Genomic DNA, 115343 nt, shown 5'->3' with positions numbered 1-115343 from the left:
AGAGTGGTGGAGTTCGCCTTTCCTCCACCACGCCGAAGCCAGCCGTACGGTGCCGTGTTCGGCTGCCCGGTCCGCTTCGGCGCCCCGGCCAACCGCATGGTCATCGACCCGGCCTGGGCCCGTGCCCGGATGCCCGGCCGGGATCCGGTGACCTACGCGTCGACTCTGGAGCTGCTCGACGCGCAGCTGGCCTCACGCCGCGACCAGCAGGATCTGCTGGAGGTTCTGGAGATCTCCGTCGCCCAGAGCCTCCCGGCGATCCCCTCGTTCGCCGAGCAGGCACGGCGACACGCGACGAGCGAGCGGACGCTCCGCCGCCGGCTGGCCGACTGCGACACGACGTACGAGGCTCTCGTCGAGGGAGTACGCCGGGAACGCGTCGAACAGCTGCTGCTCCGCCCGGAACTGACGCTGCGCGACATCGCCCGCCGGGCGGGATTCTCCGACGAACGCGCGCTGCGCCGCGCGGTACGCCGCTGGCACGGCACCTCCCCCGTCCACCTGCGCGAGCGGATGCGTGCAGACCGCTTCTGAGGCCGAGGTCAGCGGGTGCGAATCCATACCGCCTTCTCCCGGGTCCACTGTTCGAAGGCGTTGGTGGACTTCTCCACGCCACCGAATCCGGACTGCTTCCAGCCGCCGAAGGGGGTGGTGATGTCGCCCTCGCTGTAGGCGTTCACGGAGATCACACCGGCCTCGATGCCGCGTGCCAGCCGGCATGCGCTGTCGAGGTCGCGGGTCCATACGGACGCGGCGAGCCCGTACTCGGTGGCGTTGGCCATACGTACCGCCTGGTCCTCCGTGGTGAAGGTCTGGACGGTGACGACCGGGCCGAACAACTCCTTGGTGAGGACGTCGCTGCCGGCGGGGACGCGGGTGATCACCGTGGGCGGGTAGTAGGCGCCGCGCGGAGGCAGACCGTGGGGCAGTCCCCCGGTGTGGATCTGGGCGCCGCCGGCCCGGGCGGCCTCCACGGCTGCCACGACCCGGTCGAAGGCAGCACGGTTGACGAGCGGCCCCAGCTGCGTGCGCGGGTCGGCCGGATCGCCGATCACGAGTCGCCGCGCCGCCGCCGTGAACCGGTCCAGGACCTCATCGGCGATGCTCTGGTGGACCAGCACGCGAGAGCCGGCGGTGCAGTTCTGCCCCATCGTCAGGAACGCGGCCTCGATCATGTCACCGATGAGCTCGTCCCCGTAGGCGAGCGCGTCGGCCATCAGCACCTGGGGACTCTTGCCGCCCATCTCCAGTGAGACGCGCTTGAAGTTGCTGTCGGCCGCGTCCTTGAGGATGCGGCGGCCGGTCGCGGTGGACCCGGTGAAGGAGAGCGCCCCCACGAGGGGGTCACGGGCGAGAGCCGCCCCGGCTTCGAAACCGTACCCGGGCAGCACGGTGAGTACCCCGTCCGGCAGACCGGCCTCGGCAGCGAGCCTGGCCAGGTGCAGGGCCGAGCGCGGAGTCGCCTCGGCGGGCTTGACCAACAGGCAGTTGCCGGCGGCCAAGGCGGGCCCGACCTTCCACGCGGTCATGGCCAGCGGGTAGTTCCACGGCAGGACCGCCGCCACCACCCCGACCGGCTCGCGGCTCATGAGCCCCAGGCCGTCGGGCCCGCTCGGCGCGACCCGTCCGAAGACCTTGTCGGCCGCCTCGGCGAACCAGCGGATCGACTCGATCGCGCCCGGTACGTCGCCCGTACGGCACTCGGTGATCGGCTTGCCCGCGTCCTCGCTGTCCAGCCGGGCCAGGATCTCGGCGTCGCGTTCCATCAGGTCGGCCATCCGCAGCAATACCGCAGCGCGTTCCCGGACTCGCAGCCGCGACCACACCCCGGCGTCGAATACCTGCCGGGCCCGCTCGGCGGCCTTGACGACGTCGTCGGCGCTCGCGGCGGGCAGAGTGGTGATCGGCTCCCCGGTGGCGGGGTTGACGACCTGCAGCGTCTCGTACGTGGTCATGCTTTCTCCACCAACTCCCAGCGTCCGTCGGTCCGGCGGGCCAGTCCGCGTTGCCTGAGTTCCTCGAGATAGCGGGCCATGCCGCGGTCTCCGCGCCTTCGGAACAGCGGGAGGATCCTGGGAAGCAGGTTCGGTACGAGCATCGCGAGCCGCACGAGGCGGGACTCGCCGGGCCGCGGGTACGCCTCCAGGCGGGGCTTGTCGAGCAGGCTCACCACGGCCGCGACGACGTCGGCGGGCTGCTGGGGCCGGTCCTGGAACTGCATGGAATTGCCGCCGTCCACGGCCTCCTGGCGCAGCATCCGGGTGTCGGTAGCCGACGGAAGCACCGACCCGGCCAGAATCCCCTTACTCCGCAGGTCGAGGCCGATCGCGAGCATCGCGCCGCGCAGCCCGAACTTCGAGGCCGTATAGATCGGGGTCTCGCCCAGCGGGAAGATCCCGCCGAGGGAGACGGTGGTGACCACCCGGGCATCCCGGGAGGCCTTCAGCAAGGGGATCGCGATCCTGGTCGCGACCAGCGGGGAGGTCAGGTTGAGGGTGATCTCCCGCTCGATGCTCTCGACGCTGCGCAGGTCGAAACGTTCCGCGCTGGTCATGCCCACGTTGTTGACGAGCACGTCGAGGCGGCCGTAGGAGTCGGCGACCAGCTCGAACAGCCGCTCCACCTGGACGCGGTCCATCAGGTCGCAGCCAACGCCCCTGTGCCCGGCGCCCGGAAGCTCCGCGGCGACCTTACCGGCACGGATCTCGTCGATGTCGACGACCACGCAGCGGGCACCGCCTTCGGCGAAGCGGCGGCACAGGGCACTGCCGATGCCGCCCGCACCGCCGGTCACCAGCATGACCTTGTCGGAGAAGTCGAACCCGCTCACGCCGCCGCCTCCACGCGCCGCAGGGACCGTACCGGCGGCGGCTGGCCCTCGGTGCGCCAGCCCATCCCGCCCGCGACCTTGCCCAGGTACTTCACGAAAGCCCCGCTGTCGACATAGCCGGTGTGGCGGGGCGAGTCGACGAACTTGATGCCGCCGGACAGGTCCGGACGGTCGGCGCGGATCATGCGGGCGAACCGCTCCGCGTTCGGCAGCCGGTGCCGGGCGTCGCGGAGGTACCCGGCGATCAGCTGTGCCTGGGTGTCGAAGAGCTGGTACGCGCCGGAGTTGGTCTCGACGAAGCCGATGCCGAACAGGCCCTGGTGCTCGCGGGAGAACGACGACAGGTACAGGTCCGGGTGCTGCTCGTCGCCGAAGTACTTCTGTGCGACCGGCACTTTGTGGACGTAGCCCGTGGCCAGCAGGATGAGATCGAAGTCGTCGCTCGTGCCGTCGGTGAAGTGCACGGTTCTGCCCGCCGTGCGGGCGATCCCGGGCCTGGCGGTGATGTCGCCGTGCTGAAGGTGGTGGATCAGCATCGAGTTGATGGCCGGGTGGGTCTCGAACAGCTTGTGGTCCGGCTTCTGCAGGCCGAGGCGCGTCGGGTCACCGTTGATGATCCGCAGGAGGGCACCGAAGACCCGCTGCTCCAGCCACATCGGCAACTTCGGGCCACCGGCGGCGATCGTGTCCACGGGTCGGCCGAACAGGTGCTTGGGGATGAACCAGTATCCGCGCCGCATGCTGATCACCGCGTGGTCCGCGGCCCGGGCCGCATCGCACGCGATGTCGCACCCGGAGTTCCCCGCCCCCACGACCAGGACCCGCTTGCCCCGCAGCTCCTCCGCGCTGCGATAGCCGGCGGTGTGCCGGATCTCTCCGCTGAACTCCCCCGGCAGTTCGGGGATGTTGGGGTGCCACTGCGAGCCCGTACACACCACGACCTGCCCGTGCACGCTTTCCCGGCCGTCGGACCGGGTGACCGTCCAGGTGCCGTCCGCGTTCTTCTCGACACTTTCTGCCTCGACGCCGAACTCGATGCGCTCCGTCAGCCCGTACGCGTCGGCGAAGGACGTCAGATACGTCAGGATCTGCCGGTGCGGCGGGTAGTCCGCGAAGTGGTCGGGCATCGGGAAACCGCCGAACCCCGACAGGGTCCTGCTGGAGATGAAGTGGGCCGATTCGTACATCGGGCTGCCGGGATTGTCGATGTCCCAGATACCGCCGGGGCCTGTGTTCCGCTCAAGGTGCGTGTACGGCAGATTCCGCTCCGCCAGAGCCCTGGCGACCGCCAGCCCGGCAGGTCCCGCCCCGATCACACACGTCTCCAACTGGCTTTCCTTCACGGGTCTGCCTCCTCGTTCATCCCGCTTCACGGGGCGGGTCTTGGAGGAAAACGTATTCACCCGCCGTTCATCGTGAACTGACCCGCACGGCCAGGAACCGGACCTCAGCGGCCACGCCGCCACGACATCCGTATCGACGTCCGACTTGTTCGAGCGACTTATTCATAGGACTAAAAGAGCGTTTTGTCCCGCTGAGGTTGTTTGGTGGCGATTCGCAGACCGAGCCGGTATGGGGCTCTCGGGGCAGACGTGCCTAATGCGGGGCAAGGGATTCGTGTCGTCGTTCGGCGACCCGTATCGTTGCGTTTGCTCCTGTCTGATCCCAACGCGCCCCCGGTTGACCTCGTTTGCGCCCTGGGGAGGCGGCCTGCTCGACGGTACTACCGAAACATGACGCGACACCGCCCGTATCCCAGCGACCTCTCCGACGCGCGCTGGGAACTGATCGAGCCCACGCTCACCACCTGGCGGGCCGAGCGCAGAGGCAAGGGTGTCGACATCGGTCGCCCGCCCGAGCATGACCTGCGCCGCCTCATGGACGCCATCCTCTACGTCGACCGCACCGGCATTGCCTGGCGTTACCTGCCCCACGACTTCCCGCCATGGGAAACGGTCTACGGCTACTTCGCCGCCTGGCAAAAAGGCGGCATCTTCGACCAACTCAACGGCCTCCTGCGGCGCCTGGTCCGGGAAGCCGAAGGCCGCGACAGCGAGCCAACCGCCTGCGTGCTGGACGCGCAGAGCGTGAAGACCTCCGCGAACGTGCCCGCGACCAGCCAGGGCATCGACGCGGCAAGAAAATCGCAGGCCGCAAGCGCCATATCGGGGTCGACACCCTCGGCCTGCTCCTGGCTGTCTGGGTCACCGCAGCGAGCGTCTCCGACAACGCCGGCGGCATACACCTGATGTCCCACATCGCCGCCACGAACCCACGCGTGACCAAAGCATGGGCCGACACCGGCTATCGCACCAAAGCCATCGACCACGGCGCCCGCCTCGGCATCGACGTCGAAGTCGTCCAACGCGACCCCGGCGTCAAAGGATTCAAGGTGATCCCGCGACGCTGGGTCGTCGAGCGGACCTTCGGCTGGCTCATGCATCACCGCCGACTCGCCCGCGACTACGAATCCCACCCCCACCGCTCCGAAGCCATAATCCACGTCGCGATGATCGACCTCATAAGCCGCAGACTCACCAGCGAATCCACCCTGAACTGGCGCGACACCTGAACCTCGAACCAAACAACCTCGGCAGGACAAAACGCTCTTTAAAGCGGAGCCTGGCTTGCCGACAAGCCGCTTCCGAGACCCCTCGCTGCAGCCACACCCTCCCCATAGCGGTCCGCCCAAGGGGGTGAGTACGGCAGCAGCGGCATGCCGGGGGCATTGGAGGATTCCCACAAAAGCCCCCTCGTCACGGACTTCTCCTCCCCTTCGTCGCCCAGGCACTTGGGGGCGCCTTGCCCCAGCACAAGTCACCGAAGTCAGCATCGGCCTGGCCCACACGCGAGCGGCAGCTCCGGGGCGGGCGCTCCAACAGCTGCGACACCAACGCAATGACATTGACGCCCCGTCAGGAAAGTCAGCATTGGGACAGCATCAGGCTGACTAAACCCGCCTACAGATGGTCAGACACAGGAACGCAGCGTTGTCCGTCGATGGACTTCGCAGGAGCGATCGGCCCCTCGGGAAAGCGGGGTGTCGAGCGGGGACAGACGCGTCCCGCGAGAGGCCTGCACTAGAGCTGGGACCCCAGTTCAGCGCACCCTTCCGCGCGGTTTCAGTGGTACAGGCGGGAGTTCGGGAGCGCGCAGTGGGGCCCCGTCGTACCCCACCACCTCACCGAAGCGGGAGCCCGTCATCCAGTCCGAACGGGCCTCCGCGATGTCCTCGGTGGACCGTCCGATGAAGTTCCACCACATGACCAACTCCTCCTCGAACGGCTCGCCGCCCAGGAGCATGAGGGACGCGTCCGACTCCGCGCGCAGGGGCAGTTCGGTGCGACCGCAGCCGAGGTAGAGCATGGAGCCCGGGAGCACCGGTACCCCGTCGACGTGCGCCTCGCCGGACATGGACAGGACGGCGTACTCGAAGTCGGGCTCCAGCGGCAGTCGTACGTCGGTGCCGCTCGCGAGGGACAGGTCGGCGCCGACGATCGGGGTGTACGTCGTGCCCGGCGAGGTCGTGCCGTCGACGGTGCCCAGGACGAGCGTGGCCTTGAGGCCGGCGGCCGTGACGAGCGGCAGCTCGGCGTGGTGCTCGAAGTGCGGGTCGGTGTGGCGGTGGCTGTCAGGGAGGGCGACCCACAGTTGCGCGCCGTGCAGGAAGCGGGCGTGCGACTTGGGGCTCTCCTCGGAGTGGCTGATGGCCCTTCCGGACGTCATGAGGCCCAGTTCGCGCGGGCGGATCGTCTGCAGGCTGCCCGTGGAGTCGCGGTGCAGCACCTCGCCCTCGTGGAGCCAGCTGACGGTCTGGAGTCCCATGTGCGGGTGCGGCGGGACCTGCATACCGGGCTCGTCGGAGATGTCGTCGGGCCCGTAGTGATCGACGAAGCACCACGCGCCGATCATGCGGCGGCCCAAGTTGGGCAGTAGGCGGCGGACTTCGGTGGACTCGCCGAGCTTGACCCGACGGGGACTGAGGAGTTCACGCACCGGCTCGGCCACCACGAACCCGCGGCCACCGCACAGCGCGGGAACTGCCTCGCGATCAAGATTGCTCATGAGCCACAACCTAGCCCCGTCGGGGACCGTCCGTCAGGCCGTCCTCCCTCCCCCGGGCTCCCTCGGACTCCCCCGGACGGGGGTACTTGGGCCGGAGTCGGTGCGGTCCTAGGGCTACGGGCGGAGGTCGGTAGGGCGTTGGTCGGGGACAGCGGAAAATAGTAGCCATGGACATAGTAGCCATGTATGGTTTTTCTCATGAGTTCGACATCCGAGCACGCGACCCCCGGCTTTCTCGTCTGGCGCCTGTCCACGAAGTGGCGCGTGGCCGTCGATCGGGCGGTCGCGCCACTGGGTCTGACCCACGCCCAGTACTCGCTGGTCGCGTCGCTGTACGGGATGCACAGGGCCGGGCAGCGGCCGAGCCAGCGTCAGCTCGCCGATCACACCGGACTCGAACCGCTCTACGTCTCGAAGCTGGCCCGCGCTCTGGAGGCGGCCGGTGTCGTCGACCGGACGCGGGATCCCGCCGATCCACGTGCGATCCGACTGTCGCTCACGGAGGACGGACGCGTGGTCGCACGGCGCGCGATAGGGGTGGTCCAGGGGCTGCTGGAGCAGCTCCTCGAACCGCTCGGCGGGCTCGGCGGCGAGCGCACGAAGGCGTTCAGCCGTGAGCTGGCGACCCTGCTCGACGTACCGCTCGATGCACCGATCGACGCACCGGTCGATGCACCGACCGATGCATCTCTCGACACACATCTCGATTCACATCCTGACGAGGAGCAGTCATGAGCATTCCCACTCCCCCGGTCGGCGGCCAGGTCGTCGGACTGGCCCACTACGCGAGCCGCGCGGCCCTGGAAACCGCGCTGGCGCGCATCGGAAGCAGCTTCAACCAGTCGGTGGCCCTGCGGGCCGTCTCGGACCAGGGCGGCACCGTCGAGCGCGACCGGCTCGTGGCGCGGCTGACCGGGACGCTGAAGATCGAGGAGTCGGTGGCCGAGGAGACCGTCACGGAGATGACGGCCCTCAAGCTGCTGGCGGAGACGGACACCTCGCTGGTGTCGCTCACCGAGCACGGCCGTGAGGTGTTCGAGGAGATCCGCACGGCCGGGAACGAGATCGCGGCCCGGCTGTACGCGGGCATCCCGGCCGAGGACCTGGCGACGGTAGGGCGCGTGCTGACCCTGGTGACGGAGCGGGCCAACGCGGAGCTGGCCGGCGGATGACACCCACGGGCCGAGGTGGTGGAATATTCAACCATCAGGTGAGGTTCTGGCACTCGAAGGAGGTCAGCAGTGGACACGAAGTACTACGACCAGGGGACGGCCGCGGAGCGCTGGGAGCGGGCGCAGCTGTTCTTCGACGCCAAGGACTACGCCGGTGCGGCGCGCGTTCTGGGTGGCCTTGTGGACGAGGTGCCGGAGCAGACCGGACCGCGGCTGCTGCTGGCTCGCGCGTACTACCACTCGGCCCAACTGCACCGCGCTGAGACCGAGTTGCGCACGCTCGTCGAGCGTGACCCGGTGGAGCACTACGCCCGGCTGATGCTGGGGCGCACGCTCCAGCGCCAAGGGCGTCACGACGAGGCCGAGTCGCACCTGCGCATCGCCTCCGCGCTCGCGGGTGACTTCGAGCAGGTGTGAGCGCCCTTGCGGGTGCGACCGCCCGCTGAGGACGTGAACGTCTCCCGACGACATGAACATCGCCCGAGGACGTGAACGTCCTCGGGAGCAGGACAAAGGAGGCCGGGTGCCGGAGCGCCGTGGCCGGTCATCGAGGTGACCGGCCACGGCCACGGCACCCGGCCTCTGCCGTGTCACGCCGCGCGCGGCTCCATCAGCCGGGCCAGCAGGTCGTCCAGGCTGACCAGGCCGGTCAGCCGCCCCATGTCGTCGCGTACGACGGCAAGGGAGGCGCGGTGCAGGCGGAGCTGTTCGACGGCGTGGGCGACCGTGTCGTGCGGTGACAGCTCCGGGACGGGGCGGGCCAGGTCGCGGGCGACCGCGGCCCGGCCCTGCGCACGGGCGACCAGGGCGTCACGGGCGTGCACCGAGCCGAGGACCGTGACGCCGTCGCGGACCAGCAGGCGGGTGCGGTCGCTGTCCCCGGCGACGCCCAGTACGACGTCGATCGCCGCGTCGGCGGGGACCGAGGTGATCCGGTCGGCCGGGATCTGGAGGTCCCCGACCGGGTGCTGCGGTTCGGTCAGGGAGCTGGTGATCAGCTCGGAGTCCTCCTTGCTGATCAGCCCGAGCCGCTCCGACTCCTCGACGAGGTGGGTGAGTTGCTCGCGGTTGTGGACCGAGGCCAGCTCGTCGCGCGGAGTGACCCGGCAGAGCCGGACCAGCGCGTTGCTCACCTTGTCCAGCCCCACGATCAACGGACGCACCGCCCGGGTCAGGGCCCGGAAGGGCGGCGTGAGCAGCATGGCGGAACGCTCGGGGTGCGCGATGGCCCAGGACTTGGGGGCCATCTCGCCGACCACCATGTGCAGGAAGACGACGACGAACATCGCGAGCGCGAAGGACACGCCGTAGCTCAGGCCGCTGGGCAGGCCCGCCCTGTGGAGCAACGGGTCGAGTTCGTGCGAGATCGCGGGCTTGGACACCGAGCCCAGGCCCAGCGTGCACACGGTGATGCCCAGTTGGGCGCCCGCGAGCATCAGTGACAGCTCGCGCATTCCGGCCAGCGCGGCCCTGGCACCGCGTTGCCCGGCCGCCGCGGCCCGTTCCAGCCGGTGCCGCTTGGCGGCGACCAACGCGAACTCGGCGGCCACGAAGAACCCGCTGCCGATCAGCAGCAGTACGGTCACGAAGAGCGCCATCGAGAAACTCATGCCTGCTCCTCCGCACGGTCCGCACGGTGGACACGGTCCGTGCGGTCCGTCGCCGGCAGGCGTTGCAGGCGGACCCGTTCCGGTACGTGGCGGTCCAGGGCCTGTACGTCGATCGAGACGCGGCCTCCGTCGGACAGTGCGACGTGGACGCGGTCCGCGATGGCGGGGAAGCGGCCGAGGCGGTCGACGATCAGCCCCGCCACCGTGTCGTAGTCGTCCTCCTCGGGCAGGTCGATGCCGGTCGCCTCGGCGACCTCGTCCAGTCGGCGGCCGGCGTCGACGAGCCAGCCCTCGCCGTCGGCGACCGCGATCTCCTTGACGGTGTCGGTCTCGTCCGCGATGTCGCCGACGAGTTCCTCGGCGATGTCCTCGTAGGTGACGACGCCCGCCACGCCCCCGTGCTCGTCGAGGACGACGGCGAACTCGTCGTCGTGGGCCCGCATCTGTGCCACGGCCTCGGGCAGCGGCAGGGTGTCGGGCAGCAGCAGCGGTGCGCGGCCGAGCGCGCCGGCCGTCGTGCGGGTGAGCCGGTCGGCGGGCAGCCGCATCAGCTCGCGTACGCCCAGGACGGCGGTGATGTCGTCCGGGTGGTCGCCGAGGACGGGGTAGTTCGAGTGTCCGTACTTGGCGATCAGCTGGACGGCCTCCGTGGCCGTCGCGTCCCTGCGGACGAAGACGGCGTCGGCGCGCGGCACCATCACCTCGTCGAGGGTGCGGTCGGAGAACTCCAGGGCGTGGTCGAGGAGCTCGGCGGTTTCGCGCGGCAACTGCCCGTGCTCGTGCGACTCGCCGATGAGGTGGCCGAGTTCCTCGAGGGTCGCGCCGTGGTGGAGTTCCTCGACGGGCTCGATGCCGACCTTGCGCAGCAACTTGTCGGCGGCGCCGTCGAAAAGCCGTACGACCGGGCCGACGACCTTCAGATACGCGAGCGTGGAGCCCGCCAGGGCCTTCGCGAGGCGCTCCGGGACGGCCAGGGCCAGGTTCTTGGGGGCCAGTTCGCCCAGCACCATCTGGAGCACGGTCGCGAACACGAAGGCCAGCACCACCGAGATGCCGTTGACCGCGCCGTCCGGGGTGCCGATCCCGGTGAGGACGGGCTCGAGCAGGGCGGACACGGACGACTCGGCGAGGAAGCCGACGACCAGACCGGTCACGGTGATCCCGAGCTGGGCGCCCGACAGCATGAAGGACAGCCGCTCCAGCACCTTCAGGGCGCGGGTGGCCCGTCGGTCGCCCGCTGCCGCTTCCCGCGCGAGCGCGAGGCGGTCGGCGGCGACGTACGCGAACTCCTGGGCGACGAAATAGCCGGTGCCGGCGGTCAGGACGAGCACGGCCAGCAGGCCGAGTGCGGCACTCATCGAACACCACCCCGCTGTGTGCCGCCATCAAGAGAAATCAGGCGGGGCGGTTCGGGACTGTGTCCCGGGGGGTCCGTCGGTCTGGCGGACAAGGAAGCGCTCCTCTGGAGTCGGTCTGTCCCTTGGAAACGATGCTGTTCGCAAACGAGTTCCCATGCCATCGATGTTCTTTCTACACGGCTGTAGGAACCCCGAGGAGTGGTGGCGGAGCCACAGCGGAGTAGTGGCGGAACAGCTGAGGATCGGTGGCGGAGCTACAGCGGCGTGGCCGCGCGCAGGATCAGGACCATCGTCACGGCCGAGTTCGCCGACGACATCGCGGAGACGAGCGTGCCGACCGCGGCGCCCCAGGCGGCCAGCCCCACGGACGTGAACACGGACGGCCAGCTGCGGGCCGCCGGCGCGGGGCGCAGCAGGGCGGCGACCCGGCGCGGCACAGGACCCGCGGACGCGAATCCGGCGAAGCCGGCGAAGCCGGTGAACGTGGCGAACCCCGGCACCGGGCCCCCGCCCGACAGCAGGGCCGCCTTGCCGATCGCCCGCGCCACCACCGTGCGGTTGCCGACCGTCCGGGCCGCGTCCTCGTCCGCCCACCGCTCCGTGGTGTAGACGACGGTCGTACGCAGCGGCCGCAGGAACGGATTGGCGCGCGCCGCGAGTCGTACGGCGAGCAGGTGGCGGTGGTGAGCGGCCGTCAGGTGGGCCCGCTCGTGCGCGAACAAGGCACGTCGCTCGGGCGAGGTGAGGCCGCGCAGCAGAGCCGTGGTGACCACCACGCGGTCGCGGTGTCCGCCGGGCAGAGCGTAGGCGTACGGCTTCTCCTCGGGGAGGACGACCACGGAACGGCTGGGCAGCGCGGCGAGCGCCCGCCGCGCGCGCCGGGCGACCCGGTGGTGGCGCCACAGGGTGCGCGCGCAGACCGCGAGGACCAGGACCAGGGCCGGGATCGCCGCCTTGCCCGCGATCTCGTCGTACGGGACGGCCGCGCGGACCTCCGCGTCGGACCAGCCGTCCGGGAGCGGGTTGCCGGGCAGCTGCGCGGTCCCGACGACCATCAGCAGGGCCAGGCAGAGTGTGCTGCACAGGGCCATCACGGTGGCGACCGCCGTCAGCAGCCGGGTGGCCGTACGCGGATGCAGATGCAGTTCGGCGAGGCGTGCCACCGGCCAGGCACTGAGTGGCAGGACGAGCGGCAGAAAGACGAAGACCCCCATGAGACGTCAGTCTTCCGTACCGTCGGGCACCCCGTCGGCCCCGCCCGCCCCGTCGGCCTCACCCACGACCTCGGCCCTACCCACGACATCGGCCCCGTCCGTCGCGTGGGCCGTCTCCAGGAGCGCGCGCAGGACCTGTTCGTCGTCCGGCGGCAACGCGGTGACGAAGCTGGCGAGGACGGCCTCGCGGTCGCTCTCGCCGTCGAGAAGCCGGCGCATCTTGAGCGCGGCCAGGCCCGCGACGTCGGCGGTGGGCCGCCACACGAAGGAGCGTCCGCGTCGTTCGCGGGCCACCGCGTCCTTGGCGAGCAGCCGGGTCAGGATGGTGACGACGGTGGTGTAGGCGAGGCCGCCGCCGAGTCGTTCCTGCACCCAGGCGGCGGTCACCGGGTCCTGCGCCTCGCGCAGCGCACCGAGCACCTGGCTCTCCAACTCGCCCTGCCCGCGGCGCCTGGACGGCCGGTGCGGGTCCTCGCGGTCGCGCTGCGCCATGTCCGTCTCCCTCCGGCGTTCCCCTACCCGATCACGCTACCTGGCCTCCCTTGGTGCGCTTGCCACGGCGGTACGCGATCTCGCCGAGGACGACGTCCACGGCGACGAACACCGCGAGCGGGATGCCGAGCAGCGGGACGAAATAGCCGAGCACGGCGACGGCCGCCATGAGCGGGACGAGGATCTGCGGCGGGACCTGCTGCCACGCGCCGCGCGGGATGGGGCGGCCGAACGCGGAGGCACGGCCGCGCTGCCACCACATGCGGTAGCCCCACACGATCAGCAGGACCAGGCAGAGCGCGAGGGCCATCAGGGCGATCTGGTTGACGAGGCCGAAGAGGACACCGCTGTGGGCGTCGATCCCCCAGCGCGTCAGTTTGGCGAGCAGCGGGTAGTCGGCGAAGTGGAGTTCGTCGGTGACCTTGCCCGTCGTCGGGTCCACGGCGACGGAGTCCTGCTTCTCGGGCCAGCTGCGCTGGACCTGCTTGACCACGTACGCGGTGGAGGCGTCGGCGGGTACGACGATCTCGACGGGGTCGCCGAGACCCTCGGCGCGGGCGGCCGCGAGGATCTTGTCGAGGCCCTGGGGCGTGGTCGAGGCCGTGGTGCCGCCGGACCCGGTGCCGGTGTGACCCGCGTGCTCGCCGCCGGCCGCCACCGACGCGGACACCGAGGGGGTCGCCTGGCCGAGCGAGGTCCTGAGTTCGTCGATGTTGGCGCCGGCGTAGGTCGACCAGGTGAGTCCGGTCGCCGACAGGAAGAAGAACCCGGCCGCCGCCCACACACCGACGGTGCCGTGCAGCCCGAGGGTGCGACGGCGCCCGGACACGCCCCGCACCTTGCGCTGGGCGCGCCGCCTGGTGAACCACAGCACCAGCCCGCCGCCCGCGATCACCCACAGCCAGCTCGCGGCGAGTTCGCTGTAGAGGCGGCCGTTCTCGCCGAGGTGCAGGTCACGGTGGAGTTCGTCGATCCAGGTGCGCAGCGGGAGCGCGCCGGTGGAGCCGTACTGCTCCAGCGACCCGCGCACCTTCGCGGTGTACGGGTCGACGAACACGGCGAGCGTGTGCCCCTCGCCGATGCCGGGGACGCCGGAGAGCAGCACCCTGGTCGTCGCGTCCGCCTCCGGCGACGGTCGTACGGCGGAGACCGTGCCCTGCGGGTGGGCCTTGCGGGCGGCGGCCACCTGCTGGGACAGCGGCAGCTTGTCGTCGCCCACCGGGACGGTCAGCTCATGCGCGTACACGATCTTCTCGGCCTGGTACGAGGCGGCGTACAGGAAGCCGGTCAGGGCCGCGACCAGCAGGAACGGGGCGACGAGTATTCCCGCGTAGAAGTGCAGACGCAGGATCAGGGGGCGCAGGGCCGCCTTTCTGGTGGGGGCCGGGGCGACGGGTTTGGGGGACTCGTCCGTCGTGGTCGTGGGAGCGGTGGACATGGGCGGGCTTCTCCGGTCGGACGGTGATGGGAATGCGGACAGAAGCGGGGAGAGGAGTGGAGACAGGGACGGGGACGGGACAGGGACAGGGACAGGGATGGGACAGGGATGGACTCGGGTCGTGGGCCGGGGAGTTGGACTCTCGGCCCGTAGTGGTCCGTAGTGGTCCGTAGTGGTCCGTGGTGGTCCGTGGTGGTCCAGAAGTCGGGGCGCGGAGTCGTCGAGTTCCCGGGGCGCCACGTGGTCTGAGTCACACAGAGAAGGCGCGTAGGGACCCGGCAGACGCCCCTGGCGCCGCCTCGCTTGGCGCGATCGGTCTTGGCATCCTGGCGCGATGGCATCCGAACGTGACCCCAGCGCCTCCCGCCCCCTGAGCGAGCTGGTCGAGGAACTCCTCGACCGCGAAGGCCCGTTGCCCATCGTCGCCGCCGGGCACCCGGTGCTGCGCCGCCCCGCCGAGCCCTTCGCCGGCCAGCTCGACCCGGGGCTCCTGACCCGCTTCGTCGCCGCCCTGCGCGCCACCATGCACGCGGCGCCGGGCGTCGGCCTCGCGGCACCGCAGGTCGGTGTGCCCCTGCGGATCGCGGTCATCGAGGATCCGGCGCCGGTCTCCGAGGAGGTGCGGGTGGTGCGCGGGCGGGTGCCGCAGCCGTTCCGGGTGCTGGTGAATCCGTCGTACGAGGGGGTGGGCGCGGGGCGGGCCGTGTTCTTCGAGGGGTGTCTGAGCGTGCCGGGGTGGCAGGCCGTGGTGGCCCGGCACGCTCAGGTGCGGCTGACGGCCCTGGACGAGCGGGGCCGGGCGATCGACGAGGTGTTCACGGGGTGGCCCGCGCGGATCGTCCAGCACGAGACGGATCACCTGGACGGCATGCTCTACCTCGACCGTGCCGAGTTGCGCTCGCTGTCCTCCAACCAGGCGATGGCGGATCGCTGGACGCAGCCGACTCCTGCGGAGGCCGCCGCCGCACTGGGCTTCGCCCTGCCCGACTGAGGGCGCGCGCCGCGGGGCCCTGGGGCGAAGGGTGTCCGGCGGCGGGAGTGACGGGTGCCGCCTTGCGGGCGGCCCCGACGGTCCGGGCGCGACCGACCTGCCTGAGACGGGACGCCCTCCGGCCCTGCCGCCGGGCCCGGTGGCAGGCCCGGCGGACGCAGCCGGTCGGGACGTCGGCGACCGGACCCGGAAAAGCCCGGGTCCGAACCGACCCGGAAAAGCCCGGGTCCGAACCGACCCGGAGCCCGAGCGGCACCGACCCGGAGCCCGAACGGCAGGGGTCCGGAGCCCGAGTGGCCGGACCCACCGGCCTCAGCCGCGCCGCCTCGGACGGCCCGGGCCTGGAGCCGCCGAGGCCCGAACGGCCGGCCCCAGCCGGTCATCCTCAGCCGACCGAACCCGAAACCGCCGGGGACCCTAAGCTCCGCCATGCCCCCGCAAAGCCCCGGCCGCCCCAACGACCGGGCCCAACCCGTCAATCCCGGACGGCCGCACCCCGCCACGGTCGAACCCCAAAGCGACCGACCCGGAAGCGTCGAACCCCAAAGCCGCCGGAACCCAAGTGCCGCCGAACCTCAAGTGGCGGACGCCGAACGGGTGAATCCGGTCGGTCGGTCCCGGAGGGTCGGGGCCCACGCCCTCGGCGCTCAAGCCGCCGACGTGCCAACCGCCGTTCCTGGCCCGTCGACCTCAGGCGGCCGTACCCGAACGACCGGCGTCGGCTACGCGTCCCGGTACATCTCCAGCAGCCGCAGCCACACCTCGCTCACCGTCGGGTACGACGGAACCGCGTGCCACAGGCGGCTGATCGGGACCTCGCCGGCGATGGCGATGGTCGCCGAGTGGATGAGTTCGCCCACGCCGGGGCCGACCAGGGTGAGGCCCACCAGGATCTCGCGGTTGATGTCGACGACCATGCGGGCCTTGCCACGGTAGCCGTCCGCGTACAGGCCCGCGCCCGCCACGGAGGACATGTCGACGTCGACGGCGCGGACGCGCAGGCCCGCGCGCTCGGCCTCGGCGAGGGAGAGGCCGACGGCCGCGGCCTCCGGGTCGGTGAAGACGACCTGGGGTACGGCCCCGTGGTCGGCGGTCGCCGAGTGCGCGCCCCAGGGATCGGTCTCCAGGAGGGGCACCCCGGCGGCTCGGGCGGCGATGGCGGCGCCCGCGATCCGGGCCTGGTACTTGCCCTGGTGGGTGAGGAGCGCGCGGTGGTTCACATCGCCGACCGCGTACAGCCAGTCACTGCCGGTGACCCGCAGGCTGTCGTCGACGTCGAGCCAGGAGCCCGGCTCGAGGCCGATCGTGTCGAGGCCGAGGTCGTCGGTGTGGGGCACACGCCCGGTGGCGAAGAGGATCTCGTCGGCCTCGATGCGGTCGCCGGTGTCGGTGAGGGCCACCACGGTGGAGCCCTCGCGCGTCACCGCGGTCACCGAGGTGCCGGTGCGGACGTCGGCGCCCGCCTCCTTCAGCGACTCGGCGACCAGCTCGCCGGCGAAGGGCTCCATGCGGGGCAGCAGTCCCTTGCCGCGGACGAGGACGGTGACCTGGGAGCCGAACGCCTGCCAGGCCGTGGCCATCTCGACGGCGACGACACCGCCCCCCACCACGATGAGCCGGCCCGGCACCTCGTGCGCGCTGGTGGCCTCACGGCTGGTCCAGGGCCGGACCTGGTCGAGCCCCGGCAGGTCGGGGAGCAGGGCGCGGGTGCCGGTGCAGACGGCGACCGCGTGCCGGGCCGTGAGCACCTGCCGCTCGCCGCCGGGCCCGTCGACGGTCACCTTGCGCGGCCCGGCCAGGCGCCCGTGTCCGCGGTACAGGACGGCGCCGATGCCGTCCAGCCAGCCGACCTGTCCGTCGTCCTTCCAGTGGGAGGTGTAGTAGTCGCGGTGGGCGAGGACCGCGGGGACGTCGAGGGGGCCCTGCACCGCCTGGCTGAGGCCGGGCACGTGGCGGGCGTCGGCGCGGGCGATGACCGGGCGCAGGAGAGCCTTGCTGGGCATGCAGGCCCAGTACGAGCACTCACCACCGACCAGTTCACTCTCCACGACCGCGGTGGAGAGGCCGGCCGCGCGGGCACGGTCGGCGACGTTCTCCCCCACGGGCCCGGCCCCGAGCACCACGACGTCGTACACGATGGATTCCGTTTCCGTCATGGGCACAGTCTGGTTGTTGGTGTGCTCGGAGGCCACACGGGTACGTGCGCGGAATACGCCGCCCAGGGGTGGCGTTGTGCACACCGGCTTCGCCCCGAGGCCCGAGGCCCGACATCAGGAAGAGGTAGTCACGCCATGAGCAGCACGATGGAGCTGACCAAGGAGAACTTCGACCAGACGGTCACGGACAACGAGTTCGTCCTGATCGACTTCTGGGCCTCCTGGTGCGGGCCGTGCCGTCAGTTCGCCCCGGTCTACGAGAAGGCCGCGGAGGCCAACCCGGACCTGGTGTTCGCGAAGGTCGACACGGAGGCGCAGCCCGAGCTGGCCGCCGCCTTCGACATCCAGTCGATTCCGACGCTGATGATCGTCCGCGACCAGGTCGCGATCTTCGCCCAGCCCGGGGCGCTGCCCGAGGCCGCCCTGACGGACGTCATCGGACAGGCCCGGAAGCTGGACATGGACGAGGTCCGCAAGTCCATCGCGGAGCAGCAGGCCAAGCAGGCTCCGCAGGGCGAGTAGGTCCACCGGGCCGCAGGGCAAACAGGTCCACCCGGCCGCAGGCGAGTAACCCCCGCACCACCCTTCCCTCAGAACGGGTACGGCGCCACATCTCCGCGCACCGTCGTCCAGCGCACGTCGGTGAAGGCCTCCAGGTTGGCCTCACCGCCGAAGCGGGCGCCGGTGCCGGAGGCGGCGATCCCGCCGAAGGGGGCCACGGCCTCGTCGTTGACGGTCTGGTCGTTGATGTGGGCGATCCCGGTCGGGATGCGCTCGGCCAGGTCCAGGCCGCGCGCGGTGTCCCGGGTGACGATGCCCAGTGAGAGGCCGTAGGGTCCGGCGGCGGCGAGGGCCGCGGCCTCGTCGGCGTCCGCGAACGATCGTACGGGCGCCACCGGGCCGAAGACCTCCTCGGCGTAGGCGGGCGTCGCGTCGTCGACTCCCGCGAGGACCGTCGGGCGGTAGAAGAGCCTCTCGTGCGTGCCACCGGCCGCGAGCTTCGCGCCGCGCGCCGTGCTGGACTCCACCAGCCCCTGGATCTTGGCGAGTTGGGCGCTGTCGATGATGGGCCCGAGGTGCACCTGCGCACGGTGCGGGTCGCCGACGGCGAGCGAGTCGGCCTTGGCGGCGAGCCGCTCGACGTACTCCTCGTAGAGGGAGGCGTGGACGAGGTGGCGGCCCGTCGTCATGCAGATCTGGCCCTGGTGGAAGAAGGAGCCCCACGCGGCCGTGGAGATCACCGCGTCGATGTCGGCGTCCTCCAGGACGATCAGCGCCGAGTTGCCGCCCAACTCCAGGTGGGCGCGCTTGAGGAGGCGGCCCGCCGCCTCGCCCACCGCGCGCCCGGCGGCGGTCGAGCCGGTGAAGGAGATGACCGGTACGTTCGGGTCGGCGACCAGCGCCTGGCCCACCTCCGGACCGCCGGGCAGAACGTGCAGCAGGCCCTCCGGGAGCCCCGCCTCGGCGAGGACGGCGGCGAGCGCGAGTCCGCCGCAGACGGCGGTGCGCGGGTCCGGCTTCAGGACGACGGCGTTGCCGAGCGCGAGCGCCGGGGCCACCGAGCGGATGGAGAGGATCAGCGGGGCGTTGAAGGGGGAGATCACGCCCACCACGCCGACCGGGACGCGTCGGGTGTAGGACAGACGCGGCGCCTCGGAGGGGAGGATCTGGCCGCTGGGGCGGGAGGCGAGGGCGGCGGCCTCGTAGCACTCCTGGGCCGCGACGTGCAGTTCGAAGTCGGCCTTGCCCGGGATCGAGCCGGACTCGCGCACGATCCATTCGCGCAGTTCGTCGGCGTGGGCGGCGAACAGGTCGCCGGCCCTGCGCAGCACGGCGGCGCGTACGAAGTGCGGTGCCTTCGCCCACTCCGCCTGGGCGGCACGGGCGTCCCGCGCGGCCGTGGCGACGTCCTCGGCGGCGGCGAGCGTGACCGTGGCCAGCGTCTCGCTGGTGGCGGGTTCGGTGACGGCGTACTCACCGCCCGCCAGGGTGCGGGACTGCCAGGTCTTGGGGTCGAGCAGCGGCATGTCGGCTCTCCGATCGTTCACTGTTCACCACCGGGACTCACGGTCCCAGCGGCAGTCCCGTGTAGTTGGCGGCCAGTTCGGCGGCCGCGTGGCGGGATGCCGTGATCCGGCGCAGCCGGGCGAGCTGGATCCGGTGGTCGAAGACATCCCCATTTGGTTGAGCGTGCAACATCCTAGTCATGTCGTACGAGAAGCGGGTGGCCTGCCATACCCGCGCAAGACACAAATCCGAGTAGCGGTCGAGGAGTTGGGTCGATCCCGTGCGATGCGACTCGATGAGTCCGCGGGCCAGCACCCGTACGCCGGAGACGGCGAGGTTGAGCCCCTTGGCCCCGGTCGGCGGCACGATGTGCGCGGCGTCCCCCGCGAGGAAGAGCCGGCCGTGACTCATCGGCTCGTGGACGTAACTCCGCATCGGTGTGACCGACTTGGCGGTGATGGGGCCGCGTTCCAGGCGCCAGTCGCCGTCGACCGCGAAGCGCGCGGCGAGTTCGTCCCAGATGCGCTCGTCGGGCCAGTCCGCGACGTCGGTACCGTTCGGGACCTGTAAGTACAGCCGGGACACGGTCGGCGAGCGCATGCTGTGCAGAGCGAAGCCACCGGGACCGCGCGCGTAGATCAACTCCTCGCCGGAGGGCGGCACATCGGCGAGGATCCCGAGCCAGGAGTACGGGTAGTCGTGCGCGTACGTGCGGCTCCCACCGGCGGGGAAGGCGTTCCGGGAGATGCCGTGGTAGCCGTCGCAGCCCACCACGTAGGCACAGCTCAGGGCCTGTTCGCGGCCCTCGTGCACAAAGCGCACGACCGGCGCGCCGCTCTCCGGGCGCTCGACCGCGAGGGCCTCGGCCTCGAACAACAGCAGTGGCCCGGCGGCGAGTTGGAGGGAGATCAGGTCCCTCACGATCTCCGTCTGGGCATAGATCGTGACGGTACGGCCACCGGTGAGGGCCGGAAAGTCGATGTGGTGGCGCTCGCGGTCGAAGCGCAGCTCGATGCCGTGGTGGATCAGGCCCTCGGCGTCCAGCCGGTCGGCGGCTCCGCACGCGCGCAGGGCGTCGACCGTGCCCTGCTCCAGCATCCCTGCGCGCTGGCGGTGCTCGACGTGGGCGCGCGACCTGCTCTCCAGCACGGCGCAGTCGATGCCCTCGCGGTGCAGCAGCCGGGCCAGCAGGAGCCCGGCGGGGCCGCCGCCGATGATGCCGACCGTGGTCCGCATGGCGCGCCTCCCGTACCTGATCGAGCCGCATCCGGTCCGGCAGGTCGCATCCGGTCCGAACGGGTCGGATGCGGCCGGGGACCAGCTACAGCCTCTCTCAGGTCGAGTCGCGGTGCACCACCCGCGCGCCCAGTACCTCGTGGCTCTCGGGCGCCCCGCCCGGTTCGCGCACCACCCGGTCGACCAGTTCCGCGAGGTCGCGCCCGGACGGCAGTTCGATGTGGACGGTGCTGAGGCGGGGCCGCAGCAGTCGCCCAAGCATGAGGTCGTCGGCGCCGATGACGGCCGTCTCGCCCGGGATGCCGACGCCCTCCTCCTGGAGAGCGCGCATCAGCAGCATGGCGTACTCGTCGTTGTAGGCGAACACTGCGTCCAGGCCGAGCGAGCGCCAGCGCGCCGCCAGCCGGGCGGCGGCCCCCTCCTCGTACGCGAGCGGCAGTGCGGTCGCCGTGGCGTCGGTACCGGTCAGGGACCGGCGTACGCCGTCGAGCCGGGACTTGGAGAAGATCTCCAGGCCGGGTTCCTCGGGCACCACGACGCCGATCCGGCGGCGGCCGCGGGCCAGCAGGTGGACGCCCGCGCTGTGGCCGACCTTGTCGTGGTCCATGAGCAGCGCGTGCGCGCCCTCGACGCGCTCGGGGCCGAGCGTGACGACGGCCCGGGCGCCGGAGCGCTTGAGGACGGCCACGCCCTGCGGGCCGAGGTCGCTGCCGGGCACCAGCACGGCGACCGGTCGCAGCTCCGCCCAGGCGCGGGCGGCCTCGTCGCCGTGCAGGCCGACACTGCCGTACTGCACGACCGTGTAATCCAGACGGCCCAGCGCCCACTGAAGTTCGTTGAGGAACTGGCTGTAGAGCGGTCCCACGGGCACGCTCGGCGTGGGCATCAGGACCATACGGCTGTGTCCGGCGCGCAGGGAGCGGGCGGCGGCGTGCGGAACGTACCCGAGTTCCTTGGCCGCCTCGTGGACGCGGCGGCGGGTGGGCTCGCTGATCCGGACGGCGCTGGTGTTGTTCAGTACGTACGAGACGGTGGCCCGGGAGACGCCCGCCAGGCGTGCCACATCGGCACTCGTCGGCACGGGTCGTTGTGCGGGCGTCGGCGGGACGGGCTGCTTCGGTATCTGCACCATGACGTCTCGCATCCTTGCAGAAACCCCGGGCGTCCCCTCGCTCCGGGGGAACCTCATGGGGCCGCCCTGCCGGAACACCCGCTTCCGCGAGGGAACTTCCGCATCTCGTGCGGGATGGCCCGTGGTGCGGTTACCGTGCGGTAGACGACGTGCTCCGGAGGTGGTCACGTATGACTCACGACCGTGCCGCAGGTCTGGCGGAGTGTGCGCGCGCCCTCGCCCACGGGGAGGTGAGCGCACGCGAGCTGGTCGAGCGGGCGCTGACCCGTATCGAGGCGACGCAGCACTCCCTGAACGCCTTCCGGGTGGTACGCGCCGAAGCGGCGCTCGCCGAGGCCGACGCGGCGGACAGGGAGCTCGCCGCCGGAGTGCGCGGGCCGCTGCTCGGGGTGCCGGTGGCGGTGAAGGACGACATGGACGTGGCGGGCGAGCCGACCGCGTTCGGCTGCCGGGGTGTGTTCCCGCCCGAGGCCGAGGACGGGGAGGCGGTACGGCGGCTGCGCGCGGCCGGCGCGATCGTCATCGGCAAGACCAACACCTGCGAGCTCGGCCAGTGGCCGTTCACCGAGGGGCCCGCCTTCGGCGTCACCCGCAACCCCTGGCACGCCGAGCACACCCCGGGCGGCTCGTCCGGCGGCTCGGCGGCGGCGGTCGCGGCGGGCCTCGTCCCGGCGGCGCTGGGCTCGGACGGTGCGGGTTCGGTCCGCATCCCGGCCTCCTGGACCCACCTCATCGGCATCAAGCCGCAGCGCGGCCGGATCTCGACCTGGCCGCGCGCGGAGTCCTTCCAGGGCATCACGGTCAACGGCACCCTCGCCCGTACGGTCGCGGACGCGGCGCTGCTCCTGGACGCGGCGAGCGGCAACCACGACGGCGATCTGCACCGCCCGCCCGCGCTGCGGGTGTCCGAGGCGGCGGGCCGCGAGCCGGGCCGACTGCGGATCGCGCTGTCGCTCAAACCGCCGTTCACGGCGCTGCCCGCGCGCCTGGACCCCGTCGTACGGGCGCGGGTGGTCGCGCTCGCGGAGCGGCTCGCGGCGCTCGGCCACACGGTGGAGGAGGCCGAGCCCCGGTACGGGCAGATCGGGCTCACCTTCATCCCGCGCGCGACGGCCGGGATCGCCGAGCGGGTGCGCGACCTGCCGCATCCGCACCTCCTCGACCGGCGGACCCTGGGCGCGGCCCGGCTCGGCCGACTGCTCGGCGGCGCGCCCCTGCGGGTGGCCCGGCGCGCCGAGGCGTCCCTGCACCGGCGGATCGGCGCGCTCTTCGACACGTACGACGTCCTGCTCGCGCCGACGACGGCCGCTCCCCCGCCGCGCATCGGCTCGATGGCGGACCTGAGCGGCCTCGGCACCGACCGGGCCATGATCGCCGCGTGCCCCTACGCCTGGCCGTGGAACATCCTGGGCTGGCCGGGGGTGAACGTCCCCGCGGGGTTCGTCGACGGCGGCCTGCCGGTCGGCGCCCAGCTTCTCGGTCCGGCGAACAGCGAACCGCTGCTCGTCTCCCTGGCCGCGCAGTTGGAGGCCGACCAGCGCTGGCACGAACACTGGCCGCCGCACGGGGCGCCCGCGGACTCCCCCGCGGTGTAGACGAGTTGACTGAACGTGCCGGTGGGCGAGTTCGGGACGCGTGCCGTGAACGAGTTCGCCGCGAAGGCACTGACCAGGGGATTTGGGCCGTACGCTGAACCCATGGACGATGCGTCGATGGTCGGGTTGATGGGGCGGGTGACCGGCACGGTCGGACCCGGGCTCGTCGGTGAGGTGATCGTCCGGGTCCGCGGCGGCGCAGAGCATTTCCTCGCGTACCCGGCCGCGGCGAAGGAGCGGATCGAGCGCGGCACGGTGGTGATGGTGGTCGAGTACCTGCCGCCGCGCACGGTGTACGTATCGGCCGCGTACGACAGTTGACAGCTCGTCTGTGCACGCTCAGCCCCAGGTGAGAGGGGTGTGCGTCAAGATTGCAACAAGGATCCGTCAGCGTCTGTACCCGGGTCTTGCACAGGAGCACACTCCCTTCGTTCGGTGCCGATAGGGCACCATCCAAAGGGGGCGTATGCCGATGGTTGTCGGCGTCGTGGCGGGGGCGGTTGTCCTCGCACTGATCTTCATCGTTGTGGTCTTCAAGCTCATGTGGCGTGTCGCGGAGCCCAACGAAGCACTGATCATCTCCGGTTCGAAGCATCGGACCGAAGGCCTTGAAGAGGGCATGGGATTCCGCATCGTGACGGGGCGCGGCACGCTGGTGCTGCCGGGTGTCCAGGCGGTACGGAAGATCTCGCTCGACCTCAACGAGACCGAGCTGCACGTGGACTGCGTGACCACCCAGGGCATTCCGCTGAAGGTGCGGGGCGTGGTCATCTTCAAGGTGGGCGACGACTTCGTGTCGATCGCCAACGCGGGGCGTCGTTTCCTCGACCAGCAGAAGATGATGTCGGAGCGCGTGCACAACGTGTTCGCCGGTCATCTGCGGTCCATCGTCGGTGGGTTGACCGTCGAGGACATGATCCGCGACCGGGAGAAGCTGACCGGCCAGACCCGGGCCGCGTGCGGTACGGAGATGGAGAAGCTCGGTCTGATCGTCGACTCGCTGCAGATCCACGAGATCGAGGACCCGACCGGGTACATCAAGAACCTCGCGATGCCGCACGCCGCCGCCGTACAGCGGGACGCGCGCATCGCGCAGGCGGAGGCGAATCGTCTCGCCACCGAGGCCGAACAGAAGGCCGCGGCCCGGATGTCGGAGGCGACCCGGGACAGCGAGATCCTCCAGGCCGGCTACCAGGCCGAGCGCGACAAGGCGGCGGCGAAGGCCCGGCAGGCCGGACCGCTCGCGGACGCCGCGGCCCGGCAGGACGTCGTCGTGCAGGAGACCCGGATCGCCGAGCTCGACGCCCTCCGTCGTGAGCAGCAGCTCCAGGCGGACGTCCGCAAGCCGGCGGACGCCCAGGCGTACGAGACGCGGGCCCGCGCCGAGGCCGAGCGTGACGCGCGTATCTCGGCGGCCGAGGCCAAGGCCAAGGAGACCGAGCTCGCGGCCGCGGCGGAGGCGAACCGGGTCAAGACGGCAGCCAACGCGGAGGCCGAGGCGACGAAGGCCCGGGGTGCGGCCGCCGCGACGGCGACCAGGGCCACGGGTGAGGCCGAGGCCGCGGCGGCTCAGGCCAAGGGTCTCGCGGCGGCCGAGGCGACCCGGGCGCAGGGTCTCGCGGAGGCGGAGACCATCAAGGCGAGGGCCGCGGCCCTCGCCGAGAACCAGGAGGCGGTGGTCGCCCAGCAGCTCGCCGAGAACTGGCCGGAGATCGTCCAGGCGGGCGCGAGCGCGTTCGGGAACGTCGACCACATGGTGCTGCTCAACGGCGCCGACGGCATGTCGGACATGTTCGCCAAGGCGCTCACCATGGGCGGCACGGGCCTCGGCCTCGCCCGTCAGCTGCTCTCGTCGATGAACCAGGACGGGACGGCCGGCAACGGTACGGGGAGCAACGGCGCCGCCGGGCTCAACGGCGCCGCCGGGCTCAACGGGGCCGTACCGCCGCGCACGGAGAAGGTGCCGGTGGAGGGGGACGGCAAGCAGTGACGCCGAAGGAGAACGCCGGGGACTGATCCCGGCGGGGCGACGAGGGTGTTCCAGTCCCTCGTCGCCCGCTCCGCGCGGCCACGATCTGCTGATCGCGACCAGGCGGCCGCGCGGGCGCCTCGTGGCACTGCCGCTGGCGGACGAGGAGTACCTCCTGGTCGCCGCTCCGAGCCGGGCGCGCCACGTCGAGGAGCACCCGTCGGCCGAGGACATCTGCACCGCGGTCCGGGACGTCCGCCCGGTCGCCTACGCCGAGGATCTGCCCATCGTGCGCCGATACTGGCGCAACGTCTTCGGTAAACAGCTCTCGGCCCGGGCCGCGGGCGCCGTGCCCAACCTGTACGCCGTCGTCTCCGCGGTCACCGCGGGCGCCGGTTACAGCGTGCTGCCGCGCTCCCTGTGCGAGGAGCACCTCTGCGACGGACGCCTCGCGCTGCTCCACGAGCCGGTCGAACCGCCGCCCCTGAACACCCTCTTCCTCGTCCAGCGCCCGGCGCCGACGCGAACCCGGACGTCGTACGGGTCCGTGACCGCCTCCAACACGCGGCCCGGACCTGGTAGTCGACCATCTCGGCCACCCGCCCGGCGGGTTGGACAGGGCAGGCTCTAACGTGAGCCGCGTGACTGCCTTTACCGATGACACCGCCGAAGACGTTCCCGGCCGTTACGGCCCTTCCGCGACCACCGAGGCCGAACCCCGCGAGGTGGGACGGGTGCGGACGGAGTACGCGCCCGCGCACGACGGCGACCCCGATCCCGGCGAGATCGTCTGGACATGGGTGCCGTTCGAGGAGAACGACGGGCGGGGCAAGGACCGTCCGGTGCTCGTCGTCGCCCGCGAGGACGCCGGCACCCTGCTCGCCGTCCAGCTGTCGAGCAAGCGGCACGACGGGGACCGGGAGTGGGTGCCGATCGGGAGCGGGCCGTGGGACCGGTCGGGGCGGGACTCGTGGGTGGATGTGGACCGGGTGCTGCGGATGCACGAGGACGGGATGCGGCGGGAGGCCTGTGCGCTGGATCGGATGCGGTTCAATTCGGTCGTGCGCCGCTTGCAGGAGCGGTACGGCTGGCGTTGAGGGCTCGTACGTGGGCGAACGCCTGCTCGAAGGAGCCTCGCGTTGCCTGATCCCTCGTGCGGTCCAGGACGCCGAACACGACATGGTCGAAAGCACCCGCGAAGCGGCCGTTGACCAGCAAGTCGTGGAACGCGCCCGCCACCTGCGCCGGATCGTTGCGGAAGACGCCGCAGCCCCACGCGCCCAGCACCAGCTGGCGGTAGCCGTGGGCCGCGGCGGTCTCCAGGACGCGCTCGGCGCGTACGGCCAGGGCGGGTCCCAGCTGGGGCGCGCGCTCCGGGGCCGTGCGCAGGACGACTCCGGCGTTGGGGGCCGCGGCGGTCAGGAATCCGGCCGTGTACGGCTCGTCGAGCAGACCTCCGCGGTCGTCGCGGAAGACGGGCACGGCGGGTGAGTGGATGACACGGTCCGTGTAGAACGGATCCCGGTGGGCGCGGTGGTGGTCGTAGAACTCCCGGGCCCGCAGCAGACACGTGTACAGCGCGGAGGCCCGGCACAGGGCCTCCTCCTGGGCCTGCGCGCCGTTCAGGAAGCCGCCGCCCGGGTTGCGCGCCGAGGCGAAGTTCAGGACGGCGACCGGGTCGGCCGGGCGCCCCTCGTCCTTGCGCACCAGCCGTCGGGCGGCCTCCAGACTACTCTCGCCCGTCACCTCGAACAGCGTGCTCTCGCGCGGTGCGCTCGCGGGGCCGGCGGCCGCTGCCCCGACCGGCTCAGGGCCGTACATGCGTGTTCCCGCCCGCGCGGCCTCGACGGCCGCGGCGATCGACACCACGCGTCCGTCGGACGCGCGGTACCCGCCCGCCGCGACGATCTCCTGCGTCTGCTGCGCGAGCGCGCGCAGGCGCGCACTCATGGCGCGACCCCCGTACGCGCCACGAGGACGCCCCTCGCGATCTCCCCCGTCGCTCCCCCCGGCATTTCCCGGGCGAATTCCCCGGCCGATTCCCCCGTCGTGCCCATGAACGCATCGTGAGCGATGCTGGTCCTACGGCGCAACGGAATTTCCCAGCCTCGTAAACAGCGTCTCGCGGCCCGGCAAACAGCGCCTCCGGAACCCGCGAGCGACGATTTGCACCCTTGTGCGAGCCGCCAAGAGGGTCTTGGGTGGGACGAGCGATGCCGGTCCGGCACCACAGAAGTCGGGCCGGCGGCATGGTGGAATCTCAGGAGGATCCCGACATGTCCGATTCGGTGAGTGACTGTACGGAGCGCCGCTCCGCCGTCACCGAGGCCGAGGTGGAGGCGCTGGTCCGAGGCATCTGCTTCAAGACCGGGCCGCCTCGCACCCTCGGTGTCGAAGTGGAATGGCTCGTCCACGAGCTGCGCCGGCCGCAGCTCCCGGCATCACCAGAACGACTCCAAGCGGCGTACGCCGCACTGCGGACCCTGCCCCTGCGTTCGGCGCTCACCGTCGAACCCGGCGGACAGCTGGAGCTGAGCTCCCTTCCCGCCGCCTCCCTGATGGAGTGCATCGGGTCCGTCTCGTCCGACCTCGACGCGGTACGCGCGGTACTGCGCGAGGCGGGTCTCGGCCTCAGCGGGTACGGCCACGATCCCTGGAACCCCCCGAGCCGCTTTCTCCATGAGCCGCGCTACGACGCCATGGAGCAGTACCTCGACCGGGCCGGCCCGGAGGGGCGGGCCATGATGTGCTCCTCCGCCTCCGTCCAGGTGTGCCTGGACGCCGGGTACGAGGAGCCCGGCCCCCTGGGGCACGGGCGCCGCTGGTGGCTGGCGCACCAGCTGGGCGCTGTCCTGGTGGCCGCGTTCGCGCACTCGCCGGTGGCCGGCGGCCGGTACACGGGCTGGCGCTCCACGCGGCAGTCCCTGTGGGCGGCCATGGACCCGGGACGATCCGCCGCGCCCTCGCTGGCCGGCGATCCGCGCGCCGCCTGGGCCCGGCACGTCCTGGACGCGCCGGTGATGTGCGTCCGGGCGCCGGACGGCCCCTGGGAGGTGCCGGAGGGCCTGACCTTCCGGGCGTGGACCAGGTCCGAGACACCGCCCGACCGGGCGGATCTCGACTACCACCTGACGACGCTGTTCCCGCCGGTCCGCCCACGCGGACATCTGGAACTGCGCATGATCGACGCGCAGCCCGGCGACGACGGGTGGATCGTGCCGCTGGCGGTGACGGCGGCGCTGTTCGACGACCCGGAGGCCGCGGAGGTCGCCTACCGGACCGTCAAACCCCTCGCGGAACGCGCCGAGGCACGGCCCGCTCCGTGCAACCCGCTGTGGAACGACGCCGCGCGGTACGGCCTGACCGACCCCGAGTTGCGTGAGGCCGCCGCCACCTGTTTCGCGGCCGCCGCCGAGGCGTTGCCCCGCCTGGGCGCCACCGCCGAGGTGCAAGAGGCCGTCGCGGAGTTCACGGACCGCTATGTGGCCCGGGGCCGCTGCCCCGCCGACGATCTGCTGAGCCGCTTCCACAGCCGACACCACGGTCAGCTCGACGGGAAGGACATCCGCACATGACCGCCCCCGCATCACCCACCGATCCGGAGTCGCTCCGGGAGCGCGCGCTCGACGCGCTGACCACGGCCCGCGACCGCACCGCGCTCCTGACCTCCTGCGTGGAGGAGCCCGAACTGACCGCGCAGCACTCGCCGTTGATGTCCCCGCTGGTCTGGGACCTGGCACACATCGGCAACCAGGAGGAGCTGTGGCTGCTGCGCGCGGTCGCCGGGCGGGACGCGATGCGGCCCGAGATAGACGGGCTGTACGACGCGTTCGAGCATCCGCGATCCGAGCGGCCCTCGCTGCCGCTGCTGCCGCCCGCGGAGGCCCGTCAGTACGCCGCCGAGGTACGCGGACGGGCGCTGGACGTCCTGGAGAGCACCGCGTTCCGGGGCACGCCGCTGACCGAGGCGGGCTTCGCGTTCGGGATGATCGCTCAGCATGAACAGCAGCACGACGAGACCATGCTGATCACCCATCAGCTCCGCAAAGGGCCCGCCGCCCTCACGGCGCCGGACCCCGCTCCCGCGCCGCCGTTCACGGGACCCGCCGAAGTCCTGGTCCCCGGCGGCCCGTTCACGATGGGCACCTCCACCGAACCGTGGGCCCTGGACAACGAGCGCCCCGCCCACCGACGCGAGGTCCCGCCCTACTTCATCGACACCACCCCGGTGACGAACGCCGCCTACCAGGCCTTCATCGAGGACGGCGGCTACGACACCGAACGCTGGTGGAGCCCGCAGGGCTGGTCCCACATCCGCTCGCACGGCATCGAGGCGCCGCTGTTCTGGCGCCGCGAGGGCGGACAGTGGCTGCGGCGTCACTTCGGCGTCACCGAGGTCGTACCGCCCGACGAACCCGTGCTGCACGTCAGCTGGTACGAGGCCGACGCGTACGCCCGCTGGGCGGGGCGCCGGCTGCCCACCGAGGCCGAGTGGGAGAAGGCGGCCCGCCACGACCCGACGGCCGGTCGCTCCACGCGCTACCCGTGGGGCGACGCCGACCCCACCCCCGAGCACGCCAACCTCGGCCAGCGCCATCTGCGTCCGGCCCCGGCGGGCAGCTATCCCGCGGGAGCGTCACCGCTCGGCGTACGGCAGTTGATCGGTGACGTGTGGGAGTGGACATCGAGCGACCTGCACCCCTATCCCGGGTTCGCGGCGTTCCCGTACAAGGAGTACTCGGAGGTGTTCTTCGGCCCGGAGTACAAAGTGCTGCGCGGCGGTTCGTTCGCCGTGGACCAGGTGGCCTGCCGGGGGACCTTCCGCAACTGGGACTATCCGATCCGGCGGCAGATCTTCTCCGGGTTCCGCACGGCCCGCGACGGGTCCGTCTGATGTGCCGTCACCTGGCCTACCTGGGACCGCCTGAGCCGCTCGGCCGACTCCTCGTGGAACCGCCGCACAGTCTGTTCCGGCAGTCGTGGGCGCCGCGCCGGCAGCGGCACGGGACGGTCAACGCCGATGGTTTCGGGGTGGGTTGGTACGCCGAAGGGGATCCGGTGCCCGCGCGGTACCGGCGCCCCGGGCCGATCTGGGGCGACCAGTCGTTCGCGGACCTGGCCCGGGTCGTCAGGAGCACGGCGCTGCTCGGCGCCGTACGGGACGCCACCGTGGCGGGAGCCGACGGGGAGGCCGCGGCGGCGCCGTTCGCCGCGGACCGCTGGCTGTTCAGCCACAACGGCGCCGTACGGGGCTGGCCGGGCTCCCTCGCCCCACTGGTGACAAGCCTGCCCCCGGCCGAACTGCTGTCCCTGGAGGCCCGCTGCGACTCCGCGCTCGTCTGGGCGCTGCTCCTGCACCGGCTGCGCTCCGGTGACAACGAGGGCCAGGCGCTGGCCGACACCGTCCTGGAGGTAGCCGAGGCGGCCCCCGGGTCCCGGCTGAACCTGCTGCTCACAAGCGGCGACACGATCACCGCGACGGCCTGGGGCGACACCCTCTGGTACCTCGCCGAGCCCGGCCGCCGCACCGTCGTGGCGTCCGAACCGTACGACGACGACCCGCACTGGCAGGAGGTGCCGGACCGCACGCTGCTCGCGGCGAGCCGCACCGATGTCCTGCTCACCCCGCTCAAGGACCCGCACGCGCAGGAAGGCGCGCACGACCCCTTGGCATCCGCACGCACCAAGGAGCCCAGCACGTGAGCCCGTTCCTTCTCACCCGCACCCTGCCCGAGGACGCCACGGACGCCGCGCTGCGCGCCGACGTCCTGCACGGCCTCACCCACACCCCCAAGACGCTGCCGCCGAAGTGGTTCTACGACGCCCACGGCAGCGAGCTGTTCGACCAGATCACCGAACTGCCCGAGTACTACCCCACCCGGGCGGAGCGCGAGATCCTCATCGCCCGGGCCCCCGAGATCGCCGCGACGACCGGTGCGCGCACCCTTGTCGAGCTGGGGTCCGGTTCGTCCGAGAAGACCCGCCATCTGCTCGACGCGCTGCCGGGGCTGCACACGTACGTGCCGGTCGATGTCAGCGAGAGTGCCCTCACCCAGGCCGGGCAGGCGCTGATCGCCGAGCATCCGGGGCTCGGCGTGCACGCGTTGATCGCCGACTTCACGGGCGGCCTCGCGCTGCCGGGAACGCCGGGGCCGCGGCTGGTGGCGTTCCTCGGCGGCACCATTGGCAACCTGCTGCCCGCCGAGCGGGAGACGTTCCTGGCGTCCGTACGGGCGCTGCTCTCCCCCGGCGACTCGCTGCTGCTCGGCACGGACCTCGTCAAGGACGAGTCGGTGCTGGTCGCCGCGTACGACGACGCGGCGGGGGTGACGGCGGAGTTCAACAAGAACGTGCTGCACGTCGTCAACCGCGAGCTCGGCGCCGATTTCGACCCCGACGCGTTCGCCCATGTCGCCCTCTGGGACGACGAGCACGAGTGGATCGAGATGCGGCTGCGGTCGCTGACCGACCAGACGGTGAAGATCCCCGCGCTCGACCTCGCGGTCGAATTCGCCGACGGCGAGGAACTGCGCACCGAGATCTCGGCGAAGTTCCGCGAGGAGGGGATACGGCGCGAACTCGCTGCCGCGGGGCTCGACCTGGCCCATTGGTGGACGGACCGGGAGAGCCGTTTCGCCCTGTCGCTGAGCGTGGTCCGCTGACACCCGCCCGGGTGGCCGGCCTCGACGGTGGGCCACCCGGGTGAGGGCCTGTCGTTGGGATCGGGTCGACCGGCGCTGGGTCACCCACGGTGCCCCGACATCTCGCGCACCGCCGCGCCGTGAGGCACCGTGGAGTGACGCGTGGCGCACCCGCCACGGCGGAGAGGAGCACCCGCATGTCCGACCACACGTATCGGGTCACCGAGATCGTAGGCACCTCCCACGAGGGCGTCGACCAGGCCATTCGCAACGGGATCTCCCGGGCCTCGCAGACCCTGCGCAACCTGGACTGGTTCGAGATCACCCAGGTCAGGGGGCAGATCGTGGACGGGGAGGTCGAGCACTACCAGGTCGGCCTGAAGGTCGGCTTCCGCCTGGAGGACGGCGCCTGAGCCCCGGGGCCTGCTGAAGCGTGGAAGACCCATGGCCACCCCGCCCGGGGGCCCTCGAAAGCGGGTCCCCAGGGCCTGTCCGGCGGATCAGGTCGGAGCGGCGTTGTCGTCGGTCGCCGACTCCCCCGAGCTCTCGGCTTCGCTCGAGCAAGGAACCCCCAGGGCGTGCCACACGCCGCGTCTGCGGCATGATCCGCCGGACAAGCCCCCGGGCAGGGCGGCCCTGTGGGGGAGCGGTATCTCGGGCGGATCGGTCTGCGTCACCGGACGGGCCGAACCTGGCCGACGTGCGATGCCCCACAACGGCGCCACCGCACGCCGAAGCCCCGGCCGGAGTAGTCGGCCAAGCAGTGCGCGGCCCGGACGGGGAGCCCTCGGCTTCGCCGGACCGCGTCAACCGCTCCCTCTCCTCTTCGAGGAGGAGGACCCGGCCCGGCCCGTCCACCGTGGGGCAACTCCCGAGCGCCCCCTCGCCTCCCTCGACGGGCCCCTAGGTCCGTCCCTCCCGCTCCTGTGCGTCCTTCAGTGCCGCGGACGCCGTGGCCCAGCGGGCTCGGACGACCCTGAAACCGGACCGTTCCGCCTCGTCGCAGACGAGTTCGTCGTCGTCGACCAGGACGTGGATCTCGCGGTCGCGCGCGAGCCGGCGCAGGACGTCCAGTTTGGTGTGACGGGCGGGCCTGCGGTCGTCGTTGCGTCGCATCCAGACGCGCCCCTCGGGCAACCCCTGCGCGGCCAGCCACTCGACGGTGTCACGGCGGCAGCGCTCGGGACGTCCGGTCAGATAGACCACCTCGCACTCCTCCGTGCTGCGCAACACCAGGGCCACTCCCTGCGCGAGCGGCGGATCCTGCGGCGCGGCGGCGAAGAACGCGTCCCAGTCCCGCGGTTTGCGCTCCAGGAACCGCTGCCGGTGCGCGCTGTCCGCGAGCGTGCCGTCGAGGTCGAACACGGCGAGCGGTCTGCTGGTCTTCCCCCTGGTCTTCTCCGTCACGCGGACCACCCTAGACAGGGTCGCCGACACCCGGCACACCACAGCCGCCGCCCGCCCCTGTGAACCCGTGGCCCTCTCGCGCCAACTTCCTTCACCACAAGCACTATTCACATCACCCAGCAAGCCCTTACCGTGATGCCTCGCACTGCATGTTGCACAGCATGTCGCACAACATTCGGTATTTCGAACGAGAGCGGGACGGTGAAGGGACACCACCGCCCGGTTCTTCGGCATGCGGAGGTCGTTGTGAACCCCCCACTCGACAGACGTCACTTCCTCGCCGTCACCGGCACGTCCACGGCCGCCATGACCCTGGCCGCGGCCGACGGCGGCACGGCCCACGCCTCGCCCGGGACCAACACCTCGGGCGCCCCGGTCGCCCACGACGCCAACACTCCCGTCCAGCCGTTCCCCCTCGGCTCGGTGACCCTCCTGGACAGCGCCTTCCGAGCCAACCAGCAGCGCAACTCCGCCTATCTGCGCTTCGTGGACATCGACCGACTGCTCCACACCTTCCGTACCAACGTCGGCCTGCCCAGCAGCGTCCGGCCGTGCGGTGGCTGGGAGGGCCCGAGCGTCGAGTTGCGCGGCCATTCGACCGGCCATCTGCTCTCCGGACTCGCCCTCGCCCACGCCAACACCGGGGAGCGGGCCCTGCGCGACAAGGGTCACCGGCTCGTCGCGGCGCTCGCCGAGTGCCAGGCCGCCTCCCCCGCCGCGGGCTTTGGCGCGGGCTATCTGTCCGCCTTCCCGGAGAGCTTCTTCGACCGCCTCGAAGCCGGGACCGGCGTATGGGCGCCGTACTACACGATGCACAAGATCATGGCCGGGCTGGTCGAGCAGCACCGGCTGACCGGCAGCGGACAGGCCCTCGACGTCGTGCTGCGCCAGGCCGAGTGGGTCGACCGGCGCACCGAGCCGTTGTCGCACGAGCAGATGCAGCGGGTGCTGGAGACGGAGTTCGGCGGTATGAACGACGTGCTCGCCGATCTGCACGCCCTCACCGGCGACGCCAAGTGGCTCGACGTCGCCGAACGCTTCACGCACGCCCGCGTCTTCGACCCGCTGGCCAGGAACGAGGACAGGCTCGCGGGGCTGCACGCCAACACCCAGATCCCCAAGATGGTCGGCGCCCTGCGCCTGTGGGAGGAGGGTCTGCCCGACCGCTACCGCACGATCGCCGAGAACTTCTGGCAGATCGTCACCGACCACCACACCTACGTGATCGGCGGGAACAGCAACGGCGAGGGTTTTCACGAACCGGACGTCATCGCGGCCCAGTTGTCCAACAACACCTGCGAGAACTGCAACAGCTACAACATGCTGAAGCTGACCCGCCTGCTGCACTTCCACGCACCCCGGCGCACCGATCTGCTCGACTACTACGAGCGGACCCTGTTCAACCAGATGCTCGGTGAGCAGGACCCGGACGCAGCGCACGGCTTCAACATCTACTACACGGGCCTGGGCCCCGGCGCCTTCAAGCAGCAGCCGTCCTTCATGGGCACCGACCCGGCCGCCTACTCGACCGACTACGACAACTTCTCCTGCGACCACGGCACCGGGATGGAGACGCAGGCGAAGTTCGCCGACACGGTCTACTCGCACGACCGGCACCGGCTGCTGGTGAACCTGTTCATCCCGTCGCAGGTCAACTGGCGGGAACGGAACATCACTTGGCGGCAGACCACCTCCTTCCCCGACCGGTCGTCGACCGTGCTGACCGTCACCGCCGGACGGGCCGCGCACCAGCTGCTCGTCCGTATCCCGTCCTGGGCCGCGGACGCCCGCGCGACACTCAACGGCCGCGCCCTGCCCGACCGTCCGGAGCCCGGCAGCTGGCTGACCCTCGACCGGGAGTGGCGCGCCGGGGACCGGGTCGAGGTGTCGCTGCCCATGCGCACGGTCATCGAGCCGACGCCCGACGACCCCGACGTACAGGCGGTACTGCACGGCCCGGTGGTCCTGGCAGGGGCGTACGGGGACCGGGCGATGCCGCGGCTGCCGCGCCTGGACACCGGATCCCTACGGCAGGAGTCGCAGGAGCCGCTGCGGTTCACCGCCCGCGCCGACGGCGAGGACATCTCACTGCTGCCGATCTCCCGGGTGCACCACCAGCACTACTCCGTGTACTGGCTGACCGGTGAACCGCCGCCCCCACTACCGGAGTTCGCCGCCTGGCACCGTTTCGACGAGACCTCCGGGACCACGGCCGCCGACGCCACCGGGAACGGGAAGGCGGCCCAGCTCGTCGGCGGTGCCGCCTGGACGGCGGGCGGCGCCGTCGGTGGTGCGGTGGCGCTCGACGGCACGGACGGGTACGTACGCCTGGCCGACGACCTCCTCGCGGGCGCCGCCGTCTACACACTGGCCACCTGGGTGCGGCTGGACGGCCAACCCGGTGTCTGGAGCAGGGTGTTCGACCTCGGCACCGGCGTCACGGCCAACATGTTCCTCACCCCGCTCAGCGGCGACGGCACCCTTCGCTACGCCATCACCGCCGCAGGCGCGGGCGCCGAGCAACGCATCGACGCCGCGCCGCTGCCCACCGACCGCTGGGTGCATGTGGCGGTGACGTACGGCGGCGGGACCGCCGTCCTGTATGTGGACGGGCAGGAGGTCGGGCGCAACGCCCAGGTCACGGTGGATCCACGCTACTTCGGCAACCACATCCGTGCCGGGTACCTCGGCAGGTCGCAGTACGCCGACCCCTGTCTGAGGGGTGCGGTCGACGACTTCCGTGTGTACGGCAAGACCCTCACGGCCGAGGAGGTCGCCGCCCTGGCCCAGGCCTAGGCGACGCCACCTCGACGTGTGCGCAGGACGGGTGGGGACGCGGAGCCGCCGCGCCCTCACCCGGATCAACAGAAACAAGGAGAGCCGCAAAAATGATCACCCCCGACCGGAACGCGTCCTCGACGCCGCTCGACCCGTCCCGCCGCAGTCTGCTGCGCGCGATGGTCGCGATACCCGCGACCGCACTCGTGCTGGGCGAACTGCCCGGCCTGCTCGGCTCGGCCGCCGCGGCGGCCCCCGCGCACGGCTCGGCCACCCGCTACACCATCGTGCCGTTCCTCAACAGCGACGACGGCACCGTCAACGTGTACCAGTCGGACGACGCCACCGACTTCCGGCTCGTCAAGTCCTCCGCCTACACCCCACCCAGCAACCGCATCCGCGACGCCAGCGTGTTCAAGCACACCGACGGCTACTACTACATCACCTACACCACACACACCTGGCAGGACGTCAGCACCACCATCGGTTTCGCCCGCAGCTCCGACCGGGCCAACTGGACCTTCCTGTACGACTACACGGTCCCGATCACCGGTCTGTCCCGCGCATGGGCGCCCGAGTGGTTCGTCGACAGCGACGGCAGCGTGAACGTCATCGTGTCCTGCTCGACCACCGACGACGAGTGGATCTTCACGCCGTATGTGATGAAGGCAGCCAATTTGGCGCTCACCGCGTGGAGTTCACCCGTGGCGCTGTCCGGCATCGGCGCCAACCACATCGACACGTTCATCGTGAAGATCGGCTCCACGTATCACGCGTTCCCGAAGAACGAGACGACGAAGTACATCGAGTACGCCACCGCCTCCAGCCTGACCGGGCCGTACACCATCACCCGCACCGGCGACTGGGCCGGCTGGGGTGGCACCCGTGAGGGTCCCTCCGTGATCCAGCTCGACAACGGCGCCTGGCGGATCTTCTTCGACGGCTACGGCGACGGCAGTTACTACTACAGCGACAGCTACGACACCTTCGCGACCTGGGCCGCCCCGAAGAAGCTGCCGGGCATCTCCGGAACGGCCCGCCACTTCACCGTGATCAAGGAGACGGTGTCCGGCGGCGTCAACCTGGCCACCAACGTCACCCGTTCCTTCCGGTCGGGCAACTACTCCACCCGCTACTGGCAGGAGCAGTCCGCGCTGCTCAACCTGCCCGTGGTCAGCAGCTCCAGCACCACCGCCGAGAAGCAGGCCTCCACCTTCACCGTGGTGCCGGGCCTCGCCGACGCGAACGCCTACTCCTTCCGGGACGCGGCCGGCAACTACCTGCGCCACTGGGACTTCCGGGCCCGCTTCGACGCGAGCGACGGTACGTCGACGTTCGCCAAGGACGCCACGTTCGTCATCCGCGCCGGCACCCCCGACGGCGCCGTCCGCTTCGAGTCGTACAACTACCCGGGCTACTACCTGCGCCACTACAACTACCAGCTGCGTGTGGACGTGTCGGACGGCACCGACCTCTTCCGCCAGGACAGCTCCTTCGTACCCGTGACGGCCTGGGCATGAGCGCCGCAGCCGCATCCGCATCCACAGCCTCAGCCTCAGCCTAGGAACAGAAGGAGAAGAACCCGATGAGCGACAGCCCCAGACCCCTTGAGCCGTCCCGCCGCACCGTGCTGGGGGCGATGGCCGCCCTCACCGCCTCCTTCGCGATCGGCGTTCCGTCCGCTCGCGCCGCGACCGGATCCGCGTACGTGATGGGCTATTTCACGGAGTCCCCGAACGGCCTCGGTGACGACTACGGTCTCCACCTCGCCGTCAGCACCGACTCGCTCCAGTGGATGCCGCTGAACCAGAACAACCCGGTCGTGACCCCGACCGGGGGCACCGGCGGCCTGCGCGACCCGTTCATCCTGCGCAAACAGGACGGCACCTTCGTCGTGCTCGCCACCGACCTCAAGGGCACCGACTGGAGCCTGCAGAGCCAGTACATCCATGTCTGGGACTCCGCCGACCTGCGCTCCTTCACCGGCTACCGGCGGCTGAAGCTGCACGACATGGCCACCCACAGCTGGGCTCCGGAGGCGTACTGGGACGCGGGCCGCGGGCAGTACGGGATCATCTACTCGGCCGTCAACTCCACGGGCCACAACGTCATCATGGTGAACTACACCACCGACTTCGTGACCGCGTCGACGGCACAGGTCTTCTTCGACCCCGGCTACGACATCATCGACGGCGACCTGGCCGTGGGCGTCGGCGGGGTCAACTACCTCTACTTCAAGGAGGACCAGACGCTGGTCGGCGCCAAGTCGACCTCCCTGGACCCGGGCAGCTTCACCGTGTTCAGCACACCCATCGCACACGGCGGCACCGAGGCCCCGATCCTCGTCAAGTCCCAGACGTCGGCCAACTGGTACCTCTGGGGGGACACTTACACCCCCAACGGTGTCTTCTACGCCTGGCAGAGCGGCGACCTGGCCACGGGCACCTGGAGCGCGGTCGACCAGCGGCTCTACACCCAGCCGGTCAACTCCAAGCACGGCACCATCCAGCCGATCACCACGACCGAGTACGACAGCCTCGTGGCGGCGTACGGCAAGCCGGGCTGGAACCGCATCAAGTCCTACAACTACCCCGACCGGTACGTCCGTCACGCCGACTACATCGGCCGGATCGACGCCTACCCGTTCGACCCGTACACCGACGCGGAGTGGAAGCTCGTGCCGGGGCTCGCCGACAGCTCCGGGGTGTCCTTCCAGTCCGTCAGCTACCCCACGCGCTATCTGAGGCACTACAACTACCAGCTGCAACTGGACGTCAACGACAGCACGACGACGTTCGCGCAGGACGCCACGTTCTACCGGACCGCGGGCCTGGCCGACACCTCCTGGTCATCCTTCCGCTCCTTCAACTATCCGGACCGTCACATCCGCCACGCAAACTACGTCCTGCGCATCGATCCCATCTCCACCAGCACCGAAAAGGCCGACGCCACGTTCTCGGTCGGCTACTGACGCCCCGTCATCCCTCAGTACCCAGTCCCCAGGAGACACCCCCATGTCACCTCTCCGAAGAGTCCTCGCCACACTGGCCGCGGCAGCCGCGGCCCTCGGCGGACTCACGGCGACCGCCCCCACCGCGGCGGCCGCCGACTCGGGCACCTTCAACGTGCTCAGCTACAACGTCGCCGGACTCCCCGAGATCATCTCCAGCGCCTCGACCCCGCGCGACACCAGCACCACGGCGATAGGCCAGCGGCTCGGCCCGTACGACATCGTCCACGTGGAGGAGGACTTCAACTACCACTCCTATCTCTACGCGGGCGACACCACGCACGCCTACCGCACACCCACCAGCGGTGGCGCCGGGATCGGCAGCGGGCTCAACACCCTGTCGAAGATCCCCTACGACACCGACGACTTCGAGCGGGTGCACTGGAACTCCTGCCAGATCGACTCGGGCGACTGCCTGACCCCCAAGGGCTTCACGTTCATGCGGGAACGGCTGGCCGAAGGCGTGTACGTCGACTTCTACAACCTGCACACCAACGCGGGCACCAACGACGGCGACCTGGCCTCGCGGGCGGACAACCTCAACCAGCTCACGGCCTTCATCCAGAGCCACTCCAAGGGCAACGCCGTGGTGGTCATGGGTGACACCAACACCCGCTACACGCGGGCCGGCGACACGATCGCCGAGTTCGGCGCGGCCAACGGCCTGACCGACGCCTGGGTCAAGCTCATCCGCGGCGGCACCCCGCCCGCCAAGGGCAGCGACGCGCTGGTCTGCGACCAGACCGGCGCCACCGTGCCCAACACCTGCGAGGTCGTGGACAAGATCCTGTATCGCGGCAGCAAGCTGGTCACGCTCAACGCCACGAGCTACAACAACGAGCACGCGAGCTTCCTGACCTCGGACGGGCTGATGCTCTCCGACCACGACCCGATCACCGCCAAGTTCACATGGTCGCGCAACCCCTCCTTCCAGCTGAGCGACCAGTTCGGCGGCCCGCACGGGGACTACTTCAACGACATCGACAGCGTGCCGGCCGGGGCCAGGGCGACCACTCTCACCCTGCGCAGCGGCTCGCGCGTCGACCAGATGGGCCTGACGCTGAGCAACGGCACGACGCTGACCCACGGCGGCACGGGCGGCACCGCGTCGTCGCTCACGCTCGGCAGCGGCGAGTACGTCACCTCGGCGCAGCTGTGCCAGGGTGTGAAGGACGGCAACACCCGGATCTTCTACGCCAAGCTCACCACCAACCTCGGCAACAGCCTGGCGGGCGGTGCGACGACGTCGGACTGCGTGACCCGCACGGCGCCGTCGGGCTGGCAGATCGCCGGGTTCCACGGCCGCACGGGCGATGAGGTCGACAAGATCGGCTTCATCTACACCCAGCGCTGACCGGACACGACCGAGCCCGTGGGCCCCTGGTGTGCGCACACTAGGGGCCCACGGGCTCACTTGCTCACTTGCTCAGTCACGAGGCCCGGCTCACTCACGAGGAAAGCCACTCGGTGGCGTTCAGGGCGAGGGCGGCGTTGGTGGCGCCGGTGTCGTTCCAGCCGTCGTAGAGCGTGTTGCCGGACTGGCCGGTGCCGTCGTCGATCGGCGAACTGTCGCCCCAGAAGGCGACCTTGCCGCTGCCGAAGGTGCTGGTGGCGAAGAAGGCCCCGGTGTTGCCCGAGTAACCGGAGCGGTAGAGCAGGCCCTTGGCCGCCGAGTTGTCCGCGGGCTTCAGCGTGACCGTCGTACCGTTGGCGATGAGGCTCTTGCTGACGGTGCCGAACGAGCCGTGCAGGACCGCGTTGGTGCTGTCGCTGATCGCCGCGGGGTAGCCCGAGCTGATGTTCAGCGAGTCGATGGAGAAGCCGAACGGGTCGGTGGAGTCGACGCTGTTGTTGGTCATCAGGTCGTTGAGGATCTTCACCGCGTCGTAGCCGTCGCTGTTGCGGTCGGCACCGGTGTGGTCGGAGATCATGAACAGACCGCCGCCGTTCTTCACGAACGTCATGATCGCGGTCTTCTCGGCCGTGGTGAAGAGCGTGTTGGGCTCGGGCAGCACCAGCGTGTCGAAGTTCGACAGGTCGGTGGCCGAGGTACCGCCGTACGTCAGCTTGGAGCCCGAAGGCAGCGTGTCCAGGCTGTAGTCGCCGGTCTTCTGCAGGGCCACGCCCCACGAGGAGAGCGCGCCGGTCCAGTCGGTCTCGGAGGACGGCGAGGAGTCCTCGCTCAGCGGGTTCGGCTGGCTGGTGGAGATGATCCAGTCGGCGTTGCCCGCCGTCTCGGCGTGGCCGTTGTCGAACAGGACGCGATGGGTGGTGGCCGCGTGAGCGGGGGCGGCGGTGGTCGTCTGGAGCGCGGCTCCCGTGAGCAGCACGCCGAGCGCGGTGAGGGCGACGGCGAGTCTGTGACGGGGCCTTGTGGGGGTGAGCATCCGGCATTCCTCCATGGGTGGGGGCGGGGGAAGAGGCGGTGCGGGGCGTCGATCTGCGCGCGTAGAACGGCCGTTGAACAACTGGCGTTCGACACAACGGTGGACAGTACAGACGTGATCAAGGCCGCCGGGAGACCCTGCCGCGACTTATCATCAATCTCTTACCTTGCGCCACAACCGGTACGGGGTTCAGGCCAGTTGACTGCTCGCGCGGTGGTTGACCGCGGCAGGTGGCCGCCGCCCCGTCAGGACGCGTCGACCAGCCAGGGCCTGACCTGCCTGCGCGCCTCGTGCAGGCGGGACTTGAGCGTGCCGAGCGGAATGCCGACGCGCTCGGCGACCTCGGCGTACTCCAGCTGGCAGATGTCCCGGTAGACCAACGGCGCGACCAGATGCGGGTGTTCTCGCTCCAGGCGCTCCAGCGCCTCCAGGAGGTCGATGCGGGATCCGGCGATCACGCTCGTGGTGCGCGGGTCGACGTGCTGCGAGGCGTCGATGACGTCCGGCTGCTCGGCGGCCCGCCGCTTCAGCTCGCGGTACTTCTGACGCGCACAGTTGGCGACGACCGTGTAGAGCCAGGTGCTGAACCGGCTGCGCCCCTCGAACGAGGTGATCTTCCGCGCCACCTGGAGGAGGACGTCCTGCGCAGCCTCCTCGGCGTCCTCGCGGCAGGGCAGAAAGCGCCCACAGCGCCGCACGACCTCCGGACGGATCCCCTGGAGCAGCAGGTCAAGCGCTGCCGGATCACCCGAGGCCGCGCGCAGCGCAAGCTCCTCGGTCGCCGCCGCGTCCTGCACTGGGTGCTCCCCTCGGTGTCGATCAGAGGCCAGGCATCATAGTTGCACGTACTCGGCATCGTTCGGCGCGCCCCAGTGGGCTGGGGCTCTCTCCGTCCTGCTCCATCGGACAGCCCGGAGGTCGCGCCCCTTCCCGGTTCCCCGGGGAGGCGGGGTGAAGGGAGATGGACACCGCCGTCGGCATGCTCCTTCGGATCCTGGGCGTTCTCCGTCACCCCCGGGGCGGTTCGGATTGCCCGGGCCGTAGCGCGTACAGGCGCGGGAGGTTGACCACGATCGCCTCCTGGGTGCTCGCAGCAGCCCACCGACCCCGTCCTGGAAGTCACGGACCTGGAGGTGCACTACGGACCGCGTCGGCGCCGCCGCCGCGCCCTGAACGGTGTCTCCCTGAGCGTCGCGCCGGGCGAGACCGTCGGCATCATCGGCGAGACCGGTTCGGGCAAGTCGACCCTCGCGCGGGCCGCGCTCGGCCTGGTGCGCGCCTCGGCGGGGTCGATCGTGATCGACGGCGAGGACGTCAGCGCGTACGGCCATCGCCCATGGCGCGCCCTGCGCCGCCGCGGTGTGATCCAGTACGTCTCCCAGGACCCCCTGCGCAGCCTCGACCCGGATCTCACGATCGAGGCCTCGCTGGCCGAGCCACTGCTCATCCAGGGTGTGTCCCGGCAGGAGGCGGCGACACGGGTGCGCGCCTTCCTCTCCCGGGTCCGGCTCTCCGACGACCTGCTCGACCGGCTGCCCGGTGAGCTGTCCGGCGGACAGCGCCAACGCGTCGCGGTGGCGCGGGCGTTGGTCACCGAACCGCGTCTGTTCATCCTCGACGAGCCGGTCAGCGCCCTGGACTCCGCCAACCGCGTCCAGATCCTGCAGATCCTCAAGGAGCTCCGCACCGACGGGGTGGCCCTCGTCTTCATCTCCCACGACCTCGGATCCGTCGCCGGGGTCGCCGACCGCATCGCCGTGCTGTACCGGGGCGAGCTGGTCGAGGCCGGCACCGCCCGTGACGTCATCAGCGAACCCCGGCACGCCTACACGCGGCTGCTCATCCGTTCCGCGCCGACCCTGCACAGCGCCCCGGCCGACCGGGCCGAACGCGAAGCCCTGCGCGCGCTCCTGCACGCCTGAGACTCCCTCACCCCCCTGACAGAACAGGAACAGCCATGTCCCGACCGCTCCACCTCGCCCTCCACCCCTACGGTGTCGGCGGCCCCGGCCAGCACGGTCTGTGGAAGGTCCCGCGCGTCGCGAAGAACGCCAGCATCGACATCAACTACTACATCCGGCTGGCACAGGCGGCCGAACACGCCCTGTTCGACGCCCTGTTCATCGTCGACAGCCAGTTCATCAACTCCACCTACCCGGCGCACTATCTCAACCGCCTGGAACCGCTGACCCTGTTGTCGGCCGTCGCCACCCACACCAAGCACCTTGGCCTGGTGGGCACGGCGAGTTCGACGTACAACTCTCCCTTCAACCTCGCCCGCCGCTTCGCCTCGCTCGATCACATCAGTGGCGGGCGGGCCGGCTGGAACGTGGTGACCAGCTTCGACACCGGCACCGCGCGGAACTTCGGACTCGACGAGCACCTCGACTACGCCACCCGCTATGGCCGTGCCCTGGAGTTCGTGCAGGTCGCCCGGGGGCTGTGGGACTCGTACGAGGACGACGCCTTCCCGGCCGACGTCGAGCGGGGCGTCTTCCTCGACCCGGCCAAGCTGCACGAACTCGACCATGCGGGCGAGCACTTCAAGATCGCGGGCCCGCTGAACCTCTCCCGCTCCCCGCAGGGCCAGCCGGTGATCTTCCAGGCCGGGGTGTCCGAGGAGGGGCGTGATCTCGCCGCACAGGTCGCCGAGGGCATCTTCGCGCCCGGGGGCACCTTGGAGCAGGCGCGGGACTACTACGCCGACATCAAGAAGCGCACCGCCGCCTACGGCCGCGACCCCGACCACGTCAAGATCCTCATCCACGGCGGCCCGGTCGTCGCCGCCACCGACGAGGCGGCCCGCCGTCGCGAGCGGGAGATCTTCGAGGAGGACGACGACTTCGACCGCAACCTGGCTCTGCTGGGCCGTTCCTTCGGAGCGTACGACTTCAGCGTGCACGACCTGGACGCGCCCTTCCCGGATGTCGCTCACCTCGCCGAGAAGGGCGGGCGCACGAGTGCCGCGCAGCTCATCGAGCGGGCCAGGACCGAGAACCTGACCCTGCGCCAAGTGGCCGAATCCGTGAACCAGTTCCGTCAGTCGCCGTTCGTCGGTGACCCGCGGACCGTGGCCGACACCATCCAGCGGTGGTTCGACGCCCGCGCCTTCGACGGTATCAACCTCGCCTTCCGCACCGAGGACGAGCTGAACCACTTAGTCGACGGCGTCGTCCCGATTCTGCAGAAGCGCGGGCTGTTCCGTACCGAGTACGCGGCCGACACCCTGCGCGGCAACCTCGGTCTGCCCGTCCCCGCCAACCGTCACGCCCGCGAGCGCCGGCTCGTGAACGGCTGAGGACCGCGCCATGACCGAACTGTCGGCGATGGGGCGACTCATCGCGCCCGAGGCGGCACCCGCGTCGGGCGGGAAGCCCGCGCCCACGGCCGAGCCCGCATCCGCAGGAGTGTGAGATGACTCAGTACAGCGACCACCACGGCCCCGAAGGCCTCCGGACCCGCGGCACGATCCTCGTGGTTGCCGGGCGGGGCGAGACGCGGGCGACCTACGCCCGCTTCGGCAGGCGGCTCGCCGCCGACGCCTACCGGGTCCGGGTGATCGACGCCCCGGACCTCGACGCCGAGGACCTGGGCGCGTCCCTGACCGGCTTCGCCGCCCGGCTCGCCGACGCCGTCGAGGGCACCGCAGCCGAGGACGGTGTCGTACGGCCCCTGGTCCTTGTCGGCGCCGACTCGGGCGCCGCCGCGGTCGCCGCGCTGCTCGGCCGGGCGGAGACGCCCGGCGATCAGCCCGACGCCGTGATCCTCGCGGGCCTTCCCGGCCAGGCGTCCGGGAGCACCGCCGCCGTCCGCACCTGGGACCAGGAACTCGACGTCCGCACCTCCTGCCCGGCCCACCGGGGCACGCTCACCCAGGACCCCGAAGTGCGGCGCGGAACGCTCGACGACGCGATACCGGACGCGGTGCTCACCGCGGCCCACGACAGCGGATCCGCCGTCCCCGCCCTGCTCCTCATCGGCGACGCCGATCCGCTCGCCGACCACGAGGCCCTCGCGCACACGGCGAAGTCACTGCCCCGTGCCCGCCTCTCGGTCGTCCACGGCGCCCACCACGACGTCCTCAACGACCTCCAGCACCGCTCCGTGGCGGCCGACGTCGTCACCTTCCTGGAAACGCTGCGCAACGAACTGCGGCCGCTGATCACGGTGCGGTCGAGCGCCTGGTGAGCAACCGCTCGCCCGCTCCGTACGTCTGAACCCCGATCCCGGAAGGTCCCGTCATGGCCTCGATCCTGTCCGTCTCCGGAAGCCCCTCCCCCACCTCCCGCACCTCCCGGCTACTGCGTCACCTGGACGACCGGCTCCGTCTCCAGGGCCACGACGTGACCCCGCTGGAGGTGCGCACCCTCCCCGCACAGGCGCTGCTCGACGCCGACTTCCGGCATCCGGCGATCGCCTCCGCCACGGCCCTGTTCGAGCAGGCGGACGGAGTGGTGATCGGACGCCCGTGTACAAGGCCGCCTACTCGGGCCTGCTCAAGTCGCTGCTCGACCTGCTCCCGCAGTACGCACTGGCCGGCAAGACGGTGCTGCCGCTGGCCACCGGTGGCAGCACGGCCCATGTCCTGGCCATCGACTACGCGTTGCGTCCGGTGCTGAGTTCCATGGGCGCCTCCCACATCGTGCCCGGCTGGTTCACGCTCGACAAGGACGTCGAGGTCGACGACGACGGCACACTGACCGTCGCGCCCGCTACCGCCACGGCGCTGGAGCAGGTCACGGACCACTTCTCCGCCGCGTTGGGAGGCCGTACGACCGTACTCGCGCCCACGGGGTGAACCGCCTTGCGCCGGACGGGCGTCGGGTCCTGGCCGCGGCCGTCCGGACGTACCTCACTTCCGCCACCCGGAGCAGGTGTGCCGGCGCCCGTCTCAGTACGGCCCATGGGTCCAGCGGCCGTCCGTCATCGTGGCGTGCACGGGCATCGTGCGCAGTGTGCCCGTGTCGGCGTCCAGCGGGTCCACGTCCACGACCACCAGGTCGGCCGGGTCACCGACCCTGATGAGCCGGCGCCCGCGGGCCGCCGCGACGAGCGCGTCCGGGACCGACAGGCGCTGCTCCGGGTGCCACGGGGGACGCTCGTCATCGGTACGGCTGACGGCCGACGCGATGGCGAGCCAGGGGTCGAGCGGCGAGACGGGGGCGTCCGAACCGAACTCCAGACGGGCTCCGGCGGCCAGCAGATCGGCGTAGGCGAAGGCCCGCTCGGTGCGCCCGGCCCAGTGCCGGTCCGCCACATCACGGTCGTCCGTCGCATGCCGGGGCTGCACTCCCGCCGTGACACCCAACCGCGCGAATCTCGGGAGGTCTTCGGGGCTCAGCAGCTGCGCGTGCTCGATCCGGCCGCGGCAGCGCACCGCCTCGAAGGCGTCCAGGGCCACGGTGTTGGCGCGGTCGCCGATGGCATGCACCGCTGGTTCGATTCCGTGCGCGGCGGCCCGCCGCATGAGCCGCACCAGCTCCCCCGGTGACGTCTCCTCGATCCCGTGGGAACCGTCCGTGCCCGCCAGCCCCGGATAGGGATCGCGGCACAGGGCGGTACGGGTGTTCAGCGAGCCGTCGGTGAAGAGCTTCAGCGGACCCACCCGCACCAGGCCTCCACCCACGCCGAGTTCGGCTCCCGTGCGCAGTCCGCGCTCCACCGCCGCGTCCAGGCGGCTCGGGTAGACGGCGGCCGCCACCCGCACGGCGGGCGGGGACTCGGCCGAGCGCCGCTCCCAGTCCTCGACCGCGTCGCCGTACTGGAAGTCGATGACACCGGTGACCCCGCGCGCGGCGGCGGCCTCGCAGGCGTCCGCGATCCAGCCGTCGACCAGTTCGGCCGGCGCCGCGGGGAGGGCGGACAGGACCTCATGGCACTCGTGTTCCCTGACCAGACCGCTGGGATGGTCGCCCCGGCCGACGAGCGCGAGGCAGGCGGAGTTCAGCCATGCGGCGTGCAGATCGGCGCTGACCAGGGCGACCGGCCGATCGGGCAGGGCCGCGTCGAGCAGCCGCTTGTGCGGGGCGTCGGGCCACAGCCCGTCCCGGAACCCGTATCCGAAGAGCACCGTGCCGTCGGACGCCCCGCCGCCGCGTTCCCGCACGATGTCCGCCACCGCCCGCGCGGAGGCGGTCCCGGACAGGTCGAGCCGGTGACGGGCGCTCGCCCACTCGGCCATGTGGACGTGGGCGTCCCACAAGCCCGGCAGCAGCACCCGCCCCTCCAGATCGAGGACACGCTCACCGTCGGCCGGCCTCGCCCGCCCGCCGGTGCCCTCCTCCACGACGACATGGGTGACTCTGCCGCCCGCCACCCGCAGGCGGACGAGCGGTCCACCCGCGCCGAGCCGCACCCGGTCGAGCGTCAGCGCGGTCGCCGGGGACAGGTCTCCTCCCGGGAGCCTGCGCCGGGTGCGTACGAAGTCCGCCATGAAGCCTCCATCTGCCACGACACATGGGATACCGAGGAAAGAACGCCCTCCACATGGTGCCGCGTACTCGGCGGCCGACGTGACCGGTAGGCTTGAACTGCCCGACCGTTGCCAGGAGCAGCAACCCCTCTAGGGACAGCGGCCACAGCGCCGCGCTCGTGGCATCCGCCCCGCCCTGGAGAGCACATGCCCGCTGGTGAACAGATGCCAGGCCGTTGTCCATGCTGAGGGATCCCCTCGATCGGATCGGCCGCTACCGTCTGGACCGGCGTCTCGGCGCGGGTGGCTTCGGCGTGGTCTGGCTGGCCCACGACGAGGTGCTCGAGGCCGTCGTCGCCCTGAAGGTACTGTCCGACAACTGGGCCGACCACCTCGACGTCCGCGAACGATTCCTCTCCGAGGCCCGGCTGCTGCGCAAGGCCGACTCGAACCGGGTCGTCCAGGTCTACGACATCGGTGAACTGCCCGACGGCAGGCCCTACTTCGTCATGGAGTACGCCGACGGAGGCACCCTCGACGACCGGATCGAGGCCGGACCGCTGCCCATCGCCGAGGCACTGCGCCTGACGGCCCTCGTGGCACGGGCCGCGGCCGCGCTGCACGAGGCCGGGATCGTGCACCGCGACATCAAGCCGTCCAACGTACTGCTGCGCACCTCCTCCGGCGGCGCCGACCGCGTCCTGCTCGCCGACCTCGGGCTCGCCAAGAGCCTGGCGCAGGCCTCCGGGCTGACGATGGCGGCCGGTTCCGCGGGCTACACCCCGCCCGAGCAGGCCCAGCCCGGTTCGGGCATCGACGCGCGGGCCGATGTGTACAGCCTCGGCGCCCTGGGCTACCACCTGGTCACGGGGTCGGTCCCCGGGCCGCCCGGCAAGGTCGTACGACCCGAACGGCTGCGTACGGATCTGGCCCCGGACGTGCAGCGGGCGCTGCTGCGCGCCATGGAACCCGACCGCGAGCGGCGCTGGCCCACGGCGCTGAGCCTGGCCGTGGAGTTGGAACGGCTGGCCGAACAGGTGTCGATGGGGGCGGTCCGTGTGCCCCGGCGCCGTCGGCGGACCGCGCTGGTGGCCGTGGCCGCCGCGGTCGCGATCGGCGCGGCCGGTGTGACCGCCGCGCTCGTGACCCGCCGGTCCGACGCCCCGTCCGTGACGGTCGAGGACGCCTCCGGACAGGTCTCGGTCGAGGTTCCGGACGGATGGGGCCGCCAACTGCGCGACTCCGGATGGGATCCGCGGACCGTGGGCCTGTCGGACACGCACGAACCCGGTCTCGCCGTCGCGGACGACCTGGCGAAGTGGCAGAACCTGCGCTCGGGTGTGGACGGGGTGTTCGTCGGCCTGAGCGAACACGGCGACGTACGCGGCAGGGTCGGGGCGATCGCCCACACCGACTGCCACTACGAGGGCAGCCGCACCTATACGGGCACGCGCTGGCACGGGCTGATCCGCACCTGGAACGCCTGTCCGGGCAGCCATGGTTCCCTCACGGAGGCGGGGCTCACCTCGGCGGGCCGGAATCAGCAGCCACAGCTGTACGTCCAGATACGCCAGGCCGCCGGCAGTGCCGCGACGACCGACCGGATACTCGGCTCCATACGGGCCGGAGACTGACGAGCGGGAAGCCGACGAGCCGGAGGCCGACCAGGGGGAAGCCGACGAGCGGCGCCGAGGCCCGCGAGGCCCGGCTCACGGTCCCCGTTCCGGGATCCGCGGAAATCGCGCGTCCGGTCCGCGAACCTTTTCGCGTGCCCGAGCATCGGACACTGGTGACGGAGCACAGAGCGCCGTTCGCACGCCGAGTCAGGGCGCGTGCGGTGAATTCCAAGGAGTGTTGACATGGCGACCTTCCGGCCCGGCGACGCGGTTCCCGTCCGCCGCCCGTCCTCCCCCACCCACCGGGCAGCGCTGGTCGCGGGTGTCGCGCTGCTCGGCCTGCTCACGGCCTGCGGCACCGACCACGGCGCCGCCAGTCCTCCGCAGAAGCTCTCCGGCACGGCCGAGCCGGCCTCCGGCGACCAGACCACCGACACCACCGGTACGGGCGCCGCCCCGACCGGTTCCCTCACACCATCGGCAGCGGCCTCGAACTCGTCGTCGACCTCGAACTCGTCCTCGACCGGGAGCGGCTCGTCCGGCGGTACCCGATGCCACACCTCGGAGCTGCGCGCGACGGTCGGCGCCAACGATCCGGGCGCCGGTCAGGAGAACTTCCCCGTCGTCCTCACCAACATCTCCCACCGCACCTGCACCGTGCGCGGCTTCCCCGGGGCGGCGTTCGTCGACGCGTCGGGCAAGCAGCTCGGGCCCGACCCGAGGCGCTCCGCCGATACGCCGACGACGGTGACGCTGGCGCCGGGGCGGAGCGCGTGGGCGGGACTGACGTTCTCCAATCCGGGCATCAGCGGGGCGAAGACGGCGACGCCCGCCTCGCTGATCGTCACGCCGCCCGACGAGCGGGACCCGCTCAAGGTGGCGTGGAAGGGGGGCGAGGTACCCGTGTCGGGGAACGCCTCTTCCGTATCCCTGACCGTCGTCCGCGCCGGCAACGGCGCCTGACCCCAGCCGGCGTCATCGACCCCGCCCCGCCGTCCGCCCCGCGGATCGGCGGGGTTTGTCACGGAACAGCAACACGTGCCGATCCCGGCGACCTTTCCCGACGATCCACGCATCACACCGTTTGACGCACCCCGCAGAGCGGCGCGTCACAGGAACGGAAGCTCCCGCCCGCGGGCGGGAGCCGGATCGAGAACATCGGGGGTTCATCATGACCGGCATCTCACGCAGGCGTCTGCTGACCGCGACGGCTTCGGCGGGCGCGCTGGGCGGCCTGGGCGCGCTCACCGCCTGCTCGGCGAACGACTGGTCCGTGGGCAGCAGCTCCAAGGGGGACACGAGCGGCAAGTCCCCCAAGCCGAAGCTGATCGGCGACGGCTCCACCGCCGACACCGGGGCCCAGCCCAAGCAGCCCAAGGCCGAACGGCTGAAGCCGGGCGAGCGCCCGCCGCAGTTCGTGGTCTTCTCCTGGGACGGCGCGGGCGAGCTCAGCAACAAGCTGTTCTCCCGCTTCCGCAAGGTCGCCGCCGACCACGGCGCCTCGATGACGTTCTTCCTCAGCGGCATCTACACGCTGCCCGAGTCGAAGAAGCACCTCTACAGCCCGCCGCAACACCCCGTGGGCGCCTCCGCGATCGGCTACCTCTCCGACCGGCACATCCACTCCACGATCCAGCAGATCCGGTCCGCCTGGCTGGAGGGCCACGAGATCGGCACCCACTTCAACGGCCACTTCTGCGGCGCGGACGGGGTGCGCCGCTGGTCCCCCGCCGAGTGGCGCAGCGAGATCGCGCAGGCGAAGAAGTTCGTCACCGAGTGGAAGACCAACACGGGTTTCACCGACCTCGAGCCGTTCCCCTTCGACTACGAGAAGGAGCTGATCGGCGGGCGCGCCCCGTGTCTGGAGGGCCAGTCCAACCTGCTGCCGACCGCCGCCGCCCTCGGCTGGAAGTACGACGCGAGCAGCCCCGGCGGCCTGCAGATGTGGCCCGGCAAGGTCCAGGGCGGCAAGGTCTGGGACTTCCCGCTGCAGTCCATACCCTTCCCCGGCCACTCCTTCCAGGTCCTGTCGATGGACTACAACCTGATGGCCAACCAGTCCCACGCCAACCCGCTCGGGGACAAGTCCATGTACGACGCCTGGCGCGCCCAGGCCCGCGACAGCTACCTCGCCGGCTTCCGCCGCGCCTACGAGAGCAACCGCGCCCCCTTCTTCATAGGCAACCACTTCGAACGCTGGAACGGGGGGATATACATGGACGCGGTCGAGCAGGCCATCGAGCAGATCGCCGGGCACGACGACGTGCGCCTGGTCTCCTTCCGCCAGCTCGTCCAGTGGCTGGAGGCCCAGGACCCGGCCGTACTGCGCAAGCTGCGCACCCTCAACCCGGGACAGTCGCCCCTCGGCGGCTGGTCGGAGTTCCTGGGTACGGCGGCCTCGCAGTCGGCTACGGCGAGTTCCTGACGACTCCGACGCCGACCACCACTACGCACACGACCGCGGCCGGGCGCGCGTGGCCCGGCCGCGGTCGGTGTGACGTCCAGAACGGGTCAGCGATGGCCGCCCTGGCCGCCGCCGTGTCCGTAACCGCCGTATCCCCCGTAACCGCCGTACCCATAACCGCCGTAGCCGCCGTAGCCATCTCCGTAGCCGTACCCGGGATCGCCGTACTGTCCGCTCGAAGGCGCGCAGTAGTAGTACGGGGAGCAGCTGTCGGCGGGTGACGAGGGCGCGGGCGTCGAGGGCTCGGCCGAGGGCCGGGGCGACGACTTGGGCACGGTCGCCGACGGTGACTTCGACGGCTCGGGAGAGGCGTGACCCGACGATGTCTTCGTCTGCCCGGCGGAGTCCCAGTTGACCGCCTCCATCTGGAGCGAGGGCGACGAGGTGTCCATCGTCCAGTGCTGGTCGGACTCCTCCCCCCGGACCTTGAGGACCACGGACGCCTCGCCCTTGGTGGAGGCGGGGGTGAGGACCAGGTCCTGGTTCCAGCGGGGCACCACCATGCCCTGGAGGGTGAAGTCGTAGCGCACGTTCTTGGTGCCTGGTTGCGACGCGCCGGTGCAGGGCGCGAGTTGGACCGAGTAGCCGAGGTGGGAGTCGAGGCAGAGGTCGGGGGCGGCCAGGTCGCGCAGCAGTCCGTCGTCCTCGTACAACCATTCCTGGCTCGCCGCCGAGGAGCACGGCGTGAGCGCGGTCTCCACGCCCTTCGCCGGTTTCTTGCTCACGATGCCGATGCACAGCCCGGTCTCGGTGTTGCGCAGCCGGCCGCGCACGCCGCCCTTCGACGTGTCGCCGGTGCCTATCCAGGACGGGTTCGATCCGGGCGCCTTGACCGGGCCCGAACTGGGCGAGCCCGAGGGTCCGGCGCCGTCGGCGATGCCGGGCGCGCCGTCCGAGCTCTGGGTGACCCACAGGACCAGCGGGACCAGGATCATTCCGCTCACGGTCAGCGCGGCCAGCGCGATGTTGTTGCGACGCGGGGCGCGGCGGGAGGAGCGTCGGGGCGCCTTGTGCGTCGGCGGGCGGGAGTGACCGGAAGCGCGGCTGCGCGGCGCGGGGCGCGGGGGCTCGCCCGGAACGAGGGGCGCGTGGCTGGGAAGGGGAGGGATTCTGTGCGCGGCCGGGACGCTGTCCGGGACTTCCGTCACTTCCACGATCGCGTCGACGCGTCCGGGGCGGGAGTCGAGGTAGGCCGCGGCGCCCCAGCCGAGCAGGGCCTCGGCCAGGGCCAGCGCGAGGTCGCCGTTGAACCGGCTCAACTGGTCGGCGGTGTGACGGCAGTGACGGCACCGGCCCATGTGCCTGCTCAGATCGGCGTCGAGGTCGAGGCCGCCGCGGCGCAGGGACACATCGAGCATCCGGTGGAAGCGGCGGCACTCCTCCTCCGGGGCCAGTTCACGGTGGATTTCCAGGCAGCCCTCGCGCAGGCGTTCCCGGGCCCGCCGCAGTTCCACCAGGGCGTCGTCGTCGCCGATGCCCAACAGCCCTGCGGGTACGGCGAGTTGCTCGGCTTCGACCTCGGTGTGCCAGAGCAGACAGCGGGCGAGCTCGGGAAGCCGCTGGAACGCGCGGGACAACTGCCGTCTGTTCTCCGGCGGCAGAAGCCGCGCCATGACCCGGTCACGGCTGTCGGAATCGGCCAGCAATTCGGGATGAAGCATCTCCCGCCGTTGGTCCCCGAGCCATTCGGCGGTCATACGCCGTACGGTGACCAGCAACTGCGGCCGCCAGGCGGCCGTCGGCCCGGTCTGCCGCAGCGATTCACCGAACAGCCGGGTGAATGCGGCCGTGGTGAGCATTCCGGCGGGACGCACACCGTTGGTGCACAGGCGCGCGTAGGCGAAGACCGCTTCCCAGTGACGGTCAAGGAGTTCCCCGACGGGATGGTGCGCGGGCGTGTTCCCCGAGCTCTTCTTCAGGTCCGCCGCGAGCCGTTCATCCGAAACCTCGAACAAGCGACGGGGCGTTGGGGAATGAGACACCGCTGCGTCATTCACGTCCGCTTTCCTCCCAAAGGTAACGCAGGAATTAGTCCATACCAATGGGTATGTAGCCCGCCCGCCGAAGCGGAGGGACTACCCATGGGGGGTTTGTTACCGCAATCGCCCTCTCCGACAGCTCTTTTGAAGCGAGGGGCGGCGCGCGGGCACACCGTGCGCGTACAGAAGGAAGCGAATTGTCTGCACGCCAACAGGGCACACCTTTGCACAGTGCGCCGAGCCGAAACAAGAGATCTCGTCACCTTCCGTTTTACGTCGCGCTCGGACGGATTGACCAAACGTCAGCCACGGTCCCCACAAAGGGAATTCTGAATCCCCTACAACCATCGGCGAGCGGTCAAACGCAAGCCCCCGACCAGGCCTCCGAAGAGCGAAAAGGCCTTCACCGACCCATTGACGGCCTGGCATGCCCATGCAATGCTCCACATTGGGAGCGCTCCCATTCTCCGTCGTCCACCTCGCGTGGCCGCGGCACAGGATTCACCTCACCGCTGGGAGCCGCTCATGTCCGCTTTCCCGTTGCCCCACCGCCGCCAAAGACACCTGACGGCCGCCTTGCTGGCGGGGGCATTACTCGTCGGGGGCCTCGCGACCGCCCCCTCCGCGGCGGGGCTCGCCACCGCCGCCACGGCGACAACCGCCTTACGGGTCAACCAAGTCGGCTATCTGCCGGACGGTCCCAAGCGCGCGACCGTGGTCACCTCCGCCGCGGAGGCGCTCACCTGGCGGCTGCGCACCGCCTCGGGCACGGTGGTCGCCTCGGGGTCGACCGTCGGCCGGGGCCCGGACACCGCGTCCGGGCAACCGACCCAGGTCGCCGACTTCTCCTCGTACGCGCGGACCGGTACGGGTTACGTCCTGACGGTCGACGGAACGGCCAGCGATCCCTTCGACATTCGCGCGGATCTCTACGACGGGCTGCGCTCCGACACGCTGGCGTTCTTCTACCACCAGCGCAGCGGTATACCGATCGAAGCCTCCCTGGTGGGTTCCGCCTATGCGCGGCCCGCCGGGCATCTCGGAGTCGCTCCCAATCAGGGTGACACGAACGTGCCCTGTCAGTCCGGGGTGTGCGGCTACACGCAGGACGTCAGGGGCGGTTGGTACGACGCGGGCGACCAGGGCAAATACGTCGTGAACGGCGGCATTTCCACCTGGCTGCTCGTCAATTCCTTCGAACGGGCGAAGAGGGCGGGCACCGCGTCCGCGCTCGGCGACTCGACGCTGCGCGTTCCCGAGCGCGGCAATGGCGTCCCCGACGTCCTGGACGAGGCACGCTGGGAGCTCGACTTCCTGATGCGGATGCAGGTCCCGGACGGCAGGCCGTACGCGGGAATGGCGTTCCACAAAGTCCACGACGCCGCCTGGACCGGTCTGCCGACCCGGCCCGAGCAGGACGCCCAGCCGCGTGAGCTCCACCCGCCGTCCACCGCCGCCACCCTCAACCTGGCGGCGACGGCGGCCCAGTGCGCCCGTGTCTTCCGGTCCTACGACACCGCGTTCGCGAACCGTTGCCTCACCTCCGCCCGCAAGGCCTGGACGGCGGCGCGGGCCAACCCGGCGATGTACGCGCCGGATTCGGACAGCACCGGCGGTGGGGCCTATGGCGACACCCAGGTCACCGACGAGTTCTACTGGGCGGCCGCCGAGTTGTACGCCACGACCGGTGAGCGCGCCTACCGGGACGCGGTGACCTCCTCGCCCTGGCACACCGCCGCGAACGCCTTCACGTCCGGCGGCTTCAGCTGGGCCGACACCGCAGCGCTGGGCAGGCTGACGCTGGCGACCGTGCGCACCGGGCTGCCCACGGCCGACCTCCGGCGAATGCGCGCCTCCGTGACCGCCGCCGCGGACGGCTATCTGTCCACCATGGCCGGGCAGGGATACGCCGTCCCGATCCCCGCCACCGGGTACGTCTGGGGCTCCAACAGCGCGGTCACCGACAACGCGATCGTCATGGCCACCGCCCAGGAATTGACCGGGGACCCGCGCTACCGCGCCGGAGTGCTGGAGTCGATGGACTACCTGCTGGGCCGCAACGCCCTGGGCCGGTCGTACGTGACCGGATACGGGGAGCGGTACTCCGACAACCAGCACCACCGCTTCTGGGCGCACCAGTACGACCCCTCGCTGCCGCACCCGCCGGCGGGCTCCCTCGCGGGCGGGCCCAACAGCGGGCTGCAGGACCCGGTCGCGCAGGAGCACCTGCCCGGCTGCGCGCCCCAGGCCTGCTACATCGACGACATCGGCTCGTACTCGACGAACGAGGTGGCCATCAACTGGAACGCGCCGCTGGCGTGGCTGGCCGCCTACGCCGCCGAGGACGACTGCGCGGGCGGCGCCGCGCCGCGCGTCAGTGCCCGCTGATCGCGCGAGGCGTGTAAGGCTCCTCCAGCTGTTCGATCTCCTTCTCCGAGAGCTCCACGTCGAGGGCGGCCACCGCGTCGTCGACGTGCCCCACCTTGGTGGCGCCGATGATGGGCGCGGTCACGGTGCTTTGGCGCAGCAGCCAGGCGAGGGCGATCCGGGCACGCGGGACGTCACGCTCGGCGGCGATCCGGGCGACGGCGTCGACGATCTCGCGGTCGCCCGGCTGGTAGAGCTTCTTGCCGTACTCGTCGGTGCGGCTGCGCTCGGTGCTGACGTCCCAGTCACGGGTGAGCCGACCGCGGGCGAGCGGGCTCCAGGGCAGTACGCCGACGCCCTGGTCCGCGCAGAGCGGCAGCATCTCGCGCTCCTCCTCGCGATAGAGGAGGTTGTAGTGGTTCTGCATGGACACGAACCGCGTCCAGCCGTTCAGCCGGGCCGTGTACTGGGCCTTGGAGAACTGCCACGCGTACATCGAACTCGCCCCGATGTAACGGGCCTTGCCCGCCTTCACCACGTCGTGCAGGGCCTCCATCGTCTCCTCGACGGGAGTGGCGGGGTCGAAGCGGTGGATCTGGTACAGGTCCACGTAGTCGGTGCCCAGGCGGCGCAGGCTGTTGTCGATCTCCGTCATGACGGCCTTGCGGGACAGGCCACGCCCGTTGGGTCCTTCGTGCATCGCGCCGTTCACCTTGGTGGCGATGGCGATCTCGTCGCGGCGCGCGAACTCCGCCAGCGCGCGGCCGACGATCTCCTCGCTCGTGCCGTCGGAGTACACGTTCGCCGTGTCGAAGAAGGTGATCCCGGCGTCCAGCGCGCGGCGGATCAGGGGGCGGGCACCCTCGGCGTCGAGCGTCCACTCGTGGGGCCCTCGGTCGGGCAGCCCGAAACTCATGCAGCCCAAGCAGATCCGGGACACGTCCAGGCCCGTCGAACCGAGCTTCACGTACTGCATGTTCACTCCTGCTTTCCGTGGGGTGGAAGGGCTCCCGCCGACCCGGCCGCGGCGAGCCGCCGACAAAAGCTCCGGGAAAGCCATTCCCGATCGCCGTTCGCTTAGTCGCGGGGGTGCGGCGCAGTACTTGCCGCCGAGGAGTGCGTACGACGGTCGGCGGGCGTGGGTGGACTGCGTGGCGGCATGGGTGTGTGCCACGGTCTGAGCTGTGGTGATGCCTCATACGTATCGCCGGATGCGAAACAGGTCTTGGACCCGGAAGGCGTCCCGCGCGCAGGGTGGAATCACCGCCCCGGTGCCGCACCGGGGTGGACCCTGTTCGTCCTGTCGAAGGAATGCACCATGCGCGTATTCGTCACCGGCGCGACCGGATTCATCGGTTCCGCCGTCGTCCGTGAACTCCTCGAATCGGGGCATCAGGTCGTCGGCCTCGCCCGCTCGGACACCGCCGCCGCGGCGCTGACGGCCGTCGGCGCCGAGGCGCACCGCGGCTCTCTCGACGATCCGGACAGCCTGCACGAGGGTGCCGCCGCGGCGGACGGCGTCATCCATCTGGCCTTCAACCACGACTTCTCGGACTACGTCGCGAGCGGCAAGCTGGACCTGCGTGCCGTCGAGGCTCTCGGAGCGGCGCTCGAAGGAACCGGCAAGCCCCTCGTGGTGACCTCGGGGACCTTGATGCTCACCATGATGGCGCCGGGTCGCCTCGGGACCGAGGAGATCGCGCCCGATCCCGGGTCGGGGGCACCCCGGATCGCATCGGAGAGCGCGGCCATGGCGCTGGCCGCGCGTGGGGTGCGCGCTTCGGTCGTGCGGCTTTCACCGACCGTGCACGGCGAGGGCGACAAGGGCTTCGTCCCGAGCCTGATCGACATCGCCCGCGAGAGTGGCGTGTCGGCCTTCGTCGGCGACGGATCGAACCGCTGGCCCGCCGTGCACCGGCTCGATGCGGCGCACCTGTTCCGGCTGGCGGTGGAAGCCGCCCCGGCCGGCTCGATCCTGCACGGGGCCGCCGAAGAGGGCGTGCCCCTGCGTGACATCGCCGAGCTCATCGGCCGCCGGTTGAAGCTGCCGACCGTCGGGATCACCACCGAGGACGCGAGCCGGCATTTCGGCTTCCTCGCCGCCGCCGTGCCCCTCGACAACCCGACCTCGAGCGTCCTGACCCAGAAGCTGCTCGGATGGCGTCCCGTGCACCCCGCACTCGTCCCGGACCTCGAAGCAGGCCACTACTTCAACGACTGAGCGAGCCGCTCGAGCGGCTCGAACCCGGCGACCTCATCACCCTTCCGTGCCGGGCCGGGATGCGCTGTCCGGGACCGTCGTGTCCCATGAAGTCGGGATCTTCCCACCGGTGGAACCCCGTCCCCGGCCATTCCCTCTAGCAGGGCGACGAGGAGGTCGGTATGGAAGACGGCCCCCAGACGGTGAGCGGCAGACCCCCGCGGGAGCTCGTGCCCGCGTCGCCTGCCGCCTCGCCCGAGGTGTGGCGATGGCGGGGCGAACTGAAGCGGGCGCTGCCGGCGCTGTGGGTGTTCGCCGCCGCGCGGCTGTCGGGCGTGGTCATGGTGACCGCCTGGTCGCTGTACCTGGGCCGGCACCCGCGCAACGTGCTCGGTCTGGAATGGGACGGCGGCTGGTACTGGCACATCGCCCGGTACGGCTACGGCACGATCGTCGCCGCCAAGTCCGGTCACGGGGTCATCTACAACGACCTGGCGTTCTTCCCGCTCTTCCCCGGACTGATCCACGGCCTGAACACGGTCCTGCCGATCGGCCCGGTCAACGCGGCGCTCGTCATCTCCTGGATCGCCGCCGCCGTGGCGGCCTGGGGCGTGTACGCGGTCGGCGAGCTGCTGCACGGACGGCGGGTCGGGCTGGCGCTCGTGGCACTGTGGGCGCTGCTGCCGCACGCCGTGGTACTGACCATGGCGTACACCGAGTCCCTCATGACGGCCTTCGCCGCCTGGGCGCTCTACGCGGCGCTGACCCACCGCTGGCTGACCGCCGGGACGCTGGCCGCGCTGGCCGGGCTGTGCCGCCCCAACGGTTTCACCGTGGCCGCCGCCGTCGTCACGGCCGCCGCCGCCCACCTCTGGCAGCGCCGCCGCGACGGGAGACCCACCGTCCCGCGCGCCTGGGTGGCCATGCTCCTGGCGCCCGTCGGGTGGCTCGGCTACGTCGCCTGGGTGGGGCTGCGCACCCACGACCTGACCGGCTACTTCCGGGTGCAGAGTCTGTGGGGCTCACGGTTCGACTTCGGTCACTACACCGCGCACATGTTCAAGCACCTGATCGTCGGGCACGACACCCTGGTCGTCTATCTCTCCGCCGCGATCGTCCTCGGCTGCGTCCTGCTGTTCGTCCTCGGCGTCCTGGACCGACAGCCGCTGCCGCTTCTCGTGTACTCGGGGATTCTCCTCGTCATCGCCCTCGGTGATGCCCACTTCTTCACGAGCAGACCCCGACTGCTGCTGCCCGCCTTCCCCCTGCTGCTGCCGTTCGCCCTCTCTCTGGCCCGCGCCCGGCGGCGCACGGTCGTCGTCCTGCTCATCGGCCTGGCCGGTTTCTCCCTCTTCTACGGCACCTATCTGCTGACCATCTCCCACGAGGCCCTGTGACCGCGGGTGCGGCGAGGTCCGTATCATCCGAAGAGTGACGCGTTTCTCCGTCCTTGACCGCTCGCGCACCCGCGAGGGGCACGACGCCGCCGAGGCCCTGCGGGACACCGTGCGTCTGGCCCAGGAGCTGGAAGGGCTCGGATACGACCGGATCTGGGTCTCGGAGCACCATGGCGTGCCCGGGGTCGCCGGATCCGCTCCCACCGTGCTGGCCGCCGCGGTCGCCGCCGCCACCCGGACGATCCGGGTCGGTACCGGCGGGGTGATGCTGCCCAACCACCAGCCCCTGATCGTGGCCGAGCAGTTCGGTGTGCTCGAGTCCCTGTTCCCCGGCCGGATCGACATGGGGCTCGGGCGTTCGGTCGGCTTCACGGACGGGGTGCGCAGGGCGCTGGGGCGGGACAAGGACGTCGCCGACGACTTCGCGGGGCAGCTCGACGAGCTGCTCGGCTGGTTCCGCGGCCCGTCGTCGACGGGGGTGCACGCGCGCCCCTCGGAGGGGCTGACCGTGCCACCCTTCGTACTCGCCCTGAACGAGGGCGCGACGATCGCGGCGCGCGCGGGCCTGCCCCTGGTCATCGGGGACTTCAGGAACCGGGAGAAGATGCGGCGCGGGATCGACCACTACCGCGCGACGTTCCGCCCCTCCGTGTGGGCGGCGGAGCCGTACGTCGTCGTGTCCGGCGCCGTCGCGGTCGCCGAGACCCCGGACGAGGCGATGCGGTTGCTGCTCCCCGAGGCGTGGTCGATGGCGTACGCCCGCACGCACGGCACCTTCCCGCCGCTGCCGCCCGCCGAGCGGGTCGAGGATCTCCCGATGAACGGCAAGGAGCGGCATTTCTACGAGTCGGCGCTCGCGGGGCAGATCGCGGGCACCGAGAAACAGGTCGAGCACGAGCTGGAGATGTTGATCGAGGAGACCGGCGCGCAGGAGGTGCTGGTCACCACCAGTACGTACGACCGCGAGGCCCTGCTGGACTCCTTCCGGAGGCTCGCCCGGGTCGCGGGACTGACCAGGCCCTAGAATCGTGGGGTTTGCCCCGAGCCCCACGCCAGGAGTCCCGTCGATGTCCGACCCGCACCGCCGCCACGACGCGTACGTCCGTGTGCGGGGCGCCCGCGAGCACAATCTCCAGGGTGTGGACGTCGACATCCCGCGCGATGTCCTCGTGGTCTTCACCGGGGTCTCGGGCTCGGGCAAGTCCTCGCTGGCGTTCGGCACGATCTACGCGGAGGCCCAGCGCCGCTACTTCGAGTCGGTGGCGCCGTACGCGCGACGGCTGATCCACCAGGTCGGGGCGCCGAAGGTCGGGGACATCACCGGGCTGCCGCCCGCGGTCTCGCTCCAGCAGCGCCGCTCGGCGCCCACCTCGCGCTCGTCCGTGGGCACGGTCACCAACCTCTCCAACTCCCTGCGGATGCTGTTCTCACGCGCGGGCGACTATCCGCGGGGCGCCGAACGCCTCGACTCGGACGCCTTCTCGCCGAACACGGCCGCCGGCGCCTGCCCGGAGTGTCACGGTCTCGGCCAGGTCCACCGTACGACCGAGGAGTCGCTGGTCCCGGACCCGTCGCTGTCGATCCGCGCGGGCGCGATCGCGGCGTGGCCCGGCGCCTGGCAGGGCAAGAACCTGCGCGATGTCCTCGACGCGCTGGGGTACGACGTGGACCGGCCGTGGCGCGAGCTGCCGGCCGAGCAGCGGGAGTGGATTCTGTTCACGGACGAGCAGCCGGTCGTCACCGTGCATCCGGTACGGGACGCGGACCGGATCCAACGTCCCTACCAGGGCACGTACATGAGCGCCCGGCGCTACGTCATGAAGACGTTCTCCGATTCGAAGAGCGCGACGCTGCGGGCCAGGGCCGAACGGTTCCTGACCAGCGCCCCGTGCCCGGTGTGCGGCGGCAGCCGGCTGCGTCCCGAGGCGCTGGCGGTGACCGTCGCGGGCCGCACGATCGCCGAACTGGCGGCCCTGCCGCTGTCGGAGCTGGCCGGGACCCTGGAGCCCCGGGGAGAGGCGGCCCGCGTCCTCACCGACGACCTGAGGGCACGGATCGTCCCCGTCGTCGAACTCGGCCTCGGTTACCTCAGCCTCGACCGGGCCACCCCGACCCTCTCCGCGGGCGAGCTGCAACGACTGCGGCTGGCCACGCAGTTGCGCTCCGGTCTGTTCGGTGTCGTGTACGTCCTCGACGAACCGTCCGCGGGTCTGCACCCGGCGGACACGGAGGCCCTGCTCACGGTGCTGGACCGACTGAAGGCGGCGGGCAACTCGGTGTTCGTGGTCGAGCACCATCTGGATGTCGTGCGGGGTGCCGACTGGCTCGTCGACGTCGGTCCGCGGGCGGGTGAGCACGGCGGGCGGGTGCTGCACAGCGGTCCGGTGGCGGCGCTGGCCGGGGTGGCGGAGTCGGCCACGGCCCGCTTCCTCTTCGACCGCTACCCCGCGCCGCAACGTGAAGTGCGTTCCCCACAAGGGCAGTTGAAGGTGGGGCCGGTGAGCCGCCACAACCTGTGCGGGGTGAGCGCCGCGTTCCCGCTCGGTGTGCTCACCGCCGTCACGGGTGTCTCCGGCTCGGGCAAGTCCACCCTCATCGGCGAGGTGACCGAGGAGCTGGCGGGCGTGGGACGGCTCGTCTCCGTCGACCAGAGGCCCATCGGCCGTACCCCACGCTCGAATCTCGCCACCTACACGGGCCTCTTCGATGTCGTGCGCAAGGTCTTCGCCGGGGCGAAGGAGGCGCGAAGGCGCGGCTACGGGGTGGGGCGCTTCTCCTTCAACGTCGCGGGCGGGCGCTGCGAGACCTGCCAGGGTGAGGGATTCGTGAGCGTGGAGCTGCTGTTCCTGCCGAGCACCTACGCTCCCTGCCCGGACTGCGACGGGGCGCGCTACAACCCCGAGACGCTCGAGGTGACATACCGCGGACGGAACATCGCGCAGGTCCTGGACATGACGGTGGAGGCCGCGGCGGAGTTCTTCGCCGACACCGCGCCCGTCGCCCGCAGCCTCGCCACGCTCCTCGACGTGGGTCTGGGCTATCTGCGACTCGGCCAGCCCGCCACGGAGTTGTCCGGCGGCGAGGCCCAACGCATCAAGCTGGCCGGCGAGTTGCAGCGGGTCCGCCGGGGGCACACCCTCTATCTCCTCGACGAACCGACGACCGGGCTGCACCCCGCCGATGTCGAGGTGCTGATGCGCCAGTTGCACGGCCTGGTCGACGCGGGACACACCGTCGTGGTCGTCGAGCACGACATGTCGGTGGTCGCGGGCGCGGACTGGGTGATCGACCTGGGTCCTGGCGGCGGGGACGCGGGCGGCCGGATCGTGGCCGCGGGCCCCCCGGCCGAGGTGGCGCGGGCGGAGGGCAGCACGACGGCTCCGTACCTCACCCGGGCACTCGCTCGGGGCCGGTAGGCCCGTACCGCCGGCCACCGGCCCCTGTCCCTTCAGGTCGCCTCGTCCTGATACGTCAGCGATGGCCGAGGGCCGACGCGCGTGCCCCTTGGGAATGCAACCCTCCTTGCGCCGCGCGGGCCAGCTCCCGTCGATCCGGGTGGCTGCCCGGGTCGAGCGTGGGCCGTACCTCGACCTCCGCCACCAGTCCGCGTGCCGAGGCCACCCGCCACAGGGAGGCGAGCAGCGAGTCGTTCCCGACGAAGGCCGGCGCGGTGCTCGCCACTCCCCCGGCGAGCCGGTAGTGGATGTGCACCGGCTGGACCGGCACCCCCGCGTCGAGCGCGGCCTGGAAGACGGCCCGCCGGAAGTGGCCCTGTGCCCTGCCGCACCAGGTGCTGCCCTCCGGGAAGGCCACGACGGCCGCCCCGTCACGCAGCAGCCCGGCGATCCGCGCCACCGTGTCCGGCAGCGCGCGCAGCCGGTCGCGTTCGATGAACAGGACGCCGCCGCGCGCGGCCAGCGGTCCCGCGACCGGCCACTGCCGGATCTCGGACTTGGCGAGCATCCTGGCCGGCCGGACGGCGGCGAGGAGCGGGATGTCCAGCCAGGAGATGTGGTTGGCGACGATCAGCAGCCCGCCGGTGGGGACGGCGGGGCCGGTGATCCGGACGCGGACGCCCGCGGCCCGCACGATCGCCCGGCACCAGTGCCGTACCGGCTCGGCGGGAATCCGCCCGCCGAGCGGCAACAGCACGACCCCGGTGGCGACCACGACCAGGACCGCCGCGAGCCGCAGCACGGCACGCGGTACGGCCGTGGCGGACCCCGTCGCCTCGACGCACGCCCTGGGGGTGCAGGGCGCGCTGGGCAGCCAGACGCTCATCAGGCCGGGACGAGCGAGAGGAAGTGCCGCAGATAGCGCGGGTTGACCCGGCGCATCGACAGCAGCACGAACAGGTCCGCGACCCCGAAGTCCGGGTCGTGCGCGGGTGCGGCGCAGACCCAGGCGCCGAGCCGGAGATAGCCGCGCAGGAGCGGGGGCAGTTCGGTGCGGGGCTGGCGGGTGACACCCTCCGCGGTCCACGGCAGCAGCGGTCGTACCCGGTACTCCTCGGGTGCCAGGTGCTTGGCCTGCACCCGGTCCCAGGTTCCGGCCGCGAGCTCGCCGCCGTCGGCGAGCGGGATCGAGCAGCAGCCCGCGAGCCACTCGTGGCCGCCCTCGACCATGTAACGGGCTATTCCGGCCCAGATGAGGCCGATGACGGCGCCGTCGCGGTGGTCGGGGTGCACGCAGGAGCGCCCGACCTCGACGAGTCCCGGGCGGATCGCGTCGAGCGGGCTCACGTCGAACTCGCCCTCCGAGTAGAGCCGGCCGGCGATCGCGGCGCGCTCCGGGGGCAGCAGGCGGTAGGTGCCGACGACCTGGTCGGTCAGCGTGTCACGGACCAGCAGATGATCGCAGTAGGCGTCGAAGGCGTCGATGTCGAGCCCCGGCTGCGGCGTGGTCAGCAGGGCGCCCATCTCCCCGGCGAAGACGTCGTGCCGCAGCCGCTGCGCGGCCCGGACGTCGGCCTCGGAACGAGCGAGGGAGACGGTGTAACGGGTGGGGGCCAGGGGCTGCGGGGGGCTGTCGAGGGTGGAAACGCCGGTCATGGCACTCTCCTGGTCACGGGCCGGTTCGGCACAGCGGCGGCAGACCGGTTCGGTACGGCCCGCGCGCTCCTGTTCTTCCGATGCCGGTTGGCCGGCGCGTGACGTGTGCCAGGAGCCAGGATGTGGGGATGTTGAATGCCAGGAGATTCCCCCGAATGCGAGACGGGACCGGGAATGAGCACCACTCCCGGCCCCGCCCGTCCGCACAGATCCGGCGAACGTTTTCTTAACAAGTGACCTCGGCTGGAGCGCGCCCGAAAGGGGCGCGAGGAACTGCGCGACCAGCCACATCCGACCCGCAGCCGAAGTCTCCCTAGCGCCGCCCGGTTTTACGGGCAGCCCGCAGCCACTCCTTGTTCATCCCGGTGATGGAAACCAACGGAATCCCCTTCGGGCAAGCGGTGGCGCACTCCCCGGCCAGCGTGCACCCCCCGAACCCCTCCTCGTCCATCTGCGCCACCATGTCCAGCACCCGCGTCTCCCGCTCGGGCGCCCCCTGCGGCAGCACGTTCAGATGGTTGACCTTGGCCGAGGTGAAGAGCATCGCGGCCCCGTTGGGGCAGGCGGCCACACACGCACCGCAGCCGATGCACTCGGCGTGCTCGAACGCGAAGTCGGCGTCCGGCTTCGGTACGGGCGTCGCGTGGGCCTCGGGCGCGGCGCCGGTGGGGGCGGTGACGTACCCGCCGGCCTGGATGATCCGGTCGAAGGCCGAGCGGTCCACGACGAGGTCCTTGACGACCGGGAAGGCGGAGGCGCGCCAGGGCTCGACGTCGATGGTGTCGCCGTCCTGGAAGGACCGCATGTGCAGCTGGCAGGTGGTGGTGCGCTCGGGTCCGTGGGCGTCCCCGTTGATGACCAGGCTGCAGGCGCCGCAGATGCCCTCGCGGCAGTCGTGGTCGAAGGCGACGGGGTCCTCGCCCTTGAGGATGAGTTCCTCGTTGAGGGTGTCGAGCATCTCCAGGAAGGACATGTCGGCCGAGATGTCGTCCACCTCGTACGTGGACATCGCTCCGTCGGCGTCGGCGTTCTTCTGGCGCCAGACGCGCAGGGTGAGCTTCATGCGTAGCTCCGCTGGGTGGGGTGGACGTACTCGAAGACCAGGTCTTCCTTGTGCAGGACGGGCGCGGTGCCGGTGTCGGTGAACTCCCAGGCGGCCGCGTACGAGAACTCCTCGTCCCGGCGTTCCGCCTCGCCGTCCGGGGTCTGGGACTCCTCGCGGAAGTGGCCGCCGCAGGACTCGGACCGGTGCAGCGCGTCGAGGCACATGAGCTCGGCGAGCTCGAGGTAGTCGACGACGCGGTTGGCCTTCTCCAGGGACTGGTTGAACTCCTCGCCGGTGCCGGGGACCTTGATGCGCCGCCAGAACTCCTCGCGGATCTGCGGGATGCGCTCCAGGGCCTTGCGCAGACCCGTCTCGGTACGGGCCATGCCGCAGAACTCCCACATGAGTTCGCCGAGTTCGCGGTGGAAGGAGTCGGGGGTGCGGTCGCCGTCGACGGCCAGCAGCAGCCGCAGCCGGTCCTCGGTCTCGGCCAGCACCTCCTGGACGGCGGGGTGTTCGTCCGTGACCTCGGCGTGGCGCGGGTTGCGGGCGAGGTAGTCGTTGATGGTCGACGGCAGCACGAAGTAGCCGTCGGCGAGGCCCTGCATGAGGGCCGAGGCGCCGAGGCGGTTGGCGCCGTGGTCGGAGAAGTTGGCCTCGCCGATCGCGAACAGGCCGGGGATGGTGGTCTGGAGGTCGTAGTCGACCCACAGTCCGCCCATCGTGTAGTGCACGGCCGGGTAGATCCGCATCGGCACGGTGTACGGGTCCTCGGCGGTGATCCGGGCGTACATGTCGAAGAGGTTGCCGTACTTCTCCTCGACCTTCGCCCTGCCCATCCGCCCGATCGCGTCGGCGAAGTCCAGGTAGACGCCCTGTCCGCCCGGGCCCACCCCGCGGCCCTCGTCGCAGACGTTCTTCGCGGCGCGGGAGGCGATGTCACGCGGGACCAGGTTGCCGAAGGACGGGTAGATCCGCTCCAGGTAGTAGTCGCGCTCGTCCTCGGGGATCTCGTTCGGCGGGCGGGTGTCGCCCTTCGCCTTGGGGACCCAGATACGGCCGTCGTTGCGCAGCGACTCGCTCATCAGGGTGAGCTTGGACTGGTGGTCGCCGGTGCGCGGGATGCAGGTGGGGTGGATCTGGGTGAAGCAGGGGTTGGCGAAGTAGGCGCCGCGCCGGTGCGCCCGCCAGATCGCGGTGGCGTTGGAGTTCATGGCGTTCGTCGAGAGGTAGAAGACGTTGCCGTAGCCACCGCTGGCCAGGACGACGGCGTCCGCGTAGTACGTGTCGATCCGGCCGGTGATGAGATCCCGTGCCACGATGCCGCGCGCCCGTCCGTCGACCATGATCAGGTCGAGCATCTCGGTGCGCGGATGCATCTCGATGTTGCCGGCCGCGATCTGCCGCGACAGGGCCTGGTAGGCGCCGAGCAGGAGCTGCTGGCCGGTCTGGCCGCGGGCGTAGAAGGTGCGGGACACCTGGACGCCGCCGAAGGAACGGGTGTCGAGCAGACCGCCGTACTCCCGCGCGAAGGGCACGCCCTGGGCGACGCACTGGTCGATGATCTCGACCGAGATCTGCGCGAGGCGGTGGACGTTGGACTCGCGGGCCCGGAAGTCGCCGCCCTTGACGGTGTCGTAGAACAGCCGGTGGACGGAGTCGCCGTCGTTGCGGTAGTTCTTCGCCGCGTTGATGCCGCCCTGGGCGGCGATCGAGTGGGCGCGGCGGGGCGAGTCCTGGTAGCAGAACTGGACGACGTGGTAGCCCTGCTCGGCGAGCGTGGCGCCCGCCGAGCCGCCCGCGAGGCCGGTGCCGACCACGATCACCGTGTGCTTGCGGCGGTTGGCGGGGTTGACGAGCTTGGCCTCGAAGCGACGGGTGTCCCAGCGCTCGTTGACCGGGCCCTCGGGGGCCTTGCTGTCGACGACGGGCACACCGGTCGAGTATGCGGCGTATTCAGAGGCTGCGGTCATGTCAGCTCACCAATCCGGTCATGACACCGACGGGTACGGAGATGAAGCCCACCGTCAGCACCAGCGCGAGGACGTCGGCGATGGTCTTGAGGGCGCGGTCGCGGGTGCGGTTGCCGGCGCCCAGGGTCTGCGCGGCGCTCCAGAAGCCGTGCCTGATGTGCAGGCCGAGCGCGAGCATCGCGACGATGTAGATCACGTCGCCGTACCAGGTCGAGAAGGTGTCGATCACGTTCTGGTACGGGTGTCCGGACTGGAAGCCGCCGGGGTGCGCGGTGCCGGTCGTCAGGTCGAGGATGTGCCAGACGATGAACAGGCCGAGGATGATCCCGCCCCAGCGCATCGTGCGGGTCGCGTAGCTGGACCTGGGCTTCTTGTGGACGTACTTGTTCGGGCGCGCCCTGATGTCGCGGCGGCTGAGCTGGTACGCGGCGGTGGCGTGGGCGACGACGGCGACGACCAGGACCACGCGGATGATCCACAGGGCCCACTCGTAGTGCAGGAAGGGCTCACCGAGGGTGCGCAGCCAGTGGGCGTAGTGGTTGAAGTCGCCCGAACCGAAGAAGATCTTCAGGTTGCCGAGCATGTGTACGACCAGGTACATCAGCATGATCAGGCCGCTGACCGCCATCACGGTCTTCTTCCCGACGGAGCTGTCCCACACGGTGCGCGTCATCGACGGTCGTCGGTCCGTCCGCGTTGCCAGAGCCATGTCTCAGAAGCTAGGGCCGCGGGTGCCGATCGGTCCAAGACATGGTACGGCTCGTTTCAATAGCTGGAGCCTATGATGGGTGGATGCAGTTCCAGCAGCTCCAGTACTTCGTGGCGGTCGCCGAGACCCGGCACTTCACCCGGGCCGCCGATCTGGTCCATGTCGCCCAGCCGTCCCTGTCCCAGCAGATCAAGGCGCTGGAACGGGAGTTGGGGGCGGACCTCTTTCTCCGCGCGCGGGGCAACATCACGCTGACGGACGCGGGCGAGGCGCTGCTGCCCCTGGCCCGGCGCATCCTGGCCGACGCGGACACGGCCCGGCACGAGGTGCAGGAACTGGCCCAGCTGCGCAGCGGCCGGGTCCGGCTGGGCGCGACGCCGAGCCTGTGCACCGGCCTGGTTCCGGACGTCCTGCGTGCCTTCCACGACCGCTATCCCGGTATCCGGCTGCTGATCGAGGAGAGCGGCTCCCACGATCTCGTACGGGAACTCGCACGCGGCGCGTTGGATCTCGCCCTGGTCGTACTCCCGCTGCCCACCCCCTCCCCCGCGCTGACGACGGTGGAGCTGCTGCGCGAGGACCTGGTCGTGGTGTCGTCACCGGACGCGCCCGCGCCGGGGACCGGGCGCACCGTGCGCATCCCCGACCTGGAGGGCGAACGCCTCGTGATGTTCCGGCACGGCTACGACCTGCGGGAACTGACCGTCGCCGCCTGTCGCGCCGAGGGCTTCGAGCCGGACTTCGCCGTCGAGGGCGGCGAGATGGACGCGGTGCTGGGTTTCGTCAGGGCGGGGCTCGGCGTGGCCGTCGTCCCGCGCATGGTCGCGACGCGCTCGGGACGCGGCCTGCGGGTGACACCGCTCGCACGCCCCGGACTCCACCGCGTCATCGCCCTGGCCCACCGCAGCGATGTGGCTCCGCCTCGCGCGGCCCGCGAACTCCAGCGGATGCTGCTGGAACGCTGACCGGCGCGGCGGGCTCAGGAGCCGGGTCGGTACGTCACCAGGTCGGGATGAAGCCGCCGTCGATGACGAAGTCGCTGCCGGTGATGTTGCGGGACTGGTCGCCGGCGAGGAAGAGGACCAGGTCGGCGACCTCGGACGGCTGGGAGAAGCGGCCGGTGACCGTGGCACCGGACGCCTGGGCGACCACGTCGTCCGGGGTGATCCCGGCGGCTGCCGAGACCGTGGCCGCCACCCCGTCGCCGCCGAGCCACAGCTCGGTCTCCACCGGGCCCGGACTGACGGTGTTGACCCGGATGCCCTGGGGGCCGACCTCCTTGGACAGCGCCTTGGAGAAGGCGACCAGCGCGGCCTTGCCCGCGCTGTAGTCGATCACCATCGGGTCGGGCAGGGTGGCGTTGACCGAGGCGACCGTTACGACCGAGCCCTGCCCGGCGGACAGCATCAGGGGCAGGGCGGCGCGGGTGACCCGTACGGCCGTGAGGAGGTTCAGATCGACCGTGCGTTGCCAGTCCTCGTCGGTCACCGACAGGAATCCGCCCATGCGGGCGGGGGCCGCTCCGACGTTGTTGACCAGGATGTCCACCCGACCGTCCGCCGCCGCCACGAGGCGCTCGGCGGCACCGGGTTCGGCCAGGTCCACCGGTACCCAGGAGACGCCGCCCTGCTTGACCAGCGCGTCGAGACCCGCCGTCGTGGTCCGCGACCCGGCGATCACCGTCGCCCCCGCCCCGGCCAGCGCCTCGGCGACGGCCAGTCCGATGCCCTTGCTCGCGCCGGTGACGACGGCGGTCCTGCCCTGGAGTTCCGTGCCCATGCTTCTCAGCTCCTTCAATTGCTGCGCTACGGTCACGGATGCGCGGACAGCGGCACAGCCTCCGTTCCAGGAGACCATGCCGCGCCCGAAGCCTCAGCCTGTGGCGTCCACCAGGGCCAGTTCGTGCAGCCGCTCGGGTGGGCCCGGGCGGGCGTAGTACCAGCCCTGGGCCGTGTCGCAGCCCAGGATCCGCAACTGCTCGGCCTGTGCGCCCGTTTCGACGCCCTCTACGGTGACCGCGAGATCGAGGCTGTGGGCGAGCGAAACGATCCCCTCGACGATCTTGAGGTCGACGGGGTCGGCCGGGAACTGCTGCATGCCCTGGGTGAAGGAGCGGTCCAGCTTGAGGATGCTCACGGGCAGGCGGCGGAGATTGGCGAGGTTGGAGTAGCCGGTGCCGAAGTCGTCGAGGGCGATGTCGACGCCCATCTCGGCCAGGCGCCGCAGCGGCTTCAGCAGATCGTCGTCGGCGCCGATCAGCGCGGACTCGGTGACCTCCAGACACAGCGCCTCGGCGTCGAGACCTTCACGCTCCAGGATGTCGACCGTGTCCTGGACCAGACCCGGGTGGGTCAGCTGGCAGGGCGACAGGTTGACGTTGATCCGCAGCGGGCCCGAGTCGGCGTGCCGCTCCTGCCACTGGCGGGCCTGGCGGACCGACTGCTCCAGGACCCACCGGCCCAGCGGCACGATCAGCCCGGTGTGCTCGGCGAGCGGGATGAACCGGTCGGGGCCGAGCACGCCGTGCTGCGGATGCAGCCAGCGCACCAGCGCCTCCGCGCCGTGCACACTGCCGTCACCGAGGTGCACGAGCGGCTGGTACTCGATGAAGAACTCGCCCCGGTCCAGGGCCGCGGGCAGCGCCGTGGTGAGCCCGTGCCGGGTGATGGCGCGGGCGTCGGCCTCGGGATCGGCGAGCTCGAAGCGGTTGCCGCCCGCGGACTTGGCGCGGTACATCGTGATGTCGGCGCTGCGCAGCACCTCCGCCGGGCCGCGCTCACCCGCCGGACCCTCGACGATGCCGATGCTGCCGCGGACCGTCAGTTCCCGGCCGTCGATACGGACCGGGGTGACGAGGGCGTTCATGATGCGGTCGGCGAGCGCGTCCACCTCGCGCTCGGTGTCCGGTCCGGTGGTGAGGGCCACGAACTCGTCGCCGCCGAGCCGGGCGACCATCTCGCCGGGTGCGGTCGCGCAGGACTGCAACCGGTCGGCGACCTCGACGAGCAGCCGGTCGCCCGCGGCGTGCCCGAGGCTGTCGTTGATGGTCTTGAAGCCGTCGAGGTCGAGGTAGCACAGGCCGAAGCGCTGGTCGCTGCCCCCGGACACCGCCTTCTCCAGGCGTTCGAAGAAGAGGGTCCGGTTGGGCAGACCGGTGAGCGCGTCGTGGGTGGCCTCGTAGCGCAGCCGCAGGTTGAGCAGCCGCCGCTCGGTGGTGTCCTCCATCAGCGCGAGCTGGTACTGCGGCCGGCCGTCCGCGTCGCGCAGCAGGGACACCGTCAGGTTGGTCCACAGGGCGGTGCCGTCGGGCCGGTAGAAGGCTTTTTCGACGTGGTAGTGCTCGCGCTCGCCGCGTACCAACTCCTCGTACAGCCGCCAGACTTGGGGCGCGTCCTCGGGATGCGTCCACTCGGGGACCTTGCGGCCGCGCACGCCCTGCTCGGAACCGCCGAACATACGCAGCAGGGCTCCATTGACCTGCAGTATGTTGCCTTCGAGGTCGGCGATGCCGATTCCTATGGCCGCGCCCTCGAAGACCGCGCGGAACCGGGCCTCGCTCGCGTGCAGCGCCTCGGCCACCGTGCTGCGCGCGTTCAACGCCGCCTGGGAGATGGCCTCCTGCTCGGCGAGCGTCCGCTCCCGCAGTGCCCCCGCGAAGCCCGCCGCCATGGCGTGCTGCAGGCGCGCCGAGCGGGTCCGCAGGGCCTCCTGATGGCCGTCCTCGCCGCAGTAGAGCACCAGATAGGCGTCGACGCAGTCGAGGCTGCGGCTGAGCGCCTCGGGGTCGGTGCAGTGCGCGGCGACCAGCGCGGCGCCGACCATCTGACCCGCGGCCGCGTCGAAGGTCCTGGCCTTCAGCGCGTCACTCAACCGCCATGCGAGCGGCAGGAGTTGCTGCTCGAGCTCCGGCCGGGTCAGCGACGTGGAGGTGACCGGGAAGACCGCCCGGCTCCAGATCGTCGCGAACCTGCGCAGTCTGTCCTCCGGCCCGTCCGGTTCGCCCGTCACGCCGTGCGCCCCACACCCGCGAACCCCGAGAAGGAATAGGGATCCTCGTCCTCGGGCGCCGTGTCGGGCCGCCAGATCGGCATCGGCACCAGACCGGGTTCCACCATGTCGTACCCCTCGAAGAACCGCGCGATCTCCTCGCGCGAGCGCATGATCAGCGGGTTGCGGATGTCCTTGTACACGTCGACCGCGCCCTCGGCCCGCTCCGGCGGGAGCGGGATTCCCTCGTACGACGCATGGGTGAGCACGAGCAGACTGCCCGGCGCCAGCGCGTCGCGCAGCTCGGCCACCGCACCGTACGGGTCGTCCGCGTCCTCCACGAAGTGCAGTATGGCAACGAGGAGGAGGGCCACCGGACGGTTCAGGTCGATCAACCGCTGCACCTGGGGAGTCGCCAGGATCTCCTGGGGCTTGAGCAGATCGGCCGCGACCACGTCCGCGTCCTCGTTGTCCCGCAGGACGGCCTGGCTGTGCGCGACGGCCACCGGGTCGTGGTCCACGTACACGACGTGCGCGCCGGGCCTGGCCGTCTGGGCGATCTCGTGGACGTTGCCGAAGGTCGGGATGCCGGAGCCGATGTCGAGGAACTGGTCGATGCCCTCGTCGGCCGCGAAACGCACGGCACGGCGCATGAACGCCCTGTTCGCCTGCATCACCTTGGGCAGTCCCGGCATGAACTCCATCGCCTTGCGCGCGGCTTCCCGGTCGACCTCGAAGTTGTGCGAACCGCCCAGGTAGTAGTCATAGATACGGGACACGCTCGGCACCGAGATGTCAATGCTTCGGGGGGCCCAGGCGGGACGCTCCATCTATCTCTCCAAGGCGTAGTCGACGACGTAGGCGATCCGGTGTTCGAGCTGAGGCTACTGATCGTCCGCCAAAGGGGCGAGTCAAAACGGAAATTGACCGTCCGTTCACCGTCACTGCCTCGGGCATGTGCCGAATTGGCCGCCGGTGCAGGTCAGTCGAACACGCCGTCCGCTGTCACCGCGAAATCGATGCGAAGCATTCCAAAAAGTTCACGGGAGTTACGAAGCGTCGCGACGGTATCGAGGGGTCGGGTATCCCCGGTGTGGAAAACTCCCGGGCGTTCGTTCGGCAAGTGAACCGCGTCGTGATCCGCGTGCCTCGCGTCGTCCGATCCGCCCGCCCCGCGCGTTCCGGGTACGCCAAGAGGTCCGCCCCCTCCGTGCGGTGCGGAGGGGGCGGACCCAGGTCGTACGCGTTGTTCCGGGCGAGATCGATCAACCCTGGGGAGGTGATCCTCTACTTCGGCGCGCCGACCGGCTTTCCGTCGGGGGCGACGGCGTACCAAGTGCCGCCCACGCCCTGACCGTTGGTGTCCCCGGCCGCCTTGTCACCGGAGAAGGTGTAGATGGGCCAGCAGTTGACGGTCATCTGCTTGGCGCCGTCCGGGCGGGTGAATCCCATCAGGCCCTTCTTCTGCACGCCCTTGGTGTCACTGGCGGAGACCGGGGCCACGACGGGCCACTTCTCCAGGCAGGCACCGGTGCAGGCGGACTTCGGGACGGGCCAGGCCTGGTCCTTCAGGAAGCGGTAGACCGTCCGGCCGTTCTTGTCGACGACGATCTCGCCGAGCTTGGGGTCGTTGCGGGTCGACAGGCCCGGCAGGGAGGCCAGGGTCGCCTTCTTGCCATCGGGGGCGGAGGCGTACCAAGTACCGCCGACACCCTGGCCGTTGGTGTCACCGGCCTTGGTGTCCTTGGCGTACCGGTACATCGGCCAGCCGCCGATCGTCAGCTGCTTGGTGCCGTCCGAGCGGGTGACCTCGCCGAGCAGGGCCTTGTCCACACCGGTGGCGGCCACGGCGCCGTCGGCGGGAACGGGCGGCCAAGCGGTCGCGCAGTCGCCGTCACAGTTCGACTTCGGCGGCTCGGCGGTGTCCTTCTCGAAGCGGTACAGGGTGAATCCGGCGCTGTCGGTCAGCACCTTGCCGAGCGTCGTGCTTTCCGCGACGGCCAGCTGACCTGCGGATTCCGCCTTGGGGGCGGCACTCTGCTGGTCGGCGCCGTAGCCGTTGGGAGAAGTGGTGCTGCTACTGGTGGCCTGACCGTAACCGTTGGCAGCCGCGGCGGCGCCCACGTTCTGGCTCCCCGTCGACTGGGTGCCCGATTCCTGACCGCACGCCGTCGTGAGCGCCAGCACGGCCGCAGCTGTCGCTACGAGTGAGGCGCTCCGCCAGGAGGTCTTCATTGGGTAACTCCCACTGTTCGCGTTAAGGGTTGCAGCGCCCTGCTGCGCCGCGCATGGCCCTAGGTACGGGCGGGAGTGGCGGATGTGTTCAACGGCCGCACAAAAAACTTTCGGAACGCTGTGACACACCCCGCGTCGGCATGCATCTCGCGCATCTGTTCCCACCCCGGTGGCCGTGTCCCGAGGGGGCGTCAAACCGGTGCGAGCCGGACGTCCTTCGTTCGGGGGCAAACCCGTCGGCTCCGGCGTGCGCGGGCGCGATACGCCTCATGATCTCCGTCGTGCATGGACCACAGCGGACCCGGTCCGCCCTCGTCATACGGGTGTTGGCGCTGCTGACGCTGACCTGGATCATCGGCGGCGCGCCGGCCTCGGCGGCGGTCGCCGACTCCTGCGCGTACGCCTCCATCGGCCCGGACGGCACGGACGCGGTGGCGGTGGCCGGCGGCGACCTCTGCACCATCAGCCCGCCGCCCCCGTCGCCCACGCCTCCACCCACTCCGAAACCGCCGCCCCCACCACCCCCGGCGCCTCCGCCCAAGCCCAGGCCGAAGCCCCCGCCGCCGGTTCCCCCGCCACCGCCTCCGCCCGCCTCGCCGACCCCGCGACCCCCTGCCGTGGCGCCCCCGCCGAGGCCGGCACCTCCGCCGGCGCCGAAGCCGAAGCCCACACCGACGCCCTCGCCCACGCCCAAGGCGCGGCCCAAACCGTCGGCGACCCCGGTGAGTTATCCGGCCTACCACGCCCCGACGCGCAAGCACTCGCCCCGCAGCGGACCGTCCCTGGTCTCGCTCACCCTGCTCGTCACCGTGCCCGCGTTGCTCGCCGTCGCGGCGCTGCGTCCGCGCTGACCCCTGGAGGCATCCTTGTCGGAATGGCTTGTTCTCGTCCTCGCGATGGCGGCGGCGTGTGTCGTCGTCCTCGTCGTGTCCCTCGTACGCACCCGCCGGGCCCCCGACGACGAGGATCCGTCCGAAACCCCGGACGTGATCGAATACATGACCATGATGATCGGCGTGGTGTACGCCATCGTCCTGGGACTGGCCATCGCCGGAGTCTGGGAGGCCCGCAGTGGCGCCCAGGACCATGTGCAGGCGGAGGCCCAGGCCCTGCACGAGATCTCGGAGCGGGTCCGCGTCTACCCGCCGGACGTGCGCGACCGTATTCGCGGCGACGTCGACGCGTACGTCGGATACGTCGTCAAAACCGAGTGGAAGACCATGGCCGACCACGGCCACGTCACCGACAAGGGCGGCCGGCTCTTCGAGGTCGTCCGCCAGGACGTCAGCGGCTACAAGCCGAGGTCGGACTTCGAGGCCCAGACCTACCAGCCGCTGGTCGACCAGGTGACCGCTGCCGACGCGGCACGCAACGCCCGCGCCGGCTCGACGGACGCGACCATGCCGGGCGTGGTGTGGTTCGGGCTGATCACCGGAGCCGTGGTCACCATCGGGATGGTGTTCGCGCTCCAGATCCGGCGCACCAAGCGGGAACTGATCCTCGCCGGGCTCTTCTCCGCCCTGATCGCGTTCCTGCTCTTCCTGATCTGGGACTTCGACGCGCCCTACAGTCGGGGAATCACAGCCTCGGCGGAGCCGTTCACGGCACTGTTCCCACACCTTCCGAAGTGACCGGCCTCCCTTAGCGGCCGGAGGATCGGGGGACGGACGCCACGCCCGCGTTCGTCCCCCGCTCGCGCACCCACATTCCCCCGTACGGCCCACCGGATTACCCCATTCGCACTACTGCGATCGCGCCCACGTGCACGCCTTCCTAGCGTTTCGAACATCGAGGCGCATTTCAGACGCAGGCGGAAGGTCCGCAGCAAGGCTCCTCGGGGACCCGGAGGCTCACCATGCACGCGATACGCGTCGCTTCGGCCGCACTGCTGGGCGTGTCCGCCCTCACTCTTTCCGCAACCGCCGCTCTCGCTGGAAACAGCGACGGAGACAGTGACGGCGGCCGTGACAGTGGCCGGGGCAACAACATCACGTCGTTCGGCTTCAACGTGCAGCCGCAGAGCATCGCGGCGGGCGGCCGGCTCCGGCTGACCGCGGAGAGCTGTGACTCCGTCGCCAGGGTCTCCTCGGAAGTCTTCGACACGGTCACGATCCCCAAGGGTCAGTCGTCTGCGACGGCCCTGATCGACGGGGACGCCAGAGCGGGCTCGGTGTACCAGGTGACGTTCCAGTGCGGCAACGAGAGCGGCCACACCGAGCTGACCATCGCCCCCGGCCGCTCCGGCACCACCTACTCCGACCCGACCCAGGTCCAGGTCCCGGCCTCCGTGCAGCGAGGCGTCAAGGCCGGTGTCGGTGGGAGCTCCGGCGGTGGCTTCGACCTCAAGGAGATCGGCCTGGGAACCGCGCTCATCGCCGGCTGTGTCGGCACCGCGTGGTCCATGACGCGCCGCCGCGTCACGGACGAGGAGTCGTGACCGCTCACCGCTCGGGGCCCTCCTCGCCCCGGATCTCGGCGAAAAGGTCCGGGGCGAAGGCCTGTCAGACGCGTGGCACGCGGGGCACCGCCAAGGGTGAGGGCACCGATCAGATCCGCCGCTCGGACCTGCGGCGCCGCCAGAACAGCCCGCCGCCGACGACGCCGGCGGTCAGCAGTCCGCTGCCGATCGCGACGTCGGCGGGCGCCGCTCCGCCGACGCTGCCACCCAGACCAGCGTGGACACTGCCGATGACGGTGAAGGCGGCGGGCCGAGTCAGCCTTCGGCCGTCACAGCGGGCCGTGACGTCGTACGACCCCGGGTGCGCGTCACGGTCGACGACGACCGTCGCGATGGACGTGTCACCGCCCGCTCGGCGCAGCAGAGTGGTGCGAAAGACTCGCGAGGAGACCGTGCTGCCGGGCCTCAGGCACGCTTCGCCCTCCACGGTGATCGTCAGCTGGCCGCCCCGCGCGATGACACTGGGCCGGACGATGATGTTCCGCACCTCGCGGCGGCCGAAGTCATCGAAGCGGCCGTAGTCGTTGAACCGGCCATTGTCGTCGAAGCGGCCGTAGTCGTTGAACCGGCCGTTGTCGTTGAATCGGCCATTGTCGTTGAACCGACCGTTGTCGTTGAACCGGCCATTGCCATTGAACCGGCCATTGCCATTGAACCGACCGTTGTCACCCGGGCGGCCGCCCCCGACCACGCCACCGCCGCCGATCACCACGCCACCGCCGCCGACGACGCCACCGCCGCCGATCACCCCGCCGCCACCGACCACGCCACCGCCGCCGACCACCCCACCGCCACCGACCACCCCGCCGCCGCCGACGACTCCACCGCCGTTGCTCAGCCCTGTGCCGTTGCCCGGTCCACCGGGGTTGCCCAGTCGCTCGTTTCCGCTCGACTCGTCGTTGCTCGGCTCGTTGTTGCTCGACTCATTGCTGCCAGGTTCATTCGATGCCGTCGCCACCGGGGCGGCGAACCCCACCGCGGCGACCACGGCGACAGAGACCGCCAGGGCACGAGTTGTACGCATGTGATCCTCCGCGGAAGACGCCCCGGGAACCGTCCCCGGTCGATCGGCGAGAAAGCGCCTCCCATACAGACCCTCAGATGCGGCGCACAGGGACGCATTTCGAGAATGGTCCGTCCTGGTGAGAAGACACGCCGAAGGATTTCCACACAATCGGATATTGCCGCAGGTCACGGACCGTCAGAAATTTCCTGCCCTCGGCAACTCGGATGGCTCACCACGCGGATGCCCCGACACCCGTTCGCCCGCGCCCCGTCGCCCGCCGGGCATGCTGCACTTAGCGTTCCGGTATGCGCGACGGACGCGGCGACGGCCGCGTCGAGAGGGGATTGCGAATGTTTGCGTCCGAGGTTGCCGAAGAGGAGGAGCGGCAGAAGAAGCGCGCCCCGTGGGGCGTAATAGCGCTTGTTCTGCTGACCGGCCTCGCACTCATTCGGAATGGTTCCGGTGAGTTCGACGTGGGCCCTCCGCAGCCCGCGACGGCGGCAGCAGCGGACAGCAGGACGCCCGTCGCCACCTTCTCCAACGGACCCGCCGCGTTGCCGTACTCCGTGGTGGACCGGGTCAGGATCCCGGCGATCCAGGTGAACGCCCCGGTCGTGCCGGTGGGTCTCGACTCGGCCGGCTGGGTCGACGCGCCGCCGCCCGACAATGCCAATCTCGCGGGCTGGTTCACCGGTGCGGTGTCGCCCGGCGAGAAGGGCACGGCCGTGATCGTGGGCCATGTGGACAACACGCGGGGACCGGCCGTCTTCTACGGGCTCGGTTCTCTCAAGAAGGGAAACCGGGTCGAGGTCCAGCGAAAGGACGGGAAGACCGCCACCTTCGAGATCTACGGCGTCGAAGTATTCGCGAAGAAGAACTTCCCCGGTGACCGGGTGTACGGCAGCAAGGGCACCCCTGAATTGCGGGTCATCACCTGCGGAGGCGGTTTCTCCAAGCAACACGGCTACGACGGGAACGTCGTCGTGTTCGCCCGCCTGGTCGAGGTCCGCTGAGATTCCCCGCCGACGGCCCGGGCGGTGTCCCCGGGCCCGTCGGCGGAGTCGGGGGCGACCGCGCCCGCTCCCCGCTCAGAAGTCCTGGCGGTGCGGCACCGTGAGGTGGTAGCCGGAGTCGAGGAGTACGGGCAGGTAGTCGCGCAGGGCGCGGACGGTCTGGGAGCGGTCGCCGCCCGCGTCGTGGGAGAGGACGACGACGCCGGGGGCGGCGCCCTCCTGCACCCGGTCGATGATGGTGGCGGTGCCCGGGGTGGTCCAGTCGAGGCTGTCGACCGTCCAGGCCATCGGTTCCATGCCGAGGTCGGCGCCGATCTGGAAGGTCGCCCGGTTCCAGGCCCCGTAGGGAGCGCGGAACCAGACTGGCCGTTTGCCGTAGGCGTCCTCGATGACGTCGCTGGTGCGCGCGATCTCGGAGCGGATCTCGGAGCGCCGGAGCCCCGTCAGCAACGGGTGCGTCCAGGTGTGGTTGCCGACGACGTGCCCGTCGTCGGCCATCTCGGCCAGCAGGTCCTTGTTGTCGACGGCCATCTCCCCGCAGACGAAGAACATCGCCCGTACGTCGTGCTTGCGCAGCGTGCGCAGAATGCTCGGGGTGTAGCGCGGATCGGGTCCGTCGTCGAAGGTCAGCACCATCGCGTGGCCGCGCCCGCTCACCCGCATGATCGGCTCACGCCGGACAGGGGGCTTGCCGGGCGTCGGGCGCGGCGGAGTGGCTCCGGTCATCGGCTCGAGGCGGTACGTGGAGGGCTTGAGTGCCTTGCGCGCCTGCGGGCCCCCGGCCGCGGGCGTGCCGCGCACCGGGCTCCCGGTCGGATCGGCGGCGAGGACGCGGGCGCCCGCAGCCGACAGGACGGCGGCGCCGGCGATCAACGCCCGGCGCCGCGTGAACAGCTTATCCTTTTTCATGATTAATCAGTCGCTCAGCGGAAGCGTGACGCGGCTGAGCAACACCGGTGCGGACTCGGGAAAGCACCCGTTGGGACCAGCTCAGCGCCGACGCACCAGGGGGAACGGCAATGTCTCCCGAATCGTCAGCCCCGTGAGGAACATGACCAGGCGGTCCACGCCTACGCCGAGCCCGCCGGTCGGCGGCATCGCGTACTCCAGCGCGTCGAGGAAGTCCTCGTCGAGTTCCATCGCCTCGGGATCTCCCCCGGCGCCCCGCAGCGACTGCGCGGTCAGCCGCCGCCGCTGCTCCACGGGGTCGGCCAACTCCGAGTAGGCGGTGCCCAGTTCGATGCCGAAGGCGACGAGGTCCCAGCGCTCGGCGAGGCGCGGGTCGGTGCGGTGCTGCCGGGTGAGCGGGGAGACATCGGTCGGGAAGTCCTTGTAGAACGTGGGCAGCAGGGTCTTCTCCTCGACCAGTCGTTCGTACATCTCCAGTACGACGTCGCCCTGTCCGTCGTCCGGCCGATACGGCACTCCCGCGCCGTCGCACAGCCGGTGCAGGTCCGGCACGGACGCGCCGGGGTCCACCTCCTCCCCCAGGGCCTCCGAGATCGCGCCGTACACCGTCTTGACCGGCCACGGGCCGGAGATGTCGTACTCGGTGCCGTCCTTGCGGGCGACGGGCGCGCCGAAGGCGGCGGTCGCGGCGCCCTGGATCAGTTCACGGGTGAGGTCGAGCATCACGTCGTAGTCGGCGAACGCCTGGTAGGCCTCCAGCATGGTGAACTCGGGGTTGTGCTTGTGGGAGACGCCCTCGTTGCGGAAGGTGCGCCCCATCTCGAAGACCTTCTCCAGGCCGCCCACGCACAGCCGCTTGAGGTAGAGCTCGGGAGCGATGCGGAGGTACATGTTCAGGTCGTAGGCGTTGATGTGGGTGGTGAACGGGCGGGCGTTGGCGCCGCCGTGGATCTGCTGGAGCATCGGCGTCTCGACCTCGAGATAGCCCCGGTCCAGCAGGCCCTGGCGCAGCGCCTGTACGGCGGTGGAGCGGGTCCGCAGGACCTCGCGGGCGTCGGGGCTGGACACCAGGTCGAGATAGCGGCGGCGCACCTTCGCCTCGGGGTCGGCGAGGCCCCGGCGCTTGTCGGGCAGCGGGCGCAGGCATTTGCCGGTGAGCTGCCAGGAGGAGACGAAGACGGTCGGTTCGCCCAGGTCGCTGACGCCGACGAGGCCCTCGGCGGTGATGTGGTCGCCGATGTCGACGTCCTGGCGGAAACGCCTGAGCTCGGGTCCGGACTCCAGCCGGGTGAGGGCGAGCTGGAGATCGCCGGACCAGTCGCGCAGGACGGCGAACACGATCCCCCCGAAGTCCCGTACGAGGACGACGCGCCCGGCGATATTCACCTGCTGTCCCGCCGGTCCCGCGCGGACCTCGGCGAGGGTGTGGGTGCGGGACGGGACGCCCACCGGGTAGGGGTCGACTCCGTCGGCGCGCAGCCGGTCGAGTGTGCGGTGGCGGAGGCGGATCTGTTCGGGCAGGCCCGCGGTCGGATCGGTGGCCGCCGCCTCGCCCTCGTCGAGGCCGAGGGCCGAGAGCGAGGGCAGGCCCGCGGTGCTCGCGGGCTGGGGTCCGGTCCGCGGGTGCCCCTTGCCCCAGAGCTTGCGCAGCGAGGGCACGGAGACGAAGCCCTCGGCGATGCCGGACGCCAGGCCGATGCGGGCTAGGGAGCCGGTGTCGCCGTAACAGATGAAGCGGGGGTACCACTCGGGCTGGAATTTGGCGTTGGACCGGTAGAGGGCCTCCAGCTGCCACCACCGGGAGAAGAACAGCAGCAGCCCGCGCCAGAGCCGGAGCACCGGCCCCGCACCGATCCGGGCGCCCTCCTCGAAGACCGACCGGAACACCGCGAAGTTGAGGGAGATGCGCCGTACGCCGAACGTCCCGGCCGCCGCGCACACCTCGGCGACCATGAACTCCATGACGCCGTTCGGGGCGCTGCGGTCGCGGCGCATGAGGTCGAGCGAGATGCCGTCCTTGCCCCAGGGCACGAAGGACAGCAGCGCGAGGAGCTTGCCCTCGGGCGTCAGGGCCTCGACGAGCAGGCAGTCGCCGTCCGCGGGGTCGCCGAGCCGGTCCAGCGCCATGGAGAAGCCGCGCTCGGTCTCGGTGTCGCGCCAGGCGTCCGCCCTGTCGATGAGCTCCTCCATCTCCTCGTCGGTGAGGCTGGAGTGACGGCGTACCCGGCAGGTGGCGCCGGTGCGCCGTACGCGGTGCACGGCCTGGCGGGTGACACGCATGTCGCGGCCGTCCAGGTCGAAGCCGGCGACGTACAGGATCGCCTCGTCGCCGAGTTCGAGCGCGCCGAGCCCGGCGCGCACGAAGGCCTTGGCGCCGTCCTCCGAGGTGCCCATGACGGCGGGCGCCCAGGCGTAGCGGCGGGCCAGGTCGAGCCAGGCCTCGATGGCGTGCGGCCAGGCCTCGCGGTCGCCGACGGGGTCGCCGCTGGCCAGGCAGACGCCGGCTTCGACGCGGTAGGTGACGGCGGCCTTGCCGCTGGGTGAGAAGACGACGGCCTTGTCGCGGCGGGTGGCGAAGTAGCCGAGGGAGTCGTCGGCGCCGTACGCCCGCAGGAGGGCACGGATGCGGGCCTCCTCGTCGCCGCGCAGGGCCGCCTCCAGGCGCTGGGAGCGGAAGAGGGTGGCGACGGCGTTGAGCTGGGCGAGGGCGCCGAGAAGGCCGAGGACGAAGAAGAGCTTGCGAGGCGGGCGCCCGCTGAACGAACTGCTGGGGACCAGCCCGCCGCACACCCGGCTGGCCGCCCACAGCAGCCGTTCCTCCGAGGCCAGCGTGCCGGGGAACCACTCGACCAGGCCCCAGCCGATCAGGATCGCCACGGCGAGTCCGACGAGCAGTACGGCCAGGGCGCGCCATACGGCGCCGCGCCGGGAGTCGGCGTAGAACTCGCGGCGCGCCACGATCAGGAGGACCAGCAGCAGTCCGCAGGCGACGAAGGACGGCAGCGACTCGGCGTACAGGCCCATCGCCAGGCCGACGATGTCGAAGAAGACCAGCAGACCGAGGTAGACCACGACCAGCCACCAGGCGATCCTCTTGCGGGCGGCGGTCGCGGCGGCGAGCAGGAAGAGGAAGACGGCGTACGCGAGGTTGGCGCTGACCGGCACGATCAACAGGTCGAGGAAGGCCACGACGGGGTGCAGCAGACGGCGCACGGGGGCGAAGAAGGCCAGCAGGACGCACAGCAGCGAGAGGGCGCCGAAGAAGGCCGCGAAGCCTTCGGGCACCTTGCTGAGGAAGCCGACCCGGGACGGCGGTACGGGACCCGTGGCGTCCCTCGGTCCGCGGGCCTCCACGGTGGCGCTCATGGTGTCGACTCTAGGAAGCCCCGGCGGCAGGCGCCCGTCGAGCGCCGTGCCCCTCGTCGCCGACGCGGACGGCGGTCGTGGCGGGTCCTGGCGGGCCGTGGCGGCGGACACATCACCCGTTCCGTCCCATGCGGGGCACCGCGGGCCCGCCCTGCCCCCGACCTGCGGCTTCCGATAGCCTCGGTGGTGTGGCGGAACAACAACCCTCGCACCGGTTCGAGCGTGGCACGGACGGTCCCAAGGTCATCGTCGTCGGCGTGGACGGCTCCGACTCGTCGCTGCGCGCGGCGTCCTACGCCGGCGGGCTGGCCAGGCGGCAGCACTCGCTGCTCGCCGTCGTGTACGTGCAGCCCGTCATGGCCGCCGGAGCGGCACTCGGGGCGCCGGTCGCCGAGACGACCGACCAGATCGCCGAGGACCTCGTCGCGCAGATCCGGGACGCCGCCGAGCGGGTCAAGGACATATTCGCGGTGCGCTGGGAGTTCCACACCTTCCGCGGCGATCCCTACAACGGTCTGGTGACGGCGGCCGACGAGCTCAAGGCGGACGCCGTGGTGGTCGGTGCCTCCGAGCAGGCGGGGCACCGGATCATCGGGTCAGTGGCGATCCGGCTGGTGAAGGCGGGCCGCTGGCCGGTCACGGTCGTCCCATAGACCCCACGGAGTCCATGGACTCCGTGGGTCCTACTGCGCCATCATCAGGCCGTCGTGGGCCGCGCCGCGGCTGAGTACCACGTCACGGATGCGGTCGCGTACACCGGCCAGGTCGGCGCCCTGGGCCAGTGCCGCGTTGATGTCGACGACCCGCCCGGCGTCGATGTCGAACAGCTGCGGTACGAACTCCGCCTTCGTGACCTCCCAGCGGTCTCCCTTGTGCGCGGGCGGGGCGAAGGTGAAGCGGGCGAGGGTGCTCTCGTTGCCCCGGGAGTCCTGGAGACCTTGGCGGTTGAACATCTCGCCCGTGATCTGGTCACCCATCCCGTAGACGACCCACGTGCCGTTGACCTTCTCGTAGGCCTGCGGGACACGCGCGTGCGTGCCGAGGATCAGGTCGATGTCGGGCCGCCCGTCCGTGCGCGAGGCGGTGAGCTCCCGACTCAGCGTCGTCTGCTGGGTGTCGGGCTGTTCCTGCCATTCGGTGCCCCAGTGCAGGGACACGACGACCACGTCGGCGCCCGCCTTCCTGGCGGCCCGGGCGTCCGCGAGGATCCGGTGGCGGTCGATGAGGTTGACGCTCCAGGGCTGTCCCTGGGGCATCGGGAAGCCGTCCGTGCCGTAGGTGTAGGCGAGGTGGGCGACCATCGCGTTGCCCGCGCGCAGGAGGGTGGGCACATACGCCTCCTGCTCCGTGCGCGCCGATCCCGCGTGCCGTACGCCGGCGAGGTCGAGGGCGTCCAGAGTGCGCCGTACGCCCGCGGCGCCGTCGTCCAGGGAGTGGTTGGAGGCGGTGGAGCAGGCGTCGTACCCGGTCGCCGCGAGCCCGTCGGCCACCTGCGGTGGCATCTTGAAGGCCGGGTTGCCGGTGTGGTCGCCGTCGGCCCCGTACACGGTCTCCATGTGACAGATCGCCAGGTCGGCACGGGAGACGAAGGGTTTCACGCCTTCGAACATCGGCAGGAAGTTGTACCTGGTGCCGCCCGCGTCGGCGTTCGCCCGCTCGATGACCGAGGTGTGCGCCAGCACGCCGCCGGAGGCGACGAGGGTGAATGCGTGGGGGGTGAGGGGCGCGCCCGGCTGCCCACTGCTACTGCTCCGGGCCGACGGCTGCTGGTCGGCCCGGCAGCCGGCGCCCACGACAAGTACGGCCGCGAGAGCGATGGCGGCCAGTCGACTACGTGTGATCATGCCCAGCCTCGATGTAGTCATATTTAAGTAGGAAGTGGGACAAATTCATCCAATCGAAAGGATGGAGTCAAGAAGCAACGCGCGTCCGTAGCCCGTCCGGCCCTCGGGGAACCGCCCGTCGGGGCGCCACCGGGCCCCGCTGAACCGTTCACCGCGCCGTTCACCGACGGCATCGACCGCCCACCGCAGACCCGTGCCCCGGGCCTGTCCCAGCGGAGCGGCACCCGCTGGCATACACGCCATGACGGCCGGAACCACCACCAAGACGACCGCCGAACACGAGTTGGCCGCGCTGCAGCGCGAGCACGGCCGGCCCCTCTTCGCCCTGCTCCTGCGGCTCTCCGACGGCGACCGCCAACGCGCCGAGGATCTGCTGCAGGAGACGCTCGTCCGCGCCTGGCAGCACCCCGAGGCGCTGCGCGCCGACGACTTCGACTCCGTACGCCCCTGGCTGCTCACCGTGGGGCGGCGGCTCGCGATCGATGCGCGGCGGGCCCGCCAGGCGCGTCCGCCGGAGGTCGGGGACGCGGTGCTGGAAAGTGCGCGGGTCTGCGCGGATCACGCCGAAAGGTCGGCGGCGACGCTCGATGTGCGGGAGGCTGTGAAGACACTCACTCCCGAGCACCGTGAAGTCCTGGTGCTGGTGTACTTCCAGGGGGCGAGTGTGCCGGAGGCCGCCGCGGCGCTCGGGATTCCGCCCGGTACCGTGAAGTCTCGTGCGTACTACGCGCTGCGCGCCCTGCGCCGGGTTCTTCCGGGATACGCGGCCGACCTGCGGTGAAACCGAAGGCCGAGTCAAACCTCCGTAAAGCGCCTTGCTGAGGACCATGGTTGAGCAATCAGCTGTCCTCATCCGTGTTCCGGATTGGGGGGAAACCCCCAAGGGCTCGGGATCGGGCGACGCGCACGCAAACCGGAGGAAGGCAGGAAGGGATGCTGCACAGAGGCCAAGAGAGCACGGACGGCACCGGCGGTGGGGAACTCACCGTCCCCATGGCGTGGTTGTACGCCGAGTACATCGCCGACGAGCTGCTGCGGACCGGCGACCTGATGCCGCCCACGTCCTTCGAGTTCCGCGCCGGGCGTGACGCCCTGGCGCTGACCATCTTCCTCTCCGACACCGACGGCGAGCTCTCGGGCATCCGGGTCGTCTCGCAGTTGGAGACCTGGCTCTCGCTGACGGCGTACGACCAGCCGTGGCAGGACTGGGTGCGCGAGCACATGGCGCGGCGCTCGGCCGAGGCGGTCGAGTCCGGCGGCCCCGCCCCGGACCTGGAACTGGCGACGGCGGCCTGGCGCTGGCTGGAGGAGACCGAACTGCTCGCCCCGGACCTGGACGCCGTGCCCGGCGGCGGGCCGATCCCGGGCGAGGACGACGGTCCGAAGGTGTGGACACCGGCCTGGCGACTGGGTCTGCCCCTGGGACATCTGGCGATCCATCTCTTCTGATCGCCACGACACCGGGCGGACCGCCGGTAACCCCTGTTCAGGGCTCCGCACTCCGCCAAACAAGTTTTCCGCACAACTTTTTTCGGGCTCGCACCAATCCGCGAGCCCACCCGCTCCGAATGTCTTGGCCGCGATTCCGAACGAGTCTTGAGTGATTCGACGGTCTGGTGCGTACCCGTGGGCAACAGCAACAGCAACACCACTCCCACCCCCGCACCATCGCCACGAGGATTCGGTATTCGGTATGAGGTCCCTGGAACGGCATCGCGACGTCGGCGCTTACGCGCTCGGCGTGCTGGACGAGGCGGAGGCGTTCCGCTTCGAGGATCACCTCATGGAGTGCCCCCAGTGCGCGGCGCACGTGAGTGAGTTCAGGCCCGCCACGCGGCAGCTGATGCTGTACCGGCATGCCACCCCGCGCTCCGTGCACCCCTTCGCCGCCCCCGGGCCGCGCCTGATGGACAAACTCCTCAGTGAGGTGGCGACCCGGCACCGGGCCGGGCGCAGGCGCTGGTTGTACGCGGTGGCCGCCGCCGTGGTGCTCGCGGTGGGCGGTCCATCGATCGCGATGGTCACGTCGCACGGTTCCGGGTCACAGACGGCCGCGGTCGCCTCGACGGACGCGCAGACCGGCGTATGGGCCAAGGTCACCACCGCGGACCGCATCTGGGGCAGCCAGGTCGAGGTCGAGGTCAAGGACGCCGGGGGCCCGCGCCCCTGTCAGCTCGTCGCCATCGGCAAGGACGGTTCGCAGCAGACGGTGACGAGTTGGATGGTGCCCGCGCACGACGGCGAGGCGACCACCCTGCAGGGCGGCGCCGCGCTCAAGTCCGACGAGATCAGCCGGTTCGAGGTGCGCACGGCGGACGGCAAGCACCTGGTGACCGTCACGCCCCACTGATCCCGGGCTGTTCCCCGCTGCTCCCGGACTATTTGAGCAGCCGGGACAACCGGCGGTCCGCGAGTGGCTTGCCTCCCGTCTGGCAGGTCGGGCAGTACTGCAGCGAGGAGTCGCTGAAGGAGACCTCGCGGATGGTGTCGCCGCACACCGGGCACGGCTCGCCCGTTCTGCCGTGCACCCGCAGCCCACTCTTCTTCTCCGCCTTGAGGCGCCCCGCGGCCAGCCCGTGGGAGCGCTCCACCGCCTCGGTGAGCGTGGAGCGCAGCGCCTCGTAGAGGCGGGTCGTCTCCTCGGGGGTCAGTGAGGCGGCCAGCTTGAAGGGGGACATCCTGGCGGCGTGCAGGATCTCGTCGCTGTACGCGTTTCCCACACCGGCGATCAGGCTCTGGTCCCGGAGTGCGCCCTTGAGTTGGCGGCGCTCACCCGTGAGCAGCCGGGCGAACCGTGCCTCGTCGAAGTCGGCGGCGAGCGGGTCGGGGCCGAGGCGGGCCACGCCGGGGATCTCCGCCGGGTCCCGGACGACGTACACCGCGAGTCTCTTCTGGGTGCCGGCCTCGGTGAGGTCGAAGCCCTCGCCGGTCTCCAGGGCGACACGCAGCGCGAGCGGGCCCTTGCCGGGGCGGGGCGGGCCGTCGGGCAGCGTGTCCCTCCAGTGCAGCCAGCCCGCGCGGGCCAGGTGGGTCACGAAGTGCAGTCCGTCGGCCTCGATGTCGAGGAACTTGCCGTGCCGGCGCACGGCGGTCACCTCGCGGCCCTCGAAGGCGGTGACGGGCGGGTCGTAGGTCTTCAGGACGCTGATGGCGACGGGCAGCACGCGCACGACCTCGCGGCCGACGAGATGGTCGGCCAGGAAGTCCTTGAGCGCTTCGACCTCTGGCAGTTCCGGCATGGCTCCAGAGTGCCACCCCCCACCGACAACACCAGCCGAACCGCCCACCTCCTGGGGCAACGGCGGCCGGTCCCCCGCGCCCCCGGTCAGCTCCGTTCCGGGACCAGGAACTCGCACCACACGCACTTGCCGCCGCCGCGCGCCTCCACGCCCCAGACGTCGGCGAGGCGGTCGACCAGGAGGAGTCCGCGGCCGGAGACGCCGGACTCGCCCGCCTCGCGGCGGCGCGGCAGGGCGCTGGAGGAGTCCTCGACCTCCGCACGCAGCCGTCGGCCCGGACCGCTGAGGACCCGCAGGGTGACGATCGCGGCGCCTTCGGTGTGCATGAGGACGTTGGTGATCAGCTCGTCGGCGACCAGTTCGACCTCGTCGGCGCGCTCGCCCCCGCCCCAGGCGCGGACCGCGGCCCGGATCATGTGCCGGGCCTCGGTGAGCGCCTCGGGGTCGCCGGGCGCCACATGCTGCTGGAGCCGCCCGCCGGACTGCTGGGGCCCGGGGCCGCGGCGGCGCAGCGCCAGCAGGGCCACGTCGTCGTCGCCGCCGCGTTCCTCGGCCACGTCGATGAGCCGGTCGGCGAGGTCGCGTACGTCGTCGGGGCCCGAGCGGATCAGCTCCATGAGGGTGTGCATGCCCTCGTCGAGGTCGACGCCGGGCTGCTCGACCAGGCCGTCGGTGCACAGCACCAGGGTCTGCCCGGGGTCCAGTTCGACCGTGTCGACGGGGTATTCGAGGCGCCCGAACAAGGCGGACAGGCCGAGCGGCAGGCCCCCTTGGACGGACTGCCGGCGGCAGGTGCCGTCGTTCTGCCGGATCACCGGGTCGATGTGGCCGGCCCGCACCAGCTGGACGACCCCGGTGGACAGGTCGGCCTCCGCGTACAGGCAGGTCGCGAAGCGGTCGGTGTCGAGTTCGTGCAGGAAGACCGAGGCGCGGGCCATCACGGTGGCGGGGGTGTGCCCCTCGGCGGCGTAGGCCCGCAGCACGATCCGCAACTGGCCCATGACGGCGGCGGCGTGGGTGTCGTGGCCCTGGACGTCCCCGATGACGGCGCCGACGCGACCACCGGGCAGCGGGATCACGTCGTACCAGTCGCCGCCGATGTCGCGGCCGAGGGAGGCGGAACGGTAGCGGACGGCGATGTCGGCGCCGGGCACGTTCGGTATGGAGCGCGGCAGCATGGCCTGCTGGAGGCCCTGCGCGAGGTCCTTCTCCTGCTCGTAGAACATGGCCCGCTGGAGGCTCTGGGCGATGCTGCTGCCGAGCGCGACGAGGACGTTGCGCTCCTCCGACGAGAAGCCGCGCCGGTCGTTGTAGAGCAGTCCCATGGCGCCGATGGGGCGGGCCTGAACGATGAGCGGCAGATAGGCGGCCGAGGTGATCATGAGGTCGGTGATGTGCGGCCACAGCAGCGGATACGAGTCGGCGAAGTCCTCGGGCGACTCGATGAAGCGCGGTGCGAGGGTGCGTACGACCTCGCTCATCGGGTACTGCTCGTCGATGCGGGTGATCATGGTGCCGGGGACGAAGCTGCCTTCGGGACCCTCGGCGACCAGCCGTATGCGTCCGGCCTCGACCAGGCCCATGACCAGGCTCGTCGCGCCGAGGTGGGTGAGGCCGTGGGAGTCCTTGAGGACGTCGATGACGTCCTGGACGGTGCGGGCGTGGGCGAGGGCGGCCGTGGTGATCTGCACGACGTTCGTCTGCTGGCGCCGCGCCTCGTCCTGGGCCGCCTGTTCGCGGCGCGCAGCCCTCTCGCCGAGCTCCTGCGTGGCGTCGCGGACGATGCCGATGATCCGGCGCGGCCGGCCCGTTCCGTCGCGGCGGATGTAGCCCTGGGTGTGGGTCCAGCGCAGTGAGCCGTCGCGGCAGCGGATGCGGAAGTAGGCGCCGTAGTTGTCGCTGCCGTCCTTGAGGGCGTGCGAGACCAGCGTGTCGAGACGTATGCCCTCGGTCGCGGGCACCCGCAGGGACAGGGTCTCGGGGCGGCCGTCGTACTCCTCGGGACGCACGTCGAAGACTTCGTGGGCCTGGGCGTCCATCTGCATCAGACCGGAGTCCAGGTCCCATTCGAAACTGCCCATGCGGTTGAGCGCCAGGATCGGATCCGGGTGGGCGGGCCAGTCGTCCGGGAGTGACAGGGCGCTCGCTCCCCGATCAACCATGCGCCCACCTTGCCAGCATTCGGCCGATTATTCGACTTCTGGGAAGTCCGGAATTCGACCTCGGGGGAGTCCGGATTCGGCCTCCCCCGACCGCTCGGCGCTCAGCCGTCGAAGACGTCCGTAGGGGCGTCGAAGACGGTGCCCGCGTCGGGCGACTCGTCGGGGATCAGACCACCGCCGTCGGGCAGGTCGGGGATCTCCGGAACGGTGTCGGGGCCGATCTCGTCCTCCGAGGGGTCCAGCGGGGCGAGGGGATCCTGCGGGGCGTTCCGGTCGCTCTCCGTGGAGTTGGGGTCGGGGGTCGGCGGGACCGTCGGCGGGGCGGTCGTGGTGGGCGGGAGACAGCCCGACACCGCGGCCACCGGAGCCTCCGTCGGCGCGCCGCCATCCGGTATGCCCGAGGTTCCCTCCGGGGTGACGGTCAGGGTGGGCGTCACACAGTCGGACGGCGGCTCGTCCGCGAAGGGGTCCGTCCGCGGGCTCTGCTCCGGGACCGTGCTCGGGCTTGTACTGGGACTCGCACTGGGATTTGTGCCGGGGCTCGTCGTGTCGGTGCGACGGCCGGGGCTCGCGGCCGCGACCGTCGGCCGCAGGACGACGTCCCGGTGACCGTCGTCCCCCATCCGCCGTTCGATCCACCTGCTGTCGACGATGTCGATGATCGTGATGTTCCTGATCGCGGTGGACGCCGGGGTCACGACGACAACGTTGCCAGGACGGAAACCGGACCAGGGCTGCCCCTGGGTCCCCGGGGTCGTCCTGGACACGACGGGCGGGTTCAGCGGGTTGCCGCCGGCGCAGCGCACCCGCGGCATGCCCCGGTTGTCGACGAGGACCGCGGTGCCCCGCTGGAGCACCGACTGGAAGCTGGTCGCCCGGCCGTCACGGAAGCCGTGGTCGGTGACCTGTGTGTCGGCGCGCAGCACGACCGAGGTCAGGGCGCGCAGAAAGTCCGGGACGGTCGCCTGCCGTACGCCCGCCGCCTGCGCGAAGGAGCGCGCCTTGGCTGGGTCCGAGGAGAGGAAGCCGATCTGCTTCTCGACGTCACAGCTGCCGACGGCCCGGGTGCCGCCGTAGAGGCCGGGTGTGGAGCCGGGGAAGGAGCGCACGCCCTGCGGGGCGGAGCCACGGTTCGCGGGTGTCGCCGGGTACGGCATTCGGGTGATGAACGGCGAGTCGGCGGCCGTGGACGCGGTGAACGGGTCGCGGCCACCGCCGGCGACCGACTGCAGGAAGACCTCATTGCCGTCGGCCCCGGACTCCGCGCTCTCGCCGCCTCGGCCGCCGCACCCGGCGACGAGGAGCGCCGCCGAGAGCGCGCAGGCCATGACGAAGGCTCGGGTGGGTATGTGCACCACGCTGTTCTCCTGTCGCACCACGTTCTCCCGTTGCACTGCTTCCTCCCGTTGCACCACGACCTGCCGGCCGTTCAGGGCATTTCGTCCACTATTGTCTGCGTCGCCCAGTTGGCACACGCAAGCGGAGACGGTCACCCAGCGTCACAATGGAAGACAAGGGAAGAGGAGTGGCTCGCGTGGAGTGGTTCGTCGCCCCCGACTACTGGCTGAGCCGGCTGGTCTTCCAGCGGGCCCTGGCCGTGGTGTACCTCGTCGCCTTCCTGGGCGCGGCGCTCCAGTTCCGTGCGCTGATCGGGGAGCGGGGGATGCTTCCGGTGCCGCGGTTCCTGGCGCGGGTCGCGTTCCGCGACGCGCCGAGCGTGTTCCACCTGCGCTACTCGGACCGCTTCTTCGCGGCCTGGGCCTGGGCGGGCTGCGCGGTGTCGGTGGCGCTGATCGCCGGCCTGGACCAGCGGCTCCCGCTCTGGGGGGCCATGGTGCTGTGGCTGGTGCCCTGGGCGATGTACCTGTCGATCGTCAATGTGGGCCAGACCTGGTACGCGTTCGGCTGGGAGTCCCTGCTCCTGGAGGTCGGCTTCCTCGCCGTGTTCCTCGGCAACGACGAGGTGGCCCCGCCGGTCGTCGTCCTCTTCCTGCTGCGCTGGGTGCTGTTCCGCGTGGAGTTCGGCGCCGGGCTGATCAAGATGCGCGGGGACTCCTGCTGGCGGGAGCTGACCTGCCTCGACTACCACCACGAGACGCAGCCGATGCCGGGACCGCTGAGCTGGTTCTTCCACCACCTCCCCAAGCCCTTCCACCGGGCCGAGGTGGCGGCGAACCACTTCACCCAGCTCGTCGTGCCCGTCCTCCTCTTCACCCCGCAGCCGATCGCGACGGCGGCAGCGTCGCTGATGGTCCTCACCCAGCTCTGGCTGGTCCTGTCCGGCAACTTCTCCTGGCTGAACTGGACCACCATCGTGCTCGCCCTCTCCGCGATCGAGTTCCCCACCACTGCCCCGCGCGTGGCAGGCCCGCCCCTCTGGTACGAGATCGTGGTCCTCGCGGTCGCGACGGGTCTGGTGGCCCTCAGCTACCGCCCCGCCCGCAACCTGATCTCCCGGCGCCAGGTCATGAACCGCTCCTTCGACCCGCTGCACCTGGTCAACACCTACGGCGCGTTCGGCAGCGTCAGCCGGGTGCGCCACGAGGTGGTCGTCGAGGGCACGGCGGACCCCGTGCCGCGGGAGGACTCGGAGTGGAAGGAGTACGAGTTCAAGGGCAAACCGGGCGATCCCCGCCACTGGCCGCGCCAGTACGCGCCGTACCATCTGCGGCTCGACTGGCTGATGTGGTTCGCGGCGCTCTCCCCCGCGTACGCCGCCTCCTGGTTCACGGGCCTGGTCGAACGGCTCCTGGAGAACGACCGGGACACACTGCGGCTGTTGCGCCGCTGCCCGTTCCCGGCGGACGCTCCGCCCCGGTACGTCCGCGCCCGCCTCTACCGCTACCGCTACACGACGTGGCATGAGCTGCGGGAGACGGGCGCGTGCTGGCACCGGACGTATGTGCGCGAGTTCCTGCCGCCGATGCGGCTGGAGTGGGTGGATCAGAGCCGGTAGATCGGACTCGGCGGATCGGACCGGTCGGTCAGAGCCGGTAGACGCGGGTGGCGGTGCCGCCGAAGACCTCGGCGCGTTCCTCCGCGCCAAGTCCCCCGGTCAACTCCTCGGCCGCATCGACCACTTGGCCGTACGACGCCGCCAGCGTGCACACCGGCCAGTCGGAGCCGAACATCAGCCGGCCGGGTCCGAAGGCGTCCAGGACCGTGTCCGCGTAGGGGCGCAGCCCGTCGACCGTCCACTTCGCGTGGTCCGCCTCGGTGACCATGCCGGAGAGTTTGCACACGGTGTTGGGGAGCTGGGCCAGCGCCCGGACGGCCGTCGCCCACGGATTCAGCGCGCCCGTGGCGATCGGTGGCTTGCCCAAGTGGTCGAGGACGAAGGTGAGTCCGGGGTGGTCGGCGGCGGCTCGGACGCAGGCCGGCAGTTGGTGCGGCAGCACGACCAGGTCGTAGACGAGGCCCGCCTCGGCGACGGCGGCGAGCCCGTCCCGTACGTCCGGACGCAGCAGCCACTCCGGGTCGGTCTCGCCCTGTACCTGGTGGCGGATGCCCTTGAGATGGCGGCCGCCCGGCAGCTCCCGCAGCCGGGCCAGCTCGTCGGCGACGTCCGGCCGGGTCAGGTCGGTCCAGCCGACCACACCCGCGATCAGCTCGCTCCGCGCCGCGAGGGCGAGGAACTCCGGGGTCTCCTCGGGCACGGTGATCGTCTGTACGAGGACCGTGCGGTCGACGCCGGCGGCCCGTGCCTGCGGTGCGAGGTCCGCCACGCCGAAATCACGTCGCAGTGGCTGGAGTTCGGGCCCGGTGATCCAGTCCTGGTCGCGGACCGAGAGGTCCCACACGTGGTGGTGCGCGTCCACCGTCACGGCAGCTCCCACACGACGGGCAGCCCGGCCTGAGCGCCCTCGCCCGAGTAGTCGTGGACGACGTCGAGGAGTTCGGCCATGCGTGCCTGCCAGGCGATGTTGACCGGCAGTTTCTCCAGTTCGGCGAGCAGGTGCCCGTAGTCCTCGCACTCCAGGACGTGGAAGAGGTCGGTGCCGCTGCGCCAGATCGTCCAGGAGGTGGCTCCGGCGGCGCGGATGGCCCTGGTGAGCTCTTCGGGGACCTCCCGGTGGGCGGCCTCGTACGCGGCGACGCGGTCCGCGCGGACCTTGGTGTGCAGGGCGACTCTCATGACGGGTCCTGTGGGGGTACGGGTACGGGGGCGTCCTCGGGCAGCAGCTTCGCCTCGCGCAGTTCCCGCCAGAAGTCCTCCGGCACCGGTGTCGTGAACTGCTCGACGCAGTCGCGGACTTCGTGCACCGAGCGGGCGCCGGCCAGGACGCTCGCGACGACCGGGTGGGCGGCGGGAAAGGCCAGCGCGGCGGCGCGCAGGGTGGTGCCGTGCCGCTCCGCGATCTCCTTCAGTCGCAGGGCGCGGTCCAGCAACTCCGCCGGAGCGGTCGCGTAGTTGTACGTCGCTCCGGGTCTTGGGTCGGCCAGCAGGCCGGAGTTGAAGGCGCCGCCGATGACGACCGATGTGCCGCGTTCCTCGGCGGCGGGGAGCAGCTCGGTCAGCGCGGCGTGGTCGAGCAGGGTGTAGCGGCCCGCGCACAGCACCACGTCCACGTCCGTGTCGCGGACGAAGCGGGTAAGCATCTCTGCCTGGTTCATGCCCGCGCCGATCGCGCCGACCACGCCTTCCGAGCGCAGCCGCTCCAGGGCCGGATAGCCCTCGTGGAAGGCCTGTTCGGCGTGGTCGTCAGGGTCGTGCAGGTAGACGATGTCCACGCGGTCCAGGCCCAGGCGTTCGAGGCTGGCCTCGATGCCGCGTCGTACGCCCTCGGCGCTGAAGTCCCAGACGCGGCGGTGCGTGGCGGGCACCGCGAAGCCGTCGGCCAGGTCGTCGCCGCCCGTGTCCGCGCCCGTGGGTTCCAGGAGGCGGCCCACCTTGGTGGAGATGGCGTAGTCGGAGCGGGGGCGATCGCGCAGGGCCGCGCCGAGACGGCGTTCGGAGAGGCCGATGCCGTAGTGCGGGGCGGTGTCGAAGTAGCGGATGCCCCCGGCCCAGGCGGCGTCCACGGTCTCGTACGCCTGTTCGTCACTGACGGCGGTGAACAGGTTGCCGATGCCCGCGGCGCCGAAGGACAGGGCACTGACCTCGACACCGCTGTTCCCGAGCGTGCCCCTTCCGAGCGTGCTCACTGGCCCACCGGCCGCAGTCGCAGTCCCTGCATGCCGCCGTCCACGGCGAGGGCGGTGCCGGTGGTGGCGCCGGACAGCGGGCTCGCCAGGTAGGCGATGGCGCCGGCGACCTCGTCCGCCGAGACGAGGCGGCCGGAGGGCTGGCGGGCCTCCAGCGCGGCCCGCTCGGCGGCCGGGTCGGCGGCGGCGTCGAGGAGGCGGCCGACCCAGGGGGTGTCGGCGGTGCCGGGGTTCACACAGTTGACGCGGACGCCCTCGCGGAGGTGGTCGGCGGCCATGGCGAGGGTGAGGGAGAGGACGGCGCCCTTGGTGGCGGAGTACAGGGCGCGCTGCGGGAGCCCGGCGGTGGCGGCGATGGAGCAGGTGTTCACGATCGCCGCGTGTGCGGATTCCCGCAGGTGGGGCAGGGCGGCGCGGGCGGTACGGACCATGCCGACGACATTGACGTCCAGGACCCGGTGCCACTCGTCGTCGGCATTGTCCTCGACGGTGCCCTGGGCGCCGATCCCGGCGTTGTTGATCAGCACGTCGAGTCCGCCGAGATCCGCGACGGCCGCGGCCACGGCCTCGCGTACGGAGGCGTCGTCGGTGACGTCGGCGCGGAAACCACGCAGGGGCTTTTCGACCGTCGAGGGGTCCAGGTCGAGGACGGCGACCCGTGCCCCACGGGCGGCGAGCAGCTCGGCGGTGGCGCGGCCGATGCCGGAGGCGCCACCGGTCACCAGTGCCTTGAGTCCTTCGAAGTCGGCGCTCACGCGGCTTCCCCCTTCTGCTTGTCGCTCGGCCGACTGCCGGACTTCTGGTGGGCGAGGTCGGCGGCCCAGAAGGTGCCGCCGGGGTAGGTGAACTCCGCGATGGACTGCGGCCGCATGGTCGCGGAGAAGCCCGGCGCGGTGGGTGCCGTGTAGTGACCCTGCCTGATCACCACCGGGTCGAGGAAGTGGTCGTGCAGATGGTCGACGTATTCGATGACCCGGTCGTCGGTGGTGCCGGAGAGCGCCACGAAGTCGAACATCGACAGGTGCTGGACCAGTTCGCACAGGCCGACCCCGCCCGCGTGCGGGCAGACCGGCACGCCGAACTTGGCCGCGAGAAGCAGGATGGCGAGGTTCTCGTTGACGCCGGCGACACGGGCGGCGTCGATCTGCAGGATGTCGATGGCGCCGGCCTGGAGGAGCTGTTTGAAGACGACACGGTTCTGGACGTGTTCGCCGGTGGCGACCTTGACGGGGGCGACGGCCTCGCGGACGGCGGCGTGGCCGAGGACGTCGTCGGGGCTGGTGGGCTCCTCGATCCAGTAGGGCTCGAACTCGGCGAGGGCCTTGGTCCAGGTGATCGCCTCGTCCACGTTCCAGCGCTGGTTGGCGTCGATGGCGATCCGGATGTCGGGGCCGACCACCGAGCGGGCGACCCGGCAGCGGCGTACGTCGTCCGCGAGATCGGCACCCACCTTCAGCTTGATCTGCCGGAACCCGTCGGCGACGGCCTCGGCGGCGAGGCGGGTGAGCTTCTCGTCGCTGTAGCCGAGCCAGCCGGGCGAGGTGGTGTAGGCGGGGAAGCCCCTCTCCCGGAGGATCGCGGCGCGCTCGGCGGCGCCCTCCCGGCCACGACGGAGCAGTTCGAGCGCCTCCTCGGGGGTGAGGGCGTCCGTGAGGTAGCGGAAGTCGACCTGGCGGACCAGCCACTCCGGTTCGGCGTCGGCGAGCAGCTGCCACAGGGGCTTCCCGGCACGCTTGGCGGCCAGGTCCCACACGGCGTTGACGACGGCGCCGATCGCCATGTGCATCACGCCCTTCTCGGGCCCGAGCCAGCGCAGCTGACTGTCCCCGATCAGGTCCCGGGCGAGAGAGCCCGGGTCCGCGCACAGCTCCTCGACCGAGCGTCCGACCACATGCCCGCGCAGCGCCTCGATCGCGGCGACCTGGACGTCGTTGCCCCGCCCGATGGTGAAGGTGAAGCCGTGCCCCTCGGGACAGTCGGCCGCGTCGCTGCGCAGCACGACGTACGCCGCCGAGTAGTCGGGGTCCGGGTTCATCGCGTCGGAGCCGTCGAGCTCGCGCGAGGTGGGGAAACGGATGTCGTAGGTGTCGACCGCGGTGATACGGGCGGCAGTTGGGGACACGGGAGGCCTTTCGGTCCGGGACAGGGGCGTACGGAGGGTTCCGTGGATCCGTGGGTCCTTGGATCCGTACGAAGACGAAGGGAGGTCAGTCCTGGGCGCGGCCGGTGGTCACGCGGGCGATCATCAGGGCGACCAGGATGATTCCGCCGTAGATGGCCTGGATCCAGAAGGACGGCACCTGGGCGAGCGTGAGCAGGTTCTGCACCACGCCGAGGAGGAGGACGCCGGTCAGGGCGCCGAACATGGTGCCCTTGCCGCCGTCCAGGCTGATGCCGCCGATGACCGCCGCCGCCATCACCGTGAAGATCATGTTGTTGCCCTGGTTGGCGCTGATCGCGCCGACGTATCCGGTCTGCATGATCCCGCCGACCGAGGCGAGGACGCCGGCGACGACGGAGACGCCGAGCAGCATCCGGTCGACGCGGATACCGGCGGCGCGGGCCGCCTCCGTGTTGCCGCCGATGGCGTACAGGGCGCGCCCGACGCGGTGGTATTTGAGGATCAGTCCGGCGACGCCGAAGGCGACCGCGGCCAGCCACACCGACAGCGGGACCCGCAGGAAGGTGGAGGTGGCCAGTTGGAAGAACGCGTCGGGCATGCCGAACAGTGTCTTGCCCTTGGTGGCGCCGACCAACAGGCCACGCAGGACGATCAGCATCGCGAGGGTGACGATGAAGGCGTTGAGCTTGAACTTCACCACGAGGATGCCGTTGAAGGCGCCGATGACTCCGCCCACGACGAGGATCGCGACGAGGGCGAGCGCGGCCGACCACTCCGTGCCCCAGCCGGACTGCGCGGACGGCAGCACCAGCAGGGCGCCGACGGCGGGCGCGATGCCGACCACCGACTCCAGTGACAGATCGATCTTGCCGGTGATCAGCACCAGCGACTCGGCGAGGACCACCATCGCGAGCGCCGCCGAGGCGCCCAGGATGGAGATCAGGTTCCGTTCGGTGAGGAACGAGTCGTTGACGATCGCGCCGAGCACCAGGAGCACCAGCAAGGCGGGCACGAGGGCGAGTTCGCGGGCCCTGCGGAGCAGTACGGTCTTGGCGGCCCGTGCGTCGGGGACGCGCGCGGAGGTGGGCGACGAGGCCGACGGGGCCTTCGTGTCAGCCATGGTCCACTCCTTCGATGGAGGCGATCAGCTCGTGGTCGTGCCAGCCCGCCGGGTGCTCGGCGACGACACGGCCGTGGAAGAGGACGAGGACGCGGTCGCAGCGGCGCAGGTCGTCGAGTTCGTCGGAGACGACGAGTACGGCGGTGCCGTCCTCGCTGGCGTTGTCCATCCGGGACAGCAGTGACTCCTTGGACTTCACGTCGACGCCCGCGGTGGGGTTGATGAGGACGAGGAGGCGGGGGTCGGAGGCGAGGGCGCGGGCCATGACGACCTTCTGCGCGTTGCCGCCGGAGAGGTCGGAGACGGGCTGTTCGGGGCCCTCGGTGTGGATGTCGAGGCGTTCGATCAGCTCGGTGGCGAAGCCCCGCTTGCGGGCGGCGGCGATGAAGCCGTAGCGGCCGAGCCGGTTCAGGACGCTCATGGTGGTGTTGTCGCCGATGGTCATGCCGGAGACGAGACCCTGCTCGTGCCGGTCGCGCGGGACACAGGCGACGCCCGCCTTGAGCGCGGCCTGCACGTCACCGAACGGCAGCCGCTCGCCGTCGAGTCGAGCCGTTCCGCCGGTCGGGGCGTGCAGTCCGGCGAAGGACTCGGCAAGCTCGATCTTGCCGCTGCCGCTGGAGCCGGCGAGGCCGAGGACCTCGCCGCGGCGGACGGTGAGGTCGATGTCCTCGTACGCGTCCGAGGTGAGCCCCCGGGCGTCGAGCAGCACCGGGGCGTCCGCCGCGACGGACTGGTGCGTGACGGTCCGCTCGGCGATCGACTCCCCCGCCATGGCCTCCACCAGGGCCGTGCGGGGGAGTTCGGCGACCGGCGCGGTGGTGATCCAGCGGGCGTCGCGCAGTACGGTGACCGTCTGGCACACCTCGTACACCTCCTGGAGGTGGTGCGAGATGAACAGGAAGGTGACACCGGACTCCTGGAGCGCGCGCATCCGGGTGAAGAGCCGTTCGATCTCCCGGTTGTCGAGCTGCGCGGTCGGCTCGTCGAGGACGATGAACCGGGCGCCGAAGCTGAGCGCCCGGGCGATCTCGACCATTTGGCGGTCCTCGACCTTGAGGTCGGCGGTGCGGGCCTCCGGGTCGACGTGCACGTCCCAGGTGTCCAGGACCTGCGCCGCCTCGGCCCGCAGCCTGCGCCAGCTGATGAAGCCACCGCGCCCGACGGGCTGCCGGTTGATGAAGAGGTTCTCGGCGACCGTCAACTCCGGTACGACGGTGGGCTTCTGGTAGACGCAGGCCACCTTGCGGCGCCAGGCGTCGCGGTCGGTGAGCGCGGGCGCGGGCTCGCCGTCGAAGCGGACCTCGCCCTCGTCGGGGGCCTGGAGGCCGGTGAGGATGGTGACGAGGGTGGACTTGCCCGCGCCGTTGCGCCCGACGAGGGCGTGGGACTCACCGGGGAGAACGGTGAGCCGGCCGTCTTGGAGGGCGACGGTGGGGCCGTACCGCTTGGCCACCCCCCGCGCCTCCACCAGTGGGGTGCTCATTTGACCGTGTTGCCCCAGAGCTTGGGGTCGTCGACGTTGTCCTTGGTCACCAGCGGCGCGGGCAGCTGGTCCTCCAGGATGCCGCTGGGCAGCTTGACGATCTCGGAGTCGTGGTCGGTCGGGCCGGTCTTGAACGTCTTCCCCTGCATCGCGGCCTTGATGTAGTACATGCCGTACTTGGCGTAGGCGTCGGCCGGCTGGGAGACGGTGGCGTCGATCTCGCCCTTGCGGATCGCGTCGAACTCCTGCGGGATGCCGTCGTTCGAGACGATCGCGATGTGGCCCGCCTGGCCGGCCTTCTTCAGCATGCCCTTGGACTTGAGCGTCTGCAGGGTCGGCGCGAGGTAGACGCCGCCCGCCTGCATGTAGATGCCCTTGATGTCGGGGTTGGCGTTCAGCAGGGTGTCGAGCTTGGAGGCCGCGGTGTCGGACTCCCACTTGGCGGGGATCTCCAGGACCTTCAGCTTCGGGTAGTTCTTCTGCACGCAGGTGCGGAAGGCCTCGGAGCGGTCCCGGCCGTTGACCGAGGCCAGGTCGCCCATGATCTGCACGACCTTGCCGGAGGGGATCTGCTTGCCGAGGTACTCGCAGGCCTTCTCGCCGTACGCGACGTTGTTGGCGCGTACGACCATGGCGACCTTGCCCTTCTCGGGCGCCACGTCGACGGCCACCACGGGAACGCCCTTGCGCTCGGCCTGGTCGAGCCCGGCGGCGATCGCGGCGCTGTCCAGGGGGGCCACGACGAGGCCCTTCACGCCCTGGTTGAGCTGGTTGTTGATGTCGGTGATCTGCTGGGACGGGTCGCTGTTGGAGTTGACGGTCTTGAGGGCGTCGACCCCTTCGGACTTCGCCATCTTCGGCACGTAGTCGTTGTAGGACTGCCAGAACGGCGAGGTCAGCAGGGGCAGGATCACCCCGACCTTGCCGGTGCCCCCGCCGCCCGACGACACGGAGTCCTTGGTGCTGCCGCATGCCGCGAGCACGAGGGTCGCGCAGGCGGCCGCAGCCGCCGCACGCACTGCCCGCGACGCAATTCGCGTGTTCCGCACGTTTCTGCCGGCCATCTGACGGCTCCTCGTTGAGCGAGATCGATCGGGGGTGACGGTGCGTGGCCGAGCGTCCCGCTCAACCGGGACGAATATTTATCAGACCACTTCACCTCCGCAACACCCCCGTGCGCCAAAATTTCCGCGTTATCAGCCGTAGTGGTCCGACCACTCCGGTGGTTAGACTGCGGCGCACCCGGCGACAGGAGGAGACGGCGTGGACGAGTCGGCCCCGCAGAAGGGCACCGTGACGCAGCGCGCCATCGAGCGGATCAAGGCGATGATCGGCGAGGGCCGGCTGGAGCCCGGGCAGCGGCTGCCGACCGAGCGTGATCTCGCCGCCCAGCTCGGCATGTCCCGCAGCTCGATGCGCGAGGCGATCCGTGCGCTCACGGTCCTCGGTGTGCTGGAGGCCCGGCACGGCTCGGGCATCTACGTCACCCAGCTGGAGGCCGGGGACCTGCTGGAGACCTTCGGCGTGGTGGCCGACCTCTCGCGCGGGCCGCAGCTGGTCGAGCTGCTGGAGGTGCGGCGGATCCTGGAGTCGACCGCGACCGCGCTGGCCGCCGCTCGGATCACGGCGGACCAGCTGGCCGAGGTCGAGAAACACCTGCTGGCGATGAACGCGACGGACGACCCGGAGGAGATCCTCGCCCACGATCTGGCCTTCCACCGCGAGATCGCGGCCGCCGCGGGCAACGAGACCATGGCCGCCATCCTGGAGGGCCTGTCCTCGCGCACCTTCCGTGCCCGGGTCTGGCGGGGCTACCAGGAGGAGGGCGCCTTCGAGCGCACGCGCCGCGAGCACGCGGCGATCCACCGCGCGCTGGTGGCCCACGACCCGGAGGCGGCCAGGGCTGCCGCCGCCGCGCACGTGGGCGAAGTGGAGCAGTGGCTGCGGACCCAGCTCACGCAGTAGCCGGATCCGCAGCCCGGGAAGGGGTCGGACACGCGACCGCTCAGGCGCGTGTCAGCCGCAGGGTGACCAGCTCGAAGGGGCGCAGCGACAGGGTGACCCGGTCACCGTCGCGCCGCGGCGCGGCGGCGTCCGCGAGGGGCCGCTCCAGCAGGTCGGTCACGGTGACGTCCCCGACCTCGAACCCGGCCGTCAGCGTGGCCCTGGTGCGCCCGCCCCGGGACTCGTGGAAGCGTACGACCACATCCCCGCTGCCGTCGTCGGCGAGCTTGACCGCGGTCACCACGACCGCGTCCTGCGCCACCTCCACCAGGGGCGCGACCTCACGTTCGCCTCTCACCCGGCGCTCCGGCAGGTTGATCCGCCACCCCTCGCGCACCGCGTCCCCGATGCCGGCCCCCGGCACCAGCGCGTGCCGGAAGCGGTGGACGCCCTGGTCGGTCTCGGGGTCGGGGAAGCGCGGGGCACGCAGCAGCGAGACGCGCACGGTGGTGGTCGTACCCGAGTCGCTGTCCCGGACGGTACGGGTCACGTCGTGGCCGTACGTCGAGTCGTTGACGAGCGCGACACCCCAGCCCGGCTCCTCGATGTGCACGAACCGGTGGTTGCACGCCTCGAACTTGGCCGCCTCCCAGGACGTGTTGGTGTGCGTCGGCCGGTAGAAGTGCCCGAACTGCGTCTCGGAGGCGTACCGCTCCGCGTGCATGTCGAGCGGGAAGGCGAGCTTCAGGAACTTCTCCGTCTCGTGCCAGTCGACCTCGGTGTCGATGCCGAGCCGCCGCTCCCCCGGTGCGAGCGACAGCACCTGGGTGACCCGCGACGCGCCGAAGGACCGTACGATCCGCACCGACACGCCGTCCTCACCGGGCGAGACCTCGTCCGCGTCGAGCAGGTCGGTGACGGTGTTGCGGTAGAACTCGTCGACGTCCCAGGCGTCCCACATGTTCGGGAAGTCGGGGTGGATCTGGAGCAGGTTCGCGGCGCGTCCCGGGGCGATCGTCTCGCGGTCGGCGTCGATGTCGTACGCGGAGACGACCAGGCCCCGGGCGTCGATCTCGACCTTCAGCAGGCCGTTGTCGAGGACGTGGCCGCCGCCTACGCGCGGCGCGAGCGTCACCTCGCTCGCCACGGCGGCGGGCTGGGCCCCGCCCGCCGGGACCCCGTCCCTGCGGTGCGGGGCGGAGTTGAACACGAGCTCCGTGCCGCCTTCGCCCGCCAGCGCCCGCTGCGCCGCGTCGATGATGCCGGTCAGCTCCTCGGCGACCCGCTCGTACGTCCTACGGGCCTCCCGGTGCACCCAGGCGATGGACGAGCCGGGCAGGATGTCGTGGAACTGGTGGAGCAGGACCGTCTTCCAGATGCGGTCCAACTCCTCGTACGGGTAAGGGAATCCGGTCCGTACGGCCGCGGTCGCCGCCCAGAGTTCGGCCTCGCGCAGGAGGTGTTCGCTGCGGCGGTTGCCCTGCTTGGTCTTGGCCTGGCTGGTCAGGGTGGCGCGGTGCAGTTCGAGGTACAACTCGCCGACCCAGACGGGGGCGTTCGGGTACTCGGCCTCGGCCTTCTTGAAGAACTCCGTCGGGGTCTCCCACACCACGGTGGCGGAGCCTTCGAGGTCACGGACCCGGGCCGCCTTGGCGACCATCTCGCGGGTGGTGCCGCCGCCTCCGTCACCCCAGCCGGTGGGGGCGAGGGAGTGCCGGGCGACGCCCTTGTCCTTGAAGTTCTTGGCCGCGTGGGCGAGTTCGCTGCCCCGCATGGAGCAGTTGTAGGTGTCGACGGGCGGGAAGTGGGTGAAGATGCGAGTGCCGTCGATGCCCTCCCACTGGAAGGTGTGGTGCGGGAACTTGTTGGTCTGGGACCACGAGATCTTCTGGGTGAGCAGCCACTTGGAGCCCGCCGCCTTGATGATCTGCGGAAGTCCGGCGGCGAAGCCGAAGGTGTCCGGCAGCCAGGCCTCGTCGTTCTCGATGCCGAACTCGTCGAGGAAGAACCGCTTGCCGTGCACGAACTGACGGGCCATCGCCTCCGAACCCGGCATGTTGGTGTCCGACTCGACCCACATACCGCCCGCGGGCACGAACCGCCCCTCCGCGACCGCCTTCTTCACCCGCGTCCACACTTCGGGCCGGTGCTCCTTCACCCAGGCCCACTGCTGGGCCTGGGACATCGCGAAGACGAACTCGGGTTCGTCCTCGATGAGCGCGGTCATGTTGGAGGTGGTCCGCGCCACCTTGCGGACGGTCTCGCGCAGCGGCCACAGCCACGCCGAGTCGATGTGCGCGTGCCCGACGGCGCTGATGCGGTGCGCGGACGGGACGGCGGGCTCGGCGAGCACCCCGGCCAGCCGTTCGCGGGCCGCGGCGGCGGTCGCGCCCACGTCCTGCAGGTCGACCGCGTCGAGCGCCTTCTCCACCGCGCGCAGGATGTCCCAGCGCCGCGCCGACTCCACCGGCAGCTCGGCCATCAGCTCGCCGAGGACCTCCAGGTCGAGCACCAGCTCCCACACGGTCTCGTCGAGCACGGCGAGGTCCATCCGGGTGAGGGTGTACTGCGGCTCGCTGCCCGCGGTCTCCTTGTCGCCCAACTGGGTGGGCAGGAAGGGGTGGTAGTCGAGGATCACCGGGTTGGAGGCGGCCTCGACGTGCAGCCGGACCTCCTCGCCGCCCTCGACCGGGGCGCCGATGCGCACCCACTGGTTGCGTGGGTTGAGGCCCTTCACCGGAGTGCCGTCGGGCCGGTAGACGAGCCCCTCGCACTGGAAGCCGGGCATGTTCTCGTCGAAGCCGAGGTCCAGCAGGGCCTCGACGGTCTTCCCTGCCCACGCCTCGGGGACGGTCCCGGTGACCCGGAACCAGCTGGTGCCCCACGGAGCGCCCCAGCGCGCACCCACCTCGATCGGCTCGGGTGTGGCCGCGAGCCCCTCGGCGACGGGCACCGGCTCACCGGGAGCGTGCCAGACCGCGACGTCCAGCGGCACGGACTCGGGGTACACGGCGGGTCGGATGCGCTCGTCGAGGACGCGCTTGAGGCGGGCTTCGACCAGGGTGCGGTCGTCATGCATGGGGTGCTCCGTGGGGTGAAGATGATGCGGGAAGGTGGTCCTGCTACCAGGTGTGGGTGGTCGTGGCGGCGGTCGAGACGGTGAACAGCTCCCCCACCGCGCGCACTTCGAACCCCCCGGACGACTCGCCCTGCTCGGCGGTGAGACCGCCGACGTAGAACGCGCTCTGGCAGGTGCCGCCGAGGAAGCGGCGGGTGCCGTCGGGGAGCGTCCGGTACAGCTCGTAATGGCGTACTGCGCCGGGGGCGCCCTGCCAGGCGAAGCGCAGGTTGCCGCCGTCGGCGCCGGTGACGCGCAGGTCGGTGGGTGCGGCGGGGGTGAGCATGGCATCACGCACCGCGAGCCCGCCGAGACGCCAGCGCACCGGACCACTGCTCGCCGTCAGCCGCACGCCCAGCGCGTGCACGGTCCCGGTGAGTCCGGTCAGCGGCACTGTGACGGTCTGCCAGCCGTCGCCCGAGGACGTGAGCGGGAAGTACGAGTACGGGGGCGCCCCGCCCGCCGCGCTCGGCTCGGCGGTGGCGACGGCCAGCTCCACGGCGGCGGCGCCCGCGTCCGTGCGGTAGGTGAGCTCGACCACCGTGTCCGCGGTGAGCGGCAGCCTCGTCGCGTACAGGTCCAGCGTGGTGGGCGCGTCGAGGGCGCCGTCGACGAGCAGGCTGCTTCCGCCCCGCCAGGCGTCCGCGAAGTCGAAGGTGACGGCGGGGCGCTGTCCGTTCGTCCGCACGACCCAGCGGCGGGAGGGCAGCCGGTCCTGGAGGCCGAGGTGGTTCCAGGGCTTGTCCGAGGTGGCCTCGCCGTCCTCGTACCACTTCAGCCCGTGGCCGGTGTTGAAGACGGTCGCGAACGGAAGCGAGGCGACCGTCGAGCGGTCGGCGACGGAGACGGCCGGGGCCCGCCAGCTCGCGCTCGTGCTGGGCTTGGAGGGGTCGAGCGAGGAGCCGGTCCAGAACAGGTCGTCGGCGGCGTGGAAGTCGCCGGGGGTACGGGTCGCGGGCAGGTGGTTGCGGGTCCACTCGGGCCGGTAGAGGCCGAGCGAGGTGACGTGGGCCTTGGTGCTCGGCACGATGGCGTCCCAATTGACGGACGCGCCGGTGCCATTGGCCTCGACGTCGACGCCCGCCCACAACTCGTAGGGACTGCGCCCGAGTTGCTGGGCGGTCGTCGCGGAGGAGGCCAGGCTGCTCTGCGACCAGCGGAAGTCGACGAACATGGAGTCGGCGGCCTGGAAGAACGTCTTGTTCTGGTTGTTCAGGGCGCCCTGCCAGCTCACCGAGCCGCTCACGGTCATCGCGTCGTACCAGGTGACGCGCTGACCCTGGGCCGTCCCGAGCGTCTTCAGTTCGTTCATGAAGCCGCGCATGGCGGCGGCGAGCGCGGTGTTCCCGCCGCTGGTCTCCGCGTTGATGAACCAGCCGTCGAAGCCGTACGCCGCCGCCACCGCGACGAGCTGCGCGGCGAGGGGGTAGTGCCCGGTGGAGTCCTTCTGCACCAGGTCGCGGGTCCACTGGAGCTGTCCGCCGTAGGCGACGGGCGGCAGGAAGACATTGCCGAGGACGGGCACGCCGTGCCGATGGGCCGCGTCGACGATCGGGGCGTTCGGCGCGAGGATCAGGCCCTCGCCCGCCGAGCCGCCCCAGAAGACGAGTTCATCCAGGTACGCCCAGTGGGTGAGGGCGTAGTAGTCGGCGGTGGCGGCGCCCTGCGAGGGGTTGCTCGACGTGGGGCCGAAGGAGACGAGGGACTGGATACGGGCCTGGCCGCTGCGGGCGGTCGTGTTGGCCGGGGTCGGCGCGAAGCGCGCGGCGAGCGGCACGGTCGAGGCGTTGAACGCGAGGTCGGCGTCGGTGGCGGCGCTCCATGCCTTGAGACTGCGCCAGGTGATGCCGGTGCCAGGGGTGCCCGAGGGCAGCGAGTCGGGGTACCAGTAGGAGGCGTACGGCGGTGCCGCGGTCGCGGCGGCCTCGGTCGCCGCGACCGCGGGCAGACCGGGCAGGGCGGGCAGCAGCGCGGCGGCCGCGCCGGCGAGCAGGACGGTGCGTCTGGTGGGGTTCACGAGCGGGTTTCTCCTTGTGTGAGGGGGAGTACCTGATCGGGACTGACGACTTCGGTGATGCCGCGCGCGGTGAGGTGTTCCTTGTCGTCCGCGCGCGCGTCGAGGACGGTGGTGGGGCGGGCGCCGTCGGCGGTGAGCCGGAAGAACGCCTCGAAGACGGGGCCACCCGGGGCGCAGAGCGAGCGGACGGCGGGGTCGGCGGGGACGATCAGCGCCGTGGTGCGGGGGGCGGGCGTGTGGTGGTGCTCGCGGGCCGCGCGGGCCAGCGCCCGCGCGCTGTCCTTGGGGCGCCGGTCGTTGGTCAACAGGCCTAGCCCGTATTCGAGTTCGGGGAAGTCGGCGAGGTCGCGCGAGACGTCGTGGGAGCACCACCAGGTGATGCCCCACAGGTCGGGGCAGTCCAGCGCGGCCGCGACGGTGGCCTCGGTGAAGGACGCGGCGTGCTCGGGCGGGATCAGGGGGGCGGGCGCGCCGACCTCCTGGAGCCAGACGGGCCGGTGCGGGTCGTCGGCCCAGGCCTTGCTCAGCTCGATCAGATACGCGGCGTGGTGTTCGGTCGGCACGGAGGTACGGCCGTGCCGCTGGGCGGTGCCGTTGAAGACCCAGGAATGTACGGCCGTGACGGCGCCGCGGCGGGCGGCCTGGGCCGGGGTGAACGGCATGTCGTCCTGGTACCAGGTGGCGTCGTACTCGGCGTGCAGATGCAGCCTGCCGGGGGCGCCCTCCTCGCAGGCGGCGAGCATCCGCTCCAGCCAGTCGTCGATCTGGGCGCTGCTCGCCCGGTCGGGGTCCGGATGGGGCGGGCCCGCCGAGAACTGGTTGACCTCGTTGCCGAGCGTCATGCCGATGAAGTGCGGGCGGTCGGCGAGGGCCGCGGCGAGCGTGCGCAGATAGGCCGCCTGGCCGTCGAGGACCTCCGGGTCGGTGAACAGGTTGCGCCGGTGCCAGGTCCGCGTCCACGCGGGCAGGAAGTCGAAGCTCGACAGGTGCCCCTGCAGACCGTCCACGTTGACGTCGAGCCCCCGCTCTCCGGCCGCGTCGACGAGCTGGAGCAGTTGCTCGACGGCGCGCGGGCGGATCAGCGCGCGGTTGGGCTGGAAGTAGGGCCACAGCGGGAAGACCCGGATGTGGTCGAGGCCCAGCGCGGCGATGGAGTCGAGGTCGGCGCGTACGGAGTCGAGGTCGAAGTCGAGCCAGTGGTGGAACCACCCTTCGCTGGGCGTGTAGTTGACGCCGAAGCGCACGGCAGAAGGCATGCGGGATCCTCGCGAAGCGAATCGGGGGTACGGGAGGTCAGCCCTTGACGGCGCCCTCCCCCACCCCGCGGAAGAAGTACCGCTGCAGGCAGGCGAAGAGGGCGATGAGCGGCGCCACGGCGATGATCGTGCCCGCGGCGACGAGCCGTTCGTCGTTGGCGAAGGTGCCGTGCAGATAGTTGAGGCCGATGGTGAGGGTGAACTTCGAGGGGTCGCTGAGCACGATGAGCGGCCACAGGAAGTCGTCCCAGGCGCCCATGAAGGCGAAGATCGCGACGACGGCGAGCGTGCCCTTCACCGAGGGCAGCGCGATCCGCAGGAACCGCTGCCAGGTGTTGGCGCCGTCCACGAAGGCCGCCTCCTCGATCTCGTACGGCAGGTTGAGGAAGGCGTTGCGCATCAGCAAAACGTTCATCGCGCCGATGCAGCCGGGCAGGACGACCCCGATGAGCGTGTTGTTCAGGCCGAGCTCACGCATGGTGGTGAACTGGGCGATGATGATGCCCTCGACGGGGACCAGCATCGCGAGGATGAAGACGAGGGTCGCCACGCGCCTGCCCCGGTAGCGCAGGCGGGCCAGGGCGTAGCCCGCGAGGGCCGAACCGACGCAGTTGGTGACGACGTTGGTGCCCGCGACCTTCAGGGAGTTGAAGGCGTAGTCCCAGACGGGGATGGTGTCGGCCACCCGCTTGTAGTTGTGCAGCGTGGGATCGCCCGGCAGGAACTTCGGCGGTGAGCTGAAGATGTCCTCGGTCGGGCCCTTGAGCGAGGTGGACAGCTGCCACAGGAACGGGCCGACGGTCAGGGCGAGGACGGCGAGCAACAGCAGGTAGCGCAGGGCGAGTTCCCAGCCGCGGACACGGCGGCCGTGCTCGTCGGTGATACGGCGCCGACGGGGCCCGCGCTCGGCCGGCGGACGCCGCTCGACGTCGCGCTCCTTCTCCAGCACGCTCACACGTCCCTCTTCCCGCGCGCTCACACGTCCTCCTTGCGGCGCGCTCACGCGTCCTCCTTGCGGTCGGCGCGCAGCACGAGCAGCATCAGCGCGACGGTGACGACGAAGACGACGACCGAGATGGCGGAGGCGTAGCCGACCCGGCCGGTCAGTCCGGTGCCGGTGCGCTGGACGAGCATGACGAGGGTGGTGTCCTCGCCCGCCGGGCCGCCGTCCGGGCCCGCCATCAGGTACACCTCGGAGAACACCTTGAAGGCGGCGACCGAGGAGAGCGCGGCGACCAGCACCATGGTGGAGCGGACGGCGGGCACGGTGACCGTGAGGAAGCGACGGACCGCGCCCGCGCCGTCGACCGACGCTGCCTCGTGCAGCTCGCGTGGCACGTTGGCGAGCGCGGCGAGATAGATGATCATGTAGTAGCCGAGGCCCTTCCAGACCGTGACGGCCATGGCGCTCAGCAGGAGCAGCCACTGGTCGCTGAGGAAGCCGACCCTGCCGACGCCGATCGACTCCAACAGCGAGTTCACCAGGCCGCGTTCGTCCAGGAGCCACACCCAGATCAGGCCGACCACGACGATGGACGCGACCACCGGGGTGTAGAAGGCCGACCGGAAGAAGGTGATGCCGGGGATGTTCTTCTGGACCAGCAGCGCGAGCAGCAACGGCAGCAGGACGAGCGCGGGGACGACCCCGAGGACGTACAGCGTGCTGTTGCGCAGCCCGATCCAGAACATGTCGTCGTGCAGCAGTTCGCGGAAGTTGGCGAGGCCCACGAACGTGCCCGGGATCAGGGTGCGGCGGTCGGTGAAGGCGTTGACCACGGTCGAGACGAACGGATAGAGGATGAACACGCCCACGACCAGGAGGCCGGGAGCGGCGAACAGCCAGGGGCTGGTCGGCAGTTGGCGCCGTACCCGGGCGGTGCTGGAGGAACTCGCCATGGCCCCGCTCAGCCCTGCTGCTTGAGCAGCGTGTCGCAGGCCTTGACAGCGTTGTCAAGAGCCGTCTTGGGGCTCTCCTTGCCCTGCAGGGCCTTCGCGACCTCGTTGCGCAGCGCGGTCTTCATCTGCTCGCTGAACAGGACCGGCGTGTAGTTGACCGCGTTCTTCAAGGACTTGGCGGCGGCGATCCGCACGCGGGTCTCGTCGGTGCCGTCCTCCTTGGTGAAGTACGGGTCGTCGAGCGAGCCCGCGGTGCTCGGGAAGATCGCGACCTTCTTGGCGAAGGACATCTGGTTCTGCGCGTCGGTGACGAAGTGCGCGAAGGCGACCGAGGCGGGGGTGTGCTTGGTGCGCGAGTTGACCATCACGCCCATCACGTACATGTTCACCTTGCCGGTGCTGGTGATCTGGTCCGTGATGCCGATGTTCTTGTAGAGGTTCGGGGCCTGCTTCTTGAAGTTGCCGAGGTCCAGGGCGCTGCCGGGGTTCATGGCGACGGCCTCGGTGAGGAACTTCTTGCCCGAGGACTCCGGGGTCGCGGTCAGCGCCTGCGGGTCGAGCGCCTTCGCGTCGTACAACTCCTTGTACTTGGTGAGGAGTTCGACTCCCTTGGCGTCGTTGAAGGCGAAGGCGGTGCCTTCCTTGTTCATCAGCTCGACGCCGTAGCGGCCGAAGTCCTCGACGGTGGGCACGTTGGCGAGGGTGGCGACCTTGCCGTCGCTCTTCTTCGCCAGCTGCAGGGCGTCGGCGAAGAGTTCGTCGTACGTCGTCGGCGGCTTGGAGGCGTCGAGGCCGGCCTCCTTGAACAGGGACTTGTTGTAGAAGAGCGGGCCGGTGTTGAGGTACCAGGGGAAGGCGTACGTGCCGGTCATGCCCGGTATCTGGTGGCTGGCCCAGGCGCCGTCCAGGTACTCCTTCTTGTACTGCCCGGCGGACTTGTCGAGGTCGAGGGCGAGGCCCGCCTTGGCGAGCGGGGCGACGAGGTCCGGCGAGACGTTGACGACGTCGGGCAGGGTGCCGCCGGCCGCGTCCGCGCTGATCTTGTCGGCGTAGCCCTCGGCGGGCTGGTCGACCCACTTCACATGGGTGCCGGGGTACCTCTTCTCGAAGTCGGCGATCACGCCCTCGAAGTACGGCTTGAAGTTGGCCCTCAGGTTCCAGGTCTGGAAGGTGATGTCGCCTTCGACCTTGCCGGAGGCGTCCGTCGAACCACTGCCGTCACTCCCGGAGCCGCAGGCACTCAGCGGCAGGAGGACGGCGACGGTGGCAGCGGCGGCGAGAGCTCTGCGGGAGATGCGCACGGATGGGGCTCCTCTTGCAGCAGGGATAACGGTGCCGGGGCAGACCTTGCAGCCAACTCGCCGGGCAAGTCAATGGATTTGGCTCAGCTAAATTCATTAGTGCCACAACATGGCTGGTCACAGACGTTCCCCCAGCCTCTTGCAATCGATCACTAATGCGCTTTAGATTGCCTCAGCTCAAGCGCATTAGTACACCAGCTCAGCAGAACGGGGAACAGGGTTGCCAGCCAAGCGGTCACCCGCGCGCCGACCGACGATGAAGGACATCGCACAGCGCGCCGGGGTCTCCGAGAGCGCGGTCTCCTTCGCGCTCAACGACCGGCCCGGGGTCTCCGAGATCACCCGCGACCGGGTCCGTCGCGTGGCCGAACAGCTGGGCTGGCGGCCGAGTACGGCGGCGCGCCAGCTGTCCGGCGAGGGCGCGGCGACGGTCGGTCTCGTGGTGGCCCGCCCCGCCGACACCCTGGGCGTGGACTCGTTCTTCCTGCAGCTGATCTCCGGCATCCAGGAGGTGCTGGCCGAGCGCCATCTCGGCCTGCTGTTCCAGGTGGTGGAGGACGTGGCCGACGAGTGCGGGGTCTACCGGCGCTGGTGGGCCGAGCACCGTGTGGACGGAGTCATGGTCGTCGACCCGCGGACCGACGATCCGCGCCCGGACCTCCTCGAGGAGCTGGGTCTGCCCGCCGTGGTGATCGGCGGTGTACCGGACGCGGGGCACCCGGGGATCTCCACCGTCTGGGCGGACGACGCGGGCGCGATGGCTGCGGTGGTGGACGAGCTGTACGCGCGCGGCCACCGTCGGATCGTGCACATCGCGGGCCTGCCGGGGCTCGCCCACACCGAGCGCCGGATCCGCACCCTGCGCGCGGAGGCCGAGCGGCGGGGGCTGACGGAGGTGCGCTCGGTCCCCACGGACTACTCGGACGCGGAGGGCGCCGCCGTCACCCGCCGCGTCCTGGAGAGCGGCACCCCGCCGACCGCGCTGGTCTACGACAACGACGTGATGGCCGTCGCCGGCGTCGCCGCCGCCACGGAACTCGGCTTCTCCGTGCCGGGCGACGTCTCGGTCGTCGCCTGGGAGGACTCGCCCCTGTGCCGCATGGTCAAACCCTGGCTGTCCGCCCTCTCCCGCGACACCGTCCAGTTCGGCCGCACGGCCGCCCAGGAACTCACCGCACTACTGGACGGCGGTCCGGCCCGGACGGTGCAGGTACCGGTGCCGCGGCTGATCGAACGGGAGAGTACGGGGCTCTGCGGGGCTTGAGCGGGTGAGGGGTGGACGCGGAGCCGGCGACGGTGCGGGGTGGACGCCGTGCGGGGCATCCACCCCCGTACGTGTCAGCTCCGTGAGCGATACAGCGCGAACTCCGCGATCCGCGCGGTCTGCCGTGCCCCCGTCACTCGAAGGCGCCAGTGCCGGGCCCGTACGGGCACCGGGAGCAGCAGGATCCGGCTCGCTCCGATCGTGCCCGCCCCGGCCACGCGGCTCCAGGCGCCCGCTCCGTACGCCTCGACCACGAAGCTCTCCACCTGCTGGCCGTGCCGGATGTCCTCCGCGAGCCGGATCCGGTCCACCTCGTGCTCCGTACCGAGGTCGACGGTGAAGATCCTCGGGGAGGAGCGGACCACGGCCCCACGGGACAGATCCTCCGGCAGCTCCGCCTCGACGCGTTCGCGGAACTCGCGCAGCCGCACCACGTCGGCGGCAGGCAGCAATCCCTGCGTGTCGGGTGGGATGTTGAGCAGCAGCACCGAGTTGCGGCCGACCGAGCGGAAGTAGATGTCGGTCAACTCGTCCACGCTCTTGGGCTGTTGGTCGGCGTGGTAGAACCAGCCGTCGCGGATGGACACATCGCACTCGGCCGGCCACCACTGGAGATAGTCGGCCACCGGCCGGGCCGCCACGAGCGCGGCCCGGCTGCCCTCGTCGGGTGCGTCGTAGGCCAGCGCGTAGTCCGTGCGGCCGTTGTCCTTCTCCGTGACCGGTACGACGCTCCACTCGTCCTCGCGGGCGAGCCCGCCCTCGTTGCCGACCCAGCGCACATCGGGCCCGGACACCGCGATCGAGGCGTCGGGGGCGAGGGCCCGCACCAGCGCGTACCAGCTGTCCCAGTCGTACTTCTCCACCTTGTCGGGCGGAATGCGGCCCTGTGCTCCGTCGAACCACACCTCGTCGACGGGTCCGTACTCGGTGAGCACTTCGTAGAGCTGGTTGAGCATATGGGCGCCGTAGTCGGTGGCGTCCAGCGTGAACGTCCTCGGGTTCGTACGGTCGTCGCCGTCGACGAGCGTCGGGACGGTGCGCTCCGTGCGCGCGCTGCCGTTGGCGTACACGCCGTGCAGGTACTGGTTCTCGTCGGCCGGTGAGACGTAGACGCCGACCTTGATCCCGTGGCGGCGCATCGAGTCGGCGAAGGAGCGCAGCACGTCGCCCCGCCCGCCGCGCCAACTGCTCGACGCCACCGAGTGGTCGGTGTAGCGCGACGGGTGCAGGACGAACCCGTCGTGGTGCTTGACGGTGAGGATGGCGAGCTCGAAGCCGCCGTCGCGCAGGGCGCGGGCCCACTGGTCGGTGTCGAGACCGACGGGCTGGAAGACGTCCGGGTCCTCGTCACCGGTGCCCCACTCCAGGCCGGTGAAGGTGTTCACGCCGAAGTGCAGAAAGGCGGTGCGTCCGAGGTTCTGCCAGGCGATCTGCCGTGCAGTGGGCCGGACTTGGGAGGCCTTGCGGACCAGGTCGTCCTCGGTGTCGGAGGGGCTGACGGGGATGCGGGAGGGAGCCTCGCCGGGGGCCGCGAGGGCGACGGATGTGCCGGTGGACGCGACGAGGGCGGTGGATGCCAGGACGAAGAGGCGTCTGGAGATGGCCATGGGGTCGGGTGTCCTCACCTCAGTGAATGGTCAACTGCCAGACGGAAGGCGGCTCTTGGTCCGGCGGGTACTGGAGGAGCCGCCCCGCGTCCGTCACGTGCACCGCCATCCGTGTGATCGCGTTGACGAGCCGGTATCCGCCGCCGC

The 115343-nt window shown here is 70.9% G+C and carries 95 protein-coding genes and 2 pseudogenes (2 of these 97 cut by a window edge); 45 read left to right on the top strand and 52 right to left on the bottom strand.

Annotation, left to right across the window (positions count from 1 at the left end):
• Positions 1–534: the final stretch of an AraC family transcriptional regulator gene (locus OG798_RS45620; RefSeq protein ID WP_121414091.1), read on the top strand. Its footprint begins 540 nt before the window's first position; 534 of the gene's 1074 nt are visible here — the last part of the coding sequence; its start codon lies off the left edge, out of view; it ends in the stop codon at positions 532–534.
• An 8-nt stretch (positions 535–542) separates the two neighbouring features.
• Here OG798_RS45620 and OG798_RS45615 read toward each other — a convergent pair whose 3' ends face one another.
• The 3 genes from OG798_RS45615 to OG798_RS45605 are packed head-to-tail and all read right to left on the bottom strand — an operon-like array spanning position 543 to position 4173.
• A complete protein-coding gene (locus OG798_RS45615; RefSeq protein ID WP_328758999.1) occupies positions 543–1955 on the bottom strand; it encodes an aldehyde dehydrogenase family protein in 1413 nt (470 codons plus the stop codon).
• Complete coding sequence (locus tag OG798_RS45610) at positions 1952–2830, bottom strand: SDR family NAD(P)-dependent oxidoreductase (protein WP_082417668.1); 879 nt, start codon at positions 2828–2830, stop codon at positions 1952–1954. Before OG798_RS45610 ends, OG798_RS45615 begins: the two co-directional genes overlap by 4 nt.
• Positions 2827–4173 carry a flavin-containing monooxygenase gene (locus OG798_RS45605; RefSeq protein WP_328758998.1) on the bottom strand — a complete coding sequence of 449 codons (1347 nt, stop codon included), beginning with the start codon at positions 4171–4173 and terminating at the stop codon, positions 2827–2829. Before OG798_RS45605 ends, OG798_RS45610 begins: the two co-directional genes overlap by 4 nt.
• 390 nt (positions 4174–4563) lie before the next feature.
• Between OG798_RS45605 and OG798_RS45600 the strand changes: the two are divergent.
• Positions 4564–5402, top strand: a pseudogene (locus tag OG798_RS45600) (IS5 family transposase).
• Positions 5403–5929: 527 nt separating this feature from the next.
• Here the strand turns inward: OG798_RS45600 and OG798_RS45595 are convergent.
• Positions 5930–6895: a pirin family protein gene (locus OG798_RS45595; protein WP_328758997.1), complete on the bottom strand. Its 966-nt coding sequence runs from the start codon at positions 6893–6895 to the stop codon at positions 5930–5932.
• 198 nt (positions 6896–7093) lie between these two features.
• Between OG798_RS45595 and OG798_RS45590 the strand changes: the two genes are divergently transcribed.
• The 3 genes from OG798_RS45590 to OG798_RS45580 all read left to right on the top strand — a co-directional run bounded on the left by OG798_RS45590 (position 7094) and on the right by OG798_RS45580 (position 8484).
• Positions 7094–7630 carry a MarR family winged helix-turn-helix transcriptional regulator gene (locus OG798_RS45590; RefSeq protein WP_328758996.1) on the top strand — a complete coding sequence of 179 codons (537 nt, stop codon included), beginning with the start codon at positions 7094–7096 and terminating at the stop codon, positions 7628–7630.
• On the top strand, positions 7627–8067 hold the full coding sequence (locus OG798_RS45585) for a winged helix DNA-binding protein (RefSeq protein WP_121414094.1): 441 nt from the start codon (positions 7627–7629) through the stop codon (positions 8065–8067). Before OG798_RS45590 ends, OG798_RS45585 begins: the two co-directional genes overlap by 4 nt.
• Before the next feature lie 69 nt (positions 8068–8136).
• Positions 8137–8484, top strand: coding sequence for a tetratricopeptide repeat protein (locus OG798_RS45580; protein ID WP_097223805.1), 348 nt, complete (start codon positions 8137–8139; stop codon positions 8482–8484).
• A gap of 173 nt (positions 8485–8657) precedes the next feature.
• Here the strand turns inward: OG798_RS45580 and OG798_RS45575 are convergent, their stop codons facing one another.
• The 5 genes from OG798_RS45575 to OG798_RS45555 form a co-directional block, all read right to left on the bottom strand.
• Positions 8658–9677: a hemolysin family protein gene (locus OG798_RS45575; RefSeq protein ID WP_328758995.1), complete on the bottom strand. Its 1020-nt coding sequence runs from the start codon at positions 9675–9677 to the stop codon at positions 8658–8660.
• Positions 9674–11035: a hemolysin family protein gene (locus OG798_RS45570; RefSeq protein WP_328758994.1), complete on the bottom strand. Its 1362-nt coding sequence runs from the start codon at positions 11033–11035 to the stop codon at positions 9674–9676. Before OG798_RS45570 ends, OG798_RS45575 begins: the two co-directional genes overlap by 4 nt.
• A gap of 254 nt (positions 11036–11289) precedes the next feature.
• The gene (locus tag OG798_RS45565) at positions 11290–12249 is read right to left on the bottom strand and encodes a M56 family metallopeptidase (protein ID WP_328758993.1); all 960 of its coding nucleotides are present in this window, start codon (positions 12247–12249) and stop codon (positions 11290–11292) included.
• A 6-nt stretch (positions 12250–12255) separates the two neighbouring features.
• A complete protein-coding gene (locus OG798_RS45560) occupies positions 12256–12741 on the bottom strand; it encodes a BlaI/MecI/CopY family transcriptional regulator (RefSeq protein WP_328758992.1) in 486 nt (161 codons plus the stop codon).
• A gap of 31 nt (positions 12742–12772) precedes the next feature.
• Positions 12773–14179, bottom strand: coding sequence for a PepSY-associated TM helix domain-containing protein (locus OG798_RS45555; RefSeq protein ID WP_121414098.1), 1407 nt, complete (start codon positions 14177–14179; stop codon positions 12773–12775).
• A 334-nt stretch (positions 14180–14513) separates the two neighbouring features.
• Between OG798_RS45555 and OG798_RS45550 the strand changes: the two genes are divergently transcribed.
• Entirely contained in the window at positions 14514–15170 is a 657-nt protein-coding gene (locus tag OG798_RS45550; protein WP_328758991.1) for a peptide deformylase, read from the top strand.
• A 722-nt stretch (positions 15171–15892) separates the two neighbouring features.
• Here the strand turns inward: OG798_RS45550 and OG798_RS45545 are convergent.
• Positions 15893–17326, bottom strand: a complete 1434-nt coding sequence (locus OG798_RS45545) for a dihydrolipoyl dehydrogenase family protein (protein WP_121418181.1) — start codon at positions 17324–17326, stop codon at positions 15893–15895.
• Positions 17327–17461: 135 nt separating this feature from the next.
• On the opposite strand from OG798_RS45545, the gene trxA reads away from it, so the two are divergent.
• A complete protein-coding gene (gene trxA / locus OG798_RS45540; RefSeq protein WP_054231635.1) occupies positions 17462–17848 on the top strand; it encodes a thioredoxin in 387 nt (128 codons plus the stop codon).
• A 68-nt stretch (positions 17849–17916) separates the two neighbouring features.
• Here trxA and OG798_RS45535 read toward each other — a convergent pair whose 3' ends face one another.
• The 3 genes from OG798_RS45535 to OG798_RS45525 all read right to left on the bottom strand — a co-directional run bounded on the left by OG798_RS45535 (position 17917) and on the right by OG798_RS45525 (position 21701).
• Positions 17917–19353, bottom strand: coding sequence for an aldehyde dehydrogenase family protein (locus OG798_RS45535; RefSeq protein ID WP_121414100.1), 1437 nt, complete (start codon positions 19351–19353; stop codon positions 17917–17919).
• 37 nt (positions 19354–19390) lie between these two features.
• Positions 19391–20569 (bottom strand): 4-hydroxybenzoate 3-monooxygenase, encoded by a 1179-nt coding sequence (locus OG798_RS45530; protein WP_328758990.1) that lies wholly within the window; start codon positions 20567–20569, stop codon positions 19391–19393.
• A gap of 97 nt (positions 20570–20666) precedes the next feature.
• On the bottom strand, positions 20667–21701 hold the full coding sequence (locus OG798_RS45525) for a LacI family DNA-binding transcriptional regulator (RefSeq protein WP_095851153.1): 1035 nt from the start codon (positions 21699–21701) through the stop codon (positions 20667–20669).
• Positions 21702–21871: 170 nt separating this feature from the next.
• Here OG798_RS45525 and OG798_RS45520 point away from each other — a divergent pair, with 170 nt between their 5' ends.
• From OG798_RS45520 to OG798_RS45500, 5 genes are all read left to right on the top strand, one after another.
• Positions 21872–23296: an amidase gene (locus OG798_RS45520; RefSeq protein ID WP_328758989.1), complete on the top strand. Its 1425-nt coding sequence runs from the start codon at positions 21872–21874 to the stop codon at positions 23294–23296.
• A gap of 102 nt (positions 23297–23398) precedes the next feature.
• Positions 23399–23617 carry a hypothetical protein gene (locus OG798_RS45515; protein WP_095857581.1) on the top strand — a complete coding sequence of 73 codons (219 nt, stop codon included), beginning with the start codon at positions 23399–23401 and terminating at the stop codon, positions 23615–23617.
• Between the two features lie 145 nt (positions 23618–23762).
• Positions 23763–25286: a flotillin family protein gene (locus OG798_RS45510; protein ID WP_328758988.1), complete on the top strand. Its 1524-nt coding sequence runs from the start codon at positions 23763–23765 to the stop codon at positions 25284–25286.
• Positions 25287–25407: 121 nt separating this feature from the next.
• Positions 25408–25896, top strand: a complete 489-nt coding sequence (locus OG798_RS45505; RefSeq protein WP_328758987.1) for a LysR substrate-binding domain-containing protein — start codon at positions 25408–25410, stop codon at positions 25894–25896.
• A gap of 10 nt (positions 25897–25906) precedes the next feature.
• Entirely contained in the window at positions 25907–26362 is a 456-nt protein-coding gene (locus OG798_RS45500; RefSeq protein WP_328758986.1) for a type II toxin-antitoxin system PemK/MazF family toxin, read from the top strand.
• Here the strand turns inward: OG798_RS45500 and OG798_RS45495 are convergent.
• Positions 26316–27215: a TIGR02452 family protein gene (locus OG798_RS45495; protein ID WP_328758985.1), complete on the bottom strand. Its 900-nt coding sequence runs from the start codon at positions 27213–27215 to the stop codon at positions 26316–26318. The genes OG798_RS45500 and OG798_RS45495 overlap by 47 nt on opposite strands.
• A gap of 326 nt (positions 27216–27541) precedes the next feature.
• Here OG798_RS45495 and egtA point away from each other — a divergent pair, with 326 nt between their 5' ends.
• From egtA to OG798_RS45470, 5 genes are all read left to right on the top strand, one after another.
• Positions 27542–28840: an ergothioneine biosynthesis glutamate--cysteine ligase EgtA gene (gene egtA / locus OG798_RS45490; RefSeq protein ID WP_328758984.1), complete on the top strand. Its 1299-nt coding sequence runs from the start codon at positions 27542–27544 to the stop codon at positions 28838–28840.
• On the top strand, positions 28837–30159 hold the full coding sequence (gene egtB / locus OG798_RS45485; protein ID WP_121414106.1) for an ergothioneine biosynthesis protein EgtB: 1323 nt from the start codon (positions 28837–28839) through the stop codon (positions 30157–30159). The genes egtA and egtB overlap by 4 nt, the downstream gene beginning before the upstream one ends.
• Positions 30159–30968 (top strand): ergothioneine biosynthesis protein EgtC, encoded by an 810-nt coding sequence (gene egtC, locus OG798_RS45480; RefSeq protein ID WP_095851160.1) that lies wholly within the window; start codon positions 30159–30161, stop codon positions 30966–30968. Before egtB ends, egtC begins: the two co-directional genes overlap by 1 nt.
• Positions 30965–31927: an L-histidine N(alpha)-methyltransferase gene (egtD, locus tag OG798_RS45475; protein WP_095851161.1), complete on the top strand. Its 963-nt coding sequence runs from the start codon at positions 30965–30967 to the stop codon at positions 31925–31927. Before egtC ends, egtD begins: the two co-directional genes overlap by 4 nt.
• A gap of 176 nt (positions 31928–32103) precedes the next feature.
• The gene (locus tag OG798_RS45470; protein ID WP_054231621.1) at positions 32104–32319 is read left to right on the top strand and encodes a dodecin; all 216 of its coding nucleotides are present in this window, start codon (positions 32104–32106) and stop codon (positions 32317–32319) included.
• A 490-nt stretch (positions 32320–32809) separates the two neighbouring features.
• Here OG798_RS45470 and OG798_RS45465 read toward each other — a convergent pair whose 3' ends face one another.
• Positions 32810–33313 (bottom strand): phosphatase domain-containing protein, encoded by a 504-nt coding sequence (locus OG798_RS45465; RefSeq protein ID WP_328758982.1) that lies wholly within the window; start codon positions 33311–33313, stop codon positions 32810–32812.
• Positions 33314–33559: 246 nt separating this feature from the next.
• Between OG798_RS45465 and OG798_RS45460 the strand changes: the two genes are divergently transcribed.
• The 4 genes from OG798_RS45460 (at position 33560) to OG798_RS45445 (ending at position 40455) form a co-directional block, all read left to right on the top strand.
• Positions 33560–36109, top strand: coding sequence for a beta-L-arabinofuranosidase domain-containing protein (locus OG798_RS45460; RefSeq protein WP_328758981.1), 2550 nt, complete (start codon positions 33560–33562; stop codon positions 36107–36109).
• 92 nt (positions 36110–36201) lie between these two features.
• Entirely contained in the window at positions 36202–37611 is a 1410-nt protein-coding gene (locus OG798_RS45455) for a glycoside hydrolase family 43 protein (protein ID WP_328758980.1), read from the top strand.
• Positions 37612–37676: 65 nt separating this feature from the next.
• Positions 37677–39062 carry a glycoside hydrolase family 43 protein gene (locus tag OG798_RS45450; RefSeq protein WP_328758979.1) on the top strand — a complete coding sequence of 462 codons (1386 nt, stop codon included), beginning with the start codon at positions 37677–37679 and terminating at the stop codon, positions 39060–39062.
• 43 nt (positions 39063–39105) lie between these two features.
• On the top strand, positions 39106–40455 hold the full coding sequence (locus tag OG798_RS45445; protein WP_328758978.1) for a jacalin-like lectin: 1350 nt from the start codon (positions 39106–39108) through the stop codon (positions 40453–40455).
• A gap of 94 nt (positions 40456–40549) precedes the next feature.
• On the opposite strand, the gene OG798_RS45440 is transcribed toward OG798_RS45445, so the two are convergent.
• Entirely contained in the window at positions 40550–41488 is a 939-nt protein-coding gene (locus OG798_RS45440) for a hydrolase (protein WP_328758977.1), read from the bottom strand.
• A gap of 245 nt (positions 41489–41733) precedes the next feature.
• Entirely contained in the window at positions 41734–42285 is a 552-nt protein-coding gene (locus OG798_RS45435) for an RNA polymerase sigma factor (protein WP_054231249.1), read from the bottom strand.
• A gap of 336 nt (positions 42286–42621) precedes the next feature.
• Between OG798_RS45435 and OG798_RS45430 the strand changes: the two genes are divergently transcribed.
• From OG798_RS45430 to ssuE, 4 genes and pseudogenes are all read left to right on the top strand, one after another.
• Positions 42622–43410 (top strand): ABC transporter ATP-binding protein, encoded by a 789-nt coding sequence (locus OG798_RS45430; RefSeq protein WP_328758976.1) that lies wholly within the window; start codon positions 42622–42624, stop codon positions 43408–43410.
• Positions 43411–43445: 35 nt separating this feature from the next.
• Positions 43446–44786, top strand: coding sequence for an LLM class flavin-dependent oxidoreductase (locus OG798_RS45425; RefSeq protein WP_328758975.1), 1341 nt, complete (start codon positions 43446–43448; stop codon positions 44784–44786).
• Between the two features lie 116 nt (positions 44787–44902).
• Positions 44903–45676, top strand: coding sequence for an alpha/beta hydrolase (locus OG798_RS45420; protein WP_328758974.1), 774 nt, complete (start codon positions 44903–44905; stop codon positions 45674–45676).
• A 53-nt stretch (positions 45677–45729) separates the two neighbouring features.
• Positions 45730–46286 (top strand): annotated as a pseudogene (ssuE, locus tag OG798_RS45415) (NADPH-dependent FMN reductase).
• A 93-nt stretch (positions 46287–46379) separates the two neighbouring features.
• On the opposite strand, the gene OG798_RS45410 reads toward ssuE, so the two are convergent.
• Positions 46380–47921 (bottom strand): amidohydrolase, encoded by a 1542-nt coding sequence (locus OG798_RS45410; protein ID WP_328758973.1) that lies wholly within the window; start codon positions 47919–47921, stop codon positions 46380–46382.
• A gap of 221 nt (positions 47922–48142) precedes the next feature.
• Here OG798_RS45410 and OG798_RS45405 point away from each other — a divergent pair, with 221 nt between their 5' ends.
• The 3 genes from OG798_RS45405 (at position 48143) to OG798_RS45395 (ending at position 51941) form a co-directional block, all read left to right on the top strand.
• Positions 48143–49534, top strand: coding sequence for a serine/threonine-protein kinase (locus OG798_RS45405; protein WP_328758972.1), 1392 nt, complete (start codon positions 48143–48145; stop codon positions 49532–49534).
• A 225-nt stretch (positions 49535–49759) separates the two neighbouring features.
• Positions 49760–50479, top strand: coding sequence for a DUF4232 domain-containing protein (locus OG798_RS45400; protein ID WP_261685006.1), 720 nt, complete (start codon positions 49760–49762; stop codon positions 50477–50479).
• A 208-nt stretch (positions 50480–50687) separates the two neighbouring features.
• Positions 50688–51941 (top strand): hypothetical protein, encoded by a 1254-nt coding sequence (locus tag OG798_RS45395; protein ID WP_328758971.1) that lies wholly within the window; start codon positions 50688–50690, stop codon positions 51939–51941.
• Positions 51942–52027: 86 nt separating this feature from the next.
• Here OG798_RS45395 and OG798_RS45390 read toward each other — a convergent pair whose 3' ends face one another.
• On the bottom strand, positions 52028–53935 hold the full coding sequence (locus OG798_RS45390; protein WP_328758970.1) for a ricin-type beta-trefoil lectin domain protein: 1908 nt from the start codon (positions 53933–53935) through the stop codon (positions 52028–52030).
• A 549-nt stretch (positions 53936–54484) separates the two neighbouring features.
• On the opposite strand from OG798_RS45390, the gene OG798_RS45385 reads away from it, so the two are divergent.
• Positions 54485–56347 carry a glycoside hydrolase family 9 protein gene (locus OG798_RS45385; protein ID WP_328758969.1) on the top strand — a complete coding sequence of 621 codons (1863 nt, stop codon included), beginning with the start codon at positions 54485–54487 and terminating at the stop codon, positions 56345–56347.
• Here the strand turns inward: OG798_RS45385 and OG798_RS45380 are convergent.
• Positions 56334–57302, bottom strand: a complete 969-nt coding sequence (locus OG798_RS45380) for an aldo/keto reductase (RefSeq protein WP_328758968.1) — start codon at positions 57300–57302, stop codon at positions 56334–56336. The two genes, OG798_RS45385 and OG798_RS45380, sit on opposite strands and share 14 nt — an antisense overlap.
• 342 nt (positions 57303–57644) lie before the next feature.
• Between OG798_RS45380 and OG798_RS45375 the strand changes: the two genes are divergently transcribed.
• From OG798_RS45375 to OG798_RS45360, 4 genes are all read left to right on the top strand, one after another.
• A complete protein-coding gene (locus OG798_RS45375) occupies positions 57645–58547 on the top strand; it encodes an SDR family oxidoreductase (protein ID WP_328758967.1) in 903 nt (300 codons plus the stop codon).
• A 161-nt stretch (positions 58548–58708) separates the two neighbouring features.
• Entirely contained in the window at positions 58709–59923 is a 1215-nt protein-coding gene (locus OG798_RS45370; RefSeq protein WP_328758966.1) for a glycosyltransferase family 39 protein, read from the top strand.
• A 25-nt stretch (positions 59924–59948) separates the two neighbouring features.
• Entirely contained in the window at positions 59949–60947 is a 999-nt protein-coding gene (locus OG798_RS45365; RefSeq protein WP_382124417.1) for an LLM class flavin-dependent oxidoreductase, read from the top strand.
• Between the two features lie 43 nt (positions 60948–60990).
• Positions 60991–63339, top strand: coding sequence for an excinuclease ABC subunit UvrA (locus OG798_RS45360; protein ID WP_328758965.1), 2349 nt, complete (start codon positions 60991–60993; stop codon positions 63337–63339).
• A gap of 55 nt (positions 63340–63394) precedes the next feature.
• Here the strand turns inward: OG798_RS45360 and OG798_RS45355 are convergent, their stop codons facing one another.
• The 5 genes from OG798_RS45355 to OG798_RS45335 form a co-directional block, all read right to left on the bottom strand.
• The gene (locus tag OG798_RS45355; RefSeq protein ID WP_121414125.1) at positions 63395–64204 is read right to left on the bottom strand and encodes a lysophospholipid acyltransferase family protein; all 810 of its coding nucleotides are present in this window, start codon (positions 64202–64204) and stop codon (positions 63395–63397) included.
• Positions 64204–64974 (bottom strand): GNAT family N-acetyltransferase, encoded by a 771-nt coding sequence (locus OG798_RS45350; RefSeq protein WP_120986414.1) that lies wholly within the window; start codon positions 64972–64974, stop codon positions 64204–64206. Before OG798_RS45350 ends, OG798_RS45355 begins: the two co-directional genes overlap by 1 nt.
• Positions 64975–65287: 313 nt before the next feature.
• Positions 65288–66037 (bottom strand): succinate dehydrogenase/fumarate reductase iron-sulfur subunit, encoded by a 750-nt coding sequence (locus OG798_RS45345; RefSeq protein WP_328758963.1) that lies wholly within the window; start codon positions 66035–66037, stop codon positions 65288–65290.
• Positions 66034–67992 carry a fumarate reductase/succinate dehydrogenase flavoprotein subunit gene (locus OG798_RS45340; protein ID WP_328758962.1) on the bottom strand — a complete coding sequence of 653 codons (1959 nt, stop codon included), beginning with the start codon at positions 67990–67992 and terminating at the stop codon, positions 66034–66036. The genes OG798_RS45345 and OG798_RS45340 overlap by 4 nt, the downstream gene beginning before the upstream one ends.
• 1 nt (position 67993) lies before the next feature.
• Complete coding sequence (locus tag OG798_RS45335) at positions 67994–68665, bottom strand: succinate dehydrogenase (RefSeq protein ID WP_121414128.1); 672 nt, start codon at positions 68663–68665, stop codon at positions 67994–67996.
• Between the two features lie 119 nt (positions 68666–68784).
• Between OG798_RS45335 and OG798_RS45330 the strand changes: the two genes are divergently transcribed.
• Positions 68785–69666 (top strand): LysR family transcriptional regulator, encoded by an 882-nt coding sequence (locus tag OG798_RS45330; protein WP_067360819.1) that lies wholly within the window; start codon positions 68785–68787, stop codon positions 69664–69666.
• Between the two features lie 34 nt (positions 69667–69700).
• Here OG798_RS45330 and OG798_RS45325 read toward each other — a convergent pair whose 3' ends face one another.
• The 4 genes from OG798_RS45325 to OG798_RS45310 form a co-directional block, all read right to left on the bottom strand.
• Positions 69701–70480, bottom strand: a complete 780-nt coding sequence (locus OG798_RS45325) for an oxidoreductase (protein WP_095851195.1) — start codon at positions 70478–70480, stop codon at positions 69701–69703.
• 93 nt (positions 70481–70573) lie between these two features.
• Complete coding sequence (locus tag OG798_RS45320) at positions 70574–72709, bottom strand: putative bifunctional diguanylate cyclase/phosphodiesterase (RefSeq protein ID WP_328758960.1); 2136 nt, start codon at positions 72707–72709, stop codon at positions 70574–70576.
• Positions 72706–73518, bottom strand: coding sequence for an SAM-dependent methyltransferase (locus OG798_RS45315; protein WP_095851197.1), 813 nt, complete (start codon positions 73516–73518; stop codon positions 72706–72708). The genes OG798_RS45320 and OG798_RS45315 overlap by 4 nt, the downstream gene beginning before the upstream one ends.
• Positions 73519–73975: 457 nt before the next feature.
• Positions 73976–74923 carry an SCO0930 family lipoprotein gene (locus tag OG798_RS45310; RefSeq protein WP_095851198.1) on the bottom strand — a complete coding sequence of 316 codons (948 nt, stop codon included), beginning with the start codon at positions 74921–74923 and terminating at the stop codon, positions 73976–73978.
• Positions 74924–75192: 269 nt separating this feature from the next.
• Between OG798_RS45310 and OG798_RS45305 the strand changes: the two genes are divergently transcribed.
• The 3 genes from OG798_RS45305 (at position 75193) to OG798_RS45295 (ending at position 77360) form a co-directional block, all read left to right on the top strand.
• On the top strand, positions 75193–75774 hold the full coding sequence (locus OG798_RS45305; RefSeq protein ID WP_101896726.1) for a hypothetical protein: 582 nt from the start codon (positions 75193–75195) through the stop codon (positions 75772–75774).
• 15 nt (positions 75775–75789) lie between these two features.
• A complete protein-coding gene (locus OG798_RS45300; protein WP_095851199.1) occupies positions 75790–76554 on the top strand; it encodes a bestrophin-like domain in 765 nt (254 codons plus the stop codon).
• A gap of 224 nt (positions 76555–76778) precedes the next feature.
• Positions 76779–77360, top strand: coding sequence for a hypothetical protein (locus tag OG798_RS45295; RefSeq protein WP_328758958.1), 582 nt, complete (start codon positions 76779–76781; stop codon positions 77358–77360).
• 109 nt (positions 77361–77469) lie between these two features.
• Here OG798_RS45295 and OG798_RS45290 read toward each other — a convergent pair whose 3' ends face one another.
• On the bottom strand, positions 77470–78405 hold the full coding sequence (locus tag OG798_RS45290) for a hypothetical protein (protein ID WP_328758957.1): 936 nt from the start codon (positions 78403–78405) through the stop codon (positions 77470–77472).
• Positions 78406–78737: 332 nt separating this feature from the next.
• Between OG798_RS45290 and OG798_RS45285 the strand changes: the two genes are divergently transcribed.
• Positions 78738–79400: a class F sortase gene (locus OG798_RS45285; protein WP_095851201.1), complete on the top strand. Its 663-nt coding sequence runs from the start codon at positions 78738–78740 to the stop codon at positions 79398–79400.
• Positions 79401–79475: 75 nt separating this feature from the next.
• Here the strand turns inward: OG798_RS45285 and OG798_RS45280 are convergent, their stop codons facing one another.
• Positions 79476–80309 carry a polysaccharide deacetylase family protein gene (locus OG798_RS45280; protein WP_097223838.1) on the bottom strand — a complete coding sequence of 278 codons (834 nt, stop codon included), beginning with the start codon at positions 80307–80309 and terminating at the stop codon, positions 79476–79478.
• Positions 80310–80390: 81 nt separating this feature from the next.
• On the bottom strand, positions 80391–83675 hold the full coding sequence (gene lysX / locus OG798_RS45275; RefSeq protein WP_328758956.1) for a bifunctional lysylphosphatidylglycerol synthetase/lysine--tRNA ligase LysX: 3285 nt from the start codon (positions 83673–83675) through the stop codon (positions 80391–80393).
• Positions 83676–83863: 188 nt separating this feature from the next.
• Here lysX and OG798_RS45270 point away from each other — a divergent pair, with 188 nt between their 5' ends.
• On the top strand, positions 83864–84328 hold the full coding sequence (locus OG798_RS45270; protein ID WP_067360854.1) for a universal stress protein: 465 nt from the start codon (positions 83864–83866) through the stop codon (positions 84326–84328).
• 30 nt (positions 84329–84358) lie between these two features.
• Here OG798_RS45270 and OG798_RS45265 read toward each other — a convergent pair whose 3' ends face one another.
• On the bottom strand, positions 84359–85519 hold the full coding sequence (locus OG798_RS45265; RefSeq protein WP_328758955.1) for a CapA family protein: 1161 nt from the start codon (positions 85517–85519) through the stop codon (positions 84359–84361).
• Between the two features lie 241 nt (positions 85520–85760).
• Between OG798_RS45265 and OG798_RS45260 the strand changes: the two genes are divergently transcribed.
• The 3 genes from OG798_RS45260 (at position 85761) to OG798_RS45250 (ending at position 87869) form a co-directional block, all read left to right on the top strand.
• Positions 85761–86300, top strand: coding sequence for a sigma-70 family RNA polymerase sigma factor (locus tag OG798_RS45260; RefSeq protein WP_328758954.1), 540 nt, complete (start codon positions 85761–85763; stop codon positions 86298–86300).
• A 152-nt stretch (positions 86301–86452) separates the two neighbouring features.
• Positions 86453–86968: a hypothetical protein gene (locus OG798_RS45255; protein WP_095851206.1), complete on the top strand. Its 516-nt coding sequence runs from the start codon at positions 86453–86455 to the stop codon at positions 86966–86968.
• Between the two features lie 244 nt (positions 86969–87212).
• Positions 87213–87869: an anti-sigma factor family protein gene (locus tag OG798_RS45250; protein ID WP_097223841.1), complete on the top strand. Its 657-nt coding sequence runs from the start codon at positions 87213–87215 to the stop codon at positions 87867–87869.
• A 28-nt stretch (positions 87870–87897) separates the two neighbouring features.
• Here OG798_RS45250 and OG798_RS45245 read toward each other — a convergent pair whose 3' ends face one another.
• The 3 genes from OG798_RS45245 to OG798_RS45235 all read right to left on the bottom strand — a co-directional run bounded on the left by OG798_RS45245 (position 87898) and on the right by OG798_RS45235 (position 92278).
• Positions 87898–88758, bottom strand: a complete 861-nt coding sequence (locus OG798_RS45245; protein WP_328758953.1) for an Fpg/Nei family DNA glycosylase — start codon at positions 88756–88758, stop codon at positions 87898–87900.
• An 86-nt stretch (positions 88759–88844) separates the two neighbouring features.
• Positions 88845–90920, bottom strand: coding sequence for a SpoIIE family protein phosphatase (locus OG798_RS45240; RefSeq protein WP_121414133.1), 2076 nt, complete (start codon positions 90918–90920; stop codon positions 88845–88847).
• A 101-nt stretch (positions 90921–91021) separates the two neighbouring features.
• The gene (locus OG798_RS45235) at positions 91022–92278 is read right to left on the bottom strand and encodes a DUF6777 domain-containing protein (protein WP_328758951.1); all 1257 of its coding nucleotides are present in this window, start codon (positions 92276–92278) and stop codon (positions 91022–91024) included.
• 176 nt (positions 92279–92454) lie between these two features.
• Between OG798_RS45235 and OG798_RS45230 the strand changes: the two genes are divergently transcribed.
• Positions 92455–93876, top strand: coding sequence for a lipase maturation factor family protein (locus OG798_RS45230; RefSeq protein ID WP_120986408.1), 1422 nt, complete (start codon positions 92455–92457; stop codon positions 93874–93876).
• A 28-nt stretch (positions 93877–93904) separates the two neighbouring features.
• Here OG798_RS45230 and OG798_RS45225 read toward each other — a convergent pair whose 3' ends face one another.
• The 8 genes from OG798_RS45225 to OG798_RS45190 form a co-directional block, all read right to left on the bottom strand.
• Positions 93905–94744 (bottom strand): amidohydrolase family protein, encoded by an 840-nt coding sequence (locus tag OG798_RS45225; protein WP_328758949.1) that lies wholly within the window; start codon positions 94742–94744, stop codon positions 93905–93907.
• On the bottom strand, positions 94741–95055 hold the full coding sequence (locus tag OG798_RS45220; protein ID WP_095851211.1) for an L-rhamnose mutarotase: 315 nt from the start codon (positions 95053–95055) through the stop codon (positions 94741–94743). Before OG798_RS45220 ends, OG798_RS45225 begins: the two co-directional genes overlap by 4 nt.
• Positions 95052–96065, bottom strand: a complete 1014-nt coding sequence (locus OG798_RS45215) for an aldo/keto reductase (protein WP_267064025.1) — start codon at positions 96063–96065, stop codon at positions 95052–95054. Before OG798_RS45215 ends, OG798_RS45220 begins: the two co-directional genes overlap by 4 nt.
• On the bottom strand, positions 96062–96820 hold the full coding sequence (locus tag OG798_RS45210) for an SDR family NAD(P)-dependent oxidoreductase (protein WP_121414136.1): 759 nt from the start codon (positions 96818–96820) through the stop codon (positions 96062–96064). The genes OG798_RS45215 and OG798_RS45210 overlap by 4 nt, the downstream gene beginning before the upstream one ends.
• Positions 96817–98187, bottom strand: coding sequence for an L-fuconate dehydratase (locus tag OG798_RS45205; RefSeq protein ID WP_121414137.1), 1371 nt, complete (start codon positions 98185–98187; stop codon positions 96817–96819). The genes OG798_RS45210 and OG798_RS45205 overlap by 4 nt, the downstream gene beginning before the upstream one ends.
• Before the next feature lie 85 nt (positions 98188–98272).
• A complete protein-coding gene (locus OG798_RS45200; RefSeq protein WP_060899761.1) occupies positions 98273–99307 on the bottom strand; it encodes an ABC transporter permease in 1035 nt (344 codons plus the stop codon).
• Positions 99300–100793 carry a sugar ABC transporter ATP-binding protein gene (locus tag OG798_RS45195; protein WP_095851215.1) on the bottom strand — a complete coding sequence of 498 codons (1494 nt, stop codon included), beginning with the start codon at positions 100791–100793 and terminating at the stop codon, positions 99300–99302. The genes OG798_RS45200 and OG798_RS45195 overlap by 8 nt, the downstream gene beginning before the upstream one ends.
• The gene (locus tag OG798_RS45190; RefSeq protein ID WP_121414139.1) at positions 100790–101857 is read right to left on the bottom strand and encodes a sugar ABC transporter substrate-binding protein; all 1068 of its coding nucleotides are present in this window, start codon (positions 101855–101857) and stop codon (positions 100790–100792) included. Before OG798_RS45190 ends, OG798_RS45195 begins: the two co-directional genes overlap by 4 nt.
• A 199-nt stretch (positions 101858–102056) precedes the next feature.
• Here OG798_RS45190 and OG798_RS45185 point away from each other — a divergent pair, with 199 nt between their 5' ends.
• On the top strand, positions 102057–102758 hold the full coding sequence (locus tag OG798_RS45185) for a FadR/GntR family transcriptional regulator (RefSeq protein WP_328758947.1): 702 nt from the start codon (positions 102057–102059) through the stop codon (positions 102756–102758).
• A gap of 40 nt (positions 102759–102798) precedes the next feature.
• Here the strand turns inward: OG798_RS45185 and OG798_RS45180 are convergent, their stop codons facing one another.
• Genes OG798_RS45180 through OG798_RS45155 form a run of 6 tightly spaced genes read right to left on the bottom strand, consistent with a single transcriptional unit; the run spans position 102799 to position 112325 of the window.
• Entirely contained in the window at positions 102799–105816 is a 3018-nt protein-coding gene (locus tag OG798_RS45180) for an alpha-mannosidase (RefSeq protein ID WP_328758946.1), read from the bottom strand.
• A gap of 43 nt (positions 105817–105859) precedes the next feature.
• Positions 105860–107872: an endo-beta-N-acetylglucosaminidase gene (locus OG798_RS45175; RefSeq protein ID WP_328758944.1), complete on the bottom strand. Its 2013-nt coding sequence runs from the start codon at positions 107870–107872 to the stop codon at positions 105860–105862.
• Positions 107869–109128 carry a glycoside hydrolase 5 family protein gene (locus tag OG798_RS45170; protein WP_261685037.1) on the bottom strand — a complete coding sequence of 420 codons (1260 nt, stop codon included), beginning with the start codon at positions 109126–109128 and terminating at the stop codon, positions 107869–107871. The genes OG798_RS45175 and OG798_RS45170 overlap by 4 nt, the downstream gene beginning before the upstream one ends.
• Before the next feature lie 37 nt (positions 109129–109165).
• Complete coding sequence (locus tag OG798_RS45165) at positions 109166–110083, bottom strand: carbohydrate ABC transporter permease (RefSeq protein WP_383120344.1); 918 nt, start codon at positions 110081–110083, stop codon at positions 109166–109168.
• Positions 110084–110127: 44 nt separating this feature from the next.
• On the bottom strand, positions 110128–111024 hold the full coding sequence (locus OG798_RS45160) for a carbohydrate ABC transporter permease (protein WP_054234950.1): 897 nt from the start codon (positions 111022–111024) through the stop codon (positions 110128–110130).
• 8 nt (positions 111025–111032) lie between these two features.
• Positions 111033–112325, bottom strand: a complete 1293-nt coding sequence (locus tag OG798_RS45155) for an ABC transporter substrate-binding protein (RefSeq protein WP_328758942.1) — start codon at positions 112323–112325, stop codon at positions 111033–111035.
• 220 nt (positions 112326–112545) lie between these two features.
• Between OG798_RS45155 and OG798_RS45150 the strand changes: the two genes are divergently transcribed.
• Positions 112546–113589, top strand: coding sequence for a LacI family DNA-binding transcriptional regulator (locus OG798_RS45150; protein ID WP_095851222.1), 1044 nt, complete (start codon positions 112546–112548; stop codon positions 113587–113589).
• A gap of 74 nt (positions 113590–113663) precedes the next feature.
• Here OG798_RS45150 and OG798_RS45145 read toward each other — a convergent pair whose 3' ends face one another.
• A complete protein-coding gene (locus OG798_RS45145) occupies positions 113664–115196 on the bottom strand; it encodes an alpha-L-fucosidase (protein ID WP_328758941.1) in 1533 nt (510 codons plus the stop codon).
• 19 nt (positions 115197–115215) lie between these two features.
• On the bottom strand, positions 115216–115343 hold the final stretch of the coding sequence (locus OG798_RS45140) for a family 20 glycosylhydrolase (protein ID WP_328758940.1). Its footprint extends 1768 nt past the window's final position; 128 of the gene's 1896 nt are visible here — the last part of the coding sequence; its start codon lies beyond the right edge, outside the window; it ends in the stop codon at positions 115216–115218.

It is taken from the genome of Streptomyces sp. NBC_00271 (genome assembly GCF_036178845.1).
Classification (GTDB): Bacteria; Actinomycetota; Actinomycetes; order Streptomycetales; family Streptomycetaceae; genus Streptomyces.
This window is presented reverse-complemented; position numbering and strand designations above follow the sequence as displayed.

Excerpts from the sequence above, each read along its gene's own strand:
- OG798_RS45615 (WP_328758999.1), bottom strand. The coding sequence starts at position 1,955 with ATGACCACGTACGAGACGCTGCAGGTCGTCAACCCCGCCACCGGGGAG.
- OG798_RS45595 (WP_328758997.1), bottom strand. The coding sequence starts at position 6,895 with ATGAGCAATCTTGATCGCGAGGCAGTTCCCGCGCTGTGCGGTGGCCGC.
- OG798_RS45590 (WP_328758996.1), top strand. The coding sequence starts at position 7,094 with ATGAGTTCGACATCCGAGCACGCGACCCCCGGCTTTCTCGTCTGGCGC.
- OG798_RS45585 (WP_121414094.1), top strand. The coding sequence starts at position 7,627 with ATGAGCATTCCCACTCCCCCGGTCGGCGGCCAGGTCGTCGGACTGGCC.
- OG798_RS45575 (WP_328758995.1), bottom strand. The coding sequence starts at position 9,677 with ATGAGTTTCTCGATGGCGCTCTTCGTGACCGTACTGCTGCTGATCGGC.
- OG798_RS45570 (WP_328758994.1), bottom strand. The coding sequence starts at position 11,035 with ATGAGTGCCGCACTCGGCCTGCTGGCCGTGCTCGTCCTGACCGCCGGC.
- OG798_RS45565 (WP_328758993.1), bottom strand. The coding sequence starts at position 12,249 with ATGGGGGTCTTCGTCTTTCTGCCGCTCGTCCTGCCACTCAGTGCCTGG.
- OG798_RS45560 (WP_328758992.1), bottom strand. The coding sequence starts at position 12,741 with ATGGCGCAGCGCGACCGCGAGGACCCGCACCGGCCGTCCAGGCGCCGC.
- OG798_RS45555 (WP_121414098.1), bottom strand. The coding sequence starts at position 14,179 with ATGTCCACCGCTCCCACGACCACGACGGACGAGTCCCCCAAACCCGTC.
- OG798_RS45550 (WP_328758991.1), top strand. The coding sequence starts at position 14,514 with ATGGCATCCGAACGTGACCCCAGCGCCTCCCGCCCCCTGAGCGAGCTG.
- OG798_RS45545 (WP_121418181.1), bottom strand. The coding sequence starts at position 17,326 with ATGACGGAAACGGAATCCATCGTGTACGACGTCGTGGTGCTCGGGGCC.
- trxA (WP_054231635.1), top strand. The coding sequence starts at position 17,462 with ATGAGCAGCACGATGGAGCTGACCAAGGAGAACTTCGACCAGACGGTC.
- OG798_RS45535 (WP_121414100.1), bottom strand. The coding sequence starts at position 19,353 with ATGCCGCTGCTCGACCCCAAGACCTGGCAGTCCCGCACCCTGGCGGGC.
- OG798_RS45530 (WP_328758990.1), bottom strand. The coding sequence starts at position 20,569 with ATGCGGACCACGGTCGGCATCATCGGCGGCGGCCCCGCCGGGCTCCTG.
- OG798_RS45525 (WP_095851153.1), bottom strand. The coding sequence starts at position 21,701 with ATGGTGCAGATACCGAAGCAGCCCGTCCCGCCGACGCCCGCACAACGA.
- OG798_RS45520 (WP_328758989.1), top strand. The coding sequence starts at position 21,872 with ATGACTCACGACCGTGCCGCAGGTCTGGCGGAGTGTGCGCGCGCCCTC.
- OG798_RS45515 (WP_095857581.1), top strand. The coding sequence starts at position 23,399 with ATGGACGATGCGTCGATGGTCGGGTTGATGGGGCGGGTGACCGGCACG.
- OG798_RS45510 (WP_328758988.1), top strand. The coding sequence starts at position 23,763 with ATGCCGATGGTTGTCGGCGTCGTGGCGGGGGCGGTTGTCCTCGCACTG.
- OG798_RS45495 (WP_328758985.1), bottom strand. The coding sequence starts at position 27,215 with ATGAGTGCGCGCCTGCGCGCGCTCGCGCAGCAGACGCAGGAGATCGTC.
- egtA (WP_328758984.1), top strand. The coding sequence starts at position 27,542 with ATGTCCGATTCGGTGAGTGACTGTACGGAGCGCCGCTCCGCCGTCACC.
- egtB (WP_121414106.1), top strand. The coding sequence starts at position 28,837 with ATGACCGCCCCCGCATCACCCACCGATCCGGAGTCGCTCCGGGAGCGC.
- egtC (WP_095851160.1), top strand. The coding sequence starts at position 30,159 with ATGTGCCGTCACCTGGCCTACCTGGGACCGCCTGAGCCGCTCGGCCGA.
- OG798_RS45470 (WP_054231621.1), top strand. The coding sequence starts at position 32,104 with ATGTCCGACCACACGTATCGGGTCACCGAGATCGTAGGCACCTCCCAC.
- OG798_RS45455 (WP_328758980.1), top strand. The coding sequence starts at position 36,202 with ATGATCACCCCCGACCGGAACGCGTCCTCGACGCCGCTCGACCCGTCC.
- OG798_RS45450 (WP_328758979.1), top strand. The coding sequence starts at position 37,677 with ATGAGCGACAGCCCCAGACCCCTTGAGCCGTCCCGCCGCACCGTGCTG.
- OG798_RS45445 (WP_328758978.1), top strand. The coding sequence starts at position 39,106 with ATGTCACCTCTCCGAAGAGTCCTCGCCACACTGGCCGCGGCAGCCGCG.
- OG798_RS45440 (WP_328758977.1), bottom strand. The coding sequence starts at position 41,488 with ATGCTCACCCCCACAAGGCCCCGTCACAGACTCGCCGTCGCCCTCACC.
- OG798_RS45425 (WP_328758975.1), top strand. The coding sequence starts at position 43,446 with ATGTCCCGACCGCTCCACCTCGCCCTCCACCCCTACGGTGTCGGCGGC.
- OG798_RS45420 (WP_328758974.1), top strand. The coding sequence starts at position 44,903 with ATGACTCAGTACAGCGACCACCACGGCCCCGAAGGCCTCCGGACCCGC.
- OG798_RS45410 (WP_328758973.1), bottom strand. The coding sequence starts at position 47,921 with ATGGCGGACTTCGTACGCACCCGGCGCAGGCTCCCGGGAGGAGACCTG.
- OG798_RS45405 (WP_328758972.1), top strand. The coding sequence starts at position 48,143 with ATGCTGAGGGATCCCCTCGATCGGATCGGCCGCTACCGTCTGGACCGG.
- OG798_RS45400 (WP_261685006.1), top strand. The coding sequence starts at position 49,760 with ATGGCGACCTTCCGGCCCGGCGACGCGGTTCCCGTCCGCCGCCCGTCC.
- OG798_RS45395 (WP_328758971.1), top strand. The coding sequence starts at position 50,688 with ATGACCGGCATCTCACGCAGGCGTCTGCTGACCGCGACGGCTTCGGCG.
- OG798_RS45385 (WP_328758969.1), top strand. The coding sequence starts at position 54,485 with ATGTCCGCTTTCCCGTTGCCCCACCGCCGCCAAAGACACCTGACGGCC.
- OG798_RS45380 (WP_328758968.1), bottom strand. The coding sequence starts at position 57,302 with ATGCAGTACGTGAAGCTCGGTTCGACGGGCCTGGACGTGTCCCGGATC.
- OG798_RS45375 (WP_328758967.1), top strand. The coding sequence starts at position 57,645 with ATGCGCGTATTCGTCACCGGCGCGACCGGATTCATCGGTTCCGCCGTC.
- OG798_RS45370 (WP_328758966.1), top strand. The coding sequence starts at position 58,709 with ATGGAAGACGGCCCCCAGACGGTGAGCGGCAGACCCCCGCGGGAGCTC.
- OG798_RS45360 (WP_328758965.1), top strand. The coding sequence starts at position 60,991 with ATGTCCGACCCGCACCGCCGCCACGACGCGTACGTCCGTGTGCGGGGC.
- OG798_RS45355 (WP_121414125.1), bottom strand. The coding sequence starts at position 64,204 with ATGAGCGTCTGGCTGCCCAGCGCGCCCTGCACCCCCAGGGCGTGCGTC.
- OG798_RS45350 (WP_120986414.1), bottom strand. The coding sequence starts at position 64,974 with ATGACCGGCGTTTCCACCCTCGACAGCCCCCCGCAGCCCCTGGCCCCC.
- OG798_RS45345 (WP_328758963.1), bottom strand. The coding sequence starts at position 66,037 with ATGAAGCTCACCCTGCGCGTCTGGCGCCAGAAGAACGCCGACGCCGAC.
- OG798_RS45340 (WP_328758962.1), bottom strand. The coding sequence starts at position 67,992 with ATGACCGCAGCCTCTGAATACGCCGCATACTCGACCGGTGTGCCCGTC.
- OG798_RS45335 (WP_121414128.1), bottom strand. The coding sequence starts at position 68,665 with ATGACGCGCACCGTGTGGGACAGCTCCGTCGGGAAGAAGACCGTGATG.
- OG798_RS45330 (WP_067360819.1), top strand. The coding sequence starts at position 68,785 with ATGCAGTTCCAGCAGCTCCAGTACTTCGTGGCGGTCGCCGAGACCCGG.
- OG798_RS45325 (WP_095851195.1), bottom strand. The coding sequence starts at position 70,480 with ATGGGCACGGAACTCCAGGGCAGGACCGCCGTCGTCACCGGCGCGAGC.
- OG798_RS45315 (WP_095851197.1), bottom strand. The coding sequence starts at position 73,518 with ATGGAGCGTCCCGCCTGGGCCCCCCGAAGCATTGACATCTCGGTGCCG.
- OG798_RS45310 (WP_095851198.1), bottom strand. The coding sequence starts at position 74,923 with ATGAAGACCTCCTGGCGGAGCGCCTCACTCGTAGCGACAGCTGCGGCC.
- OG798_RS45305 (WP_101896726.1), top strand. The coding sequence starts at position 75,193 with ATGATCTCCGTCGTGCATGGACCACAGCGGACCCGGTCCGCCCTCGTC.
- OG798_RS45295 (WP_328758958.1), top strand. The coding sequence starts at position 76,779 with ATGCACGCGATACGCGTCGCTTCGGCCGCACTGCTGGGCGTGTCCGCC.
- OG798_RS45290 (WP_328758957.1), bottom strand. The coding sequence starts at position 78,405 with ATGCGTACAACTCGTGCCCTGGCGGTCTCTGTCGCCGTGGTCGCCGCG.
- OG798_RS45285 (WP_095851201.1), top strand. The coding sequence starts at position 78,738 with ATGTTTGCGTCCGAGGTTGCCGAAGAGGAGGAGCGGCAGAAGAAGCGC.
- OG798_RS45280 (WP_097223838.1), bottom strand. The coding sequence starts at position 80,309 with ATGAAAAAGGATAAGCTGTTCACGCGGCGCCGGGCGTTGATCGCCGGC.
- lysX (WP_328758956.1), bottom strand. The coding sequence starts at position 83,675 with ATGAGCGCCACCGTGGAGGCCCGCGGACCGAGGGACGCCACGGGTCCC.
- OG798_RS45265 (WP_328758955.1), bottom strand. The coding sequence starts at position 85,519 with ATGATCACACGTAGTCGACTGGCCGCCATCGCTCTCGCGGCCGTACTT.
- OG798_RS45260 (WP_328758954.1), top strand. The coding sequence starts at position 85,761 with ATGACGGCCGGAACCACCACCAAGACGACCGCCGAACACGAGTTGGCC.
- OG798_RS45255 (WP_095851206.1), top strand. The coding sequence starts at position 86,453 with ATGCTGCACAGAGGCCAAGAGAGCACGGACGGCACCGGCGGTGGGGAA.
- OG798_RS45250 (WP_097223841.1), top strand. The coding sequence starts at position 87,213 with ATGAGGTCCCTGGAACGGCATCGCGACGTCGGCGCTTACGCGCTCGGC.
- OG798_RS45245 (WP_328758953.1), bottom strand. The coding sequence starts at position 88,758 with ATGCCGGAACTGCCAGAGGTCGAAGCGCTCAAGGACTTCCTGGCCGAC.
- OG798_RS45240 (WP_121414133.1), bottom strand. The coding sequence starts at position 90,920 with ATGGTTGATCGGGGAGCGAGCGCCCTGTCACTCCCGGACGACTGGCCC.
- OG798_RS45220 (WP_095851211.1), bottom strand. The coding sequence starts at position 95,055 with ATGAGAGTCGCCCTGCACACCAAGGTCCGCGCGGACCGCGTCGCCGCG.
- OG798_RS45200 (WP_060899761.1), bottom strand. The coding sequence starts at position 99,307 with ATGGCTGACACGAAGGCCCCGTCGGCCTCGTCGCCCACCTCCGCGCGC.
- OG798_RS45195 (WP_095851215.1), bottom strand. The coding sequence starts at position 100,793 with ATGAGCACCCCACTGGTGGAGGCGCGGGGGGTGGCCAAGCGGTACGGC.
- OG798_RS45190 (WP_121414139.1), bottom strand. The coding sequence starts at position 101,857 with ATGGCCGGCAGAAACGTGCGGAACACGCGAATTGCGTCGCGGGCAGTG.
- OG798_RS45180 (WP_328758946.1), bottom strand. The coding sequence starts at position 105,816 with ATGCATGACGACCGCACCCTGGTCGAAGCCCGCCTCAAGCGCGTCCTC.
- OG798_RS45170 (WP_261685037.1), bottom strand. The coding sequence starts at position 109,128 with ATGCCTTCTGCCGTGCGCTTCGGCGTCAACTACACGCCCAGCGAAGGG.
- OG798_RS45160 (WP_054234950.1), bottom strand. The coding sequence starts at position 111,024 with ATGGCGAGTTCCTCCAGCACCGCCCGGGTACGGCGCCAACTGCCGACC.
- OG798_RS45145 (WP_328758941.1), bottom strand. The coding sequence starts at position 115,196 with ATGGCCATCTCCAGACGCCTCTTCGTCCTGGCATCCACCGCCCTCGTC.